Here is a 112,026-nt window from a genome sequence, read left to right as displayed (position 1 = left end):
CGCCCAGACCCAGCGCGGTGTAGCCGCGTCCGGCCTGGACCGACAGATCGCCGCTGCGCCGGCGCAGTTCCGCAAACCCGCCGGCGGTCTCGGCGAGATTCAGGTCCCAGCGCCCGTCGATGACGAGGTCAGAGCGCACCGGCGGTGCCTCCCCGGTGAAGGTGCGGACCATTTCCAGCACATGGGCGACTTGCAGCCCGTCCAGCGCTCCGGCGGTGCGGATGCGCCCGGCATTCCAGTCCAGGCTGTCGATCCGCAGCGTGGCGCGCTCGACCATCAGCCGCGTCGCGCCCAGCGTGACGCGCTGCGCGTTGGCCGACAGCTGCATCGGCGCCAGCAGCCGCACGCTCAGGTTGCCACGCTCCTCCAGCGTGTCGATGGTGCCGCTCCAGCGGCTGCCGTCCCAACCGCCCCGCCCGGCCAGCGTCAGGTTCAGCGGCCGCTGGCGCAGCTGGCCGACGCCCTTGACATCGAAGGTGTGGGCCGCCTGCGTGCCGTCCAGGCTGACGTCCAGCGTGCGCAGCGTCGCGAGCGGCCCGCGATAGTCGCGCGCCGCCAGGCGCAGCAGCAGCGGTCCCTGCAGGCCGCCGCGCATCTCCGCGCGGCCGCTGGCGCTGGCGACGCGGTGGGGGCCGATCACCAGCGAGCGGGCCTCGTAGTCGCCCGTCACCTGGGGACGCTGCAGCGTGCCGGCGATGTCGGCGTTGATGCTCAGCATGCCGCCGACGCCAAACTTGAGCCGGTCCAGTTGCGGCGCGTCCACGACCAGCCGCAACCGGTCGCCCGGCGCACCGAAGCTGCCGCGCACGTCGGCGCGGTTGCCGGCCATCGACACGGTCGCCTCGCTCGGCAGCAGCCGCTGGCCGGCCAGCCGCACCTTGCCCGCGCCGGTCATCGGCAGCCCGGCGTACTCGCTGTCCTGGATACCGAAGTCCACCGCCACGCGCGGCTCGCCGGCCAGCGTGCCCGAGGCCGTGAAGTCGGCGTTGATCCGGCCCCTGGCCACCTCGGCCAGCCGCGCCGGGTCCAGGTTGGTCAGCTTGCCCTTGAAGCTGAATGCCTGCTGCTCCCTGAGCCCGAGCTTGCCTTCGGCGTGCAGCGTGCCGGGGCCCACGCTGGCGCGCAGCGCGGCCAGCGTCACGTTGTCCGGATCGATGCGGGCATCGGCGAACAGCTTCCATTCGCCGCCGGCCACATCCAGCGCCACGCTCTGCCGGCCGGGCTCCAGCCGCACGATGACCGGCCCCGACAGCTTGACGCTGCGCAGCGCGCCATGGATGGCCTGCGGATCCAGCCGGCGCACGTCCAGATCGAAGCCGCCGCGGCCATCGCGCAGCGCGCCGCTGCCACGGACCTCGCCCTGCGGATCGCCCCGGACGCCGCGCCGCGCGGGCAGTTGCACCACCAGATCGCGCACCGACTGCGCGCCCTCGCTCAGTTCCACATGGGCCCGCACCGATTCCACGGGCAGCCGCTCGGCATCCAGCGGACCGGCCTCATGGTTGCGGACGCTGACATCGCCCGCCACCGTGAGCGGGCCCGCCGCACCGCCGGCGGGCGTCACCGGCCGCAGGTCCGCCTGCACGGACAGACTGGCCTGTGGCGCGGTGGGCACGAAGGCGCGCGGATCGATGCGCTCGCCCTGGACCTGCAGGCGGGTGAAGGGCACCTGGCCGAACGGTGTCACGTCGGCGTTGGCGCGCGCGCGCATCGGGTCGCCGCTGATTTCCGCTTCGACGCGCACGGCTTCCAGCGCGCCACGCGCGGTGGCATTGACGGTGAAGGACTGCTCCTGCCAGTCGCCGCTCAGCAGGGCCTCGGCCGACAGCGGAAACGGCGCCTGCCCGGCGATCTGCGCATTGGCCCGCAGCTTGCCGTAGGGCGTCTGCAGATTGTCGATGCTCAGGCGATGCCGCTCGCCGTCCGAATGCAGCGCGGCGGCAAGGTCGGAAAACACCAGCGGGCTCGCGGTCACCGAAGGCCCCTGCACCAGCGACAGCCGCTGCACGGTCAGCGAATCCACGTCGATGGCCAGCGGCAGCCGCAGCGAATCGGGCATCGTGGCCGGCGCCTTGTCGGGCTGGGGCTCCGATGCCGGCAGGCGGACGTCGACATTGCCCAGCCGCAGCCAGGCCACATGCAGCCGTGCCGGCCCGTCCCCGATGCCCAGCCCCATCGTCCATTTGCCGTCGAGGCGGTCGACCGCCACGCGCATGTCGCCCTGCGCGAAGACCACATCGCGCAGCCGCAGCCCGTTGGCGACCGTGCCGCCGTCGAAGGTGCCGGACAGCGCGCCGGCCGAGAGCCGGGTTGCGATGGACCACAACTGGCGCGTACCGGTCTCGGTGCGCAGTGCCAGCACGACCACCACCACCAACGTCACGACGAGCAGCAGCAGCGCGCCCACCAACCACGCCAGCACCCGGGGCCAGCGCGCGCGGCGCTCCGGCGGCGGTTCGCTGCCCTGGGCGGGAACGGGGGGAATGTCCTGCAGGCTCATGACGGCATGCGCGTGGCGATGGGGGGCGGCGATCCCGGCGTCCGCGGCGGCGAAGCGGTCCCGTGCATCAGAATGCCACCCCCAGCGAAATATGCGGACGAATCTTGCGGTCCTGGATGCCATAGCCGACATCGAGCTGGACCGGACCGACCGGACTGCGCCAGCGCGCGCCGACGCCGACGCCGTGATAGAGCTTCACGCCGTCCAGGTTGTCGGTCGCGGTGCCGGTGTCCCAGAACACCGCGGCGCCCCAGTCGGGCTTGAACCAGTACTGGTATTCGAGGCTGGCCGTGCCCAGGTACTTGGCGGGGAGGACGCTCGCACCCTTGCGCGTGCCGATGGACTGAAAGCCATAGCCCCGGATCGAGTCGGTACCGCCGGCGCGAAAGCGCAGCGAGGCGGGAATCTTCTCGGCGCTGCCGGTGGTGAAGTCGGCGCCCAGTTCCAGGCGGGCAACGATCAGGTCCCGCTTGCGCACCGGGATGAACTGGCGGATCCGGCCATAGGCGCGGAAGAAGGTCTGGTCGGTCAGCAGGCCCTTCATGGCCACGCCCAGCTGCGTGTTGATGACGTTGCCGCGGCGCGGAAACACCGGGTTGTCGACGTCCCGGCGCGTCCAGGAATAGGCCGGCACCAGCGCGCGGCTGAGCTGCTCTGGTTCGCCGAAGGGCTGCAGATGGTCGTAGTAGTAGTCCAGCGACAGCGTGGTGTCGTACTTCTCGCGCGAGCGCGAGCGCTTCAGGCCCGCGCGCCAGCTGGTGATATCGGTGCTTTCGATATCGATGGTGCGGTCGTAGCTGGTGTAGACGCTGTTGCGGTAGGTCTTGCTGTCCGGCGGCATCGCCAGTTCGGCGAACAGATACTGGCGGCTTTGCGCGATGCGGGCCTGCGAGTCGAAGACCCAGGCGCGATTGAACATGTTCAGGTAGGAATAGCGGCCCTCGACCTGGGCGCCGGTGTCCGTGCTGTACCCCACGCCCGACGTGACCCGGTGGGTGGGATATTCGCGCACCTGCACGTTGACCGGCGCGATTACCGTGTCGGGCACCTCCGTCGCCACCGGCTCCCCCAGCTCGACCTGCACATTGGAGAAGTAAGGCTGGTTCTGGACCGCGCGCTGAAGCTCCAGCAGCCGTTCGACGTGGTAGGCCTCGCCGATCGCCAGCGGATTGACGTTGCGGATGATCTGCTCGGGATAGCGCCGCGTGCCGTTCACCTGCAGCGGACCGAGCACGTAGGCAGGACCGCTGGCGTAACGGGCCGTCAGGTCGGCCGCGCGCTCGTCGGGCTCGATGCGCGCCTGCGAGCGCGCCAGTGTCGCGCCGTAGTAGGACGTGCTCTGCAGCGCCACCAGCGCGTCGTCCTTGGCCTTGTCCCAGTCGGCCTGGCGAAAGGGGCGCTCGGGCGGCAGCCCCCAGTTCTCGCGCACCGCGGCCACCTGTTCGGGCGCTTGCGTGGCGGCGGGACCGGTGACGTCGACGTCGACATTGCGGATCAGGGTCCGCGCGCCGGCATCGACGCTGACATACACGATCCGGCCATCGCCCTCGCCCTCCACCCGCACGGTGGTCTGGGGGTCGAACCAGCCTTCGGTGGCGGACAGCGCGCGCACCTGGTCGCCCACCGTTTCCACCATGAAGTTGAACTGGTCGTCGGACAGATCGGCACGCTCCCTGAAACGCGCGATGTCCAGATGCGTCTCCAGCATGTCCTGCAGCGCCTCGGGGGCCTCGACGCGGACCTTGTAGGTGGCCAGCGCGGGCGCGGCCGGCAACAGCGCGAGGATCGCCCACAGCAACGCGGCGGCCAGCCAGCGCTGGCCATGGAGGCGCGGCAACTGCCACGCCGGCGCCCCCGGCGATCCGCCAGGCACCGGACTGCCCTGGCGCGACGAGCGCTTGGTCTCCAATTGGATTCTCATCCGGTCGTTGCTGATGGAGCAAAGTCGCTATTTGACCACAGCCTGCGGCCGGCAAGGCGATTTTGCCGGCGCAAGGAGCCGGCCCGGGCGCCGGACCCCCCTGCCGATACGGTAGAATCGCGGCAGTTTTTCAACCGACTAACGTTCCCGTTGCCATGGCCACCTACGAATCCGATCTGACCCAGTTCCTCAAGGCGCTGAAGCAAGAACGCCCCGCGCTGGAAGCGGAACAGCGCCAGGGCCGTGCCCTGCTGTGGGACAAGGCCCCGATCGACCTGGACGAGCGCCAGCGCGCGGAAGCCTCGCGCGTCGCCCAGAAGCCCTACGTCTACTCGCTGGATTAAGGCGCCCTTGCAGCCAGCCCTCCCGGCACAACGCCGTCCGGCAACCCGAGCATGAATCAGAGCGAGCAGGAAAAGCTCACGCTGGCGGTCGAGCTGCCCAGCGTGGCCCCCGGCATGGACGCCAGCCCGGCCATCGTCGATGGCATGGCATTCGCGCGCCTGTACGGCGAGCCGCTGTTCAAGCTGCCGCAGGACCTGTATATCCCGCCCGATGCGCTGGAGATCTTTCTCGAAGCCTTCGAGGGGCCGCTGGACCTGCTGCTCTATCTGATCCGCAAGCAGAACTTCAACGTCCTGGACATCCCGATGGCCCAGGTCACCCGCCAGTACCTGGCCTACGTCGACGAGATCCGCAAGACCAATCTCGAACTGGCCGCCGAGTACCTGCTGATGGCGGCCATGCTGATCGAGATCAAGTCGCGCATGCTGCTGCCGGTCAAGAAGGCGGACAGCGGCGAGGAAGCCGAGGACCCGCGGGCCGAACTGGTACGCCGGCTGCTGGAATACGAGCAGATGAAGCTCGCCGCGCAGCGCATCGAGCAGGTGCCGCAGCTTGGCCGCGACTTCCTGCGTGCGCAGGTCTATATCGAGCAGAGCCTGGTGCAGCGCTTCCCCGACGTGGAAGTGGTGGACCTGCAGGCGGCGTGGGCCGACGTGCTGAAGCGGGCGAAGCTGAACCAGCACCACAAGATCTCGCGCGAGGAGCTGTCGGTGCGCGAGCATATGAGCCAGATCCTGCGCCGCCTGCAGCACGCGCGCTTCATGGAATTCACCGAGCTGTTCGAGGACGCCATCCGCTCCGGCAAGGGTGTGCCCGTCGTGGTGGTCAACTTCATCGCCATGCTCGAGCTCTCGCGCGAATCCTTGGTGGAGATCACCCAGGCCGAGCCCTATGCGCCGGTCTACGTCCGCCTCGCCTACACGCCGAACTGAGCGCTACCGCACGACGTGGCTCCGGCCGCGCGTCGCCAGTTGAACTACAATCCGCCGACAGCCGGCGCCAGACCGGCTCCTCCTGGTGAGCGTTCACCGCCGGGTCTCTCCTACCACGACAGCACACCCATTCATGAAAGTCATTTCCTCCATCCATGAGTTGCGGGACCAGTTGCGCGGGCAGAACCGCGTGGCCTTCGTACCGACCATGGGCAACCTGCACGAGGGCCATCTGTCGCTGATGCGCCTGGCGCGCCAGCATGGCGATCCGGTCGTGGCGTCCATCTTCGTCAACCGGCTGCAGTTCGGCCCGAACGAGGACTTCGACAAGTATCCGCGCACGCTGCAGGAGGATATCGACAAGCTGCAGAAGGAAGGCGTGTACGTGCTGTTTGCGCCCACCGAGCGCGACATGTATCCGGAGCCGCAGGAATACCGCGTGGAGCCGCCGCACGACCTGGGCGACATCCTCGAAGGCGAATTCCGCCCCGGGTTCTTCAACGGCGTGTGCACGGTGGTGATGAAGCTGTTCTGCTGCGCCCAGCCCCGGGTGGCGGTGTTCGGCAAGAAGGACTACCAGCAGTTGATGATCGTGCGCCGCATGGTCAACCAGTTCTCGCTGCCCATCGACATCGTGCCGGCCGAGACCATCCGCGCCGACGACGGCCTGGCGCTGTCCTCGCGCAACCGCTACCTGTCCCCGGCCGAGCGGGCCGAGGCGCCGGTGCTGTACCAGACGCTGCACCAGGTGCGCGACACCGTGCTGTCCGCGAATGCGGCGAGCACGGAACTGACGGCGGTGGAAGCCGGCGCCGTGGACGCGCTGCGCGCCCGTGGCTGGAAGCCCGACTATGTGTCGATCCGCAAGCGCAGCAACCTGCAGGCGCCCACGCGCGACGAACTGGTCGCCGGCGAGCCGCTGGTGGTGCTGACCGCCGCGCGGCTCGGCGCCACGCGCCTGATCGACAACCTCGAGATTTAGGCCGCACCGCGCCCGCGCGGCTGCGGCCGCGCGGCGCACCGACGACCGGGCGCGCTTCAGCCCTTGCGCGCCCGCGTCCGCCGCAGCGATCGCTGCAGCGTCTTTTCCACGTGGCGGCGATGGCCGCGGCGGCGCTTGAACCAGATCAGCAGCCCGGTTACCGCGAACAGCAGCGGCGCCACGCCGAACACCGAAATGCAGGCGCGCCCCGGCAGGCCGAAGGCTTCGCCGGTGTGCAGCGGGTACAGCCAGTTCAGCAGCGTATCGCCGGCCGGCGCCGTCATCGGATCGCGGGCGCCAAGCCGCATGCCCGTATAGGCATCGAGCCACAGGCGCGTGGCGCCGCTTCCCTGCCTGACCTCGCCCGGCTGACGCAGCCGTATCTCGAACACGTCGTCGGCCCTGCGCGGGAAACTGACCCGGCTGACCGTCGCGGCGGGATAGGCCGCCTGCGCCGCGCGCATGGCCTGCGCCACGTCGAGCTGGCGCGCGCCCGGCTGCGGCGGGGCCGACTGCGGCTTGCCCGGTGGCGACACCGTCAGCACGCTGCTCACCAGCGGCGTCACCCATTTCGGCAGATTCAGATACCAGCCCGAGAACGCGATGGTGGCGAGCACGGGCGCGGCGAACAGCCCCAGCGTGCGATGCGCCGAATAGTTCAGCCGCGACCACGAACCGCCGAAGCCGATGCGAAACGCCAGGCCCACCGACTTGGCGCGCGCCTTGGGCCACCACAGCACGATGCCGGCCAGCACGGTCACGAGCAGCAGCATGCCGGCGATGCCCAGCAGCGTCTTGCCGCTATCGCCGGCCAGCAGGTAGTGGTGCAGGTGGAAGAGGGTCGGCATCAGCAGCGGCCGCGACAGCCCCGGCTCGCCCCACACGCGCTCGCCCTTGATGGCAAGCGTAGCGGGGTCGACCATGACCTGGCGCGAGCGGCCGGCGGGCGCGCCAGGCTCCTTGAGCGGATACCAGGCGACGAAGACTTCGCGCTCGGCCAGCGGCAGGGTCAACAGCTTGGGGCGGCCGTAGTGCGGGTCGGCCACCAGCTTGTCGGTGACGGCCTTGGCCAGCGCCGGCGACACCGGCAGCGGCACCGGCGCCTCGGCCACCAGCAGCGCCGGGTTCAACGCCGCGTCCAGTTCCTCGCGCCATGCGATGACCGTACCGGTCAGTCCAAGCAGCACGAAAAGCGCACCGAACCACAGGCCGATATACAGATGGAGCTTGACGAGGACGAGGCGCAGGCGGCCGGTGACCATGTGAGGGGAGCGAGCGAGGAACCGCGGCCCCGGCGCCGTCTGGCCCGATGCCTCGCCGGATAAGCGGGAAAGCCCGCAGTTTACCAGCAGCGATGTGTCAGTCCCGCGGCGCCGCACCGCCCTGGTGCCACCGCGCGATGCCGGGCACAATGGCGCGTCCCCGTTCCTTGCCAACCCGCATGGCCCCCAACGTCGAACTTGTCTCCGCCGCCCCGCAGGATGCAGCCCGTATCGCCCGTCTGCATGCGGCCAGTTGGCGGGCCAGCTACCGGGGGCAGTTGCCCGACGCTTTCCTGGATGCCGGGGCGGCAGCCGAACGGCTGGCCACATGGGAAGCGCGCATGCGCGGCGCGGAAGGCCCGCTGGAGGCAACCCTTGCGCTGGTCGGCGGCGAACTGGCCGGATTTGCCTGCCTGATGCCGCTGGCGGAGCCCGAACACGGCGTGTATCTGGACAACCTGCACGTGCTGCCGGCATTTCATGGCCATGGCCTGGGCAAACGCCTGCTCGCGCATTGTGCGCAGCGCGCCCAAGCCCTCGCGCCGGGACAACCGCTGTTTCTCTATGTGCTGGAGGGCAACGCCCTGGCACGCGCTTTCTACGGCCGCATGGGCGGCATCGAATCGGCGCCGTTCGACGACGCCTTCGCGCCCGCCGGCGTAGTGGTCACCGTCCGGCGCGTGGTATGGCCGGACGTTCCCGCCCTCGCGGCGCGCTGCTCCGGAGCCTGACCAGCGGGCGTCAGCGCGGCTGCGAGTGCAGCGGCGCGAACAGGGCCTCCAGATCCAGGTGCGCCGTGAGCGTATCGGCAAGCCGCTCGATGGACGCCTCGCGCAGCGCCGCCAGGTCGACGCCGGCGGCGCCCGCCAGGCCCGCCCAGCGCAGCAGCGCACCGCAGGCCTCGGGCTGGTCGAACAGGCCGTGCACATAGGTCGCCATCACCTGCCCGTCGGCGGACAGTGCGCCGTCGTCGCGCCCATCGGAGAGCCGCAGCGCGGGATGCGCCAGCGCCGGCCCGCTCGTCACGCCCATATGGATCTCATAGCCCGACACGGCAGCCTCGCCGCCGGTGTCCGGCGCCAGGCGGCCGCTCACCTGTCGCAGCTGCTTGTCCGGGGCCAGCACGGTGTCGAAGTCCAGCAGACCCAACCCTGCGCTGGTGCCGGCGGCACCCTCGCGGCCGTCGGGATCGGCGACGGTGCGGCCCAGCATCTGCATGCCGCCGCAGATGCCGATCACCTTGCCGCCATAGCGCAGATGGCGGCGGATCGCCGCCTCCCAGCCCTGCTCCCTCAGGAAGGCGAGGTCCGAGCGCACGCTTTTGCTGCCCGGCAGCACGATCAGGTCCGCGGGCGGAATCGGCGCGCCAGGGCCGACGAAGCGCAAGTCCACCGCGGGATGCGCCCGCAGCGCATCGAAATCGGTATGGTTGGAAATGCGCGGCAGCACGGGCACGATCACGCGCAGCGGCTCGCCCGCGGCGCCCTGCGCGCGCGTCTGCGTGCCGACGATGGCGTCCTCGGCATCCAGATGCAGCCCATGCAGATAGGGCAGCACGCCCAGCACCGGCTTGCCGGTGCGCGCCACGAGCCAGTCCAGCCCCGGCTGCAGCAACGCCATGTCGCCGCGGAAGCGGTTGATGATGAAGCCGCGCACGCGCCGGCGCTCCGATTCCGACAGGCAGTCCAGCGTGCCGACCAGATGGGCGAACACGCCGCCCCGGTCGATATCGGCGACGAGCACCACGGGGCAGTCCACCGCCTCGGCGAACCCCATGTTGGCGATATCGCGCTTGCGCAGGTTGATCTCGGCCGGGCTGCCGGCGCCTTCCACCATCACCACGTCGTAGGCGGCCGACAGCCGCGCGTGCGAGGCCAGCACCGCCTGCATCGCCACGGGCTTGTAGGCGTGATAGGCGCGTGCGTCCAGGTCCAGCCGCGCCCGGCCGTGGATGATGATCTGGGCGCCGGTGTCGCTGCTGGGCTTGAGCAGCACGGGATTCATGTCGGTATGCGGCGCGAGCCGCGCGGCCTGCGCCTGCAGCGCCTGGGCCCGGCCGATCTCGCCGCCGTCGGCGGTGACCGCGCTGTTCAGCGCCATGTTCTGCGGCTTGAAGGGCGCCACCGCGATACCGGCGCGCGCGAGGATCCGGCACAAGCCCGCGACCACGGTGCTTTTGCCCGCATCCGACGTGGTGCCCTGCACCATCAGCGTTCCGCGCAGGGCGGGCAGGCGGGCGGCTGGCGCCGCATCGGCCGGGACGCGCGGCATTGTGTCGTTGGCTTCGTTTCGCATCGCGGGATTATCGCACCCGCCCCGCAATGCAGGCTGGCGCGATATGGCTCGGCCGCTACAATAGCCGGATGGAATCCACGGCCCCCGACACCGATACCACCCTGCCCGGCGCGCCGACCGCGCAAGCCAAGCCGGCCCCGCAACCCGTCGCGGATGCTCCGGCGCGGCTGCTGACGCTGGTGCTGGGCGGGGCGCGATCCGGCAAGAGCCATTTCGCCGAGCAGCTCGCCACCGACTATGCCGCGGCCACGGGCGGGCCCGTCACCTATATCGCCACGGCGTACGACGCCGACCAGGCCGACGAGGAAATGCAGCTGCGCATCGCCCTGCACCGCGCGCGCCGCCCCGCCGAATGGCATCTGGTGGAGGAGCCCGTGCACCTGGCCGACGCCATCTATGCCAACGCCCGCCATAACGGCTGCGTGCTGGTGGACTGCGTCACGCTGTGGCTGAACAACCTGATCTTCACCGAAGGCCGCGACTATCCGGAACACGGCCTGATCACGCCGCCACCGGCCTTTACCGAGGAGATCGACGCGTTGCTGACGGCACTGCCCACGGTGCCCGGCCATGTGATCCTCGTGTCCAACGAAATCGGCTTCGGCGTGGTGCCCATGGGCAATATCACGCGCTTCTACGTGGACGAGCTCGGCCGCCTGAACCAGAAGCTGGCCGCGGCCGCTGACTGCGTGCGCCTGCTGGTCGCGGGCATACCGGTACCCGTCAAGGGCCCCGACTTCGCATGATGACGCTGTCGTGGACGGCCTGCGCGAGCGCCGCGCTGGCCGGCGTGCTGCTGGACCGCTGGCTCGGCGAGCCGCGCCGCTGGCATCCGCTGGTGGGCTTCGGCCGCATCGCCGCGGCCGTGGAGCGGCGGCTCAACGCGCCGCGCGCGCAGGCCCGCCCGGTCGCGCTGCAACGCACCGCCGGCGTGCTCGGCTGGAGCGCGCTGGTGCTGGCGCCGGCCGCGCTGGCCGCCTGGCTGGTGCATGCGGCCGGCACGGTGCACCCCGCGCTCGCCTGGATGCTTCACGCCGTGGCGCTGTACCTGGCGCTGGGCGCCCGCAGCCTGACCCAGCATATCGAACCGATTGCAGCCGCGCTGATGCGCGGCGACCTGGCTCGCGCGCGCGAGCTCACCGCGCGCATCGTCTCGCGCGACACCGCGGACGCCGATGCGCAGGCGCTGGCCCGCGCGGCCTGCGAGTCCGCGCTGGAAAACGGCAACGACGCGGTGTTCGGCGCGCTGTTCTGGTTCGCCGTCGGGGGCGCGCCCGCGGTGGTCGCCTACCGGCTCGCCAATACGCTCGATGCGATGTGGGGCTACCGCACGCCGCGCCTGCTGCATTTCGGCTGGGCGGCGGCGCGCCTGGACGATCTGCTGAACGTGATCCCTGCCCGGCTGACCGCGCTGTCCTACGCGGCGCTGGGCTCCACCGCGCAGGCCATGCGCTGCTGGCGCGAACAGGCGCCGCTGTGGTCCAGTCCGAACGCGGGTCCCGTGATGGCCGCGGGCGCGGGCGCGGTGGGCGTCGCGCTGGGCGGGCGGGCCCGCTATCACGGCGAATGGGAAGACCGGCCGCCGCTGGGCATGGGTAGCGCGCCGGGCGCGGCCGACATCCTCGCTTGCCTGCGGCTGGTGCATCGCACGCTGTGGCTCTGGCTCGCGGTGCTCGCGCTGGCCGCCCTGGTGGCACAACTGGCCCGCCTGCCGCTCTGAATCCCTCGCTTCCACGATGAACGCTCCGATCCGCCACGGCGGCAACCTGCTCGCGGCCGTACGCCGGTATGGCCGCCCCGTCGAGGGCTGGCTGGACCTGTCCACCGGCATCAACCCGGAAGGCTATCCCGTGCCCGCGCTGCCCGCGGCGGCATGGCAGCGCCTGCCCGAAGAGGACGACGGCCTGGCCGAGATCGCGGCGCTGTCCTACGGCGCCGCGCGGGCCCTGCCGGTGGCCGGCTCGCAGGCCGCGATCCGCACCCTGCCAGCGCTGCTGGCGCCCGGCCGCGTGGGCGTCGCCACGCTCGGATACAGCGAATATGCCCCGGCCTTCGCCGCGTCCGGCCATTGCGTCGTGCCGCTGGCCGAACGCGACTTCGCGCCGCAGCGGCTGAGCGGCTTGGCCGACGATCTGGACCATCTGGTCGTGGTCAACCCCAACAATCCCACCGGGCGCGAATTGCCGGCGCCGGCCCTGCTCGACTGCCATCGCCGGCTAGCCGCGCGCGGCGGCACGCTGCTGGTCGACGAAGCCTTCGCCGACTGCGCGCCGGACGCGTCGCTGGCGGCGCACAGCATGCTGGACGGGCTCGTGGTGCTGCGCTCGCTGGGCAAGTTCTATGGCCTCGCGGGCGTGCGCTGCGGCTTCGTGCTGGCCGCGCCGCCGTTGCTTGGCGAGCTGGCGCAGCGGCTGGGGCACTGGACGGTGTCCGGCCCGGCCCGCGCGGTGGCACGTATCGCGCTGGCCGATACCGGCTGGCAGCAAGCCACAAGGGCGCGCTTGCATGCTTGCAGCACCCGCCTGGGCGCCCTGCTGCGCGACCATGGCCTGGCGCCTGTCATGCAACCCTTGTTCGCCTGGGTGCAGCACCCGCAGGCGCCGGCGCTGCACGAGGCGCTGGCGCACGCCGGCGTATGGACGCGCCTGTTCGACGCGCCGCCCGTGGCGGACGAGGTCGGCGTGCCCAGCCTGCGTCTTGGCCTGCCGCCCGACAGCGATGACGCCTGGCGCCGCCTCGCCGACGCGCTGGCCGGCGCCCTCGATTCCCTTCCTTCGCAACCCTCCTGAATGCCCCCGATGCCCACCGCGCGCACGCCGTCGTCCGCCTTCCAGTCCCTGCTGACAGCCCTCGCCCTCGCCCTTGCCGGCGCCACCGCATCCGGCGGCGCCCACGCGGCGGTCTCCGTGATCGACGATGCCGGCCAGACCATCACGCTGCCGCAGCCGGCGCGCCGCATCGTGTCGCTGGCGCCCCATGTCACCGAGATGCTGTACGCCGCGGGCGCGGGCGACCGCATCGTGGGCACCGTGGCCTATAGCGACTACCCGCCCGCGGCGCGCGAGATTCCGCGCGTGGGCGACAACAAGGCGCTGGACCTCGAACGCATCGCCGCGCTCAAGCCCGACCTGATCGTGGTCTGGCGCCACGGCAACGCGCAGAAGCAGACCGACCGGCTGCGCGCGCTGGGCCTGCCGCTGTTCCTCAGCGAACCGCGCAAGCTGGAGGCCATCGCCGAAAACATCGAGAAGCTGGGCACGCTGACCGGCACGGAAGAGCCGGCACGCAGGGCCGCGCAGTCCTTCCGCGGCGAGGTGGCCGCGCTGCGGGCCAGCTACGCCGGACGCGCGCCGGTGACGGTGTTCTACCAGGTATGGCAGCAACCGCTGATGACGCTCAACGGCCAGCATCTGGTCAGCGACATGCTGGCGCTGTGCGGCGGGCGCAATCTGTTCTCCAACGAATCGCTGCTGGTGCCGACGGTGTCGGTGGAGGCGGTGGTGGCGGGCAATCCCGAGGTGCTGCTCACGCCCAGCATGGGCGCCACGCGCTCGGACCGGCCGCTGCCGGACTTCGCCATGTGGGAGCGCTGGAAGCAGATGACGGCGGTGGCGCGCGGCAACCTGTTCAGCATCGACGGGGATCTGGTCAACCGCGCGGGACCGCGCGCGGTGCTGGGCGCGCAACGCATCTGCCAGGACCTGGAAGTCGCGCGCGGCAGGCGGCCGGCGCGCTGAGCGGGTCGATCGCGCCGCGCCTCAGCGGCGCCGCTTCAGCCCTCGCGGTTCCACCACAGCATCTGCGGCGCATGGCCGCCCAGCCGAAAGCCGCAGGTCGCGCCCCAGCCGAGGCGCCACCCGGTGGTCACCGCCAGCGGAATGCCGAGCCAGTGCGCGGCCAGCATGCGGATCGGGCCGGCATGCCCGACCACCCAGAGACATTGCGCCGACGCGGCCGGCAGCGCATCGGCCCATTCGCCGATGCGGGCCATGCCTTGCGCGGCCGACTCGCCGCCATGCGGACGGGCGCCGAGCAGGTCCGCCGCCCACGCGTCCAGTTGTTCCCGCGGCACGGCATCCCAGGCGAGCCCTTCCCACGCGCCGAAGTCCAGCTCGCACAGGCGGGCATCGGTTTGCACGGGGGGCACGCGAGAGGTGCCCGCCCGCGCATCGGCCAGCGCGTTCGCCAACAGGCGCGCGGTGTCGCGTGCCCGCGCCGCGGTGCTGGCGACGATGCGGTCCGGGGTGGCCGTACCGGCCGCGGCGAGCATGCGCGCCGGCGCTGGCCAGACCGGCTGCACCAGCGGGGCGTCCAGCCTGCCATAGCAGAGTCCATCCGCAACCTCGGGCCGCGCATGGCGGATCAGGACCACATCCATGCCGCCGCCACCAGATAGATCAGCAGTTCCGCCAGTTGCTGCGCCATGCCCAGGCAGTCCCCGGTATATCCGCCGATGCGGCGCACGAAATAGCGCCCCAGCGCGAGCCACAGCGCGACAAGCGCGGCCACGGTGGCCACGGCGAACCAGGGCGACACCGCCACCAGCGGCAGCACCCCGAAGGCCGCCACCAGCGCGAGGCCGCCCGCGGACAGGCGCTGCGCCACCGGCTTGGCCTTGCCTTCGGCGCGCACATAGTCGAGCACCGCCAGATACGACACGGCCATCGCCCGGCTGGCCGCATGGGCGGCGATCAGCACCAGCACCACTTCGCGCAGGCTGCCACGGCCCGCGATCGTCAGCAACAGCTGCCATTTGAGCAGCAGCGCCATCACCAGCGCGATGGCGCCGAACGCGCCGACGCGCGAGTCGTGCATGATCCGCAGCACGTCCTCGCGCTGCCACGCACCGCCGAAGGCATCGACGCAGTCGGCCAGGCCGTCCTCGTGGAAGGCACCGGTCAGCAGCAGCGTGGCAATCATGCCGAGCGCGACGGCCACACCCGGCGGCCAGAACAGCCACGCGGCAAGCGTGACCAGCGCCGCGGCGGCGCCGACGAAGAAACCGACGAGCGGGAAATACCGCGCCGCGGCATGCAGGTAGTGCGGCGCGAAGCCGACCCAGCGCGGGACCGGCACGCGGGTGAAATAGCCCACCGCGGTCAGGAAATAGCGCAGCTCGTCCAACGCGCGGTGGCCCCGCTCGCGCATGCCGCGGTCGTGGTCGCTCATGCCGATGCCGTGCTGACGCCGGCCCTGCTGAACGTGGCCATCTCGCGCAGGAAGGCGGCCGCGGAGGCCACCAGCGGATAGGCCAGCGCCGCACCGGAGCCCTCGCCCAGGCGCAGGTCCAGCGCGAGCAGCGGCCGGGCCTCGAAATGCGCCAGCAGGGCCCGGTGGCCGTGTTCGTGCGAGCAATGCGAGAACACGCAATAGTCGAGCACGCGCGCATCGAGCCGTTGCGCGACCAGCAGCGCGGCCGACGCGATAAAGCCGTCGACGAGGATCACCATGCGGCTGGCCGCGGCAGCCAGGAAGGCTCCGGCCATCATCGCGATCTCGAAGCCGCCCAGCGCCGCCAGCGCATCGAGCGGCGCCGTCGCATCGGCATGGCGCGCCATCGCCCGTGCGAGCACGGCGTGCTTGCGCTCGAGGCCGGCATCGTCCAGGCCGGTGCCGCGGCCGATGCACTGGTCCAGCGGGATGCCCGCGAGCCGGCTGGCCAGGCACGCCGCCGCTGACGTATTGGCAATGCCCATCTCGCCGAAGCCGATGACGTTGGTGCCCTGCGCGCGGTGCCAGTCCACCCGCGCCATGCCAGCGACAAGCGCCGCGCGCGCCTGCTCGGGCGTCATGGCGGGCGCCTCGGCGAAGTTGCGCGTGCCGGGCCCGATCCGGCAGTCGATCAGGCCCGGCGACGGCGGCAAGGCGGTACGCACGCCGGCATCGACCACTTCCAGCGCGAGCCCGTGCTGGCGCGAGAACACGTTGATCGCCGCGCCGCCGGCCAGGAAGTTCAGCACCATCTGCGCGGTGACCTCGGCAGGAAAGGCGCTCACGCCCGCATCGGCCACGCCATGATCGGCGGCGAACACGATCAGCGCCGGGCGCTCCAGCCGCGGCTGCGCGGTACCGAGGATCATGCCGACGCGCAGGGCCAGATCTTCGAGCTGGCCGAGCGCGCCGAGCGGCTTGGTCTTGTCGTCGATGGCGGCCTGCAGCACGGGGCGCAGGGCGGGATCGAGGGGAGCGATGTGCGGAAGTTGCATGGCGGCGTGCGTTGTAATTCGGAGCGGGAAGACGGCGCAGTGTAGCGGTGGCGTGCGTGCGCCTCGCTACATCTCCACGCCGCGCTGCGCCTTGATGCCCTGCTGGAAGGCATGCTTGACCGGCGTCATCTCCGTGACCGTGTCGGCGGCCTCGATCAGCGCGGGCGGCGCGCCGCGGCCCGTGATCACCACGTGCTGCATCGGCGGGCGCGCGCGCAGGTCAGCCACGACCTTGTCCACATCGAGATAGTGCAGCTTCAGCGCGATATTCAGTTCGTCCAGCAGCACCAGCCCGACGGCGGGATCGCGCAGCAACCCGCACGCGACTTCCCATGCGGCCTCGGCCTTGGCCACGTCGCGCGCGCGGTCCTGCGTTTCCCACGTATAGCCCTCGCCCATCACGTGAAAGGCGCACTGCTCGGGGAAGCGGCGCAGGAACATTTCCTCGCCGCTGGGAAAGGCGCCCTTGATGAACTGCACCACGCCGGCCCGCATGCCGTGGCCCAGTGCCCGTATCACCATGCCGAAGCCTGAACTGGACTTGCCCTTGCCATTGCCGGTGGTGATCACGATCACGCCGCGCTCGTCCTGGGCGGCGGCGATCTTGGCGTCCACCACTTCCTTCTTGCGCGCCATGCGCGCCTTGTGGCGCGCGTCGCGCTCGGAATCTGCGGAAGGGAGGGTGCCGTCGGGGTCAGTCATCTGGGATATCCGTGGAGGTGGGGCCATTGGCGACCAGCGCGGTATGCAAGCCATCGCTGACGCTGACGATGGGTGTGCGCAGGGCGCGCGAGCAATGCGCCGGTGTGAGGACCTGCGCGGCGGGGCCGTGCAGGCAGTGGGCGTCCTCGCTCATCAGCAAGGCATGGGTGGCGTAGCGCCGCGCGAGGTTCAGGTCGTGCAGGATCAGCACGATGGCGTGGCGGCCGGCGCGCGCCAGGCGCGACAGCGATTCGAGGACCATGATCTGGTGCCGCAGGTCCAGGTGGGCCAGCGGCTCGTCCAGCAGCATCAGCGGCGCCTGTTGCGCCAGCATCGCCGCGAGCGAGACGCGCTGGCGCTCGCCGCCGGAGAGGTTCAGCACGTCGCGTTCGGCCAGCGCATCCAGATCGAGTTCGCGCGTCACCGCCGCGACCACCGCGTCGTCGCGGCCGCCGCTCCAGCCCCAGCCCGACAGGTGCGGATGGCGGCCCACCGCGACCGCGTCGCGCACCCGCATCGAGAAGGTGTCGTGCACGGCCTGGGGCAAGAACGCGCGGCGCAGCGCCAGCGCGGCGGGCGCGAGGCGCGCCAGTGGCTCGCCGTCCAGGTGTGCGGCGCCGCCTTCCGGCGCGCGCAGCCCGGCCATGACGGCCATCAGTGTCGACTTGCCGACGCCATTGGGGCCCACCACACACCAAAGCTGCCCTGCCCGAATCGTCAGGTCCAGTCCGTCGACGAGGCGCCGCGCGCCGGCCTGCAGCCGCAGGCCGCGCAGGGACAGCTCGGGGCACGACACGGCAGGCGTCGCCCAGTCGGCCGGCGCGTTCATCGCGGCCTCCGCAACAGCAGGAAAAGAAAGGTCGGTACGCCCAGCAGCGCCGTGATGACACCGACCGGCAACTGCGCGGGCGCGATCACCGTGCGGGCGATCAGGTCGGCCAGCATCAGCAGCGTGCCGCCCAGCAGCGCCGAGGCCGGCAGCAGCATGCGCTGATCGTTGCCCCACGCGAGCCGCACCAGATGCGGCACCACCAGGCCGACGAAGCCCACCGAACCGGCAGTGGTGATCGCCACCGCGATGGCGAGCGACGCGAGCACGAAGACGGCCAGCCGCACGCGGCCCACGCGCACGCCCAGGGACTGCGCGACCGTCTCGCCGAGCAGCATCACATTGAGGGCGCGCGCCATCGGCATCACCAGCGCGACGACCACGGCCAGCGTGGCGAGCGCCGGCACGTAGCTGGCGGTGCCGCCGAGGTCGCCGGTCAGCCAGAACAGCATGCCGCGCAGCCGCGCTTCGGGGGCGATGCTCAGAATGAGGGTAATGATTGCGCTCCAGCCCGCGGCCAGGATCACGCCCGTCAGCAGCAGCCGCGAGCCGGCCTCATGATGGCCGCCCTGCACCTGCGGATGCAACAGGTCACGGCGCGCCAGCGTGGCGACCAGCACCATCGACGCCAGGGCGCCGCCGGCTGCGCCGGCCTGCACCGTCCACAGCGGCCACATCATCAGCATCGCGGTCAGCGCGCCGGTGGCCGCCCCGCCCGACACGCCCAGCACATACGGCTCGGCCAGCGGATTGCGCAGCAGCACCTGCATCAGCGCGCCGGCGAGCGCCAGCAGGCCGCCGCAGCCGAATGCCGCCGCGGCCCGGGGCAGGCGCAGCTCGCGCACGATGGCGGCCGCGGTATCGATGTTGTCGGCCCCCGCGCCGCCGAGCGCCTGCCACAGCTGCGGCCAGGTCAGCGCCACGCTGCCCACCGCCAGCGACAGCAGGAACACCGCGGCGCCGGCGGCGGCGAGCACCGACCAGATGGCGAGGGCACGCCGCACCTGCGCGCCCCCATGCATCGTGCCGGTGGTCATCGCGCGACCCGCCCTAGCGCTGGCGCCAGCCGAGCGTGATGAAGCCGGCGCGCCCCTGCGTGTTGTACGGATAGGCGAGCTGGTAGTCCTTGTCGAACACGTTCTCCACGCGGGCGGCGATAAACCATTGCTTGTCGATGTTGTAGCGGGCGTTGAGGTTGACGATACCGTATCCGCCCAGCGTGCGGTTGCCGGTATCGATGCGCTCGGAGGAAACGATCCACTGCCCGCCCACGCGGAAGCTGCCGATATCGCGGCCGATATCGAGCGCCGCATGGCGGCGCGCGCGCCGCACCAGCTGCGAGCCGTTCTGCTCGTTGACCGGGTTCTGGAACGTCACGCTGGCGCCCACGTCGGTACCGAGCAGCCTGGCGCGCCACGACGCCTCGATGCCTTCGACCTTGGCACGATCGACGTTCTCCGCCAGGTACAGGCCGCTGGCCTGCTGCACGGAGTTGATCAGGTTGGTGTAGCGCGTGCGGAAGGCCGTCACGCGCAGCAGGCCCGCGCCCTCGGTGTCGTACTGCGCGCCGAACTCGAACGATTTCGCGCGCTCGGGCTGCAGCCCCGGCTGCCCATAGCCCGGGAAATACAGCTCGTTGAAGGTCGGCGCGCGGAACGCGTTGCTGGCGTTGGCGATCAGCTTCAGCGCGCTGGTCACGTGATAGCCGTAGGCGGCGAAATAGCTGCCCTTGTCGCCGAAGTCCGAGTAGTGGTCGTTGCGCAGGTTCAGCTGCAGCTGGTGTTTGCCGAAGCGGGCGTCATAGCCGCCGAACACCGACACCACGTTGCGGTTTGGCGCCTGGTAGCTGCTGGAGGCGAACTCCTGCTGCACGTATTCGGCGCCGAACAGCAGCTGTTGCGCCGGGGTCAGCGCATATTCGTTCTGCCAGGTGTACTGGCGCGTGCGCGTCTTGAACAGGCTGTCGAAGTTGCCGTTGCGGGTGTTCTCGCTGCTGTCCTCGCTCTGGGCGATCTTGAAATGGGTGCTCCAGTCGTCCGTCAGCTTGCCATTGAGAAAGGCGCTCAGCGTATAGAGCTCGCTGTCCATCCACCACTCGTCGGTCGGCCGGCCGGCGGTGCTGTCGTAGGACAGCTCGCTCTTCGAGTAGTACGCGGTAACGCCGGCATCCCAGCCAGGGGCGAAGCGATGCTTCAGCTGACCCGATACGCTCTTGTTCTCGTACGGATTGTCGTTCGGGTTGGCGCGCGGCTGCTGGCGCGTGTTGACCGCGGAGAAGCCGTCGGTCTTGAACACCGAGCCCGTCACGTTGAACGAGGTATCGCCCACCTGGCCGCCATAGCCGACCGTGCCCTGGCGAGTATTGTCGCTGCCGTATTCGATCTGCGCGTTGGCCGCGGGCGGCTTGCCGGCTCCGCTCTTGGTGAAGATCTGCACGACGCCGCCGATCGCGTCGGAGCCGTAGAGGGCCGACACATTGCCGCGCACCACCTCGATACGGTCGATCTCGTCCGGCAGGATATTGGCCAGCTGCGCGGTGCCGCTGCTGGCCGAGGCGATGCGCACGCCGTCGATCAGGATCAGCGTCTGGTTCGAGTTGGCGCCGCGCATGAACAGGCTCGTGTTGGCGCCCATGCCGCCATTGGCGGCGAACTCCACGCCGGCCTGCGTGCGCAGCAGCGAACGCAGGTCTGGCGCCTGCGAATCGACGATGTCCTGCTGCGTCACCACGGTGGTATGAGGCAGCGCTTCGGTGATGCTCTGTTCGGTCCGGCTGGCGCTGACCACCACGGGGGCGAGCGAGGCCGCCGGGGCCGTCGACTGGCCGTACGCCACGGACATGGGAAGGACAAGGCTGGCGCAGGCGAGCGCAGCCGCGATGGGGCGCAGCGCCGGCATGGCCGGGTTGCTGTGCCTCAGGGACGATGAGTGCATGATGCAGGAGACGGATGGGATAGCCTGGCCCGTTCCCCCGCGGGCCGTCTGGCGATGCAGCGTGCCGGCAGCGTGAGCTGGCGCGGCATGCCCGCGTTCAGGCCGGTATCCGGGCTGGCGATCGAAGCCGCCCGCCTTCCCGGACCGTGCGGTCCAGTGGCTTGTGGGCGGCCTTGCGCGCATTGCGTCGCGAATCGCTTACCGTTGCGGGGGCAGCACAGGTTGGCCCGGCCCCGCGCGCGCGGCGGTTTCCGGCTCCCTGTTTCCCGTTGAACTGCTCACCCCAGGCGGGGTGGGCGAGCACCTGAAACGTGCGCGAGTGTAGGCAGTTTGCCCGCGTGCGTCAACGGACACTGCGCAGCGATCGGGAGGGACAACGCGCCAACGTGGCGCACGCCATGCAACTTCGGCGGGAATGGGCTGTCAGACCCCCCTTGCCGCTTGGGTATCGCAGCGCTTCGGCTAGAATCCCGATACTTGACACCTTCTGAACATCGACAGGCTCTATGCTGACCGAACTCGAACAACTCGCCGCCAAGATCGGACGCGTGCTGCACCACGCCGATACGCTGGCGGCGGAGAACCAGCGGCTGCGCGACGAGATCGATCGCCTGCGCGCGGAAGCGGCGCAGTTGCGCAGCGACCGCGAGGCCATGGCCGCGGACCGCGAGCTGCTCAATATCAAGATCGAAGAGGCGCAGCTGCGCATCCAGTCGATCCTGGACAAGCTGCCCACCGCCAGCGACGCCCGTCAGCTGGACCTGCTCGGCGAGGGCGAGGCCGCCGAGCGCGCGAACGGCGACCAGCGCGCCCCCGGAGAACACGCATGAGCAACACCAAGCAAGTCGAAGTGAATATCTCGGGCCAGGCCTACCGCTTCGCCATCGCGCCCGAGAACGAAGCCGCGCTGCTGGAGGCGGTGGCGCTGGTGGACGAACAGATGACCCGCCACAAGTCCGGCCCCGCCGCCAAGGGCGTGGAGCGGGTTGCGGTGATGGCGGCGATCAGCCTGGCGTCCGAGCTGCTGGCGGTCAAGCGCAAGCAGCGCGAGGACGGCGCGATTCCCGTCGACGCGGTGCGCGCGCGCATTCGCGAACTCAACGACCGTGCCGATGAAGCCCTGCGCCAGTATGCCCATGTGGGCACCGGCGCCCCGCAGTCGCAGGCCTGAAGACAGTGTCCGCGCGGGGCGCGCGAGACCGATATGTCGGGTCTTGATATGTCGGATCGCGCCCCCAAGTGAAGCCCATGCCGCCGCCGTATGCAAAATGTAACGGCCCGGCGCGGTGGCTTGGTTGGCCGAGCCTCGCGGTGTATAGTGTAGCCAGACTGCACGGCGCCCCTGACAGGGTGCATGAAGTAAGCAGTTGACAGGTCGGGTTATCGCGCCCGGCCGCCGTTTCATCCCATCCTTACCGAAACGGCAAACGTCTGACATCCCTCGTGGTGGACCTATCCGGCAAGGCCGGAAAGACCTGATCCGCGATGCCTGGAGCGTCAGACGTTTGACAGTTTCCCTGCCTGGTTCGTCAGGATCATTACTCCTTGAACCGATATGCAAAGCATGGTGCGGGATTATGCCGTGTGGGCGAGCGCGTCGCGCCACTCAAAGCCTTCGGGCTCCCTGAGTGAGTGATGTACCCGAAATGCGGCTTCCGCAGCCACTCTGAACCTCACTTGGGTTCAGGACGCCGATCCAGCGGCCGAGGCGGGGACCCCCTAAAAGGGCGGTGGTTTCACGACCATCGCCCTTTTTCTTTGTCGCCGCGTCGTTTGTTCGCCTTGTGCATTCCTCCCCATGCGTCATGAGCCGATCCTCCGCCCCGTCCACCTCGTCCACCCCTGAAGGCCGGCAGTACTGGCTGATGAAGTCCGAGCCCGACGAGGCCAGCATCGATACCCTGGCCGAACGCGGCACCCTGCCCTGGACCGGGGTGCGCAACTACCAGGCGCGCAACTTCATGCGCGATGCGATGCGCATCGGCGACGGGGTGCTCTTCTACCATTCGTCGTGCCCGCAGCCGGGCATCGCGGGCATTGCCGAGGTCTGCTCCGCGCCCTATCCCGATCCCACCCAGTTCGACCCCAAGAGCCCCTACCACGACGCGGCCTCCAGGCGCGACGCACCGCGCTGGGTGCTCGTCGATGTGCGCTTCGTCGCCAAGACGCCGCTGATCTCGCTGGCGGACCTGCGCGAACACGCGGAACTGGCCGACATGGTGGTCCTGCGCCGTGGCAACCGGCTGTCGATCACGCCAGTGACGCCCGCCGAATGGCGCTTCATCACCGAGCGGCTCGCAGGCTGACGCCCTCGCCCCCATTCCAACAACAACGCGATACACGCAAGCCGCAACGCATGAGCCTCTACCTGATTCCCGCATTGCTTCTTCTGGGCGCCTTCACGGGCTTTGCCGCCGGCCTGCTAGGCGTAGGCGGCGGCATGCTGATGGTGCCCTTTCTGACGCTGCTGTTCACGGCGATGGACTTTCCGCATGACGCCATCGTGCATATGGCGATCGCGACGTCGATGGCCACCATCCTGTTCACCTCGATGTCCTCCGTGCGGGCCCATCACAAGCGCGGCGCGGTGCGCTGGCGCATCGTGCTGGCGTTGGCACCCGGGATCCTGCTCGGCGGGCTGATCGGCGGCGGCGCGGTGTTCGCGGCGCTCAAGACGGGCTGGCTGTCGCTGCTGTTCGCGATCTTCGTCGGCTTCTCGGCCTGGCAGATGATGCGCAACAAGAAGCCGAAGCCCGGTCGGCAGCTGCCCGGCATGGCCGGCATGTTCGGCACGGGCTCGTTTATCGGCTTCCTGTCCAGCCTCGTGGGCGCGGGCGGCGGCTTCATCTCCGTGCCGTTCATGGCATGGTGCAACGTGCCCATCCACAACGCGGTGGCCACCTCGGCCGCGCTCGGCTTCCCGATCGCGCTCGCGAGCGTCGTGGGCTACGTCTGGAGCGGGCTGCAGCAAAGCGGACTGCCGCCCTTCTCGCTGGGCTATGTCTTCCTTCCCGCGCTGGGCGTGATCGCCGTGGCCAGCGTGCTCACCGCGCCGCTGGGCGCGCGCACCGCGCACGGCATGGACGTGGGCCAGTTGCGCCGGGTCTTCGCCATGCTGCTGTTCTCGCTGGCGGCGTACATGCTGTGGAAGGCCTGGCAGTCCTTCTGAGCGGCCCTGCGGCGCCGGCGGACCGCTAACATGCCGATACAAGCCCGCGCGTGCACGATGGAACCCTCGTGGCGCGAAGGCGTCTGACAGCCATCACATTGATCGGGAGATTTTCGATGAAACAACTGCTTGCCGCGACGCTGCTCGGCACCACCGCATTGGCCGCCTCGGCCCAGGGAGGCCCCGGCCCGATGCACGAGGGCTGGCAGCCGCCCGCGGGTGTGCTGTCGCTGTCCGCGGATGCGATGGCCGAGGTGCCGACCGACGTGGTGCGTGTCACGCTCGCGGCCGAGCAGGAAGGGGCCGAACCCGGCGCCATCTCGTCGTCGCTGTCGACCAAGGCACAGCAGGTCATCGCGCAGGCCAGGCGCACCAGCGGCATCCAGGCCGAGTCCGGCGGCTTCACGATCTTCCCCAGCACCGACAAGAACGGCCGCATCAGCACCTGGCGCGGCCGCGCCGAAGTCATCCTCGAGTCGCGCGACTTCGCCGCGGTCTCGAAGCTGGCCGGCCAGCTCGCCAACCAGATGCAGGTGCAGAACATCGGCTTCTCGCTGTCGCGCGAGGCCCGCCAGGCCGCCGAGGCCAAGCTGACCGAGCAGGCCGTGGCCAGCTTCCGCGACAAGGCGCAGACCACCACCAAGCTGTTTGGCTACGGCAGCTATACCATCCGCAACGTGCAGGTCGGCGGTGTCGGCGCGGTACCGCCGCAGCCGCGCATGTACGCCGCGAAGGCCATGATGGCAGAGGCCGCACCGGTGCCGATCGAAGGCGGCAAGGCGCAGGTCACCGTGTCGGTCAACGGCTCCGTGCAGATGCTCAAGTAAGACGGCGATCGCCCCGGGCCGCGCGGCCCGGGGCGCCACGGTTTCCCGTCGTTCAGAGCGCGGCGAACTGCTCGCGCAACACGTTCTTCTGCACCTTCCCCATCGCATTGCGCGGCAGTTCCGGCACCACGTGGATGCGCTTGGGTACCTTGAAGTTGGCGATGCGGTGCTTGAGCGTACCGATCAGCGCCGTTTCATCCAGCGATGCATCGGGCTTGCCCACCACCACGGCGACCACGGCCTCGCCGAAATCCGGGTGCGGCACACCGATCACCGCGCTCTCCACCACCCCCGGCATCTCATCGATGAAGCTCTCGATCTCCTTCGGGTAGACGTTGTAGCCGCCCGAGATGATCAGATCCTTGCTGCGCCCGACGATGGTCAGGTAGTCGTCCGGCACCTTGCGCTCGCCCGCCTGGCTGACGATGGCGCCCCCGAAGCGGCCCACGTCGCCCGTCTTGAACCAGCCGTCGGCGGTGAACTCTTCCTTCGTCTTCTCCGGCATGCGCCAGTAGCCCTTGAACACATTGGGCCCCTTGACCTCGACATTGCCGATCTCGCCCGGCGCGCACGGCTTGCCGTCGCCATCGACCACGCGCACCGACACGCCCGGCAACGGGCGGCCTACCGTGCCGCCGATGCGCTCGCCCTGCGAGGTGTCGTAGGGGTTCGATACCAGCATCACCGTCTCGCTCATGCCGTAGCGCTCGAGGATGGTGTGCCCGCTGCGCTCGCGGAAGGCGTCGAACGTCTCCAGCAGCAGCGGCGCCGATCCCGAGACGAACAGCCGCATGTTGCGGCAGGTGTCGTGATAGAAGCGCGGGTCCTGCAGCATGCGCACGTAGTAGGTGGGCACGCCCATCATCACGGTGGAGCGCGGCAGGAAGCGCAGCAGCTGCGGCATGTCGAGCTTGGGCATCCAGATCATCTTGGCACCGGCCAGCAGCGCGCCATGGGAGGCCACGAACAGGCCGTGCACATGGAAGATCGGCAGCATGTGCAGCAGCACGTCGTCGCTGCGCCAGCCCCACGCCTCGTGCAGTGTCAGCGCGTTCGAGGCGAGGTTGCGGTGCGTCAGCATCGCGCCCTTGCTGCGGCCGGTGGTGCCCGAGGTGTACAGGATGGCCGCGAGATCGTCGTCGTTGCGCGGCACCGTGGCGAAGGTATCGGGCTGCGCCGCGGCCTGTTCCAGCAGCGAGCCGGTGCGGTTCTCGTCCAGCGTGAAGACGTGGGCGGTGCCATGGCGGGCCGCCACCTTGGCGACCCACGGCTCGTTCCTGCTGCCGCACACGATGACCGACGGCTCGGCATTGCCGATGAAGTAGTCGATCTCGGCTTCCTGGTACGCCGTGTTCAGCGGCAGGTAGACGTAGCCGGCGCGCAGCGTGGCCAAATAGAGGAACAGCGCCTCGGGCGACTTCTCGACCTGGACCGCCACGCGCGCGCCCTCGGGCAGCTTCAGCGAGGCCAGCAGGTTCGCCATCTTGGCGGTGGCGCGATCCAGATCGTCCCAGCTGTAGTACAGCTCGTCATGCGTCTCGATACAGCAGTTGCCACGGTCTTCGGGGAAGCGGCTTTCGAACAGGGCGAACAGATTGGCGTTCATGGTCCGGATCAGGAAGGAATAAGCGGATAAGGGGAAAGCGGATAAGGGAAAGCGGATGCGGGGCGTGGGCGCGCGGCGCCTATTCCCCGCGGAATTTCGGTGGGCGGCGCGCCAGGAACGCGGCGACGCCCTCGGCATGGTCGGCGCTCCCGGCATAGGCGAAGTGCGCGGACAGTTCGGCCTCGGTCAACGGCGGCACGGCGGGCGACAGCCTGCGGATGGTGGCCTTGTTGATGCGCGCGGCAAGCGGCGCGCCCGCGGCGATGCGCCGCATGGTCGCCCCGACTTCCCCGGCCAGCGCGGCGGGCGGCACCACGCGCGTCAGCAGGCCCTTCTCGCGCGCCTCGGCGGCATCGAACACGCGGCCTTCGAGCAGGATTTCCAGCGTGGTCGCGCGCCCGGCGAGCGCGAGCAGACCCTGCAGCTCGCCCGGCGCCATCGGAAAGCCGAGCCGATTGATCGGCACGCCGAAGCGGCAGTCGTCGGCGGCGATGCGCATGTCGCACTGGCTGGCGATCTCCAGCCCGCCACCGACGCAGACGCCCTCGATCATCGCAACCGTCGGGTGCGGGCAATCGGCCACCGCCGCCAGCGCCGGTGCGATGGTCTCGACGTGATAGCGGCGCACCGCCGCGGCATCGCCGCGCTCCTGCGGAAACTCGGCGATGTCGGCGCCGGCGGCGAAGTTGCCGCCGGCGCCGCGCAACACCACGCCGCGCAGCGACGTGTCTGCCGCCAGCCCGGCGAAGGTCTGCGCCAGCGCGCGCCACATCGCCGCAGAGATGGCGTTGAGCTTGCCGGGGTTGGACAACGTCACCCAGGCGATCTCGCCATCGCGCTCCAGCGCGATGGTGCCGCTCATGGCCGCGCCCCGGCGAAGCGGGACGACGATGCGCGGGAAGCGAAGGAAGCGCGCATGGGCATCAGTCCATCTTCGCGCCGGAGTCCTGCACCACCTGTGCCCAGCGCTTGAGTTCGGCGCGCTGGAACTGCGCGAACTGGTCGGGCGTGAAGCGCGGGGTCTCCGAACCGTTGGTCAGCCAGATCTGCTTCATCTCGGGCGAGTTCAGCGCCTTGTCGACTTCGGCGTAGAGCTTGTCGCTGATTTCCTTGGGCGTGCCCTTGGGCACCCACATCGCGTACCACGTCGACACCTCATAGCCCGGAACGCCCGCTTCGGCCGCCGTCGGCACGTTGGGGAACGCGGGCGAGCGCTTGTTCGAGGCCACCGCCAGCGCCTTGATGCGGCCCGAGCGGATGTGCTGCGCCGACGAGCCCAGCCCGTCGAAGACCAGGTCGACCTGGCCGGCGATCAGGTCCGACAGCGCGGGACCGGCGCCCTTGTACGGGATATGCGTGATGAACGTCTTGGTCTGGATCTTGAACAGTTCGCCCGCCAGATGGTGCGAGGAGCCGTTGCCGGCCGATCCGTAGTTCAGCTTGCCGGGATTCTTCTTGGCGAAGGCGATCAGTTCCTGCAGCGTGTTGGCCTGCACCTTGGTGGGATTGGCGACCACCACCTGCGGCGGCTGCGCGATCACGGTGATGGGAACGAAGTCCTTCTCGATGTCGTAGTCGAGCTTCTTGTAGAACGAGGGCGCGATCACATGGTGGGCGCCGCCGATGAAGATGGTGTAGCCGTCCGGCGCGGCCTTGGCGGCCAGGCTTGCGCCCACGGTGCCGCCGGCGCCGCCGCGGTTGTCGATGACGAACTGCTTGCCCAATTGCTTGGACAGCTGCGCGGTCAGCGGCCGGGCGAAGGCGTCGGTGCCGCCGCCCGCGGGGAACGGCACGATGACCGTAACGGGCTTGGACGGCCAGGTATCGGCGTGCGCGGCAGGGGCCACGGCGGCGATGCCGGCCAGCAGGCCCGATGCGAGCGCGCAGGCGCGCACGGCCGAACGGATGTGACGATGCATGGTGTGTCTCCTTTTTTCTGTTTGTCGGTCCATCGGACCTTGTTGGCAGGCCTCGCGAACCCGCCTTGTCAACTTTGCGGCATGGCGCCGCTCCCCTCGTTGCACTGCTAACACCACTTCCACGAACACAACGGCACGGGCACCCCTCCCGTCGACGGGCGCCCGCCCGATGCCGCCGCCCGCTAGGACAGCAGCTTGGCGACGGCGCGGCTCATGCGCGGATTGCCCTCGCCCAGCCGTGCCAGATTGTCGTCCAGCGCTTCTGGCGCGTAAAGATAGTTGACCATCATGCCGCAGGACTGCGCGCGGCCCTTGGTGGAGAGGTCCGCGGCCCAGTTCAGCCGCTCCACGCAGGCGCCATTGCCCAGATGGAAGCGCGCCACCGGATCCGCCGGCAAGGCGCCGCTGCGCTCGCGCACGAGAAAGTGGGCGGCCAGCGCGAGGCCGGTGTCGCGCACCAGCGCCTCGTCCGCGCCGCCAGCGTCCGCACCCAGCGCGGACAGCCATTCCGACGCGGTGGCCGGCGCGCCCGCCTCGCGTTCGCCCCAGCGCTGCAGGCGCTTCTCGCCCACGACGCGCTCGATGGTGCCTTTGTCCTGCTTGCGCAGCCAGTCGGCAAAACCCGGGATAGGCGACAGCGTGGCGAACTGCTTGAGCTTGGGGAATTCCCGCTGCAGTTCCTCGATGACGCGCTTGAGCAGGAAGTTGCCGAAGCTCACGCCGCGCAAACCCGGCTGCGTGTTGGAGATCGAGTAGAAGATCGCCCATTTGACGCGGCGCAGGTCTTCGACGGGCGCGGCTTCGTCCAGCAGCGCATGCACGTTGGCGGCCATCTCGGGCACGAACGCCACCTCGACGAAGATCAGCGGCTCGCGCGGCATGCGGGGATGGAAGAACGCGTAGCAGCGCCGGTCCGAGTCGAGCCGGTTGCGCAGGTCGGCCCACGAGGCGATCTCGTGCACCGCCTCGTAGCGGATCAGCTTTTCCAGCAGCGAGGCGGGCGAATCCCAGGTGATCGGCTGCAGTTCGAGCAGGCCGACGTCGAACCAGTTGGAGAACAGCGCCTCGAGGTCGTCGTCGAGCGCGCGCAGCCCCGGCACGCGCTTGTGCCAGCGCTGCATGTCGGCGCGCAGATGGATGAGGAAATGCAGGCCGCAGGCGCTGTGGGGCCCCTTGGCGTGCTGTCCCGCGAAGCGCTTGAAGAAGCGGATGCGGGCGTTGGACAGCGCCTGCGACAGGCCGGTGGCCCGGCCGCCCTTGCCGTGTTCGGCGGCGGCGCCTTCGGTCCGCTCGCCGTCCTCTCCACCGCTATTGGCAACCTCGGCCAGCACGCCGAGCATCGCCTGGCGCGTGGCCTCGTCCGCCGCTTCGTATTCCGCGCGCCATGCCTGCGCCGCGGCGTTGGCGGCGCTGTCGGTCAGGCGCGCATCGAAGCACTGGCGCAGCTGCTCGCGATGGCGGCGCGCCACCCGTGCCGGCAGCGGCGAGGCGCCTTCCTTGCCCGCGGGCGCCGCGCCCTTGGCGGCCGGGGTGCCTGCGGCCACGTCGGCGTCGTTCTTGCGGCCGAACCAGCGGCCGACGCGGGCCAGAAACGTCGCGTTGGCCGGCCCCGTCGCGGATTCGCTCGCACCAAGCGGTGCACTCACTTTTTGTTCGCCGGTATCAAAGGTCATCATGAAGACACGCTGTCCAAAGGGGTTGCCACGGTTGCTCGAAACATTGCCGCATCCAGCGGATGCCGGCGGTCAGCCAACGGTCATGCGCATCGCTCATGCGCCGTCGGCCTGTGTGCCGCCGTCGCCCGCCGCCAGCCGCAGGCGCCTGCGCGCGGGCCGGACCGCATCCGGCGCGTCCTGTTGCCGCGCGGCACGGTCCAGGTCCTTCAGCGCGCCGCGCTGGCGCAGCAGATGCGTTTTCATCATCGCCTCGGCGCCCTCCGGATCGTGCGCCTTCAGCGCGGCGAATACCGACAGGTGTTCGGCGCACGATTCCGCGATGCGCCCGGGCAGCTGCAGGCTCTTGTGGCGCGACAGCCGCAGCACCTTGCGCAGGTCGCCGATCAGGCCCGACAGCCAGCGATTGCCGGCCAGGCGCTGGATGGCCTCGTGGATCTGGTAGTTGGTTTCGTAGTAGGCGTCGATATCGCCGGCGCGGGCGTAGTCCGCCAGCTGGCGGTGCAGGCCGTCGAGCATGTCGAGGTCCTGCTCGGTCGCGTTGCGCGCGGCCTCGTAGGCGCAGCGGCCTTCGAGCAGCGCCATCAGCGGAAAGATGTCGTCGAGATCCTCTTCGGACAGCTCGTTGACGAAGCAGCCGCGGCGCGGTTCGAGCCGCACCAGGCCTTCGGCGGCCAGGACTTTCAACGCTTCGCGCAGCGGGGTGCGGGAGATGCCGAGGCTATCGGCCAGGGCAACTTCGTCGATCCAGGCGCCGGGCACGAGGGTGTGCTCGTCGATCATGGCGCGCAGCCGGTCGGCGACTTCGAGATACAGCGCTTGCTGGACGATTCGCATGGTGCCTCCGGGAAAGGATGCGACCGCGTCGGCACGTCCGGCCAGACAGTCCTGCCGGCGGCGTGGCGCGGTAATTCATAATTATGAATAACGCGAACGTTGGCAAGGACTTTTGATGCTGCAGGGCGGCATGGCGCACACAGCCGGCGCGCCGCGCCCCGGAAAGCGTCCTACGAGGCCTGCAGCAGGATGCGGCGGGCGCGTTCCAGCACCGGGCGGTCGACCATCTTGCCGTCGACCGCGACCGCCGCGCCCTTCGCCTGCGCCGCGGCGTCGACGATGCGCCGTGCCCACGCCTGCTCCTCGCCGCTGGGCGACAGGGCCGTATGCACGCCCGCCACCTGGGCGGGATGGATCAGCAGCTTGGCGCCGAAGCCGAACCCGCGCGCGCGCCGGGTTTCGGCCTCCAGCGCGGCGGCGTCGCCCAGCGCGGTACAGACGCCGTCCACCGGCGCGGGCAGGCCGGCCGCCCGCGAATGCAGCACCAGCCGGCTGCGGAAATAGTGCAGCGGCTCGCCTTCGTCGGCCACGTCGAGGTCGAACATCAGGTCGATGCTGCCGAACAGCAGTCTGGCTACACCGGGCGCGGCGGCCAGCTCGCGCAGCGTGGCAAAGCCGGCGGCGGTCTCCAGCAGCGGATGCACGCGGGCCGCGGGCAGGCGCTGGTGCAGCGCACGCACGCCAGCCGCCTCGGCCTTGGGCAGCACCAGGCTGTGGACGCCCTGCGACGCGCACCATTGCAGGTCGCCCTCGTGGTACGAGGCGTCGGCCGCATTGATGCGCACCAGCAACTCCACCCCTGCCTGCGAGGCCCGAGTGCAAAGGTCCGCCCACGGCGCGGCGAGCGCCTGGCGTGCGCCCGCCTTGTCGTCCGGGGCGACGGCGTCCTCGAAATCGACGATCACGGCCTCCGCGCCGCTGTCGATGGCCTTGCCGACGCGTTCCGGCCGGTTCGCCGGCACGAACAGATAGCTGCGGGGCAGGCGTTGCATGGCATCCATGGCCGTCTCCTCGGATCTCAGATCGCGCCGGCGTCGCGCAGCGCCCGCACCTGGCCGGATGTACAGCCCAGCTCCGCCAGAATGGCCTCCGTGTGCTCGCCGACCGCGGGCACCGGATCCATGCGCGCGTCCTTCATCCCCGGCGGCAGCAGCGCCGGAATGGTGCCGGCGGGCGTGCCGACGTGGCGCCAGCGCGAGCGCGCCGCGAGCTGCGGGTGGGCCCACACGTCCGCCATGGTATTGACGCGGGCATTGGCGATGCGGGCCGCATCCAGCCGCGCGATGACGTCTTCCGCGCTGAAGCGGGCAAACGCCTCGACGATGCGCGCACGCAGGCTGTCGCGGTTGGTGTTGCGCAGGCTGTTGCTGGCGTAGTCCGGATGGGTGGCCAGCGCCGGGTCTTCGAGCACGGTCTGGCAGAACACATTCCACTCGCGCTCGTTCTGCAAGCCCAGCATCACGGTCTTGCCGTCGCCGGTGGGGAACGGGCCGTAGGGGTAGATCGTGGCGTGGGCCGCGCCGGCGCGCGGCGGCGGCTCGGCGCCCTGGTAGGCGTAGTACATCGGGAAACTCATCCACTCGACCATCGATTCGAGCATCGAGATGTCGATCTGCTTGCCCCGGCCCGTCTGGCCGCGCTCGATCAGCGCGGCGAGGATATTGCTGTAGGCGTACATGCCGGCGGCGATATCGGCGACCGAGGCGCCCGCCTTGGCGCCCTCCTCCGCCGTGCCCGTCACCGACACGAAGCCCGACTCGCTCTGCACCAGCAGGTCATAGGCCTTCTTGTCGCGATAGGGGCCGTCGTCGCCGTAGCCGGAGATATCGCAGACGATCAGGCGCGGATAGCGCTCCGACAGGCTGGCGTAGTCCAGCCCCAGCCGAGCCGCGGCCCCCGGCGCGAGGTTCTGCACCAGGACGTCGGCGCGCGCGAGCAGCGCTTCCATCACCGGCTTCGCGCCGGGCTCCTTGACGTCCAGCGTGAGGCTTTCCTTCGAGCGGTTGGTCCAGACGAAGTGCGACGACAGGCCGTTCACGCGGCTGTCGTAGGCACGGGCGAAGTCGCCCACGCCCGGGCGCTCGATCTTGATCACCCGCGCGCCCAGATCGGCGAGCTGGCGGGTACAGAACGGCGCGGCGATGGCCTGTTCGAGGGAGACGACGGTGATGCCTTGCAATGGAAGGGACATGGCGAAGGATTGGCGAAGGATGGCGACACGGTCAATCTACTCGCCCGCCACGGCGATGTGAAATAGGCGATGGGTAGCCGCCCATAAGTAGAATGCATACCTTAGCGGATCACGCGCTCGCTGCCTCCCGCGACCGCGCCGATCCGACCGCTCCTGCAAGGACACCGATATGGACCTGCGCGCCATGCGCTACTTCGTCGCGATCGTCGATCATGGCAGCCTGACACGGGCCGCCGAAGTGGTCTGCGTCGCCCAACCCGCGCTAAGCCAGCAGCTGGCGGCGCTGGAAGCGGAACTTGGCGTGCCGCTGGTGCATCGCGGCGCCAAGGGGGTCAAGCCCACGGAGGCCGGCAAGACGCTGTACCGCCATGCCCGCACCATCCTCAAGCAGGTGGAAATCGCCGGCGCCGACGTGCGCGTGGCCGGCGCCGATGTCTCCGGCGCGGTGGCGATCGGCCTGCCGACCACGGCCGCCGCCGCCTTCGGCATGGCGCTGATCCGCGCGGTGCGTGAGCGCTATCCGCGCGTGCGGCTGCAACTGTTCGAAAGCATGAGCGGCTATATCTCCGAGCTGCTGAACAACAACCGGCTCGACTTCGCCATTCTCTTTCGCGACACGCCGTCGCGCGCGGTGGAGCCCGAGCCGCTGGCCAGCGAATCGCTGTACCTGATCGGCAACCCGCCGGGCGCGGCAACCGGCGCCTCCCGCCGGCGCGCGGCGAAGTCCGAAGGCGAGCCGACCATTGCGCTGAAGGCCCTCGACGGCGTACCGCTGGTGCTGCCCAGCGGCTCGCAGGGGCTGCGGGAGGTGGTGGAGCGCAGCTTCGCCAAGGCGGGCATTACGCTCGATGTGGTGGCCGATCTCGATTCGCTGCCCTTCCTGCTGGCGTCGGTGCGCGAGGGGCTGGCCTGCACCGTGCTCCCGGCCTCGTCGGTGGCGGAACCGGACACGGCCATGCCGCGCCGGCTGATCGTTCCCGAGCTGCGCCGCACGCTGTCCCTGTGCTGGCCGCGCGCGCTGCCACGCACCGCGGCCGCCGAGGCGGTGGCCGACATCCTGCGCGAGATCGTCGCCGCCCGCATCGCCGAGGGCGGTTCGCTCAAGGCGCCGCCCCCGCTGCGTCCCGCGGCGCTGGAATAAGTGCCGCTTATGCCCATAGTCGGCGATTGAATTTCCGCCGGCTCGGGTGCTTGTGTAGAGTCCAGCCATCCAGGGGACCGCTCCGGGCGACGAGCGTCGCGGCGGCCGACACTGGCTCATCAGGAGACACCATGCAACGCACCCGTCATGCCCTGGCCGGCATCGCCTCGGCCCTGGCACTGCTGTCCGCGGCCGGCGCCGCCCACGCGGACACCTGGCCGTCCAAACCCATCCAGATGATCGTGCCGCAGGCGCCCGGCGGCACCAACGATATCGTCGCACGCCTGGTGGCCGCGGACCTGTCGCAGCGCCTCGGCCAGCAGGTGGTGGTGGAGAACCGCCCGGGAGCGGGCGGCAATATCGGCACACAGGCCGCCGCGCGGGCAAAGCCCGACGGCTATACGCTGCTGATGACGATCAGCAGTTCGCAGGCCATCAATCCCTCGCTGTACCGCTCGGTGCCGTTCGATCCGGTCAAGGACTTCGAGCCCATCGCGCCGGTGGCGAGCGTGCCCAACGTGCTGGTGGTCAACCCCGCGTTCCAGGCCAAGACCCTGCCCGAACTGATCGGCATGGCCAAGGCCAAGCCCGGCGAATACCGCTACGCGTCGGCCGGCAACGGCACGCTGAACCACCTGCTCGGCGAGATGCTGAACAGCATGGCGGGCATCCAGCTCGAACACGTACCGTACAAGGGGGTGGCGCCCGCGCTCAACGATGTGCTGGGCAACCAGGTGCCCATGGCCTTTGCCAGCCTGCCGTCGGTGCTGGCCCATATCAAGGCCGGCAAGGTGCGCGCACTGGGCGTCAGTTCCGCGAAGCGTTCGCCCTTCGCGCCGGACATTCCGGCCATCGGGGAGACGGTGCCGGGCTACAGCGGCGACCTGTGGGTCGCGCTGTTCGCGGTCAAGGGCACGCCGAAGGAAGTCACCGAGAAACTGTCGCAGACCATGCAGTCCGCGCTGGCCGACAAGGGGCTGCGCGACAAGCTGGCCGCTCAGGGCGCGGAGGTCATGAGCGGGTCGCCGCAGCAATTGGCGGCCCTGCTCAAGGCCGACATCGACAAGTGGGCGAAGATCGTCAAGAGCTCCGGCGCGCAGGTGGACTAAGGATCGGCGTGCGCCGCGCTTACGCCGCGACGCGCGGCTCGCGCCGGTACGCCCACCACATCATGCCGATCCCCGCGGCGATCATCGGCAGGCTCAGCCACTGGCCCATCGAGAAGTTCATCGCCAGCAGGCCGAGGAAGTTGTCCGGCTCGCGCGCGAACTCGGCCAGGAAGCGGAACGTGCCATAGCCGACCAGGAACAGGCCCGACACCGCGCCCATCGGGCGCGGCTTGCGTGCGAACAGCCACAGCAGGATGAACAGCAGCACGCCTTCGCCCGCGAACTGGTAGAGCTGCGAGGGATGGCGCGGAATATTGTCGGCGGCCTGCGGAAAGATCATGCCCCACGGCACGTCGGTGGGCCGGCCCCACAGCTCGCCGTTGATGAAGTTTCCGAGGCGCCCGGCGGCCAGGCCGCATGGAATCATCGGCGCGATGAAGTCGGTGACCTCCATCCAGTGCCGGCGGCGCAGCCGCGCGAACAGCCACATCGCGATGACCACGCCGAGAAAGCCACCGTGGAACGCCATGCCGCCTTCCCACAGCTTGAAGATCTCCATCGGGTGCGAGAGGTAGTACGCCGGCTTGTAGAACAGCACGTAGCCGAGCCGCCCGCCGAGGATCACGCCCAGCACGCCGAAGAACAGCAGATCGTCCAGGTCCTTCGCCGACCAGCCCTGCGCGACCATCTGCGGCTGGCGGATACGCAGCCGGCCGAAGCCCAGGAACATCAGGAAGCCGGCCAGGTACATCAGGCCGTACCAGCGGATGGCCAGCGGGCCCAGGTGGATGGCGACCGGGTCGAAGTTCGGATGAATCAGCATAGTTGTGCCAGGGTCAGCGATGCAATGAGGGTTGGGAAGGGACGCGACGCGATTCGTCGTGCATGGAAGCGGCCAGTGGTTCGGCCGGGGCTCAGCCTGTGGCGTCGCGTCGCCGCCTGCCCGGCGTGGGCACGGCACCGCGCTCGGCCGCCAGCGTCGATGCGATGCCGATGAACGAGCGCAGCACCGGGCCGGGACCATCCGCGCCGCCTTCGCGCCATGCGAGCCCCGTTTCGATATCGGGCGCGGCATCGCGCAGCGGCAGGTACGACACGCCGGTACGGCGCAGGTTGCACAGCGACGCGGGCACCAGCGCCACGCCCATGCCGGCCGAGACCAGGCTGACGATGGTCTGCATCTGGATGGCCTCCTGGCCGATGGTCGGCACCAGGCCGTCGCGCGCATAGTAGCCCGTAATGATGTCATAAAACGCCGGCGCGCTTCGACGCGGGAAGATGATCAGCGGCGCCTCGGCGACGTCCCGCAGCGATACGGGCCCGGCCTGCGCGTCGCTCGCGCGGGCCTTGCCGCGCGGCGCAGTGGTCCCCGGCGGCCGCCATCCCTCGGGCACCGCGAGCACCAGCGGCTCGCGCACCAGCGGCAGGTAGGACAGCCCAGGCGGCATCGTGGGCAGCTGTGGCCGGATCACGAGTCCGGCGTCGATGGTGCCCTCGATCAACGCCTCGAACTGGACGTCGCTGGTCGCCTCGCGCAGTTGCAGTTCGACATCGGGATGGTCGGCGCGAAAGCGCCGCAGCAGGTCCGGCAGGATGCCGTAATCGGCGGTGCTGACGAAGGCCAGCGACAGCGTGCCGGCATCGCCGCGGGCAAAACGCTGCGCAAGTTCCGGCAAGGCGGCCGCATCCGCCAGCACGCGGCGCACCTCGGGCAGCCATTGCCGACCCGCCGGGGTCAACGCGACCGAACGGCGCGTGCGGGCGAACAGCCGCACGCCGATTTCCTCCTCCAGCGCCTGGATCTGCTGCGACAGCGGCGGCTGCGTCATCGCCAGGCGCTGCGCCGCGCGGCCGAAATGCAGTTCCTCCGCGACGGTGACGAAATAGCGTAGCTGGCGCAGGTCCATTGGAGTGGGTGTTATTCGTGAAACATCTCAATAAGCCACGAATAATATATTTGACACACCAAAACGCAAGGGGCATTCTGGCGGCCACAAATATCGTGGCGCGCGACCGCACCGGCATTCCCCGGCGCCGGCCCGCGGCCCACCGTCCCCCCGGAGATTCCCATGGCATTCAACAAACGTTCCCAGCACATCACGCAAGGCGTGGCGCGCTCGCCCAACCGCTCGATGTACTACGCGCTGGGCTACAAGAAGGAAGACTTCGACAAGCCCATGGTGGGCATCGCCAACGGGCACTCCACCATCACGCCCTGCAACGCCGGCCTGCAGCGCCTGGCCGACGCCGCCGTCGACGCGATCAAGTCGTCCGGCGCCAATCCGCAGATCTTCGGCACGCCGACGATCTCGGACGGCATGTCGATGGGCACCGAGGGCATGAAGTATTCCCTGATCTCGCGCGAAGTCATCGCCGACTGCATCGAGACCGCCGCGCAGGGGCAGTGGATGGACGGCGTGGTGGTGATCGGCGGCTGCGACAAGAACATGCCGGGTGGCATGATCGCGCTGGCCCGCACCAACGTGCCGGGCATCTACGTCTATGGCGGCACCATCAAGCCGGGCAACTGGAAGGGCAAGGACCTGACCATCGTCTCGTCGTTCGAGGCCGTGGGCGAATTCACCGCGGGCCGCATGAGCGCGGAGGACTTCGAGGGCGTGGAGAAGAACGCCTGCCCGTCGACCGGTTCCTGCGGCGGCATGTACACGGCCAACACGATGAGCTCGTCGTTCGAGGCGCTCGGCATGTCGCTGCTGTACTCGTCGACCATGGCCAACCCCGACCAGGAGAAGGTCGACAGCGCGGCGGAATCGGCGCGCGTGCTGGTCGAAGCCATCAAGAACGACATCAAGCCGCGCGACATCATCACGCGCAAGTCCATCGAGAACGCCGTGTCGCTGATCATGGCCACCGGCGGCTCGACCAACGCGGTGCTGCACTTCCTGGCCATCGCGCACGCGGCCGAAGTGGAATGGACGATCGACGACTTCGAGCGCATCCGCCGCAAGGTGCCGGTGATCTGCAACCTCAAGCCGTCGGGCCAGTACGTGGCCACCGACCTGCACCGCGCCGGCGGCATTCCGCAAGTGCTCAAGATCCTGCTGAACGCGGGCCTGCTGCATGGCGATTGCCTGACCATCACCGGCCGCACGCTGGCCGAGGAACTCGAAGGCGTGCCCGACCAGCCGCGCGCCGACCAGGACGTGATCATGCCGATCGAGAAGGCGCTCTACAAGGAAGGCCATCTGGCCATCCTGAAGGGCAACCTGGCCGAGGAAGGCGCGGTCGCCAAGATTACCGGCCTGAAGAATCCGGTCATCACCGGACCGGCCCGCGTGTTCGAGGACGAGGAAAGCGCGATGAACGCGATCCTGGCCGACAAGATCAACGCCGGCGACGTGCTGGTGCTGCGCTATCTGGGACCGAAGGGCGGCCCCGGCATGCCGGAAATGCTGGCGCCGACGTCCGCCATCATCGGCAAGGGGCTCGGCGAGTCGGTCGGCTTCATCACCGATGGCCGCTTCTCGGGCGGCACCTGGGGCATGGTCGTGGGACACGTCGCGCCCGAAGCGGCTGTGGGCGGCACCATCGCGCTGGTGCAGGAAGGCGACTCGATCACCATCGATGCGCACAAGCTGGTGCTGCAGCTGAACGTCAGCGACGAGGAACTGGCCAAGCGCCGCGCGGCATGGAAGGCGCCGGCACCGCGCTATACGCGTGGGGTGCTGGCGAAGTTCTCGAAGCTGGCGTCGACGGCGAGCAAGGGGGCGGTGACGGATTGAGGTTCGGTTCGCGCGGTCTGCGCTGACATGACAAGGCCCGCAACCGCGGGCCTTTTTTCTGGTCAGGCGAAATGTCTGGCACCGCGGGCCACGATCAGCTTTGGCCCGGGTCCCGCTCTATCTCTTCCAGCGTCGCATCCAGCCACTCCACCAGCCGCGCCTCCAGCGCCCGGCTCAGTTCATTGGCGATCTGCGTGGCCAGGGGCGCGAGCCGCTCCTGCAGCGCCGCTTCGGTCTGCGCCTGCACCAGCGGCGGCCATTCGGTGCGAAAGCGCATCATCACGCGGGCCAGCAGTTCGGAGCGGACGGCGCGCAGATCTTCCTCGGTCGCAGCTGCCAGCGGATCAGCCTGCCCGGCAGGCTCGCCTTGCGCCTGCAACTGCCCGGCGTCGTCCTCCGGCACGGCAGCTGTCCGCTCGTCGGCGTAGGCCGGCAGCGGCCCGGACCCGTCGTGCGCCGGCGCCGGCTGGGCGTCGGCCGGCCCGCCCGGCAATTCGAACACCTCGGTCAGCACCGGAATGCTGTCGTTGGCATCGGGACGTGGAATCACCCGCGACGTGGTGCGTTCGGTCATGCCGCGCCTCCCTGCCCCGCGGGCTGCGCGATATCGTGATGCGCCAGCGGATAGCCGCGCTCGCGGTACATCTTGTAGCGCTCGCGCCCTGCCGCACGGTCGTCCGGGTCGGCGCCCACCACCTCGATCATCCGCTCGAAGCTGGCGAACTGCACGGGCGGCTGCCGGCGCAGATTGATCAGCAGCGCGTGGTGGGGCACCTCGTCCAGCGTTTCCGCCAGCACGATCGGCGTGACGGCCGCATTGGCGCTGCCGGCGGCGCAGTGCGGCAGGAAGTCCAGCGGCGAGAACGTCCATAGCCGCGCATCGAGCTCGGCAAGCTGCGCCGCCTCGCCGTGCACCACCATCTTCTGCCCCGCGCCGTAGGCCTTGCGCACCAGGCGGCAGACATAGGCCAGCTTGTCGGGGACATTGCTATGGAAGTCGATGCGCGTCATGGCAGCCTCCGCCTCAGGCGGCGCGATCCATCAGGAACTGGGTCAGGAGCGGCACCGGACGGCCGGTGGCGCCCTTGGCCGCGCCGCTCTTCCACGCCGTGCCCGCGATATCCAGGTGGGCCCAGTCGTAGCTGGCGGTGTAGCGCGCCAGGAAGCAGGCCGCGGTCACGCTGCCGGCCGGACGGCCGCCGATATTGGCCATATCGGCGAAGTTCGACTTCAGCTGGTCCTGGTATTCGTCGTCCAGCGGCAGGCGCCAGGCGGTGTCCATCGCCTTGCGGCCCGCGGCCAGCAGCTGGTCGGCCAGCGCGTCGCTGCGGGCGTAGAGGCCGCTGTTCACATGGCCGAGCGCGATGATGCAGGCGCCCGTCAGCGTGGCCACGTCGATCACCGCAGCCGGCTTGAAGCGCTCGACATAGGTCAGCGCATCGCACAGGATCAGGCGCCCTTCCGCGTCGGTGTTCAGGATCTCGATGGTCTGGCCCGACATGCTGGTCACCACGTCGCCCGGCTTGGTGGCCGTGCCGCTGGGCATGTTCTCGCAGGTGGGGACCACGGCAATGACGTTCTGCTTCAGGCCCATCTCGGCCACGGCCTGCAGCGTGCCAAGTACCGAGGCAGCGCCGCACATGTCGTATTTCATCTCGTCCATGCCCTCGCCCGGCTTGAGCGAGATGCCGCCGGTATCGAAGGTGATGCCCTTGCCGACCAGCACCACCGGGGCCTGCTTGGCGCCGGCGCCGTCATAGCGCAGCACGATGAACTGCGGCGGCTCGACCGCGCCCTTGGTCACGGCGAGGAACGCGCCCATCTTCAGCGCCTCGATCTGCTTGCGGCCCAGCACCTCGATCTTGAGCTTGTGGCGCTTGGCGATATCGCGCGCGGTATCGGCAAGGTAAGTCGGCGTGCAGATATTGGAAGGCAGGTTGCCCAGGTCCTTGGCCAGCTCCATGCCGTTGGCGATGGCCACGCCGCGCACCACCGCCTGCGCGGCGGCCTTGGCCTCGGCCGTATCCACGGCCAGTACGACCTTGCGCAGGCCCAGCGGCTTGTCGTTGCCCTTGCCGTTGCCGTTGCCGTTGCGCTTGAGCTCCGGATGGCGCTCGAGCAGGCGGTAGCCGGCCTCGCGGATCAGCGTGATGGTGGTGACCAGGCGGGCGGCGTCGCCGGCGGCCGCGCCGGGCTGCGAGGCCGGGGCCAGGCACCACAGCACGCTCGCGGCGCGGGTCACGGCCAGGCCGCGCAGGGCGGTACGCACGCTCTCGGCGAACGCCTTGTCGCCGAACTCCGCTTCCTTGCCCAGGCCGACCAGCAACACGCGGGCGGCGCCCACGCCGGCGACCTCGTGCAGCATCAGGTGGGTGCCGCGCTTGCCTTCGAAGTCGCCGAGCTTGATCAGCCTCGCCACCAAGCCCTTGGTCGCGGCGTCCAGCGCCTTGGCGACACCGGCCAGACTCTGGCCCTCGAACAGTCCCACCACCAGGCAGTCCGTCTTGGTCGCCAGGAAACCATTTTGGCCGGCTTTGCTCAAATCAAGGGCTTTTGTGCTAAATTCCATCGCGCTTCCTTCGGGGCTTGTTCACAACGAAAGCCCCCATTATCCGCGATTTTGATTCGCGAACTTTTGGCTTCACTTCGGCAGCGCCCGGCCGCCGCTGGTCCGCGATGCTGACGCTCGCCAGCCACCGTCAGCAGTCACTCACCGGCGCCCGCCCCGCCCTCGCCGGCAGACAGCCCGGATACGACATCGCATGATCTTTCAACAAGCCTTGCGTCGCGAGCTCGCCTACACCGCCGGCGCGGTGTTCCTGGTCATGCTGACTTTCATGCTGACCTCGCTCGTGATCCGCATTCTGGGCATGGCGGCCACCGGCCGCGCCAGCCCCAACGACGTCCTGATGCTGATCGGCCTCGCCGCGCTCGGGTATCTGTCGATCCTTCTGTGCGCGACGCTGTTCATCTCCACGCTGATCGTCCTGACCCGCTGGTACAAGGACTCGGAAATGGTGGTGTGGTTTTCCGCCGGCCTGTCGCTGCGCGACTTCGTGCGGCCGGTGCTGCAGTTCGCCGCGCCGTTCATCGTGCTGGCCCTGCTGCTGGGCGCCTTCGCCTGGCCCTGGGCCAACCAGCAGAGCGCGCTGTTCCGCGACCGCTTCCAGCAGCGCGGCGTGCTGTCGATGATCGCCGCGGGGCGCTTCATCGAGCCGTCCAACGGCAACTACGTGCTGTTCATCGAAAGCATCGACGGCGACATGCGCCATGCGCGCAACGTGTTCGTCGCCAATGCCGAGGCCGGCAAGATCGGCGTGGCGCTGGCCCATCAGGGCCAGTTCGAGACCATGCCCAACGGCGACCGCCTGGTGGTAATGGAGGACGGCCGCCGCTACGCGGGCACGCCGGGCCGGCTGGACTACCGCATCGTCGAGTTCGACCGCTATGCGGTGAAGGTCGACAGCAAGCCGCCCGAAACCGAGGCCAACCTGCCGGTCAAGAGCCGCGACACCATCGACCTGCTGCGCAACCCCACCAATGAAAATCTCGGCGAGCTGATCTGGCGCCTGTCGCTGCCGATCCTCGCCTTCAACTTCGTGCTGATCGCCATCCCGCTCGCCTATGTCAACCCGCGGCTGGGCCGCTACACGCCGCTGGTGTTCGCGGTGCTGATCTACCTGACCTACAGCAACCTGATCAACCTGTCGCAGGCGTGGGTCCGCTCCGGCTCCCTGCCCTTCTGGCTGGCCTGGTGGCCGTTCCACCTGATCGCCTTCCTCAGCGCGGTGATGCTGTTCCGCTACCGCCAGAAGTTCGGGCTCGGCGGATGGCGCGCGGTGTTCGGCCTGCGCCGGCGCCGCACCGCCGCGGAGGCCCGGGCATGAGGATCCTGCGCGTCTACGAGCGTTACTTCGCGCGGCTGATCTACGGGGTTTTCGTCTTCATCCTGTTCGCGGTGCTGGCGCTGTTCGTGTTCTTCGACATGCTCAACGAGCTGGAGAACGTCTCGGGCGGCTACACGTCGTTCGTCGCCTTCCTGCACGTCATGCTGCAGGCGCCGACCCGCATCTACGAGGTGCTGCCGATCGCGGTGCTCATCAGTGCCATCTACGTGTTCTCGCAGCTGGCCAGCCAGTCGGAATTCACCATCTTCCGGGTGGCGGGCCTGAACACGCGGCAGGCGCTGTTCTCGCTGTTCAAGCTGGCGCTGCCGCTGGCCATCGCCACCTTCCTGTTCGGCGAGTTCATCGGCCCGCGCACCGAGCAGTATGCGCAGAAGGTCAAGCTGGAGTCGCTCGGGGCCACGGTGTCGGCCGGTTTCAAGTCCGGCGTCTGGGTCAAGGACCGCGACCGCGATCCGCAGCGCGGCACCGAGGTGACCCGCTTCGTCAACGTGGCGGGCCTGCTGCCGGACCAGACCATCAACGGCCTGACCGTCTACGAGTTCGACCACGAATACCGCCTGAGCGTGATCCGCGTCGCCGAGCAGGGCCGGTACCGCGGGAACCAGGAATGGCAACTGGACAAGGTCACCGAGACCCGCTTCGTGGAATTGCCCAAGACGGCCGGCGAGCAGCGCGACGGCCTGGCGCCGGCCTTCCGCGCCGAGCGCAAGAGCTTCCCCGGCATGACGATGCACTCGGAACTGACGCCGCAGATCCTCTCCGTGCTGCTGGTCACGCCGGAGCGCATGTCGACGCTGGACCTGTTCCGCTATATCCGCCACCTGCGCGACAACAAGCAGGACACGCAGCGCTACGAGATCGCGTTCTGGAAGAAGGTCGTCTATCCGCTTACCTTGTTCGTGATGGTCGCGCTGGCGCTGCCGTTCGCGTATCTGCACGCCCGCGCTGGCGCGGTCGGCGTCAAGGTATTCGGCGGCATCATGCTGGGGCTGTCCTTCCACCTGTCCAACACGCTGTTCTCGCACGTGGGCCTGCTGCATACGTGGCCGCCGATCGTGTCGGCGCTGCTGCCCGGGACGATCTACCTGCTGTTCGGCCTGATCGCGCTGCGATGGGTCGACCGGCACTGACGGACCCGCACCGATGAACGCATCTCCGGCAGGGCCCCAACCCAGCTCCGCGTCGCAGGCATTGGTGCTGTTCGCCCACGGCGCGCGCGATGCCCGCTGGCGCGAGCCGTTCGACCGCCTGCACGACAAGCTGGTCGCCGCCATGCCGCAATGCGAAGTGCGGCTGGCCTTCCTGGAACTGATGTCGCCGGCGCTGCCCGAGACGATCGGCGCGCTGGCGGACGAAGGTGTCGCCGATATCACCGTGGTGCCGGTCTTCTTCGGCCAGGGCGGCCACCTGCGGCGCGATCTGCCGGCGTTGCTCGATGCCTGCCGCGCCCAATATCCGGCCACGCGGATTCGCAGCGTGGCGGCCGTGGGCGAGGCCGACAGCGTGCTCGACGCCATCGCCGCCTACTGCGCCGCCTCGCTGTCCCCGGCCTGAGCGACTATCGCGTCGCGACGATGAACAGCCGCGGGAACGGCAGCAGCACCGAGCCGTCCGGCTGCGCGGGATAGGCCCGCGCCACCGCCTCGGTGTACCGCGCCAGGTAGTCGGCCTGCTCGGCCGCGTCCAGGGGCGCCAGGAACGGACGCAGCCCACTGCCCTTGAACCACTCGACCACTGCGGCGGCGCCCCCGGCCAGCACGTGGTGGTAGGTCGTGCGCCAGACATCGACCCGGCTGCAGTGCGGCCTCAGCATGCCGTAGTACCAGGCGGCGTCGGCGCGCGCCGCGCGAGCCTTGGCGGCATCCGCCAGCTTCGCGGCCCATGGCCCGCCGGCGGCGGTCTCGCGCATCAGGCGGTGGGCCGGCTCATCGAGGTTGTCCGGCATCTGCACGGCGAGATGGCCGCCGGGCGACAGCTTGCCGACCAGCCGCGGAAACAGTGCCGCGTGGTCCGGCACCCATTGCAGCACGGCGTTGGCGAAAATCAGGTCGTAGGGACCGGGGTCGGCCCAGCCTTCGATGTCGGCGGTATCGAAGCGAAGATGCGGCAGGCGCTTGCGGGCCGCCTCGACCATGTCGGTGGAGCTGTCCAGCCCATGCACCGTGGCGTCGGGATAGCGGGCCGCCACGACCTCGGTCGAATTGCCGGGGCCGCAGCCCAGGTCGACAGCCGCTCTGACGGGGGTGTCCGGCACCGCGGCGAGCAGATCGCGGGAGGGACGGGTCCGCTCGGCTTCGAAGGCCACGTATTGGGTCGCTGACCAAGTCATCGCTTGTCTCCGGTCGTCCGCACGGCACAGCTCGCGTACTGCGATCGGCTTGCGGGAATGCAGCATTATCCGCTGCTACAACCTTTAACGGAACCGCCTTGTAGGCCATGGCCGGGCTCTGTCAAACTATGGCGAATTCCATCCCCGGGAGATGCCGTGAAGCCCTCGACCGCCCTCGATAGTCAGCGCTCCGCCGTGCGAGATGCGGCGAGCCGCTTCCGGACAGCCAATCCTCGCGTCTTCGGTTCGGTGGTACACGGGACCGATCGGGACGGCAGCGACCTGGACTTGCTAGTGGACGCGCTGCCTGGCGCAACCCTGTTCGATCTTGGCGCGCTGCAGGACGAACTCGAGCAACTGTTGGGCGTACCGGTCGATGTGCTGACCCCTGCGGAGTTGCCGGCAAGATTCCGGGACCATGTCCTGGCCGAGGCGCAGCCGGTATGAGGGCGAATCGGCTCGTCGACTATCTCGACCATATGACCGAAGCTGCCACCGACGCATGCACGTTCGTCGAAGGCCTCGACCGGCAATCTTTTGCTGCGGACAAGCGAACACAGCAGGCGGTGATCATGAGCATGGTGATTCTTGGCGAGGCCGCCACGAAGATCATGGACCACTACCCCGACTTCGCACAGCGGCACGCGGAAGTGCCATGGCGAGCTATGCGGGCATGCGCGACCGCATTGCCCACGGATACTTCGAGATCGATCTCGATGTGGTCTGGGACACCGTGCGGTCGGCACTGCCGGGGCTGCTGACGGTTCTTCCCGGCCTGAAATCGGACGCAGGCAACGCTGCGCCGAAGGCATAGAGCCGCCACTTTGCCCGCTACGCCGCCCTTACCGCTTCCTGCAGCCCGCACATGGCGCTTGCGAAAGGGATTTGCTCCGTCGCCCGCGACGCCAGCGCCTCGCCAATCATCAGGAGGCTCGGCTGCTCCGCGTCGATCCAGGCCGCCGCTTCGCCGGCCGCCATCTGCCGCAACGTGAACTGCCTGCTGCGCTGGTGGGCGGTGGAGGCCGCCTCGACGACCCAGGCGGGCGTGTTGGGCGACTTGCCGTGGGCGATCAGCTGCGCGGCGATGGCAGCGGCCTGGTCGCGGCCCATGTAGTAGACCAGCGTGTCGGCCTTGACGTCGGCCTCCACGTCGACAGTCTCCGGCGCCTTGGACTGCGTGGCGAAGGCCACGCTGCGCGATACGCCGCGCTTGGTCAGCGGCTTGGCGATGGCGGATGCGGCCGCCAGCGCGGCGGTGATGCCGGGCACGATCTCGTAGTCGATGCCGGCCTCCTCCAGCGCCTGCAACTCCTCGTCCGCACGGCCGAACAGCATCGGATCGCCGCCCTTCAGCCGCACCACGCGTTCGTGCTTGGTCGCCAGATCGACGATCTGGCGGTTGATGAAAAGCTGGGCGGTCGAGCGCTTGCCGCACCGCTTGCCCACTTCCACCAGCTGCGCCTGTGGGCACCATGCCAGCATCTCGGGCGACACCAGCGCATCGTGCAGCACGACCTGGGCTTCGCCCAACAATCGTGCACCGCGCACCGTAATGAGGTCCGCGGCACCGGGACCCGCCCCGATCAGGTAGACCTTGCCCATCGTGAACTCCTTGCCTTGTCGTGGATGCCTGTTGTGGCTCGTCGGCTCAGGAATACGCACGGATCATGCCGGCGGCGACCGTATGGTTGGTCGCCTCGTCGATCAGCACGAACGCACCCGTGGCCGGGTTGTCGCCGTAGACATCGCACACCAGCGGCTTCTGCAACGAGATCTGCACCGAACCGATGTCGTTCAGGCGGATGTCATGGCGGCCGGTTTCCTGCGACAGCGTATGCACGTCCAGCACGCGATCGACCGCCGACACGCGGGCGAACACGGTCGCCGTGGTGTGCTTGAGCACGTATTTGCGCGCGGTGTTGAGCGCGGTGTCGTCGAACCAGCACAGGTCCGCCTGCAGCTTCTTCGCGCCATTGGCCTCGGCATCGGCGGCGACGAACATGTCACCGCGCGACACATCCACATCCTCGGTCAGCGTAATGGTGACGGTCTCGCCCACGTTCGCTGACTCGGCAGCGCCGTTGGGCGTGAGCACCTCGGCGACCACGGCCTCGCGGTTGGCCGGCAGCACGCGCAGCTTCTGGCCCACGCGCACGGTGCCCGCCTCGACGCGGCCGGCATAGCCGCGGAAGTCGTCGGCCTGGGAGCCGTCCTGCCGGATCACCAGCTGCACGGGGAAGCGCAGCGCGGTCTCGCCCTCGGGCGCGGTTTCCTCGACCGGCAGGTCCTCCAGCAGCTGCAGCAGCGGCTCGCCCTGGTACCACGGCATCGCTTCGCTGGCATGCACGATGTTGTCGCCGCGCAGCGCGGAAACCGGTACGTAGCGCACGTCCTTCAGGCCCAGCTGGCCGGCAAGCTCGTCATAGGCGGCGCGGATCTCGTTGAAGCGCTGCTCGCTGAAGTCGACCAGGTCCATCTTGTTGATCGCGACGATCACGTGCTGCAGCTCGAGCAGCTTCAGGATGGCCGAATGGCGCTTGGTCTGGGCCAGCAGCTCGGCGCGGCCGTCCTTGACCGTCACGCGCGTGGCATCGACCAGCACGATGGCCGCATGCGCGGTCGAGGCGCCGGTCACCATGTTGCGGGTGTACTGCTCGTGGCCGGGGGTATCGGCGATGATGAACTTGCGCCGCGCCGTCGAGAAATAGCGGTAGGCCACGTCGATCGTGATGCCCTGCTCGCGCTCTGCCTCCAGGCCGTCGGTCAGCAGCGAGAAGTCGATCTGCTCGCCGGCGGTGCGCTTGTGCTTGGCGTTGGCCAGCGCGGTCAGCTGGTCCGACAGCACGGACTTGCTGTCGAACAGCAGCCGGCCGATCAGCGTGCTCTTGCCGTCGTCGACGGAGCCTGCGGTGATGAAGCGCAGCAGGCCCTGGTGGGTGGCTTGATTCGTCATGGTGCAATCCTTACGGTCGCGCCGCGCCCACGGGGCCGCCGCGCGACATCAAACGGGTTCAGAAGTAGCCTTCCTTCTTGCGGCGCTCCATCGAGGCCTCGCTGGTCTGGTCGTCCATCCGCGTGGCGCCGCGCTCGGTGATCTCGGTCACCGCGGTCTCCGCGATGATCTCCACCGGCGTCGCGGCCGTGCTGGCCACGGGGCAGGTGCAACTGATATCGCCCACGGTACGGAAGCGGACCGACAGCACTTCGCTGACGTCGCCGTCCTGCTTCGGCGTGATCGGCGTCACCGGCACCAGCAGGCCGTTCTTGCGCACGACCTCGCGCTGGTGCGCGTAGTAGATCGGGGGCAGCGCGAGGTTCTCGCGGGCGATGTACTGCCACACGTCGAGCTCCGTCCAGTTCGAGATCGGGAACACGCGCATCTGCTCGCCGGGCGCCATGCGCGCGTTGTACAGGCTCCACAGCTCGGGGCGCTGCGCCTTGGGGTCCCACTGGCCGAACTCGTCGCGAAACGAGAAGATGCGTTCCTTGGCGCGGGCCTTTTCCTCGTCGCGGCGCGCGCCGCCCATCAGCGCGTCGAACTTGTGCGCCTCGATGGTCTCGAGCAGCGTGACGGCCTGCGCCGCGTTGCGCGAATCGGTTTCCTTGCGCAGGCGCACCGTGCCGCGCTTGATCGATTCCTCGACATGGCCCACCACCAGCCGCGCGCCGATCTCTCCCACGCGCTGGTCGCGGAATGCGATCACCTCGGGATAGTTGTGTCCCGTGTCGATATGCACCAGCGGGAACGGCAGCTCGATCTTGCGCGCGCGGCCGCCGTGGTCCAGGCGGAACGCCTTCAGCGCCAGGTGCAGCATGACGATGGAGTCCTTGCCGCCCGAGAACAGCAGCGCGGGATTGCGGCATTCGGCCACGACCTCGCGGATGATGTAGATCGACTCGGCCTCGAGCCGGTCCAGGTGATCGTTCTGGACCTCGGTCAGATGGCGGATGTCGCCGGACGCTTCGCCCGCGGTATCGGCGGCGCTCGCGCCGGCCTGGAGTTCGTTCATGATGCCCATGTCTGGCCTCAATGCTTGATGTTCTGTTCGTGCAGACCGCACTCTTTGGAATCCTTGCTTTCCCACCACCAGCGTCCGGCGCGCAGATCCTCGCCGACGCGCACGGCGCGCGTACACGGCTCGCAGCCGATGCTCGGATAGCCCTTGCCATACAGCGCGTTGACGGGCACGTCATGGCGCTTCAGATACGCCCACACCTCGGCCTCGGTCCAGTCCGCGATCGGGTTGAACTTGGGAATGCCGCGCGCCTCGTCGAGCTCCTCGAACGGCAGCTCGGTGCGGGTGACCGCCTGCTCGCGGCGCTGGCCGGTCAGCCACGCATCGGCGTGCGACAGCGCGCGGTTCAGCGGCTCGACCTTGCGGATGCCGCAGCAGGTCTTGCGCAGATCCACGCTGTCGTACACGGCGTTCAGGCCATGGTTGCGCACATAGTTCTCGACCGCCTCGGGGTCCGGCGTGAACTGCTCGATGTCGTAGCCGTAGTGCGCCTTGACGCCGTCCAGCACAGCCAGCGTTTCCGGGTGCAGGCGGCCGGTCTGCAGCGTGAATACGCGGATGCCGGTCCGCACGCTTTCCGCGCTGCGCAGGATCGCGTCGGTGATGACCATGTCTTCGGCTGCCAGGCTCGAGGCGAAGCGCGCGCGGAAGAAGCGCCCGGCGATATCGGCCAGGCGGGCCTGCAGCTCGCGCTCCTTGGCTTCGAGGGCGGCTACGCTGCCGGTGTACTCCGGCGCCGTCCACAGCGCCGGACGCAGCGACGACGCGGCCGGGGCCACCTCGATAATGCCGATCTCGCTCACGCTGCTCATGCCGATTCCCTGGCGTGCGTGCCGGCCGGTGCCGCGGCATCGGCGGCGCGGGCGCGGCGGAACAGCGGCAGCGGCTCGTCGACCGAGGCCTGGTACGTCACGGTGAACTCGGTGAAGCCCTTGATGGCGTCCTCGATGTTCTTGTCCGCGCGCACCGCGAAGGCATCGAACCCGCAACGCTTCATGAAATTGAGCTGGTCGCGCAGCACGTCGCCGACGGCACGCAGCTGGCCGCTCCACCCGTAGCGGGTGCGCAGCAGATAGGCCGTGGAGAAGCCGCGGCCGTCGCGGAACACCGGGAAATCGACCGCCAGCACGGACACCCGCGGGAACTCGGCCTTGACGTCGCCGGGCTCGTCTTCCGGTGCGAGCCAGATGCCGGTGATGGCGGGCGAACGATCGGCCAGCAGGCCGTCCTTGTGCGCCTGCCAGACGGTGAACGGAAACAGCACCGGGTCCTGGCCGGCGGCCGCCGCGGCGATCTGCTCGTCGGTCGGGGCCTGCCCTTCGGCGCCACGCAGCACGGTCCACGCGTCGTCGACGATGACGGGCGTCGGCTGTGCATCCGCTTGTGCGGCGCGTTGCAGTTGAATGATCTTTGCCATGTGCGTTCTCTGTGCGTTCTCTGTGCGCTCGGGCCGGGCTCAGGCCTCGGCGCGTTCGCGCTGCTTGTCGGCGCGCTTGTCGGCGTAGACGCGTTCCTTGAACGGCGCCATGCCGATGCGGGCAAACGTGTCGATGAAGCGCTCGTCGTCGTGGCGGTTTTCCACAAACGTGTCGACGATGCGGCTGACCACCTCGGGCATTTCCTCGGCCTTGAACGAGGGGCCGATCACCTTGCCCAGCGCGGTCTGGTTGCCCTGCGCGCCGCCCAGCGTGACCTGGTACCACTCCTCGCCGTCCTTATCGACGCCCAGCACGCCGATGTTGCCGACGTGGTGGTGGCCGCAGGCGTTGATGCAGCCCGAGATGTTGAGCGACATCTCGCCCAGGTCGTGGACGAAGTCGAGGTCCTCGAAGCGCTGCTGGATCGCCTGCGCGATGGGGATCGACTTGGCGTTCGCCAGCGAGCAGAAATCGCCGCCGGGGCAGGCGATGATGTCGGTCAGCAGGCCGATGTTGGCCGTCGCCAGGCCCGCCTCCTTCGCGATCTGCCACAGTTCGTACAGATCGCGCTTGCGCACGTCCGGCAGTACCAGATTCTGCTCGTGCGCCACGCGCAGCTCGCCATAGCCGAAGCGGTCGGCCAGGTCCGCGACCAGGTCCATCTGCTCGGCGGTGGCGTCTCCCGGCGGCGCGGCGATGCCGGGCTTGGTCGACAGCGTGACCGCGGCGTAGCCGGCCACCTTGTGGGCATGCACGCTGCGGCGCACCCAGCGCGCGAACGCCTTGTCCTCGAGCAGGTGGCGCTCGAAACCGGCGTCGGTGTCGGGCAGCTTGTCATAGGCCGGCGGGGCGAAGTACTGTGCCACGCGGTCGAACTCTTCCTGCGTCAGCGTGCCGGGACCGTCCTTGCTGTACTGCCATTCCTCCTCGACTTCCTGCGCGAACTTCTCCACGCCGATGGCCTTCACCAGGATCTTGATGCGCGCCTTGTACTTGTTGTCGCGGCGGCCGTAGCGGTTGTAGACGCGGATGGCGGACTCGACGTAGGTCAGCAGGTGCTGCCACGGCAGGTCGTCCTTGATGATCGAGCCGAGGATGGGCGTGCGGCCCAGGCCACCGCCGGCCAGGATGCGCAGGCGGAGCTCGCCCGCGTCATTGCGGTAGGCGTAGATGCCGATATCGTGCATCTGCACCACGGCGCGGTCGTCCGCCGAGGCCGAGATGGCAATCTTGAACTTGCGCGGCAGGAAGGCGAATTCCGGCTGGAAGGTGCTCCACTGGCGCAGCAGTTCGGCCAGCGGCCGCGGGTCGACCGCCTCGTCCGGCGCCACGCCGGCGAAGTGGTCGGTTGTGATGTTGCGCACGCAGTTGCCCGAAGTCTGGATGCCGTGCATCTCGACCGAGGCCAGGTCGGCCAGCGCATCCGGCACGCGCTCCAGCTCCATCCAGTTGTACTGGATGTTCTGGCGCGTCGAGAAGTGGCCGTAGTTGCGGTCGTAGGTGCGCGCGATATGCGCGAGCATGCGCATCTGCTTCGATGCCAGCAGCCCATAGGGAATCGCCACGCGCAGCATGTAGGCGTGGCGTTGCATGTACAGGCCGTTCTGCAGCCGCAGCGGCACGAACTCCTCTTCGGTCAGCTCGTCCGCCAGGCGGCGGCGCACCTGATCGCGGAACTGGGCAACGCGCTCGAGGACGATGCGCTGGTCGTATTGATCGTACTGATACATGGTGTGGGTCCGTTCAGTATGCGTATTCGGTTAAGCGTGGAAGGCTCAGGAAACCAGCTTGATGGCAACCAGCGTCAGCGTGGTCGCCAGCGCGCCGCGCACCAGCCGCTCGGGCAGCGCCCGCGACAGCTGGGCGCCGAGCCAGATGCCGGGGATCGAGCCCACCAGCAGCGCCAGCAACAGGTTCCAGTCCACCGTGCCCAGCCAGACGTGGCCGAGGCCGGCCAGCGCCGTCAGCGGCACGGCGTAGGCGATATCGGTGCCGGCCACCTCGGCCGGCTTCAGTTTCGGATAGAGCAGCAGGATCAGCGTGGCGCCGACCGCGCCGGCGCCGATCGACGACACCGTCACCAGCACGCCGATCACCGCGCCGACCACCACGGTGGCGATGGCCTGCGGGCGGCCTTCCAGCTGGAAGCGCGGATTGCGCGACAGCCAGGCCAGCAGCTGGCGGCGAAAGAGCAGCGACAATACGGTCAGGATCACCGAGATGCCGATCGACATCCGGATGGCGTGCAGCCAGCGGGCGTCGAGTTCGCCGGCGCTCTTGAGCACGAGGATGGCGACGACGGCGGCGGGCAGGCTGCCGATGCACAGGCGCCGCACGATATGCCAGTGGATGTGGCCGTGGGCCCGGTGTGCGATGGTGCCAAACCCCTTGGTGATGGCGGCGAACGCCAAGTCTGTGCCGACCGCGGTGGCAGGCGAGAAGCCGAACAGCAGGGTCAGCAGCGGCGTCATCAGCGAGCCGCCACCCACGCCGGTCAATCCGACGAGGACGCCTACCAGCAGACCGGAAACGGTAAAGGCAAGGGACATTGGGGGCCGCCGCGCCGGTGCCCCACCGCGCGCCCCACGCTATGGCCTGCGGGCGCAAAGGGTCCAGCCGTTCATTAACAAAGTTCGCAAATCGTAATAAACTGGCCTCATATCTCAAACTAATAAGAAGTTGTTTGTTTATACGGACGTAGTTATATGAACCTCCATCAGTTCCGCTTCGTGCGCGAGGCCGTCCGGCAGAATTACAACCTGACCGAAGCCGCTAAAGCGCTCTATACATCACAACCCGGCGTCTCCAAGGCGATCATCGAGCTGGAAGAGGAACTGGGCGTCGATATCTTCACGCGCCATGGCAAGCGGATCCGCAGTCTTACGGAGCCGGGCCGCCGCATCCTCACGTCGGTGGAGAAGATCCTGCAGGAGGTGGAAAGCCTCAAGCGCGTGGGCAAGGACTATGCGGCGCAGGACCAGGGCAATTTCACCATCGCCACCACGCATACCCAGGCGCGCTACGCACTGCCGCGCGTGATCGGCGAATTCACCAAGCGCTACCCGAAGGTGCGACTGTCGATCCAGCAGGGCAATCCGGCGCAGATCGCCGACATGGTGCTGCACGACCAGGCCGATATCGCGATCGCCACCGAGGGGATCTCCAGCGACAAGAATTTGGTGTCGCTGCCCGGCTACCAGTGGCAGCACACCATCGTCACGCCGCCGGACCACCCGCTGCTGGACAAGAAGCACGTGTCGCTGGAAGACCTGATGGAATACCCCATCGTCACCTACGACGCCAACTTCGCGGGGCGCACCAAGATCGACAAGGCGTTCGAGCTGCGCCACCTGCAACCCGACATCGTGCTCGAAGCCATCGACGCCGACGTGATCAAGACTTACGTCGAGATCGGGCTGGGCATCGGCATCGTCGCCGGCGTGGCCTACGACGCCGAGCGCGACCGCGGCCTGCGGGGCATCCCGGCCGGCCACCTGTTCGGCACGAATGTGACGCATCTGGCCGTCAAGCAAGGGGCCTACCTGCGCAGCTTCGTCTACACCTTCATCGAGTTGTTCTCGCCCACGCTCAACCGCAAGCTGGTCGAGCAGGCGCTGTCCGGCGACTACGAAGCCTACGAACTCTGAGGACTTGGCGGCATCGCGCCGCCGGCCTCCCTATATGTATACAAACACCGCCATGACACCGACGCCGAATCGCCTGTCGAGCACACCGCAGCGAGGATGCGCATGAACGAATACCCGACCCTGAACTGGACCGAGGACGGCGAGGCCCGCAGCGCCCGCTGGCGCTCGGAATCGGGCATGCCGCCGCCGAAGCGCGTGGTCGTCGCCGACGACACCATCAGCGCCGACAGCGCCTACCGCCTGGCCTGCGAGGGCACCGCCCTGCTGTGGCGCGGCGACTTCCAGAACGCCCGCCAACTGCTGCAGGCGCTGGCGCGGCGCGTCGACCGCAAGCCGCGGCGCGCGCCCAAGCCGCCCGCCTCGCCCACCGAAGCCTTTCACCTGCACCGGCTGGCGCAGTCGCAGCGCGCCCGCACGTTGGGCATGCTGCTGCTGCCATTCGAGGCGGACCACACCGTGCCGCTGCGGCGCGCGCCCGACGTCCGCGAGGCCTGCACGGAGGCTTATGGCCCAGCGCAGGCGAGCGATGGTCCGTACGTGGCTTCGATGCGCGAACTGCTCGGCCTGATCGGCGCCCACGAATGGCGCCGCAAGGGCGTGCCGGTACCGGCGCTGGGCGATCGCATCCACCCCTGGTATGGGGTGTTCTCGCCGGTAAGGGGCGAGTACGTCGACCTGATCGGTCAGGCACCGCTGCCGGCCGCGCTGTCGGCCAACTCGCTGGCCTTCGACATCGGCACCGGCACGGGCGTGCTGGCCGCGGTGCTGGCCAGGCGCGGCGTGCGGCGCGTGATCGCCACGGAGCAGGATGGGCGCGCGCTGGGCTGCGCGGCCGACAATATCGAACGGCTGGGACTGAGCGGCCAGGTCGAGATCGTGCAGGCCAACCTGTTTCCCGAAGGCCGTGCGCCGCTGGTGGTGTGCAACCCCCCGTGGGTGCCCGCCCGGCCGAACTCGCCGATCGAGCATGCCGTGTACGATCCGGACAGCCGCATGCTCAAGGGCTTCCTGGCCGGCCTGCCTGCGCACCTCGCCCCCGGGGGCGAAGGCTGGCTCGTGTTGTCGGACCTGGCCGAGCACCTCGGCCTGCGCACGCGCGAGGCGCTGACCGGCATGATCGACGCCGCAGGCCTGAAGGTGCTGGGCCGCACCGATATCAAGCCGCGCCATCCGCGCGCCAGCGACGAGAGCGACCCGCTGCATGCGGCGCGCGCCGCCGAGGTGACGTCGCTGTGGCGGCTGGCGCTGCGCTGAACGAGCATGGCGGCGGGCAGGGAAACGCCGAACGAAGCGACGACAGAGGCAACGACGAAGACCGGAACAACGACCACCACGCGACTGAGACATACAACGGAGGAGACAATCCCATGCCCAGCCTGCCTTTCCGCCTTGCGGCACCCGTGAACGCACTCGGTGCCCTGCTCTGTACCGCCGCCTTGGCGGCCACCCTGGCCAGTGCGCCGGTGCGCGCCGATATCCGCGTCGGCATCGACGTGTCCACCACCGGGCCGGCCGCCTCCATCGGCATCCCGTCCAAGAACACGGTGCTGATGTGGCCGCAGACGCTGGGCGGGCAAAAGGCTCACTACATCGTGCTCGACGACGGCTCCGATCCGTCGGCCGCCGTGCGCAACGTGCGCAAGTTCATCACCGAGGAAAAGGTCGACGTGATCGTCGGCCCGAATATCACGCCGACCGCGCTGGCCGCGCTCGATGCGGTGGCCGAGGGCGAGACGCCGATGGTGGCGCTGGCCGCCTCGGCTTCCATCATCGAGCCGCAGACCGATGCCAAGCGGCGCTGGGCGTTCAAGATGCCTCAGAACGATTCGCAGATGGCGACGGTGCTCACGGAATACATGAGCAACAACGGGGTGCGCACGGTGGGCTTCATCAGCTTCAACGACGCCTACGGCGAAAGCTGGTGGCGCGAATTCTCGCGGCTGGCCGAGGTGCGCAAGCTGCAGGTGGTGGCCAACGAACGCTTCTCGCGCAACGACACCTCCGTCACCGGCCAGGTGCTCAAGCTGATGGCGACCAACCCGGACGCCATCCTGATCGCCGGCGCCGGCACGCCGTCGGTGCTGCCGCAGAAGACGCTGGGCGAGCGCGGCTACAAGGGCAAGGTCTTCCAGACCCACGGCATCGCGACGTGGGAATTCCTGCGCATGGGCGGCCGCGATGTCGAAGGCACGCTGTTCCCCACCGGGCCGGTGGTGGTGGCGCGCCAGCTGCCCGACAGCCATCCGGTCAAGAAGGTCGCCGTGGACTTCGTGACCCGTTACGAGGCGAAGTTCGGGCCCAACACCGTCACGCAGTTCGCGGGGGATGCCTGGGGCGCATGGCAGCTGCTGGACGATGCCGCGGGGCGCGCGCTGAAGACGGGCGCGCAACCGGGCACGAAGGAATTCCGCCATGCGATGCGCGCCGCGCTGGAGACCACCACGAACCTGACCGTCCCCAACGGCGTGCTGAACCTGAGCCCCAAGGACCATCAGGGCTTCGACCAGCGCTCGCGCGTGATGGGCGTGATCCGCGGCGGCAAGTTCGCCTACGCGGGCGACAAGTAAGCCCGCTGCCCCAGCAATCCATCAGGAGACGCAACACATGACCACCGTCGCCTTTATCGGCCTGGGTGCCATGGGCAAGCCCATGGTCCGCCATCTGCTCGCCGCCGGCCACACCGTGCGGGCCGCGGTACGCCGCCCGGAGGCCGCCGACGCGGCGCGCGCCCTGGGCGCCGAACCGTTCTTCACGCCCGCGGAGGCCGCGCGCGGCGCCGAGGTGATCTTCACCAACGTGACCGCGTCGGAAGACGTGCGTGCAGTGCTGCTGGGCGAGAACGGCGCCATCGAGGGCGCCGCCCGCGGCAGCGTCTGCGTGGACCACAGCACCATCTCGCCGATCGTCACGCGCGAGATTGCCGCGGCGCTGGCCGCGCGCGGCATCGAGGCGCTGGACTGCCCCGTGTCGGGCGGCAGCGCCGGCGCCGAGGCCGCCACGCTCACCATCATGGTGGGCGGCAAGCCCGAGGTGCTGGCGCGCGTGCAGCCGCTGCTGGCGCTGTTCGGCAAGAACATCACCCATATCGGCGACCACGGGGCGGGCCAAGTCGCCAAGCTGTGCAACCAGATCGCGCAGGTGGTCAACATCCAGGGCATCGCCGAGGCGATCCGCTTCGCCAACGCGCAGCAGGTCGATGCCGCGCGCGTGCTGCAGGCCATGGCCAGCGGCTTCGCGGGCAGCCGGATGCTGGACCTGATGGGTCCGAAGATGGTCACGCGCAATTTCGCCGCCGGCATCGAGGCGCGGCTGCACGACAAGGACTTCGGCCTGGCCGACGACATCGCGCGCGAGCTTGGATTGACGCTGCCGGCGATGCAGGCCACCGCGGCGCAGCTCAACGCGCTGATGGAGCACGGCTGGGGCAAGGACGACACCTCGTCGCTGCTGCGGGTGCTGGAGACCTGAGCGGCCGGCCCTGCCAACGCCCAACGGTGCGACATGGTCGTCAAACGCCATCTGCGCGCGGGCCGGCGTGACCAGGCCGGCCCGCCAGACGACCCGCAGGCGTCCACGGGGCTGTGCCCGCTATGCGGCCGGCCCCTGCCGCCCGGCCCGACCGTGGATCTCCACCATCCGGTCCCGCGCAGCCACGGCGGGCGGGAATCGGTGCCCATGCACCGCGTCTGCCACCAGAAGATCCATTCGGTCTTCACCGAGGCCGAACTCGCCAGCGAATTCCACGACTGGGACCGGCTGCGCGCCCACCCGGCGATCGCCGACTTCATCCGCTGGATCGCCCGCAAGCCTCCCGAGTTCTACGACCGGAACCGCTCGACGCGGGAGAAACGGCAACGCTGAACGGGGCTTGGCCCGCCCCGGCGTCGCCTTGTGACCCCAGGGGAATTCCGGCATAATGCGCGACTCAGCGCAGTGCTGGCCGCCGGCTCCCGGCGATCCTCCGGCACCTTCCAGCGCGATGCCCGGGTGGTGAAACAGGTAGACGCAGGGGACTCAAAATCCCCCGCCGCAAGGCGTGTCGGTTCGAGTCCGACCCCGGGCACCATCTCAAGAACTCCGCATTCCCCTGTCTGCCCCTTGGCGGGTCGCCGCCACACCCTGGCCAAGTTCCCCTTACGCCGGCGGTCACTACCCTTTTGCGCCCTTCGCCGGATCGGCCGCCTGCCGTATCTTTTCTGCCATCGCTTGGAGCGGAAGGTACGTTGCCGTCTCCGTCGTGTAGTACGGGTCCCCGTTCAGCAATGCCCCCATCGCCTGTGTGATCGGTTCCGCAAGTGCAACCGCATTGCCGTGCTGATTGGGAACATGGCAAGCCACCTGCCACCGCATCGCCAGCTCCGCCGTGACGGCGCCAAGGGTCGCGGGAGACGTGTCCTTGATCATCGCGAACAGCTCGGCCAGCTCCGGCTCGTCCACCCGGGCTTTCAACTGTGTGAGGATATGCATGGCGGCGTAGTCATGCATTTCCGGCGGATCGTCGGCCCGGCACCGGAGGGCAAACTGATTCCGCGCGGGAATAGCCGACAGGCTGCCCCGGTCGATGGCATCCAGGGCCGCCACCGCTTCGTCCAGCCGCTCCTGTCGTGCCCCACCCGCGCCGCGTTGCACGCGTCCCTCCGCCTTCCTGGCGATATCGCGCCGCTGCAGGGCACGCTCGCGGGGATCGGTAACGGTTGCCGGCACATGCCTGTCAGCCATCCGTAGCGACATCTCCTTCGCAAGGGGATCCCACACGGCAGTCTCCATCTCCTTGCATTGCGCCGCCGACATGCCGGCACCGCGGCAACCGGCCATGGCGTGCTCGAATTCGCGCGCCAGCGGACGCATGATGTCGCGCGCGACCGCGTCGGCCTGCGGGGCGGGCAGGCGCGCGTACACCTCCCGAATGGAGGCAAGCGCCTGAGCAATGTCCGGCGCGAAGCGTGCGAGGACGCGGTCCTTCAGCGCAGCACCCGACTGTGCCGTGCCGGCTCCCTCGCGACCTCGCCCTGACACGGCGGACGTTGCAGCTTCACGCAGCCACAACGATTCGTACATCTTCCGGCGACGCGCATGCTCGCTTCTGGCCACGATCGCCGCCGCCTGGCGTCTCGATGGCGTGATCGTGCGCGCGGCGCGCCGGGGAACGAGGCTGCACAGCATTGCGACGAATCGCTGCCACAGGTTTCTGGGCTGGCCCGGGCCGCGGGTGCCGCCGGTCATGGGCTCGAGAGCTACCGGCTTGTCCTTGAAACGGCCTACCTCCACGCGCATCGGCGTTTTGCCGATGACGACGACGGTGCCGTTGGGCACGTCGCTTGTGGACAGCGCCTGGAAGCAGGCGTCGGCATTGCGAAATACGAGGGGAGAAATGGCGTTGCTCATGGGAACCGGAGAAGGCGACAAAAGGAGGATCATGGCCGCGCGCGTTCAGGCCCGCTTTCGTGCCTGTACCGCAAACTTTGGGAAAGAAACCGGAAGCGGGCGTCAGACAGATTCCGGTGCACAGGCCGCCTCCCGTTGGCTATGCTGTCCGGCCACCCACCACCAACCTACCGGAGCGCCTCATGAAGCCCTCGACCGCCGCCCTTCCCTCACGTGCCCTCGCCTGTGCCGCCCTCGCCAGCGCCGCCCTGCTGGTGGGCTGCGCCGGCGCCAATATGGAAGGGCTGACGCAGGCCGGCGGCAGCCTGTTCTCGGCGGCGACGCTGTCCGACGCCAACGTGAAGACGCTGTCCGACCAGTCCTGCGCCGAGATGGACAAGAAGAACGCCATTGCCGCGCCGACCAGCACCTACGGCAAGCGGCTGACGACCATCATGGCCGGCCTGCAGAACACAGGAATCCCGCTCGACGCCAAGGTGTACGAGACCAAGGAGGTCAATGCCTGGGCGATGGCGAACGGCTGCGTGCGCATCTACAGCGGCCTGATGGACCTGATGACCGACGACGAGGTGCGAGGCGTGGTGGGCCACGAGATTGGCCACGTGGCGCTCGGGCATACCAAGGCGGCGATGCAGGTCGCCTATGCCACGGCGGCGGCGCGCGGCGTGCTGGGCTCGACGGGCAGCGCGACGCTGACCGCGCTGTCGTCCTCGCAGCTCGGCGAGCTGGGCGAGACACTGATCAACTCGCAGTTCTCCCAGCGGCAGGAAACCGCGGCGGACGACTATTCGTTCGACCTGCTGACGAAGAACAAGGCCAACCGGGAGGCGCTGGTGACCGCGTTCCGCAAGCTGGCCGCGCTCGACGGCGGCAAGTCGAGCATGCTGAGCACCCACCCCGGCTCGCTCGATCGCGCCAAGCACATCGAGGACCGGCTGCGCGCCGGCAAGTAGCAAAAAAAGGCCCGGCGCGCCATTTGCGCGCCGGGCCCTTCGGCTCTCGCGTCCCGCTTTCTCAGCGGGCTTCGACGTACTCCAGCATGGTGGCCAGCATGGCCCGCAGCGTGGGTTGCAGCCGCGTCGCCAATGCCTCGTCGTAGGCGAACGGGTACGTCTCGCTCATGTACGCCGACTGGGCCAGTTCCAGTTGCACCGCCTGCACGCCTTGCGCCGGCTGGCCGTACTGGCGCGTGATATAGCCGCCCTTGAAGCGGCCGTTGAGCACCGCGGTATAGCCGGGCGCGGCGTTGGCCAGCTCCAGCATGCGCTCGCCCAGCGCCGCGTCGCAGCTCGCGCCGTTGGCCGTGCCGAGGTTGAAGTCGGGCAGCTTGCCCTCGAAGAAGCGCGGCAGCTGCGAGCGGATCGAATGCGCGTCCCACAACGCCACCGTGCCGTGCTCGGCGCGCAGCCGCGCCAGTTCTTCGGCCAGCGCCGCATGGTACGGCCGCCAGATCGCGTCCCGGCGCGCGAAGATCTCCGCTTCGTCGGGGCCGGAGCTGCCGTCCGCGTACAACGGCGTCTTGTCGAACGTATCGACCGGGCACAAGCCGGTGGTGTCCTGCCCCGGATACAGGTTGGCGTTGTCGGGGGGGCGGTTCAGGTCGACCACATAGCGCGAATGCGTGGCCACCAGGATGGATGCGCCCAGCTCCTTCGCGAAGCCATACAGGCGCTCAAGATGCCAGTCGGTGTCCGGCACGGTGCGCGCCTCGGCGGTCAGGCGGCCGGCGACCGCAGCGGGCAGGTAGGTGCCGACATGGGGCATCGACACCAGTAGCGGGCGGGTGCCGCGATGGAACACGAAGGGCGGGGTATCGGTAGAGAAAGACGTCATTGCGGGTCTGTCGTGGGTAGCAGCTTGTAGGATCAGTCGGCAAGCAGGCTGGCGCGGGCGGCGGCGAACGCGCGGCCGGCCTCGGCCTGCAGGGCGTGGGCGCCGTGGTGCACGCGCACGCGCCCGGCGGTGCGGACCTGCGCTAGTGTCTCATGCCCGTGATTGGTGAAGACGTGGACAGCCAGCGCCTGCGCGCCGGACAGCCCGGCAAGCGCGGGATGGGAGCCGTCGAGCACGACGAAATCGGCCTGTTGCCCGGCGGCGAGGCCCGCCACCGGACGCCCGGCGGCGCGCGCCCCGCCGGCCACCGCATCGTGATAGAGCCGGTCGGCCACCTGCGGGTCGGTATCGGACGCGAGCACATTGCGCTTTTGCAGCGCCAGCCGCTGGCCATACTCGAACAGCCGCAGTTCCTCGGCCACGCTGACGCTGGCATGGCTGTCCGAGCCGATACCCCAGGCGCCGGCCTGCGCCAGATACGGCGCGGCATCGAACACGCCGTCGCCCAGGTTGGCCTCCGTGGTCGGGCAGATGCCGGCCACCGCCCCGCTGTGGGCGAGGCGGCGGCGCTCGTCCCAATCCATATGCGTCGCGTGCACCAGGCACCAGCGTGCATCGACCTCGGCATGATCGAGCAGCCATGCGACCGGGCGCGTGCCCGACCAGGCGATGCACTCGTCGACCTCGCGCTGCTGCTCGGCGATATGGATATGCACCGGCGCCGTCGCGTCGAGCCGGTGCAGTCCCGCCACCGCCGCCTGCAGGCTTTCGCGCGGCACTGCGCGCAGGGAATGCGGAGCCAGCCCGAGCCGCGCCCTGCCCGTGCACAGCGGCGCCAGACGGGACAGCAAGGCCAGCATCGCGTCGGTGTCGTGCAGGAAGCGCCGTTGATTGTCCTGCGGCGCCTGGCCGCCGAAGCCGGACGCCTGGTACAGCACCGGCAGCAGCGTGATGCCGATGCCGGTGCGTTCGGCCGCGCGCAGCAGCCGCAGCGACATCTCGGCGGGATCGGCATAGGGCTTGCCCGCGGGATCGTGATGCACGTACTGGAACTCGCACACGCTGGTATAGCCCGCGCGCAGCATCTCGACATAGAGCTGCGTGGCGATGGCCTCCAGCGTATCGGGCGAGAGCCGCAGCGCGAAGCGGTACATCAGGTCGCGCCAGCTCCAGAACGAGTCGTCGGCGGCGCTGCGGTATTCGGTCAGCCCCGCGAAGCCGCGCTGGAACGCATGCGAATGCAGGTTCGGCATGCCCGGCAGCACCGGGCCCGCCGCACGGTCGACGTGCGCCGGCGGCCGGGCTTCCGGTTGGACGATGGTCAGCACGCCCTCGGTGTCCCAGGCGAGCAGCACGTCGCGGGCCCAGCCCGAAGGCAGCAGCGCCTGCGGCGCGAACAGGTGGTTGTCGCTCATCGGCGCTCTCCTTGCCCGGCGGCGGCCGCGGGAAACACGCGGCCCTGCCGCACCGCCACGGCGAGCGGGTTGCGGCCGAACCAGTAGGCCAGTTCGGCCGGCGATTGCACGTTCCAGGCCGCGAAATCGGCGGCGCGGCCCACCGCGAGGACGCCATGGCGGTCTGCCGCGCCGAGCGCGCGCGCGGCATGGACCGTGACGCCAGCCAGCACCTCCGGGACGGTCATGCGGAACAGCGTGCAGGCCATGTTCATCATCAGCAGCAGCGAAGTGACGGGAGACGTGCCGGGGTTGTGGTCGGTCGAGATCGCGATCGGCACGCCGTGCCGACGCAGCAGGTCCAGCGGCGGCAGATGCGTATCGCGCAGGAAATAGTAGGCGCCCGGCAGCAGCACGGCCACCGTGCCGGCCTCGGCCATGGCGCGCACGCCGTCCTCGTCCAGATGCTCCAGATGGTCGGCCGACAACGCGCGATGGCGCGCGGCCAGCGCGGCGCCGCCCAGATTGCTCAATTGCTCGGCATGCAGCTTGACCGGCAGGCCGTGCCGCCGCGCGGCCTCGAACACGCGCTCGGTCTGCGCCGGCGAGAAGCCGATGGATTCGCAGAAGGCATCGACTGCATCGACCAGCCCTTCGGCGGCCAGCGCGGGCAGCATGGTGTCGCACACCGTATCGATATACGCATCGGCGCGGCCGGCGTACTCGGGCGGCAGCGCATGGGCGCCCAGGAAAGTGGTATGCACGGCCACGCCGAACGCCTGGCCCAGCCGGCGCGCCACGCGCAGCTGCTTGCGCTCGGCGTCCAGGTCCAGCCCGTAGCCGGACTTGATCTCGATGGCGCAGACGCCCTCGGCCAGCAGCGGTGCAAGGCGGCTGGCCGCCTGCGCGAACAGGGTGTCCTCGTCCGCGGCGCGCGTGGCGCGCACCGTGGACACGATGCCGCCACCGGCGCGCGCGATTTCCTCGTAGCTCGCGCCGGCCAGCCGCATGGCGAACTCGTCGGCGCGCTGGCCGCCGTAGACCAGATGGGTATGGCAGTCGACCAGGCCGGGCGTGATCCACGCATTGCCTGCGTCGTGCCGGGGCAGCGCGCCATAGGTGGGCGGCAGCTCGGCTTCCGGTCCCAGCCACGCAATCCGACCCTGCTCGACCACCAGGGCCGCGTCGCGGATGGCGCGCGCCGGGTCGGCATCGGGTAGCAGATGGCAGCGATGCCAGACGCCGTCGGCCGACGGTGCGCCGGCCACGGCCATTTCGTTCGGGGATGGCGTCATGGTGTTGCGTCCAGATCGAGGGTAACGAGGAGGCAATGGGATTCGGCGCTCGCGGGCCGCAGATGCAGAGGCGCGCCGGGGCCGAGCACCAGGCCGTCGCCCGGGCGCATCGGCATCGTGGACGCCTGCACGTCGCCGTGCCACTCGCCGGCGATCACCAGCATCACGGTGGCCTGCGTCCCGCCGGGCACGGCCACGGCTTCCCGGACCGACCACGCGCGGGCACGCGTACGGCCGCGCCGTGTCATCACGTTGAAGTCGCGCGTCGGGCCGTCGAGCAGGCTGGCGTGCACGCCGGCCTCGCCCGCGAAGGCGAACGGCTCGCCCACGCGGTCCAGGCGATGGTCGAAGCGGCCGTCATCCGCGCGCAGGCGCACGCCCGCGCCTTCGAGCAGCACGATCTGCCGGTCGATGCCGGGATACGCGGAAAAGGGACCATCGGCCGCGATGTCGGCCACGCTGATGCGCCAGTCGAAGTCCCCCATGCCGGCGCCTTGCGGCATGGCGGCGATCTCGCGCGTCACGCCGCCGCCGTTCTTCCAGGGCGCAGGCGTCAGCGCCGCCAGCGAGAAATATCGCGCGGGCGATGCCGTCATGCGCCCTTCACCATCGGCAGATCCAGGCCCTTTTCGCGCGCGCAGTCGATGGCGATGTCATAGCCCGCATCGGCGTGGCGCATCACGCCGGTGGCCGGGTCGTTCCACAGCACGCGCTCGATGCGGCGGGCCGCGGCCTCGGTGCCGTCGCAGACGATGACCACGCCGCTATGCTGCGAGAAGCCCATGCCGACGCCGCCGCCATGGTGCAGGCTGACCCACGTCGCGCCGCCGGCGGTATTGAGCAGCGCATTGAGCAGCGGCCAGTCCGACACCGCGTCCGAGCCGTCGCGCATGGCCTCGGTCTCCCGGTTGGGCGACGCCACCGAGCCGCAGTCGAGGTGGTCGCGGCCGATGACGATGGGCGCCTTCAGCTCGCCCGACTTGACCATCTCGTTGAAGGCCAGCCCCGCGCGGTGGCGCTCGTCCAGTCCCACCCAGCAGATCCGCGCCGGCAGGCCCTGGAAGGCGATGCGGTCGCGCGCCATGTCGAGCCAGCGGTGCAGCGGCTTGTCGTCGGGGAACAGCTCCTTCATCTTGGCGTCGGTCTTGTAGATGTCTTCCGGGTCGCCGGACAGCGCCACCCAGCGGAACGGACCCTTGCCGCGGCAGAACAGCGGCCGGATATAGGCCGGCACGAAGCCGGGGAAGTCGAACGCGTTGGCCACGCCCTCGTCGAACGCCACCTGGCGGATATTGTTGCCGTAATCCAGCGTGGGCACGCCCATCTGCTGGAAGGCCAGCATGGCACGCACGTGCTCCACGATGGAGGGACGCGCCGCGGCTTCGACCGACTTCGGGTCCGACTGCCGCGCGGCCTCCCATTGCTCGACGGTCCAGCCCGCCGGCAGGTAGCCGTTGACGAGGTCGTGGGCCGAGGTCTGGTCGGTGACCAGGTCCGGGCGCATGCCGCCCGCCTGCGCGCGCTTGACCAGCTCGGGCATGATCTGCGCGGCGTTGCCCAGCAGCCCCACCGAGATGGCCTCCTTCTTCGCCGTGGCTTCCGCGATCATGGCGAGCGCCTCGTCGATGGTGGTGGCCTTCCTGTCGAGATAGCGCGTGCGCAGCCGGAAGTCGATGCGCGACTCCTGGCATTCGATCGCCAGCACGCACGCGCCCGCCAGCACCCCGGCCAGCGGCTGCGCGCCGCCCATGCCGCCCAGGCCCGCGGTCAGGATCCACTTGCCGGCCAGATCGCCGTCGTAGTGCTGGCGGCCGGCTTCGACGAAGGTCTCGTAGGTGCCCTGCACGATGCCCTGCGTGCCGATGTAGATCCACGAGCCCGCGGTCATCTGGCCGTACATCATCAGGCCGGCGCGATCCAGTTCGTTGAACTTGTCCCAGTTGGCCCAGTGCGGCACGAGGTTGGAATTGGCAATCAGCACGCGCGGCGCGTCGGCATGCGTGCGGAAGATGCCCACCGGCTTGCCCGACTGCACCAGCAGCGATTCGTCCTCGCCGAGCCGGCGCAGGCTGTCCAGGATGGCATCGAAGCATTCCCAGTTGCGCGCGGCCTTGCCGATGCCGCCGTAGACCACCAGGTCCTGCGGCCGCTCGGCGACGTCCGGGTCCAGGTTGTTCTGGATCATGCGATAGGCGGCTTCGATCAGCCAGTTCTTGCAGTGCAGCTGCGTGCCGTGCGGCGCGCGGATCTCGCGGCGGCCGCGGGCGTGTTGTGCGGCCTGGGCGAATTGCTGTTCGTTGGCGTTCATGTCTGGATCTCCTTGCGCTTCGTTTCGTTTCGCTCTCTGCTTGTGCCGTTGGTTGGGGGCGCCGCTGTTGCGGTCGTTCCCCCTCACCCGGAAGCCTTGCTATACCCCGACCTGCGTCGGCAGCACCGCGCGCACCGCCTGCGGCCATCCCGCGCCGGCGTCGCCCTGCACCACCCATTGCTTCATCGCCTCGATATCCGGCGCGAGGTAACGGTCCCCTTCGACGAAATCGACGCGTTCCCGAATGCGGGCAAGCTCGGTCTCCAGCAGCGGCGAGGATTTCAGCGGCCGATGGAATTCGATGCCCTGCGCCGCGGCCATCGCCTCGATGCCGACCACCACCGCGGTGTTCTGTGCCATGTCGCCCAGCCGGCGCGCGCCATAGGTGGCCATCGACACATGGTCCTCCTGGTTGGCGGAGGTGGGCAAGCTGTCCACGCTGGCCGGATGCGCCAGCGACTTGTTCTCCGAGGCCAGCGCGGCCGCGGTGACCTGGGCGATCATGAAGCCCGAATGCAGGCCGCCGTCGCGCACGAGGAACGGCGGCAGGCCGGACAGCCCGGTATCGAGCAGCAGCGCCAGCCGGCGTTCGGAAATGGCGCCGATCTCCGCCAGCGCGAGCGCGATGATGTCGGCCGCGAAGGCCACGGGCTCGGCGTGGAAGTTGCCGCCCGAGACCACATCGCCCTGCTGCGGGAACACCAGCGGATTGTCGGAGGCGGCATTGGCCTCGATGCGCAGGATGCGCGCGGCGTGGCGCAGGTTGTCCAGGCACGCGCCCATGACCTGCGGCTGGCAGCGGATCGAATACGGGTCCTGCACGCGGCCGCAAGTCTGGTGCGATTCCAGTATCTCGCTGCCGTCCAGCAGCGCCCGCACCGCCGTGGCCACCTCGATCTGCCCCGCCTGCCCCCGCGCATCGTGAATGCGCGCATCGAACGGCTTGACCGAGCCCTTGATCGCCTCCAGCGACAGCGCGCCGGCCACCAGCCCGGCGGCGAAGGCGTCCTCGGCGGCGAACAGGCCAGCCAGCGCCAGCGCGGTGGAAACCTGCGTGCCGTTGAGCAGCGCGAGCCCTTCCTTGGGGCCCAGCGCGAACACGTCCAGCCCGGCATGCGCCATGCCTTCGGCGGCCGGCACCCGGCGGCCGTCGATCATCGCTTCGCCCACGCCGATCAGCGTGCAAGACATATGCGCCAGCGGCGCCAGGTCGCCGGACGCGCCGACCGAGCCCTTGGCCGGAATGCACGGGGTAACGCCGTGGTTCACCAGCGCGAGCAGCGCCTCGATCAGTTCGGGCCGCACGCCCGAGTGGCCGCGCGCAAGACTGACGGCCTTCATCGCCAGGATCAGCCGCACGGTGTCCGGCGCCAGGTCGGGCCCGGTGCCGACGCTGTGCGACAGCACCAGATTGCGCTGCAGTTCGGCCAGCTTGTCATGCGGGATGCGCGTCTGCGCCAGCTTGCCGAAGCCGGTGTTGATGCCGTAGACCACGGCATCGGTGTCGATGATCTGCTGCACCGTGGCCTGCGCCGCGCGCACGCCGGGCCAGGCGGATTCGTCCATCGCCAGCCGGACCTCGCCACGGTAGATGCGGCGCAGGTCGGCCAACGTGACTTGGCCCGGCACCAGCGTCAGAAGGGGACTTGGGGTCGCGGAGCGGGAATCGTTGGAGTGTGCTGTCATTTGTATGTTCCTGTCTATACAGCTCAGTCTAAACCAGTTCGTTTTGCCCACGCCATCTGCCGGCAGCAGATTTATGGGCGGCCAGGGCGCGGCGGCGCCTAGCCGAACGCGGGGTTGCCGTCGGCGCGGAAGCGGCTGCCCAGCCGGTAGCGGTTGCCCGGATGCAGGCAGCGTACGAAGGTCACCGGCGTGCCGGCTGTCCAGGTGCGCCGCGTCAACAGCAGGCACGGCTGGCTGGCCGGCATCTCGAGCATGCCGGCCTGCTCGGCCGTGGCCGCCACCGCGTCCACCACGTGCTCCACCTGATCGTAGGGCACATGGCGCAGCAAGTATTCGCCCGGCTTGACGCCGGCAAAGTCCTGGTTGATGAAGTCGGGCGCGACGCGCGGATTCACGTAGCGGTCCTCCAGTTGCACCGGCACGCCGTCCTCGCGATGCACGCACACCGAGTGGAACACCGACTCGCCGGTGCGCAGGTCCAGCGCCGCCGCCACCTCGATGGAGGCCGCTGCCCGCTCGACCAGCATCACGTCGCAGGCGTAATCGTGGCCGCGCATGCGGATCTCGTCCTGCAGGTTGACCACCGACAGCAGCGTCGATTGCGGCTTGTGCTCGGCCACGAAGGTGCCGACGCCGGCCACCCGCACCACCCTGCCCTGCTCGGCCAGCTCGCGCAGCGCGCGGTTGACCGTCATGCGCGAGACGCCGAAGCGGCTCACCAGCTCCTGCTCCGACGGCACGCGATCGCCGGGTTGCCACGCGCCGCTCTGGATATTGCGGGCGATGAACTCCTTGACCTGCTGGTACAGCGCAGTGGGCGTGGCGTCCTGGGGGTGGCGCGCGGAGGTGGGGCGGCGTGCCGCGGCGGCAGTGGTCATGATGGTCAGTGCTCCGCCGAGGCCATCGCCTCGGCGCGGATCTCCTCGGTCAGCAGCGCCTTGAGCCGCGAAAACTCCGGGGAGGTCTTGATGGTGTAATGGCGCGGATGCGGAAAGTCGACCGCGATCTCGCTCTTGATGCGGCCCGGCCGCGCGGAGAATACCGCAACCCGGTTCGCCATGAAGATGGCTTCGTCGATATCGTGCGTGACGAACATCACCGTCTTGCGCGACGCTTCCCAGATGCCGAGCAGCAGTTCCTGCATCAGCACGCGGGTCTGGTTGTCCAGCGCGCCGAACGGCTCGTCCAGCAGCAGGATCTTCGGATCGTTGGCCAGCGCCCGCGCGATGGCCGTGCGCTGCTGCATGCCGCCGGAGAGCTGCTTGGGGAAATGCTGCTCGAAGCCGCGCAGCCCCACCCGCTGGATGAAGAAGTCGCTGCGCTCGCGCTGCTCGGCCGCGCTCATGCCCCGCTCGCGCAGGCCGAAGCGGACATTCTGCTCGATGGTCAGCCACGGAAACAGCGTGTACGACTGGAACACCATGCCCCGGTCCGCGCCGGGACCGACGACAGGCTGGCCGTCGAGCAGCACCCGGCCGGACGTGGGTGAATCGAGGCCCGCGACGATGCGCAGCAGCGTGGACTTGCCGCAGCCGGACGGGCCCAGGATGGTGACGAAGTCGTTGTCGCGCACCTCGAAGTCGACCGGCAGCAGAGCCTGGGTCTGGCCGCCATTCGGGTTGACGAAGGTACGCGAGACCTGCTGGATGGACAGCGCACTCATTTGATCGAACTCCACGGAAAGAGGCGCTGGTTGGCCAGCTTGAACAGCAGGTCCGAGATCAGGCCGATGCAGCCGATCACGATGATGCCGAAGATGATCTGCCCGGTATTGAGCAGCGCCTGGCTGTCGGTGATCATGTGCCCGATGCCCGAGGACGAGCCGATCAGTTCGGCCACGATCACATAGGTCCAGGCCCAGCCCAGCACCAGCCGCAGGATCTCCGCGATATCGGGCGCCGCGCCGGGAATCAGCACGCGCTTGACGATGCCGGCGCTGTTGGCGCCCAGCGTATAGGCCGCCTCGACCAGATCGCGGCGCGCGCTGCCCACGGTCACGGCCACCATCAGCACGATCTGGAAGAACGAGCCGATGAAGATCACCAGCAGCTTCTGCGTCTCGCCGATGCCCGCCCACAGGATCAGCAGCGGGATGAATGCCGACGCCGGGAGGTAGCGGCAGAACGAGACGAAGGGCTCGAAGAACGCCTCGGCCGCCTTGTACGCCCCCATGAAGATGCCCAGCGGCACCGCCAGCACCGCGGCCAGCACGAAGCCGCCCAGCACGCGCCAGACCGTCATGCCGATATCGGCGATGAAGTTGTACTCGGTAAAGAGCAGCACCCCTTCCCTGGCCATGGTCAGCGGATCGGCGAGGAAGGTGCGCGGCACCAGGCCGCCGAACGTGACCGCGGCCCACAGCAGGAAGAACAGCACGAAGAACGACAGGCCGAGCACCCAGCGGGCGCGCGGCGACACCGCGACCAGCGGCATCAGCCACGGATGGCGTCGCCGCGCCGGTGCGACCGCCGGTGCGGCGGTCGACGCGGCGGGGGCCTGGGTCGCCGGCCCGGTGCCGATGTGAGCTTGCGTCATGGCAGCGGTATCCCGGTTACTTCAGAAAGCGCGCGTCGTACAGGGCCGTGACATCGGGCACCTGGCGGATCACGCCGATTTCCAGCAGCACGGCGGCCGCTTCCTTGCTGAACGCGGCCAGCTCGCCGCCGAAGAACTTGCGGTTTGCCTCGCGGTCCTGCCAGCGCAGGAAGGCCGCCGACTTGGCGAACTGCTCGCCGGTCTGCTTGACGGCCGCGCCCATGATCTCGTTGGACTTGGCCGGCTCCTTGCGGATCATGTCGAGCGCCTCGAAATAGCTGTCGACCAGCGCCTGGGCGGCCTTGGGATTGTCCTTGAGCCACTTGGGGGCGCAGCCCAGCGTGTCCATCACCATCGGGTAGTCCAGCGTCGTGGCGAGGATCTTGCCCTTGTCCGGGCTCTGGCGCACCGTCGACAGGTACGGCTCGTAGGTCATCGCGGCATCGTTCTGGCCCGAGACGAAGGCCTGCGCGGCGGCCTGCGGCGACAGCGTGGTGGTCTTGACGTCCTTGATGGACATGCCGTTCTTCTTCAGCATCCAGGCCAGCCCGAAGTAAGGCGCGGTGCCCGGCGCGTCCACGCCGACCGTCTTGCCCTTCAGGTCGGCGAAGGACTTCACGTCCGCGCGCACGGCCAGACCGTCGGCGCCGTAGGACTTGTCCAGCTGCACGATCTGCGTGATCGGCACGCCGTTGGCGTTCCAGGCCACATGCGTCTCGACCGTGGTGGCGGCGCACTGGATCGCGCCAGAGGCCAGCGCCAGGTGCCGGTCCTTCTGCGGGATCATCTTGATCGAGACATCGAGCCCGTTCTTCTTGAAGATGCCCGCCTTGTCGGCAAGCGTCAGTGGCGCGAAGCCGGTCCAGCCGCTCATGCCCAGCGCGATTTCGGTGGTCTGGGCATGCGCCGCTCCCGCGGCGACGATGACGGCGGCAAGCGCGGTGCGCGCAAGACCGCTAACGAGGCGAATCCCCATCTGTAGGCTCCTTTGGCGTGATGCGAACGAAGGCCGCTTGGCGCGGCCGGTCGCCCGGTCGTGGCGGCGCCATGCGTGCGGCGCCGATCGTTTCCGGGCAATCTAACGTTCCTGTATATACAAGTCAAGGCGCGCAAAGGCTGGCTGCGGGCAAACCCCTAAGCCGGCCGTCGCCTTGTTGCCCGGCACCAGAACCGCGCTCAAGGCCGGAAAAACGCCCCCTGATGGTGCGCGAGCGCATGGCCCCGGGCACCGCATTCGGCCGTCCGCACCGGGCTCGGGCATTTCGGCGCGATGCTGTATAGACAGGAACGGTGTGCGTGCTGCTACGCAAACGCCATGCCACCGGCCGCGGAACGGCCTCAGGTATCGAAGAAGGATGCGACGGTCGGGTAGCGCAGACGCAGGCGCAGTTCGCGCTTCAGGCGCGCGTTGTCCAGCCGGCGCGACTCGCTCATGAAGCTGAGCAGATTCGGCTCCACCGCCTGCCGCACCTGCTCGCGCGTCAGGCGCGGGGGCCGGGGCAGGCCGCGGCGGTCCGCCACCAGGTCGAAGTAATCGGCCATGCGCAGCTCGGAGTCGTCACTGGCATGCACCACGCGCTGCGGCCGGCCGCGAAACAGCGCCACGATCATGGCGCGGGCGAGATCGTGGGCGTGGATATGGTTGGTGTACACGTCGTCCTGCGGCACCAGCGCCGGCGTCCGCCTGGACAGGCGCGCGGTGGGCAGGCGGTTCTCGGCATAGATGCCGGGAACGCGCAGGATGCTGGCCCGCCAGCCGCTGGCCACGCCAAAGCCGCGCACCGCCTGTTCGGCGGCCACGCGGCGGCGCGCGCGGGCGGTCTGCGGCCGTACCAGGTGGGATTCGGCCACCCGGGCGCCGCCCCGATCGCCATAGACGCCCGACGTGCTGGCATAGACCAGCGCCGGCCGGGCCGTCCGGCGGCCGCGCCGGCGGTTGGCCCCCTCGGGTAGAATGCGGGGTTCGCAAGCGGCGGTACGCCAGGCGGTACGGCGCAGCGCGTGCAGCAGGGCCAGCGTACGCGGATCCTTCTCGCCCTGTGCGGGCGGCGGCGCGAGGTCGAGCACCCGGTCCGCGAGACCGGTCAGGCGCGACAACGTGGCCGGCCGGTCCAGGTCCGCCACCAGGGGCACCCCGCCGGCCGCGCGCAGTTCGGCGCGGCGACCCGGCTGCGAGGTGACTGCGAACACGCGGAAACGCGCCGACAGCATGCGCAGGCAACGTGTCCCCACGTCGCCGCATCCAACGATCAACAAGCGCGGACGACCCAGACGACGTCGCGACAGATTTTTGCTCATCGAGTGATTATGGCTTATCAAGTGACAGTCATGCCCAGCGGACGCCAATTCGACGCGGACCCGGGCGAAACCATTCTGGCCGCCGCGCTGCGCCACAGCGTGGGTCTGCCCTACGGCTGCAAGAACGGGGCATGCGGTTCGTGCAAGGGCCGCGTGGTGGCCGGCGACATCGTGCAAGGCGATCATGCCGCCTCCGCCCTGTCCGCTCAAGAGAAAACCGAGGGCCGCGCCCTGTTCTGCTGCGCCACCGCCGCTACCGATATCACCATCGAATGCCGGGAGGTCCATGGCGCCGGCGATATTCCGATCAAGAAAGTGCCGTGCCGCGTGACGAGCCTGGAGCGCGTGGCCGACGACGTCATCGTCGCCCGCCTGCAATTGCCGGCCACCGAGCGCCTGCAATACCTGGCTGGCCAGTACGTGGAATTCCTGCTGCGCGACGGCAAGCGCCGCAGCTATTCGATCGCCACGCCGCCGCATGCGGAAGGTCCCATCGAACTGCATATCCGCCATATGCCGGGCGGCGCCTTCACCGACTACGTGTTCGGCGCCCGCGAGGGCCAGCCGGCCATGAAGGAGCGCGACATCCTGCGCTTCGAAGGACCGCTCGGCAGCTTCTTCCTGCGCGAAGAATCCGATAAGCCCGTCGTGCTGCTGGCCTCGGGCACCGGCTTCGCGCCGGTCAAGGCCATCGTCGAGCACGCCGCCTATACCGGTATCACGCGGCCGATGACGCTGTACTGGGGCGGCCGCCGGCCGCGCGACCTGTATATGCATGCGCTGTGCGAGCAGTGGGCCCGCGACCTGCCGAACTTCCGCTATGTGCCGGTCGTCTCGAACGCCCAGGCCGAGGACGAGTGGGACGGCCGCGCGGGCTTCGTGCACGAGGCCGTGATGGCGGACCTGCCAGATCTGTCCGGATTCGAGGTCTATGCCTGCGGCGCGCCGGTGATGGTCGATGCCGCCCGCCGCGACTTCGTCGCCCGCTGCGATCTGCACGAGGACGCGTTCTTCGCCGACTCGTTCACCTCCGAGGCCGACATGCACCCCGCCGGCACCGCCCCGCAGGCGGCGTCCTGACCGCGCCCCTGCCGTTCCGCGCACGCAACAATGCCCGGGTCCATCACATTTCGTTTTGACACCCGGGCGCATGCGTCTTATATTTGCCCGCATGAACCACGCCATTGTCCGACGCAGCTTCCGTACGTTGCTACCCGCCAGGGTGCCACGCGGCTGACCGTCGACAGCGTCTGTTCAGGTCACGAAGCCACGGGCAACCCCCGTGGCTTTTTGTTTTGGGTCCTGGCTCCGGCGTATCGGGGCACTGGATCGCGGTCCGAACCGTTTCTCCTTTCCATTTCGTATCACGCCGACCCTGGAGTCCGCCATGGCATTTGCTGAGTATCCCGTCCAATCGTTGATGTACATCACCAATCGTCCCGAGCTCGTCTTCACCGAAGGCAAGGGCTCGTGGCTGACGGACCATAACGGCAAGCGCTATCTCGACTTCGTCCAGGGCTGGGCAGTCAACTGCCTGGGTCATTCGAACCAGGGCATGGTGGACGCGCTGGTGGCGCAGGCCGGCAAGCTGATCAATCCCAGCCCGGCCTTCTACAACAAGCCGATGATCGATCTGGCCAAGCTGCTGACCGACCATAGCTGCTTCGACAAGGTCTTCTTCGCCAACAGCGGCGCCGAAGCCAACGAAGGTGCCATCAAGCTGGCGCGCAAATGGGGGCGCAAGCACAAGGGCGGCGCGTTCGAGATCATCACCATGGACCACAGCTTCCATGGCCGCACGCTTGCCACCATGAGCGCATCCGGCAAGGCGGGCTGGGACACGATCTTCGCCCCCCAGGTGCCGGGTTTCCCGAAAGCGGAACTGAACAACCTGGCTTCCGTGGAAGCGCTGATCACCGACAAGACCGTCGGCATCATGCTCGAGCCGGTGCAGGGCGAAGGCGGCGTGATCCCCGCCTCGCGCGAATTCATGCAGGGCCTGCGCGCGCTGGCAGACAAGCACAAGCTGCTGTTGATCGTCGATGAAGTGCAGTCGGGATGCGGCCGCTGCGGCACGCTGTTCGCCTATCAGCTCTCGGGCGTGGAGCCGGACATCATGACGCTGGGCAAGGGCATCGGCGGCGGCGTGCCGCTGTCGGCCCTGCTGTGCAAGGCGGAAGTCGCCAGCTTCGAAGCCGGCGACCAGGGCGGCACCTACAACGGCAATCCGTTGATGTGCGCCGTGGGCGCGGCGGTGATCGCCCAATTGACGGCGCCCGGCTTCCTGCAGGACGTGCAGGAGAAGTCGGCCTACCTGCGCGAGCAGCTGCTGGCGCTGTCGACGGAATTCGGCCTCGGCGGCGAGCGCGGCGAAGGCCTGCTGCGGGCGCTGCTGCTGGGCAAGGACATCGGCCCGCGACTGGTCGAGGAAGCGCGCGAGATGCAGCCCACCGGCCTGCTCCTCAATGCGCCGCGGCCCAACCTGCTGCGCTTCATGCCCGCGCTGAACGTGACGCGCGAAGAGATCGACCAGATGATCGGCATGCTGCGTACCTTGCTGACCAAGCTGGCTTGAGGAACGACTGCCATGCCAGTGCCGGGCGACCGGGCACTGGCGGGCATCTGTGTCGTTTCACACCGGAGCGGCCGCTGGAAGCGGCCGCTTTTGCCGTACGGTCCGATGCCGCAACACGACCTTTGCGCTCAAGACTCGAACACTTCCTCGAGTGTGCTTGCGGTCAGCAAGCGATCGGCCCACGCGTCGATCTGCTCTAAGGGCGACGACTCGATTCTCCAGACCAGCTGCTGCGGAAGCGCCCCGAAGCGGCGCGTCAGCATTCTTTGCAACAGCATCGCTTCGCCTTCGAGCCGGCCTTCCTGTCGCCCTTCCTGGCGCCCCGCTTGGAGGCCTTCCTGCCGGCCTTCCCAGAGACCTTCCATCCTGCACTGCTGCTTCCACTCTTCGAAGCTTTGACCCATCACCATTCGTAGCTCCTTCAGGTCCTCGATTTTTGGCAGCGACACGGCATGGTCGCTGCGCACCGACACTACCGCCCTAAACCAGAGCGCAAAGGTGCGCTTCAGCTCGGCGTCATCATCCAGCAACCCGATCAGCCGATCCACCACTTCGCACAGCACCGCGCCGAACGGTGCACGCTGGAAACGGATCATGCACGCGACCAGGTTGTCCATCCGTGCCAATTGGTCGTCGCTGTATTGGTTCTCATCGAGCAGCAGATACGCAAGCCCGGGCCGATGACGCACCAAGAGTGCCGACATGCCCGGAATCAGATGCGCGATATCGGTGGCCGCCGTCCATCCCGCGGCGCCGTTGTACATCACGATCGGCAATACCGGCGGAAGCCGACGGCCCGGCAACGCCTGGCCGGCACGGATGAGATTCTGATACAGCAGTCCGACGTAGGTCTGGATCCTGACCGCCATGAACGGATCGACCGTGCGCTGGAACTCGATCACCAGATAGAGATAGGCCGCCTCCCCGTCGACCTTTACCCGCCATACGACATCGCCAGCGCGCTGGCGCAGGTGATCGGTCACGTAGCTGCACGGCACCTTCTCCAGTGAAGCAAAGTCGAGGCTATGCAGCAAGTCGTCCGGGATGAAACCCCTGACCAGATCGCGGACGATCTTTGGCGACGAAAACATCAATTTGTATGAGGCATCGCATGGCTCTTGCATAAGGAGGGACTCGTAGCAGCCGGTGGCCGGAGCACGAAGGATGGGCCGCGGGAGCCGCATGCGATGTCGAAAACTTGGCCGCTCTATCGGTTACCGATCTGTGTCGGCGGCCATGCCTGCGCGATCGCCCGACGGCATAAAAAAAGCCCCGCTTGCGCGGGGCTTTCTTTGGCCGGTAGGGCGCATCCAAGGGCGTCATTCGCCCAGGTAGGCGGCCCGCACCTTCGGGTCGTCCAGCATCTGCTTGGCATCGCCGTTGATGGTAACGAGGCCCGACTCCATCACGTAGCCGCGGTCAGCCGCCTGCAAGGCGAGACGCGCGTTCTGCTCGACCAGCAGCACGGTCACGCCCTGCGCGGAGATATCGCGCACCACCTCGAAGATCTTCTCCACCATGATCGGGGACAGGCCCATCGAGGGCTCGTCCAGCAGCAGCAGCTTGGGCTGGCTCATCAGCGCACGCGCCATCGCCAGCATCTGCTGTTCGCCGCCCGACATCGTGCCGGCGAGCTGGTTGGCGCGCTCCTTCAGCCGCGGAAAGATGCCGAACATGCGATCGACATCGGCCTTGATGCCGGCCTCGTCGTTGCGCGTGTAGGCCCCCATCTGCAGATTCTCGGTGATGGTCATGCGCGCGAACACGCCGCGACCCTCCGGCACCATGGCCAGGCCGCGCTTGAGTAGCTCATAGCTCGGCACGCCCTTGATGGAGCGGCCCAGATACTCGATATCGCCGCCGGCCCAGCCCTGCAGGCCCGTGATGGCCTTCATGGTGGTGGTCTTGCCCGCGCCGTTGGCGCCGATCAGCGTCACCAGCTCGCCGTCCTTGATTTCGAGGTCGATGCCCTTGACCGCCTGGATGCCGCCGTAGGCAACCTTCAGGCCGGAGATCTTCAATACTGTGTCTTTCATGGACTGCTCCCCCGTCAGTGCGCGGAGGTACCGAGGTAGGCCTCGATCACCGCCGGGTTGTTCTGGACTTCATGCGGCAGGCCCTGCGCGATCACCTTGCCGTAGTCGAGTACGGTCAGGCGGTTGCACAGGCCCATCACCAGCTTCACATCGTGCTCGATCAGCAGGATGGTGCGGCCATCGCTGCGGATCTTGTCGAGCAGGCCACGCAGCTCCACCTTCTCGGTGGCGTTCATGCCGGCGGCCGGTTCGTCCAGCGCGAGCAGCTTCGGCTCGGTGGCCAGCGCGCGGGCGATCTCCAGGCGGCGCTGGTGACCGTAGGACAGGTTGCGCGCGGTGAAGTTGGCGTACTTGCCGATGCCCACGTAGTCGAGCAGATCGTGCGCCATGTCCTCCACCGCGTCTTCTTCGCGGCGCACCGAGGGCGGGCGGAACACCGCGCCGAACACGCCGGCCTTGGTGCGCACGTGACGGCCCACCATGACGTTTTCCAGCGCGGTCATCTCGCCGAACAGGCGGATGTTCTGGAAGGTACGCGCGATACCGGCCTTGGCCACTTCGTGCACCGCGGTCGGCTGATAGGGCACGCCACCCAGCACGAACTCGCCCGAGTCCGGCGTGTAGAGGCCGGTGACCACATTGAAGAAGGTGGTCTTGCCGGCGCCGTTCGGGCCGATCAGGCCGTAGATCTCGCCCTGCTTGATTTCCAGGCCGACGTCGGACAGCGCCTGCAGGCCGCCGAATCGCTTGTTGACCCCCTTGACGGACAGGAGGATGTTGTCGTTGCTCATCGTTTCCTCCGGTTCACAGACGGCTCAGACTGCCCGCGCGGCGCACCACCGGACGGTCTTCCTTGCGCGGCGACGGCCACAGGCCCGCCGGGCGGTACAGCATCACGCCAACCAGCGCGAGGCCGAACAGCAATTGCCGCAGCACTTCCGCGTCGACGATGATCTGGCCGAACAGCGTATGCTGCACCGGCTCGGCCACCACGCGCAGCAGCTCCTGGAAACCGATCAGCAGGATGCCGCCCAGGATCACGCCCGGAATATGGCCCATGCCGCCGAGCACCACGATCGCCAGCACGTAGATCGATTCCCACAGCGTGAACGATTCCGGCGAGACGAAGCCCTGGAAGGCGCCGAACACCGCGCCCGAGACGCCGCCGAACGAGGCACCCATGGCGAAGGCCAGCAGCTTGATATTGCGGGTATTGATGCCCATCGCCTTGGCGGCGATCTCGTCTTCGCGGATCGCGACCCAGGCGCGGCCGATGCGCGAATTCTGCAGGCGCAGGCTGACGAATACGATCAGCACGACCAGCGCGATCAGCAGGTAGTAGTACAGGAACACCGGCGTGAACTTGATGCCCAGGATGTCGTGCGACTTCGCGAAATCGAAGCCGAACATCTTCACCGAGTCCACCGCCGTGATGCCCTTCGGCCCGTTGGTGATGTTCACCGGGCGGTCCAGGTTGTTCATGAAGATGCGGATGATCTCGCCGAAGCCGAGCGTCACGATGGCCAGGTAGTCCCCGCGCAGCTTCAGCGTGGGCGCGCCCAGCAGCATGCCGAAGATGCCGGCCACCAGCGCCGCCAGCGGCAGGACCCACCAGACGCTGACATGGAAGCCGTTGGGGAACAGTTGCTGGATGGCCTCGAACTGATTGGCCAGGTGCGGCGAGCCGAGCAGCGCCATCAGATAGGCGCCCACCGCGTAGAACGCGATATAGCCCAGATCGAGCAGGCCGGCGAAGCCGACGACGATGTTCAGACCCAGCGCCAGCATGATGTACAGCAGCGCGAAGTCCAGCACGCGCACCCAGTAGTTGCCGCCCAGCGTCTGGACGAGGAACGGGGCGCAAAGCGCGATGGCGAGGAACGCCACCAGCGCGGCCATGGTCTTGGCAGGCGTGCGCGTGAGCGGCGGCGCCTGGACGGAAGTTGGGATCGGAGCGGTCATGGTTTCTCTCTCCTCAAGCCCGGTCGGAAACACGTTCGCCCATGATGCCGGACGGACGGAATACGAGTACGGTGATCAGCACGATAAAGGCGAAGACGTCTTGGTAGTTGGAGCCGAACACGCCGTTGGTCAGGTCGCCGATGTAGCCGGCGCCGAGCGCCTCGATCAGGCCCAGCAGCATGCCGCCGACCATCGCGCCGGCCAGGTTGCCGATGCCACCGAGCACTGCCGCGGTGAACGCCTTCAGGCCCGGAATGAAGCCCATGTAGAAGTGGGCGTTGCCGTAGTTGGTGGCCATCATCACGCCGGCCAGCGCCGCGAGCGCCGCGCCGATCATGAAGGTGGCCGAGATCACGAAATTGGGGTTCACGCCCATCAGACCCGCGACCTTCTGGTTCTCCGCGGTCGCCCGCATCGCGCGGCCGAGCTTGGTGCGGTTGACCAGGGCCAGCAGACCCGACATGACCATCACGGCCATGCCGATGATGACCATCTCCTTGCCGGTGATCGTGGCGCCCGTGGCGCCGATATCGATCGGCTCGGAAGGCAGCAGCTGCGGGAACGTCAGCGGGTTGCGCGACCAGATCAGCATGCCCACGGTTTGCAGGATGATGGAGACGCCGATCGCGGTGATCAGCGGCGCGAGCCGGGGCGCATTGCGCAGCGGCCTGTAGGCGATCCGCTCGATCGAGAACGACAGTACCGCGCAGACCGGCATGGCGATCAGCGTGGCAATGACAAGCGTGAGCCACTCGGGCAGGCCCGGGGCAAATTTCTGGAGACCGAGAATGGCTGACAGAGCGGTCAGCGCGCCGATCATCAGCACATCGCCGTGGGCGAAATTGATGATGCCGAGAATGCCGTAGACCATGGTGTAGCCCAGTGCGATCAGCGCATAGATGCTGCCGAGCACCAGACCGTTCACGATCTGCTGGATAAAGATATCCATGAATACTCCTGACTTCCGTCCGAACCTACGGCATGGTGTGCATGCCGACCGGACGCTGGTAGTTGGGTGGTTTGGTAGGGTGAGATGCCGGTAAGCGGCCTGCCGAGTCCACCCACGGTAAGGGCGCTAATACTTAAGGCGAGGCTAAAAAGAACGGCACCGCAAAGTACTCACGGTGCCGTTCGGAGGGACCGGTAGGTCCGTATTACATCTTCACGACGTCAAGCACGGACTTCTTCTTGTCCTTGTAGTCGTACAGCGTGATGGTGCCTTCCTTCATGTCGCCCTTCTCGTCGAAGGCGATGTTGCCGATCACGCCCTGATAGTTAGTCTTGGGCATTTCGGCCAGGATGGCGGCCGCGTCGGTGGCACCGGCGCGCTTGATGGCGTCGACCACGACCATCACGGCGTCGTAGGTGAACGGCGCATAGATCTGCACCGGCGCGTTGAAGCGGTCCTGATAGCGCTTCTGGAAGTCGGCGCCCTTCTCCATCTTCGACAGGGCCAGGCCTGCTTCCGAGCAGATGATGTTCTGCACCGCGTCGCCGGCCAGCTCGGCCACCTTGTCGGTACAGACGCCATCGCCGCCGACGATCTTGGCGGCGATGCCCAGTTCCTTGGCCTGCTTGGCGAACGGACCGCCGGTGGCGTCCATGCCGCCGTACATGATCACGTCCGGCTTCCTGCCCTTGATCTTCGTCAGAATCGCCTTGAAGTCGGTGGCCTTGTCGTTGGTGGCTTCACGCGCCACCACGTTCACGCCGGCCGCCTTGGCGGTCTTCTCGAACTCGTCGGCCAGGCCCTTGCCGTAGGCGGTGGCATCGTCGACGATGGCCACGCTCTTGGCATTCAGGCTCTTGGCGGCGTAGTTGGCCAGCGCCGGACCTTGCTGGGCGTCGGTCGCGACCACGCGGTAGGTGGTCTTGAAGCCCTGCTTGGTGTAGTCGGGGTTGGTCGACGACGGCGAGATCTGAACGATGCCGGCATCGCTGTAGATCTTGGAGGCGGGGATCGACACGCCCGAGTTCAGGTGGCCGACGACGGCCACGACCTTGGCATCGACCAGCTTCTGGGCAACCGAGGTACCGGTCTTCGGGTCGGCCGCGTCGTCTTCGCCGACCAGTTCCAGCTTGACCTTCTTGCCGCCAACTTCCAGGCCGGCCTTGTTGACTTCCTCGACGGCCAGGCGGGCGCCGTTTTCGTTGTCCTTGCCAAGGTGGGCGATGCCGCCAGTCAGCGGAGCCGCGTGGCCGATCTTGACCACGACGTCGCCAGCGGCGGCGGGTGCGGGTGCGGCTGCGGCGGGGGCCGACGCAGCCGAATCGGCCGGCGCCTCGTCCTTCTTGCCGCAAGCAGTAACCAGTGCCACTGCCGCAGCGATCGGCAGAATCTTGGCAAACGTGATTTGCATGAGTGATCTCCTAGGATTCACAAGAACAGGGTCCCGCAACGCCTCCCGTTCGTTTCCCTGTACCGCCTTTAGTTAGTTTCAATTTGAAACGCGCGAATTGTATCCCCTTTTTTTGCGGATGCAATATGCGACGCAACAACCTGAACCGTTTACCTACCAAATGAGCTAGGGAATTTCCCCAATGCCGGGATTGGGGCAATTCCCGTCTATCTGGCAGGGCTGGGGCCACATCTAACAAGAACCATGCCGGGGCTTCACATGGCCCGCCATTTAGTGCGCGCGGCGGCGCCGCCGCCTGCCTTTATTAAATAGGCATTTCATTTATACGGACGCACCAAAGCGGGATAGAACAGGAATTCCGCATGCACCATCACAGGGAAAACCCCATTATCGGGATTACCCTGATTTGTCTGAAACAAAAGACAAAGAATACAAAGATCGGGAAGGTAATTGTGAAGTCTAAGTGACATTACCCAATTCGGTTTCGAATCGGCCCATCGGTAATGCTCGACAGCAAGGGACGCGAAGGGGGCAACCACCATGGGACCGCGCGGTCTCCACTGGAGAGTGTCTATTTGAGGGGGTGTGCCGGATCGCGGCCGCGATCCGGGGTAGAAGGAGATCAGCCGGCGACCGGCTGCAGCCCCTTGGGCAACGGGAACGACATGGTTTCCTCGATGCCGCCGAGCGAGCGCACGTTGCGCGCGCCGAGTTCCCGCAGCCGGTCGACGATGGACTGCGCCAGCGCCTCCGGCGCCGAGGCGCCCGCCGTCAGGCCGATGCGGCGCTTGCCGGCGATCCATTCCGCGCGCAGCTGCTCGGGCGCATCCACCATATAGGCGGGTACGCCCAGCCGCTCGGCCAGCTCGCGCAGGCGATTCGAGTTGGAGCTGTTGGGGCTGCCCACCACGATCACCACGTCCACCTGGGGCGCCATGAACTTGACGGCGTCCTGGCGGTTCTGGGTCGCGTAGCAGATGTCCTGCTTCTTCGGCTCCGCGATCAGCGGGAAGCGTGCCTTGAGAGCCGCGACGATCTCCAGCGTCTCATCGACCGACAGCGTGGTCTGCGTGACATAGGCGAGGCGCGCGGGATCGGCGACCTGCAGCGTCTGCACGTCGGCCACCGATTCGACCAGCAGCATGCCGCCCTCGGCCTGCCCCATGGTGCCCTCGACCTCCGGATGTCCCTTGTGACCGATCATCACGATCTCGCAACCCTCGGCCCGCATCTTCCCCACCTCGACGTGGACCTTGGTCACCAGCGGGCAGGTGGCATCGAACACGTTCAGGCCGCGTGCCTGGGCCTCGTTGCGGACTTCCTTCGATACGCCGTGGGCGCTGAAGATGACGGTGGCGCCGGCCGGCACCTCGTCGAGCTCGCGCACGAACACCGCGCCCTTGCGGCGCAGGTCCGCGACGACATAGGCGTTGTGCACGATTTCGTGGCGCACATATATAGGCGCGCCAAAGCGCTGGAGCGCCCGCTCGACGATCTCGATGGCGCGGTCCACCCCGGCGCAGAAGCCTCGTGGCTGGGCCAGCAGGATTTCCGCGTCGGCGGCGGTGATCGGTTCAGACATGCAAGGGTTCGGAAAAACGGCGCGCCATCGGCGCGCGTATTGGCTACGGGGGCTACAGGATGCCGATCAGCTGGACATCGAACAGGATGGTCTGGCCCGCCAGCGGGTGGTTGAAGTCGAACAGGGCCGAGGTCTCGCCGACTTCCTTCAGCACGCCAGCGTACTTGCCGCCGCCAGGGGCGTTGAACTCGACCAGGTCGCCGGGCGCATAGTCCTCCTCGAACGAACTGTTCTCGCGCAGCGTGGCCAGCGAGACGCGCTGCAACAGCTCCGGATTGCGCGGGCCGAAGGCATGCTCGGGCGCCAGCCGGTACGTCGTGCGCTCGCCCTCGGCCATGCCGAAGAGCGCCTGCTCCAGCGTGGGCGCGAACTGGCCCTGGCCAAGCAGCAGCGTGGCGGGCTTGTCTTCGAATGTGCTGACGATTTCCGTGCCGTTTTCCAGGGCGATGCTGTAGTGGAGGGTCAGGAACGAATCGGCCTGAACGGTCTTGCGAGGCGTAGCGGCCTCACCGCCGTCGGATCCTTCCGACGCAAGAGTTTGCAAATTCATGGGTGCTCAACCTGTCGACAGCCCGTATTGTATGCGACTGGGCCGCCCGCCGCCCTGCCCCGATTCCATCCCCCGGAGACCCGCATGTCCATTGCAGACTGGCCCGTCAACGAGCGTCCGCGTGAAAAGCTGTTGCTGGGCGGCCCGGCCGCCCTGTCCGATGCGGAACTGCTGGCGGTGTTCCTGCGCGCGGGCGTGCCCGGCAAGAGCGCGCTGGACCTGGCCCGGGACATGATCGGGGATTTCGGTTCGCTGACCCGCCTGCTTGGGGCGACGGCGGACCAGTTCAACCGCTTCAAGGGCATGGGAAGCGCGAAGTTCGCGCAGTTGCAGGCGGCGCAGGAACTGACCCGCCGGGCGTTGGCTGAGGAACTGAAGCTGCGGCCGTCCCTGACCTCGATCGACACTGTGCGCGACTACCTGCGCCTGACGCTGTCGCACCGGCCCTACGAAGTGTTCTTCTGCCTGTTTCTGGATGCGCGCAACCGGCTGCTGGCCGCCGAGGAGCTGTTCCGCGGCAGCATCAGCCAGACCAGCGTGCATCCGCGCGAAGTCGCACGCCAAGCGTTGATGCATAATGCGGCCGCGGTGATCGTCGCCCACAACCACCCCTCGGGGCACGTGGAGCCGAGTACCGCGGACATCGAGATCACGCGTGTGCTGGTCGGCGCGCTGGGACTGATCGATGTCAGCGTCCTGGACCACATCGTCGTAGCGGGCAACACCACGTTTTCGCTAGCCCAGCACGGGCTCCTGTGACGCCGGCGTCACGGTTGCACACCTGTCGCCAGGAAATCACTGAAGGCATTGATCGCCCAGGACTTTCCGGTCTATAATGCCCGTTTTGCTGAAGTCTTAACCGCTGCAGTCCGGGCCGCGCGCCTTTTGTTGATCTGTTGGCGAACATTGTCCACGAATAGAAGAGTTAGGAGTGCTTCATGGCACGCGTCTGTCAAGTGACCGGGAAAGCGCCGATGGTCGGCAACAACGTTTCCCACGCGAACAACAAGACCAAGCGCCGTTTTCTGCCCAACCTGCAGAATCGTCGTTTCTTCGTTGAATCTGAAAACCGCTGGGTGAGCCTGCGCGTCTCGAACGCCGGTCTGCGCCTGATCGACAAGAAAGGCATCGACTCCGTGCTCGCAGACCTGCGCGCACGCGGCGAAGTCTGATTTAGGAGTACATCATGGCCAGCAAAGGCGGACGCGACAAAATCAAGCTGGAATCGACCGCAGGTACGGGTCATTTCTACACGACCACCAAGAACAAGCGCACCATGCCGGAAAAGATGGCGATCATGAAGTTCGATCCCGTCGTCCGCAAGCATGTGGAGTACAAGGAAACGAAGATCAAGTAATTGATCCCGGCTCCTGCCGCCGACCACGGCGGCCTCGCAAAACCCCGCTCATGCGGGGTTTTTGCTTTCTGGGCGGCCGTCACGCGCGTTGTCATGCGGTGTACACTTTCCGGCTTCACCGCTCAGCCCGGCGCCCCGCGCCCTCCCGCCCCATGAATTTCGACGTCGCCATCGTCGGCAGCGGACTGGCAGGCCTTACGGTCGCGCTGCAACTGGCCCACAGCCACAAGGTTGTCCTGATCAGCAAGCGCGACATGACTCAGGGCGCCAGCGATTGGGCCCAGGGCGGCATTGCCGCCGTGCTCGATTCCGGCGACAGCCACGACGAGCATATCGATGACACGCTGGTCGCGGGCGCGGGACTCTGCGACGAAGGAGCGACGCGCTATATCGTCGAGCACGGACGCGAAGCGATCCAATGGCTGATCGACCAGGGCGTGCCCTTCACCCGGGACGAGCAGGCCGAACTCGGCTACCACCTGACGCGCGAGGGCGGCCACAGCCGCCGCCGCATCATCCACGCCGCCGACGCGACCGGCCACGCGGTGGTTAGCACGCTCAGCGAGCGTGCCGCGCGCCATCCGAACATCACCGTCCTCGAAGACCATTGCGCGATCGACCTGATCACGTCGGCCAAGATGGGCCTGCCCGGCAATCGTTGCTACGGGCTGTACGTGCTGGACGACATCTCCGGCGAAGTCCGCACGATCACCGCAACCCATACGGTGCTGGCCACCGGCGGCGCCGGCAAGGTCTATCTCTATACGACCAATCCCGACACCGCCACCGGCGACGGCATCGCGATGGCCTGGCGGGCCGGCTGCCGCGTCGGCAATATGGAATTCATCCAGTTCCATCCGACCTGCCTCTATCACCCGTACGCGAAGTCCTTCCTGATCTCCGAGGCGGTGCGCGGCGAGGGAGGCTTGCTGGTGCTGCCCGACGGCACGCGCTTCATGCCCGAGCACGACGCCCGCGCGGAGCTCGCGCCTCGGGACGTGGTAGCCCGGGCCATCGACTTCGAGATGAAGAAGCGCGGTCTCGATTGCGTGTATCTCGATATCACGCATCAGCCCGCGGCCTTCCTCGAGGAACACTTTCCGACCATCCGCGCACGCTGCCTCGAACTGGGCATCGACATCACGCGGGAGCCGATCCCGGTCGTTCCCGCCGCGCACTACACTTGCGGCGGCGTGGTGACGGATACCTCGGGCCGTACCGATGTGGCCAATCTCTATGCAGTTGGAGAGACCGCCTGCACCGGCCTGCACGGCGCCAATCGCCTCGCCTCGAACTCGCTGCTGGAATGCATGGTGGTCGGACGCGCCGCCGCCGCCGACATCGCGGCCCAGGAGAAGGCGGGCCGGCCCGACTTTGCGTTGCCGGGCTGGGACGAAAGCCGGGTGTCCGACGCGGATGAGGAAGTCGTGGTCTCGCACAACTGGGACGAACTGCGCCGGATGATGTGGAACTACGTCGGCATCGTGCGCACCAGCAAGCGGCTGGAGCGGGCGCAACACCGCATCGGACTGCTGCGGGAGGAAATCAGCGAGTACTACGCCAACTTCCGGGTCTCCCGCGATCTGCTCGAGTTGCGCAATCTGGTGGAGGTCGCCGCGTTGATCGTGGACAGCGCCTATACCCGCCACGAAAGCCGCGGCCTGCATTTCAGCCGGGACTATCCGGAGACGTTGCCCAAGGCGCTGCCCACGGTCTTGCAGCCCCGGGCGCCGCGCAAGCAGACGAAGTAAGCCCGCGCACCGTACCAAGAAGAAGGGCCCGCGCTCCCTTTTGGAACGCGGGCCCTTCGCGGGCGGAGGATATGGAAGGCTCAGCCGACGATGCGCAGCGAATAGTCGGTCGCCCGCACGTCCTTGGTCAGCGCGCCGACCGAGATGCGGTCCACCCCGGTCTCCGCGTAGCCGCGGATCGTCTCCGCGTTGACCCCGCCCGATACCTCGAGCAGCGCGCGGTCTGCGTTGATTCGCACCGCCTCGCGCATCATCTCCACGGTGAAGTTGTCGATCAGCACCGACTTGGCGCCAGCCGCCAGCGCCTCCTCCAGTTCTTCGAGCGACTCCACCTCGATCTGCACCGTGGCGCCCGCTGCCACCGCGAAGGCCGCCTTCAGCGCGGCGGTGATACCACCGGCCGCCGCGATATGGTTCTCCTTGATCAAGATCCCGTCATACAGCGCAAGCCGCTGATTCTCTCCGCCGCCCATCTTGACCGCATACTTCTGCGCCAGCCGCAAACCCGGCAGCGTCTTGCGGGTATCGAGCACGCGCGCGCGCGTGTCGGCGATCAGGTCGGCGTAGTGCCGCGTCGCGGTAGCCACGCCCGAGAGCAACTGCAGGAAATTCAGCGAGGGGCGCTCCGCGGTCAGCAGCGAGCGCGCGGGGCCGGAGATTTCGCAGACCAGCGAATTGGCTTCCATGCTGGCCCCCTCCTGCTGGTGCCAGCGCACCTGCAGGCGCGGATCGACGGCGTGCATGCAGGCGTCGAACCACGGCTGGCCGCACAGCACCGCCTCGTCGCGCACGATCACGCGCGCCTGCGCCGGCTTGTCCTCGGGGACCAGCAGGCCCGTCAGATCGCCGCTGCCAAGGTCCTCCGCAATGGCCGCGCGCACGTTCTCGCGCACCGCCGCCACCAGGGCCGGGCCATAGCTGTCGAAAGTTGGGTTGGTCTTCATGCCGGTCCGACTCCCTGAAACAAGGCGTGCGCCTGCGCGAGGTCGGCGGCGGGCCGCACGTTGGCCTGCTGCTGCGCGGCGAAGCTGAGCATGCGGTCGATGCAGGTATGGGCGCGGCGCCCGATGTCCGGATCGACGTGGATTTCGTTGCGGCCGGTCTCCAGCACCTCGGCCAGATTGCTCAGCGCGTTCATCGCCATCCACGGGCAATGCGCGCAGCTCTTGCACGTGGCGCTGTTGCCGGCGGTCGGCGCCTCGATGAAGCGCTTGCCGGGTGCGGCCATCTTCATCTTGTGCAGGATACCGTTGTCGGTCGCGACGATGAACTCCCGGGCATCGAGGTCCCGCGCCGCGGCGATCAGTTGCGAGGTCGAGCCCACGACATCGGCCTGCGCGACGACGTTGGCCGGCGACTCCGGATGGACCAGAATCTTGGCCTGAGGAAACTCCCGGCGCAGCAGGTCCAGCTCGATCCCCTTGAACTCGTCGTGCACGAGGCACGATCCCTGCCACAACAGCATGTCGGCGCCGGTCTGCTGCTGGATGTAGCCGCCCAGATGCTTGTCGGGCGCCCACAGAATCTTCTCGCCGCGCGCGTGCAGATGCTCGACGATCTTCAGGCCGATGCTGGAGGTGACCATCCAGTCCGCCCGTGCCTTCACCGCGGCGCTGGTATTGGCGTAGACCACGACGGTGCGGTCCGGATGCGCGTCGCAGAACGCGGTGAATTCATCCGCGGGACAACCGAGATCCAGCGAGCAGGTCGCGTCCAGGTCCGGCATCAGGATGGTCTTTTCCGGGCTCAGGATCTTGGCGGTCTCGCCCATGAAGCGAACGCCGGCCACGACCAGCGTCTGGGCCGCATGATCCCGCCCGAAGCGCGCCATCTCGAGCGAGTCTGACACGCAGCCGCCCGTTTCCTCGGCCAGATCCTGCAAGTCGGAGTCGACATAGTAGTGCGCCACCAGCACCGCATTGCGCGCCTTGAGCAGCGCCTTGATGCGGCTCTTCAGCGCCTCGCGCTCGGGCTGGGTCAGCGTTGGCGGCACCTTGGCCCACGCATGGGCGACACAACTGCCGCCGGCGGCGTCATTCAGGGCGCCGGGCTTTTCGAACTCGACGGACTTGATGGTTTGCGGGGTCATTCTTCCGGAACTCCTCTTTGCCGCCCGTGCAAGGCGCCGATGGCGCGGCAACCGGTACTGAAGTAGGGGGAGTGAGTGTAGCGAAAAGAAAAGCCCCGCCTGGGGCGGGGCTTCTCGGGCGCGGGCAAATTCTATCAGGCGTAGCGGCGCAGGCGCAGCGAAAAGTCCTGAAGAGCCTGGATGCCGCTGGCCTCGGCGCGATGGCACCAGGCCTGCAATTGCTGCAGCAACTGTTCGCGGGTCAGGTTCGAGCGGCCCCAGATGGCGGCCAGTTCCCGGCGCATTTCCACGAAGGTGTGCAGCGCCGTGCTGTGCTGCACGATGGTCGCCAACTGGGCGCGCTGCGGCTCGGCCAGCTTGGTTTCCTCGCGATGGAACCACTTGCGGGCCGGCTTCAGGCTGGTGTACTCGGCCACGCGGGCTTCCTTCAGCTTCTCCAGTTCCTGCTTGTAGGCGCTCTTGACCGCCTTGGCATAGCGGGCCATCACGTCGTAGCGATTGGCGATGATTGCCTCGAGGGTGTTGTGGTCGACCGGGCGGGCATCCACCAGACGCGCTTTCGGCGGCGTCTTCTTCACCTTGGCCAGGCCGACGGCCTGCATCGCGCGGATATAGCCCCAGGCGATATCGAACTCGTACCACTTGATCGAGAACTTCGCCGACGTCGGGTAGGTGTGGTGATTGTTGTGCAGTTCTTCGCCGCCGATGATGATGCCCCACGGCGACACGTTGGTGGACGCGTCCTCGCAATCGTAATTGCGATAGCCCCACCAGTGGCCCAGGCCATTGATCACGCCGGCGGCGTGAATCGGAATCCACAGCATCTGGATGGCCCACACCGTCAGGCCGATCACGCCGAACAGGGCCAGGTCGATGATCAGCATCAGGCCGACGCCCTGCCAGGTAAAGCGCGAATACAGGTTGCGCTCGATCCAGTCATTGGGCGTGCCGTGGCTGAACTTGGCGATGGTTTCCTTGTTCTTGGCTTCGGCGCGATACAGCTCGGCGCCTTCGAGCAACACCTTGCGGATGCCGCGCGTCTGCGGGCTGTGGGGATCTTCCTCCGTCTCGCATTTGGCGTGGTGCTTGCGATGGATGGCAGTCCATTCGCGGGTCACCATGCCGGTGGTCAGCCAGAGCCAGAACCGGAAGAAATGCGCGGCGATCGGGTGCAGGTCCAGCGATCGGTGCGCCATGCAGCGGTGCAGATAGATCGTGACGCCCAGGATGGTGACGTGCGTCATCACCAGGGTGTAGATCACGATTTCCCACCATGACCAATTGGCGAGGCCGTTGGCGGCCCAGTCAAGCAATGTGTCGAACAATCCGTTCTCCGTGGATGAAACTATGTGCCTGAAGACATACGCAAACGGCATGCCTGCAAGGATAAGGGGCAGAAAAAAGACTGCGAATCTATTGATTGCGTCTTATGGCGCCGGCGCAGGCAGGTTGCCGTGCGCCGCGCGAGGCACGAGCCGCTGCAATCTGGCGGCTGTTGTGTGGGGTGTCTGAGGACATGCGGGATGCCGTGAAACTCCGCGACAACTGGCGATTCTACCGGATCGTGCAAATACCGGCATCCGCTTTTTCCCCGAGTTTGATGGAGGTCAAGGTATATCGTTCCTTGCGTGGTAGCAAAGGGAGACGATATTTTCCCGATGTGATCAACCGGCCACGGCGATACGTTCGCGCGCGTCGCGTTCCGGACCGGTAACTGGCGAGTCACCCTGGATCACCCGCAGTTCGCGCTGCGGATACGGAATGGAGATCCCGCGCGAGCGGAACGCCAGCCAGACCGCACGATTCATGTCGGACTGCACGCCTAGCTTGCCGTTCTGCGGATCGGCGATAAAGCCGGCCACTTCGTATTCGATGCCGTTGTCGCCGAACTGCACCAGGAATGCCGCGGGGGCCGGCTCCGCGACGAGCCGGGGGATGCCCCGCACCGCCTCGACCAGCACGGCCAGTACGGTTTCGGGGTCCGCATCGTAGTCGGCCTGCACACGCGTCGCGACCCTGACTTTGGTCTGGCCGAACGAGTGGTTCTGCACCGCCTGGGCCACCAGTTGCTCATTGGGCACCAGCGTCTCGCCATCCCCGTTGCGCACCACGGTATAGCGGGTACGGATCTGGGAAACGATGCCGGTGTACTTGTCCACGGTGATCTGGTCGCCCAGCTTCACCGAGCGGTCCAGCAGGATGATGAATCCGGAAATGTAGTTGCTGGCAATCTTCTGCAGGCCCAGCCCCAGCCCTACGCCCAGGGCGCCGCCGAACACCGACAGCACGGTGAGGTCGATGCCCACCAGCGACAGGCTCAGCAGCAGCGACACCAGCAGCAACAGGGCCTTGGAGATGCGCGTGAGCACCACCTTCACATTGGCGTCGATGCCGTCCGAGCGCATCAGCCGCTCCTCCAGCCAGGAGCCGAACCACAGCGCGACCAGCACCGTGACGAGAATCCACACACCGGCCATCAGCAGGCTGGCGACGCTGATGCTCTGCTTGGCACCGACGGCGAAGCGCACCGACTGCAGCCACAGCACCACATCCGACAACACGCCCAGCACGTACAGCAGCATGCCCACCCACACCACGGTGGTCAGCACCTTCTCGGCCAGTAGCAGCATGCCTTGCAGCCCGCCGTTGCCGGACAGCACGCGCCGCAGCACATAGAACGCCAGGTAGAGCGACGTGATGCCAAACAGGGGCACCAGGGCCAGCCGCAGCACGCTGACCTGCATCAGCGACGCCAGCCCGAAGCGCGCGATCAATACGAGCACCCAGGCGAACAGCGGAAACATTGCCCGCTCCAGGCTGGCCGCGGCGAAGCGCAGCGCGAAGCTGGACCCGGCATAGCGCGCATCGACACGCCGGGCGACATGGCGCGCCAGCGGCCAGGCGAGCAGCACGCAACCGGCCAGCACGACGAGCTGCCAGATAAACCCGGGCCCGCCGGCATCGCGCAACAGGTCATTGAGCATTTTGCCGAGCATCGCATTGGTGCCGGCAAGGTCGGTCAGCGTATTCGCGTTCATGGGTGGCAGGCGCGCCGCGGGCCCGCGGCGCCGAGGGCGCGGTGGTGGTTCGAGTCAGTCAGTGTGGAACAGCGTGTAGACCGCCAGGCGCCGGCGGGCGCCTGGCGGCGGTTTGCCGGTCAGCTCGCGCGCTCGAGCACGGCGGCGAAGAAGCCGTCGGTCTGATGCAGATGCGGATACAACGCGAGCACGTCGGCATCCTCGGCCAGGCCCGGTACGGCGATTTTCTGCTCGGCCAGCACCTGCGCGACGGGGACGAGACGGAATTCCGGATGCCCGGCCAGGAAGTCGCGCACGATGGCCTCGTTCTCGGCCTCCAGCACGCTGCACGTCGCGTAGACCACGCGCCCGCCGGCCTTCACCAGCCGCGCGGCGGATGCCAGGATGGCGGCCTGCTTGGCCGTCAGCTCGAGCACCGACTGCGGCGTCTGGCGCCATTTGAGGTCCGGATTGCGGCGCAGCGTGCCCAGGCCGCTGCACGGCGCGTCCACCAGCACGCGGTCGATCTTGCCGGCCAGCCGCTTGACCTTCGGGTCCTGCTCGGAATCGATCAGCACCGGATGGACGTTGGACAGACCGCTGCGCGCCAGGCGCGGCTTCAGGTTGCCCAGGCGCTTGTCGGAAACGTCGAAGGCGTAGAGCCGGCCCGTCGAGCGCATCAGCGCGCCCAACGCCAGGGTCTTGCCACCGGCGCCGGCGCAGAAATCGACCACCATCTCGCCCCGGCGCGGCCCCACCAGGTGGCAAAGCAACTGGCTGCCCTCGTCCTGCACCTCGACGAGACCGTTGATATAGCTTGGCAACTGGTTCAGCGCGGGCTTGCCGGACAGGCGGATGCCGGTGGGCGCCATGGGCGTCGGCTCGGCACCCAGGCCGGCCGCTTCCAGTTCGGCCAGCGCCGCTTCGCGCGAGCCCTTCACCAGATTCACCCGCAGGTCCAGCGGCGCCGGGCGCAGCCACGACTCGGCCAGCGCCAGCGTGAATTCCTCGCCATGCCGCGCCACCAGGTCGTTGAACAGCCATTCCGGCAGGTTTGCCCGCACACGCGGCGCGAGGCTGGCGCGCTCGATGGTCATCAGGCGGTCGAGCCATTCGGCCTCTTCCGCATGCAGGAATGGCGTCAGCGCGTCGCGACCGAGCGTGGCGGCCAGTCCCAGCAGCGCCAGCCGGCGCGGCGCCGCGCCGCTGCCGCTCTCGGCAAACTGCGACAGCTCCACGCGCCGGCGCAGTACCGCGAACACCGCCTCGGCGATGATGCCGCGCTCGCGATGGCCCAGCTTGCTGTTCTCGCGGAAGTAGTAGCTGACGACCGCGTCCGCGGGCCGCGCGAACAGCATCACCTTGCCGAGCAGCCGGTCGATGTGCTGGATATGGGCGGCATGCAGGCCGCCGTGCACGCGGGGCTGTCCGTCGGCCTGCGGGGCCTTGCGCAGCGGCGTCGGCTTGCGCTTGCCGCGGCCGGGCTGGCGGGCGCCGCCCTGCTCTGCGCGCGCGGCGCCGGCGTTGCGCGCGGGGGCGTCGTGGCGGCTCATTGTTGGCCTCCCAGCGCGGGCGCGGCAATAGTCGTCAGCAACTGCGGCTCGGGCGGCTCCACTTGCACCACCCCGTCGCGGATGCGCAGGCGGTCGTCAACGAACCAGCCCACCGCGCGCGGATAGATCTCATGCTCGATGGCGAGCACGCGCTCGGCCAGCGTTTCGGGCGTATCGCTGCGCTGCACGTCGAGCGCGGCCTGGATGACGATGGGTCCGTGATCGAGCGCGGCGGTCACGAAATGCACCGTCACGCCGTGGATCTTGACGCCCGCCTCCAGCGCCTGCCGATGGGTATGCAGACCGGGGAAGCAGGGCAGCAGCGAGGGATGGATGTTCAGCATGCGTCCCGCGTAGTGCTCGACGAACTCGGGGGTCAGGATGCGCAGGAAACCGGCCAGCACGACCAGATCCGGAGAATGCGCGTCGATGGCCTTGGCCAGCGCCTTGTCGAAGCTGTCGCGGTCCGGATATTGGCGGTGATCGACGACGCCGGCCGCGATGCCCTGCTCCGCGGCGAATTTGAGCCCCTCGGCGTCGGGGCGGTTGGACAGGACGGCCGCGACGCGCGCAGGCCAGCCCTGTTCGGAGCAGGCCCGGACGATGGCCTCCATATTGGTGCCACGTCCGGAAATCAGGATGACGATATTTTTCATCGCGCAATTCTACCAAGCCGGGAGGCGCCAACGGTCGACGCGAGACCGGATGGGGCCGAAATGATGGGAACACGCCAGCATTGCCGTCCCGACGGCCGGTGTCCCACTGTTGTTATGACGCGGCTATCGGCTTTGCGGATTGTTAGCCCCCCGCCGCTCTGCTAGAGTGACCGCTAGCGTCCACGCCCCGCTTCCCCCAGGAAACGGGTGACAACAAGGACGATGTCATATCTTGACGGGAAATCGCATGTCGCACGCTGCACCGACTTTGCTGGTGGTCGACGACCACCCCATGGCACTGTCCGGCACCACCGCATTCCTTGCGGAAGTCATGCCAGACGTCGCCGTCCACGCCGCAGGAAGTGCCAAGGAGGCATTGGGTACGCTGCAACGGGGCCTGAAACCGGACATCGTGCTGCTCGATATCTGGCTGAACGACGGCACGGGGTTCGACGCCATGCAGGCGTTGAAATCGCTGATCCCGGGGGCCCGCTTCATCTTCATGTCCGCCGAGGCCACGCCGGAAATCGTCAGCCGTGCCCGCGCCCTGTCGGCCTGCGGCTTCGTGGGCAAGCACCTGGACGCCAACGCCTTTTCCGAAGCCGTGCGCCGCGTGCTCGCCGGCGACACCTCGTTTCCCACCGCGGAAGCCCTGAGCGGCCAGGCCGGAAGCTTCGGTCCCGCCCATGGGATTCCGGTCACGCCGGCCGAGCTGGGGCTCACGCCGCGCCAGGGCTCGGTACTGGCGCTGGTGCTGGAAGGTCTGCCGAACAAGGTCATCGCCCGGCGGCTGGGGTTGACCGAGAACACGGTCAAGGAACATGTATCCGCGATCCTGCAACGGCTTGGGGTACGTACCCGGATGCAGGTGATGTCCCGCATGGAGCGGTTCCGGCTGCGGCAGTAACGCAACGGCCCGATGTCACGCCGGCCGCAGCCAGCGCCGCAGCAGCATCCGCAGCGAGGCCGGGTCGACGGGCTTGGGAATCACGAAGTAGCCGGCCTCCTCGGCGGCCGCCAGCGCATCGGACTTCAGGTCCCCGGTGAGCAGCGCGCTGCGCGCCTGGGGTTGGGTGTTCTGCCAGCGCTCCAGCAGGTCCAGGCCATTCTCGCTGCCGGGCAGACGCAGGTCGCAAAAGATGATGTCGGGCTTGAGCCCCGAGGCGAACAGCCGGTCCGCTTCCGCGCCATGCGCGGCACACGCGACCTGCACGCCCCAGGCTTCCATCAGCGCGATCCACGCCTTGCGAATCTGGCTGTCGTCGTCGACCACCAGCACCGAGCCGCGCAGCCTGTCCGGCTTGCTGTCGCGCGCCAGCGTCGCGGCGCGGACGGCGCGAATCGAGGCCACCGTCTCCTCCGGCACCAGACCGAGCGCGAACCAGAACACCGATCCCTTCCCGGGCACGGAACGCACGCCGTAGGTCCCGCGCATCAGGCGGACGCACTCCTTGAAGATGGCCAGCCCCAGCCCCAGCCCGTGCGAGGGATCGCGCTCCTGGTTGTGGACCTGGTAATACGGCGAAAAGATATCGGGCAGGTGCTCCGGCGTGATGCCGGCGCCGGTGTCCCATACCTCCAGGCGCACATGCTTGCGCCGCTGGCGTGCGGTGACGAGCACCCCGCCTCGCTCGGTGTATCGCAGCGCGTTCTGCACCAGGTTGAACAGCGCCCGGCGCAGCAGCACCGGCTCCGCCATCGCATACAGCTCGGCGGGCACGCGCGGCGACAGCGTCAGGCCACTTTCCCGCGCGTCCGCGGCGAACTGGCTGATAACCTCGCGGATCACGTCCCCCAGCTCGCACGGCTCCAGCGTGGGCAGCACCTTGCGCCCTTCCAGCTTGGACAGGTCCAGCAGCGAGCGGAACAGCAGGTCGATGGTCTGCGTGCCGGCCGCCACCTGCTCGACCAGCGGGTGCAGGGACGATGACCGGTTGCGCGCCCGCAGCGCCTCCACGAGCATCACGAGCGCATGCACCGGCTGGCGCAGGTCGTGGCTGGCGGCGGCGAGGAAACGCGACTTTTCCTCGCTGGCATGCAGCGCGCGTTCTTTTTCTTCCTGGAATTGCTTGGCGAGCCGGCGGCTCTCGCTCTCCAGCTGGATCGCCCGCACCAGGGTCCGGTTCAGGTTCAGCGCATGGCGCGACAGCATCAGCGAGTAGATCACCAGCAGCAGCTGGATATAGGTGCCATGCCCCGGAAACGCATACTCGGCGAGCAGCATGTTCGGCACCAGGATCGGAATGCCGGCGTAGACGAGGTTCGACGGCGCCGGCGATTGCGAGGTGGTGCTGCCGGCCAGCACGCCGAGCGTGAGCAGGAACAACGCTCCGGAAAACACCACCGAGGTCGAATAGAGGTGCAGCACGGCGGAGCTGCCCCAGGTCATCCCGTTCAGGATGGCCACGCCGCGCATATGGCTCCACCATTTGCGCGTATGGGCCGAGCGGCTCATGGTGACCCCGTCGCGCCGGTAGCCGAAGTAGAACCAGCCGGTGCCGAGCGCCTGCAGCAGCATGACCGCGCACCATCCGAGCAGGGCGCGATGCTGGGCGTCGTTCCAGAACGCGATCGCGGTGAGAGCCGGCAGCAGCAGGGAGGCGACGATGCCGCTCGGCGCGACGCGATGGACGGTGGCGAGCAGCTTGGCCTGCGTATCGGCGTCCAGCGGCCGTGCCGGAGGAGGCAGAAGTCGAGGCCAGCTTCGTGGCAGGATCCGGCTGAGCAGCGCGTTCAAACTGAAAAGGGGCGAGAGGCGGACGAAAAGAAGGCCCAGCGCGTGGACCGGCGCCTATCATGCCGGCTTTTGCCAGGCCGCGCCACGGCGGGGCGGCTGTTTCGCCACACAATTGGGGGGCGCAGGCGGTCCGCCGGGCGCCCGGCGACGGAATCGCGCGCCGTTCGCCTTATAATGCTCGCTTTATCCGAACGCTCGTCGCCGTCCCCGTGAAAGTCTTCCGCGGCCTGCCCAATGCCGAAAGCCGTGCGCCGTGCGCGCTGACCATCGGCAATTTCGACGGTGTGCATCGCGGCCACCAGTCTTTGCTCGCCCGCGCGCGGGCCGCTGCCGATGCCCGCGGCCTGCCGCTGTGCGTGATGACGTTCGAGCCCCACCCGCGGGAATTCTTCAGCCCCGACAAGGCCCCGGCGCGCATCGCCATGCTGCGCGACAAGCTCGACAGCCTGCGCCGGCACGGCGTCGACCGGGTCGTCGTCGAACACTTCAACGCCCATTTCGCGGGCCAATCTCCCGAAGCCTTCGTCGAGAACGTGCTCTGGCACGGCCTGCACGCCCGCTGGTTGCTGGTCGGCGACGATTTCCGTTTCGGCGCCCGGCGCGCTGGCGACTTCGCATACCTGGAGCAGGCCGGCAAGCGCTACGGGTTCGACGTCGAGCAGATGGGCTCGATCTCCGAGGGCGGCATCCGGATCTCCAGTTCGGCGGTGCGCCAGGCGCTGGCCGAAGGCGATCTCGAGCACGCGCGCCGGCTGCTCGGCCATGGCTACGTCATCAGCGGCCACGTGATCCATGGCCGCAAGCTGGGCCGCGACCTGGGCTTTCCCACGCTCAACCTGCGCATTTCGCACAAGCGCCCGGCGGTCAGCGGCATTTTCGTGGTGCAGGTGCATGGCCTGGCCGATCATCCGCTGCCCGGCGTGGCCAGCATCGGGGTGCGGCCGACCATCGAGGACGCCGGCCGCGTCCTGCTGGAAGTGCATCTGTTCGACTTCGACCGCACGGTCTACGGCCACATCGTGCAGGTTGAATTCATGAAGAAGCTGCGCGACGAGGCGCGCTTCGATTCGCTGGAAGCGCTGACCGCCGCCATCGCCAAGGACAGCGCCGACGCCCGCGCCTTCTTCGGCATGACGGTGCCCGACGGGGCGGCGTCGCCGGGAGCGGACGCGGGCGGCAGGGACTTGTCCCGGCGCGCCACCTCGGCCACCGACCGAATTAGCTAGCGGCCGGCCTGCGCCAGCGCAGACCGGATCACCGCCCAGCCCCACGAATCATCGCCCTACCGCGCCGGCCAGCCAGCCATGCCCGCCGCGCGCCAACCGAACTGCTTTCGAGAATTTCCATGTCCGACCCGAAGTCGAAGTCCGGCGGCAAGAACGCCAAACCCGAAAAGAGCAAATACCCGGTCAATCTGCTGGACACGCCGTTCCCCATGCGGGGCGACCTGCCCAAGCGCGAGCCGCTGTGGGTCAAGCAATGGCAGGACAAGCAGCTGTACAAGAAGATCCGCGCCGCGCGCAAGGGGGCGAAGAAGTTCGTGCTGCACGATGGCCCGCCGTATGCCAACGGCGACATCCATATCGGCCATGCGGTCAACAAGGTGCTCAAGGACATGATCATCAAGGCGCGCGGGCTGACCGGGCTCGACGCCGTCTACGTGCCCGGCTGGGATTGCCACGGCATGCCGATCGAGATCCAGATCGAGAAGCAGTTCGGCAAGGGCCTGCCGGTGCAGGAGGTCCAGGCCAAGGCGCGCGCCTATGCCACCGAGCAGATCGCCCGCCAGAAGGCGGACTTCGAGCGGCTGGGCGTGCTGGGCGACTGGGACCATCCCTACCTGACCATGAATCTGCGCAACGAGGCGGACGAGCTGCGCGCGCTGGGCAAGATCATGGAAAAGGGCTATGTGTTCCGCGGCCTGAAGCCGGTGAACTGGTGCTTCGACTGCGGCTCGGCGCTGGCCGAGGCGGAGGTCGAATACAAGGACAAGACCGACCTGTCGATCGACGTGGGCTTTCCGTTCGCCGAGACCGACAAGCTGGCCCACGCCTTTCACGTGCCGCTGGAGCGGCTGCAGGGCAAGCCGGGCTGGATCGTGATCTGGACCACCACGCCCTGGACGATTCCCTCCAACCAGGCGCTGAACCTGCATCCGGAAGTGGAATACGCGCTGGTGGACACGCCGCGCGGCTTCCTGATCCTCGCCACCGAGCGGGTCGAGGAGCAGCTGAAGACCTACGAACTGCAGGGCGAGGTCGTGGCCACCTGCGCCGGGGCGGCACTGACGGAGGTGCGCTTCCACCATCCGCTGGCGAAGATGGACGCGGGCTATGACCGCCTGTCGCCCGTGTACCTGGGCGACTACGTCACCACCGACACCGGCACCGGCGTGGTTCACTCCGCGCCCGCCTATGGCATCGAGGATTTCCAGTCCTGCAAGGCGCACGGCATGTCGGACCACGACATCATCAGCCCCGTGATGGGCGATGGCGTCTACGCCAGCACGCTGCCGCTGTTCGGCGGCCTGTCGATCTGGGATGCCAACCCGAAGATCGTCGAGGCGCTCAAGGCCTCCGGCAACCTGTTCAACTCGCACCGCTACACCCACAGCTACATGCATTGCTGGCGCCACAAGACGCCGATCATCTATCGCGCCACCTCGCAGTGGTTCGCGGGCATGGACGTGACACCGGTGGACAACGGCGCCTCGCTGCGCGAGACCGCGCTCGCCGGCATCGACGCCACGGCCTTTTACCCCGGCTGGGGCAAGCAGCGGCTGCACAACATGATTGCGCACCGTCCGGACTGGACGCTGTCGCGCCAGCGCCAGTGGGGCGTGCCGATGGCGTTCTTCCTGCACAAGGAAACCGGCGCCCTGCACCCGCGCACGCCCGAACTGCTCGAGGCGGTGGCCCAGCGCGTGGAGAAGGAAGGCATCGAGGCCTGGCAGACGCTGGATACCCAGCGCTTCCTGGCCGAGTTCGGCGAGTCCCAGCCCGAGATGTACGAGAAGAACCGCGACACGCTGGACGTGTGGTTCGACTCCGGCACCACGCACTGGACCGTGATCCGCGGCTCGCACCGCGACGACCTGTACGATCCGGCCGCCGACACGCCCGACGGGCGCCTGGCCGACCTGTATCTGGAAGGCTCGGACCAGCACCGCGGCTGGTTCCACTCGTCGCTGCTGACCGCCTCGATGCTGTACGGCAAGCCGCCGTACAAGGCGCTGCTCACCCACGGCTTCACCGTGGACGGCGAAGGCCGCAAGATGTCCAAGTCGGTCGGCAACACCGTGTCGCCGCAGGAGGTCTCGAACAAGATGGGCGCCGAGATCATCCGACTGTGGGTGGCCTCGACGGACTACTCCGGCGAGCTGTCGATCTCCGACGAGATCCTGAAGCGCGTGGTGGAGAGCTACCGCCGCGTGCGCAACACGCTGCGCTTCCTGCTCGCCAACCTGACCGACTACGACCACGCCCGTGATGCGCTGCCCGCCTCGGAATGGCTGGAGATCGACCGCTATGCCGTTGCGCTGACCGCACAGCTGCAGAAGGAAGTGCTGTCGCACTACGAGGTCTACGAATTCCACCCCGTGGTCGCCAAGATGCTGACCTTCTGCTCGGAGGACCTCGGCGGCTTCTATCTGGACGTGCTCAAGGACCGCCTGTACACCACGGCGCCCGACTCGAAGGATCGCCGCGCCGCGCAGAACGCGCTGTACCACATCACCCAGGCGATGCTGCACTGGATGGCGCCCTTCCTGTCCTTCACCGCCGAAGAGGCGTGGCAGGTCTTCGGCCACGGCACCGAACACACGGACACCATCTTCACCAGCACCTACTACGACCTGCCGGCGGTGGACGAGGCCGACGACCTGCTGCAGAAGTGGCACGCCATCCGCAACGTGCGCGCCGAGGTGACCAAGCAGCTCGAGGCCATCCGCGTCGAGGGCGAGATCGGTTCGTCGCTGCAGGCGGAGGTGCTGATCCAGGCCGGCGGGCCGGTACTGGAGGCGCTGCGCAGCCTTGACGACGACCTGCGCTTCGTGCTGCTGACCTCGGCTGCCTCGGTCGCCCCGGCCCCCGAAGGCGGCGACCTGCTGGTCACTGTCACGCCGTCCGTGCACGCCAAGTGCGAGCGCTGCTGGCACTACCGCGCCGACGTCGGCCACGACCCCGCCCATTCCACGCTTTGCGGCCGTTGCACCAGCAATCTGTTCGGTGCCGGCGAACACAGGAGGCACGCCTGATGGCCAGCACGTCTTCACGGCCCGCGCGTGCGCGTGGCACCCGCAGCGCCCAGCGGCGCAACACGACCACGCCGCTGCTATGGATGGCGTTCGCGCTGCTGGTGGTGGTGCTGGACCAGTTCCTGAAGATCCTCGTAGTGCGCGAGTTCGCCTACGGCGAATCGCGTCCGGTCACCAGCTTCTTCAATCTCGTGCTGGTCTACAACAAGGGCGCCGCCTTCAGCTTCCTCGCCGACGCGGGCGGCTGGCAGCGCTGGTTCTTCACGGTGCTCGGGCTGGCGGTTGGTGGCTTCATCGTCTGGATGCTGTTCCGCCATACCGGCCAGAAGCTGTTCTGCCTGGCGGTCTCGCTGATTCTGGGCGGCGCCATCGGCAACGTGATCGACCGCATCGCCTACGGCCACGTGGTCGACTTCCTCGACTTCCACCTGCGCGGCTATCACTGGCCGGCGTTCAACCTGGCCGATTGCGCCATTACGGTGGGCGCCGTCCTGATCATCGTCGACGAACTGCGGCGCGTGCGCCGCAACGGGTGACGGCGCGCCGCGCTCGCGCGGCGCGGCCGGTATGATTGGCGTTTTCCTTCTGACGAGCCCTCCATGGATCTGCGCGGCAAGCATCTCGTTCTCGGACTGACCGGCGGCATCGCCTGCTACAAGTCGGCGGAACTCGTCCGGCTGCTGACCAAGGCGGGCGCCACCGTGCAGGTGGTCATGACCGAGGCCGCTACCCAGTTCATTACGCCGGTCACGATGCAGGCGCTGTCGGGCCGCACCGTCTTTACGTCCCAGTGGGACGCCCGCGTCGGCAACAACATGGCGCATATCGACCTGTCGCGGGAAGCCGATGCGATCGTGATCGCGCCCGCATCCACCGACTTTCTCGCCCGGCTCGCGCACGGACTGTGCGACGACCTGCTCAGCACGCTGTGCATCGCCCGCGATTGTCCGCTGCTGGTCGCCCCGGCGATGAACCGGCAGATGTGGGGCGCCCTGCCGACCCAGCGCAACGTCCGCCAGCTGCGCGCCGACGGCGTGGCCATTCTCGGCCCCGGCAGCGGCGATCAGGCCTGCGGCGAGACCGGCGATGGCCGCATGCTCGAGCCGGAAGAACTGCTGGACGAGATCATTGCCTTCTTTCAGCCCAAGCCGCTGGCGGGGCGCCGGGTGCTGATCACGGCCGGCCCCACCTTCGAGGCCATCGACCCGGTGCGCGGCATCACCAACCGGTCCTCGGGCAAGATGGGCTTCGCCATCGCCCGCGCGGCGCGGGAAGCCGGCGCCGAGGTGCTGCTGGTGGCCGGCCCGACCGGCCTGCCCACCCCGCGCGGCGTGCTGCGTACCGATGTACAGAGCGCCCAGGATATGCACGACGCCGTCATCGGGCAGCTTGCCGGCGCCGACGTCTTCATCGCCGTGGCCGCCGTCGCCGACTGGCGGCCGGCCGAGGTCGCCGAGCAAAAGCTCAAGAAGGCCAACGACACCGACACCCCGACGCTGCGCTTCGTACAGACGCCAGATATCCTGGCCGCCGTCGCCGCGCGTCCGGATGCCCCCTACTGCGTGGGCTTCGCGGCCGAGAGCGAGAATCTGGAGCAGTACGGCGAGCAGAAGCGCCAGCGCAAGGGCGTGCCGCTGCTGGTGGGCAATATCGGCCACCATACATTCGGCCGCGACGACAACGAAATCGTGCTGTTCGACGCCAACGGCATCACCCGGCTACCGCGCGCCGACAAGCTCACGCTGGCCCGCCATCTGGTTGGTGCCATTGCCGAGCGGCTGCCGGCCCGGCGCTGACATGGGGAACGGGGCGCGATCCTGCCGCCCCGGCCCTCCTACCTCTACCTTTCACCCAGCAGTCTTCCCATGAGCCAAGCACTGAAGCCCTCTGTCGAAATCAAGGTCCTGGACGCGCGCCTGAACGAATGGGGCCTGCCGGCTTACCAGAGCGACATGGCCGCCGCCATCGACCTGCACGCCTGCATCGACGGACCGCTGACCATCGAAGCCGGCACGCCGGCGCAGCTGGTGCCGGCCGGCATCGCGGTGCATATGGGCAACCCGTACATGGCCGCCACCATCGCCCCGCGCTCGGGGCTGGGCCACAAGAAAGGCCTGGTGCTGGGGAATTCGATCGGCGTGATCGACGCCGATTACCAGGGGCCGATCATGGTGAGCGTGTGGAACCGCAACGCGCCGGGCACCGACCCGATCGTGATCCAGCCCGGCGAGCGCATCGCGCAGATGATGTTCGTGCCGGTGCTGCGCCCGGTCTTTACGACGGTTCAGGAGTTTTCCACGGATACGGCCCGTGGCGCCGGCGGCTTCGGCTCGACCGGCGTGCACCATGCCGGCCAGCCCGGCTGACGCCGTCAGCGCGGCGGGAAAGCCCTCAGGCCGGCTGCTCGAACAGCAGCGCCACGCCGGCCGCCGCTTCCGCCGGAATCAGCGTTTCGCCGGCGCTCAGGTCCAGCGCCGGCACCCCGGCCGCGCGCCACAGCTCGCGCGCCTCGGCCAGGCGGTCGGTGCGCAGCCGGATCGCCGCGTAGCCCGGCACGGCGCGGCGGATATGCCCGGTGCCCGTGGCGGACGCCAGCGCCTGCGGCGTGGTCACCACCAGCGCCGCGTCGCCGACGGTCAGGCTGCAGATATGGTCGCTCAACTGGGTCATCTCGCCGCCGGTCAGCTCGGCGTAGGCCCGGCCCGCCGCGTCGACCAGCGCCGGCGCCACTACCAGGAACATCGCGGCGATGGCCGTCGCGCCGTTGGCATGCGCCGTCCATTCGGGCCGCCACAGCAGCTCGGGCGTGCGGTGCTCGCAAACGAAGAAGCGCGCGCCGGGCGCGTCGTCGATGGCGGTGACGCGGAACGTCGCGGGATGCTCGGTGCCGTCGTCCAGCTGCACCGGCCGCGAGAACTCGATCGGATCGGAGGTATGCCAGCCGTCGCCGCGCAGGCGCGCCGCGGTCGCGAACGCGTCGCCGCTCTTGCATGACATCGCCACGCAGCCGCCGCCCTGCTGCTGGGCGTTCCAGTAATACTGGCGGTTGGGGCTTGGCGCGGTGACGTGCAGCAGTTCGACGTAGTCGCGCTCCAGCATCACGCAGTGGTTCTGCGAGCCCAGCGTATGGAAGCCGCGCGGGGTCAGCGTAAAGCCGAGCCGGCGCCAGGCGTCCGCCGCGGCCTGCAACTCCGTGCAAACCACCACGGCATGGTCGAATGGTTCGCTTGCGGTCATCGGTGTCTGCTCAGTCGAATTGGATATTGGCCTTGCGGGCGACCGCATACCACTTGTCGTGTTCCTGCCGCACCAGATTGCCCAGGTCCGCCGGGCTGCCCGCAACGATCTCGAAACCTTGGGCGCCCAGCGCCTCCACCACGCGAGGCATGCGCAGCGCTCCCGCCAAGGCGTCGTGCATCCGCGTAACGACCGCGGTGGACATGCCGGCCGGGCCGAACACGCCGATCCACGAATACGCCTCGAAGCCCGGATAGCCCTGTTCCGCCACCGTCGGCACCTGCGGCAGTTGGCGCAACCGGCTGGTGCCCGTCACGCCCAGTACCTTGATGGTCTTGGCGGCCACGTGCGCCTGTACGGCGGCGTAGCTGGAGAAGAACAGGTCGACATCGTTGGACAGCACCGCCTGTACCGCCGGCCCCCCGCCCTTGTAGGGCACGTGGAGCATGCGCATGCCGCTTTCGGTGGCCAGCGCCTCCGCGGCCAGCTGGTTCAGGCTGCCGACCCCCGACGAGGCATAGCGCACCGATTCGGGCTTTTGCCGTCCCAACTCGACCAGTTCGCGCACGTTGGAAACGGGCAGCGAAGGATGGGCCGCCAGCACCAGCGGAAAACGCACCAGCTGCGACACTGGCGTGAAATCGCGGAAGGTGTCGTAGGGCAGCTTCTTGTAGGCGAACGGGTTGATGGCGTGGGTATCGAAAGCCATCAGGAAGGTGTGGCCGTCCGGGCGGGCGCGGGCCACCGTGCTCGAGGCGATCAAACCGCCGGCACCGGGCTTGTTGTCGACCACCACGGTCTGGCGCAGACCGGCCTTCAGGCCTGGCTGCAGCTGGCGGGCGACGATATCGACGCTGCCTCCGGGCGGGAAAGGCAGCACCATCGCAATCGGGCGGGAACCGCCGCGGGCGGATTCCTCGTCGGGGACGGCGTGGCCGGGCAGCGGCAGGGCCGAGATCGCGCCCAGCGGCAACGATTTCAGCAGCATGCGACGCAGTCGGCTGCAATCGGATCGGGACATCGGGTACTTGGGTGGCTTACGGAAATGCAACAACGCTACGGCAGAAAATGAAAAGGGCGGCATTTCTGCCGCCCCCGTATTTTGCCGGAGGATAGCACGATTCGTTTGCCATCGTCCCCAGCGGCCGTCAGGCCTCCGCGCGTTGCTCGCTTTCCGGCGCCTCCGGCGGCTCGACGTCGATCTCGGAGAAGTCCAGCTTGATCTGGTCCTGCTCGTCGAGATCCACGGCCACCTTGCCACCGGACACCAGCTTGCCGAACAGCAGCTCGTCGGCCAGCGCCTTGCGGATCATGTCCTGGATCAGGCGCTGCATCGGCCGCGCCCCCATCAGCGGATCGAAGCCCTTGCGCGCCAGGAACTTGCGCAGGCCGTCGGTGAAGCTCGCCTCGACCTTCTTCTCGTGCAACTGCTCTTCCAGCTGCATCAGGAACTTGTCGACCACCCGCAGGATGATCTCCTCGTCCAGCGCGCGGAAGCTGATCGTCGCGTCGAGCCGGTTCCGGAACTCGGGCGTGAACATGCGCTTGATATCGGCCATCTCGTCACCCTGCTGGCGCGCCGAGGTAAAGCCGATGGTCGCCCGGTTCATCGCCTCCGCTCCCGCATTGGTGGTCATGATGATGATCACGTTGCGGAAGTCGGCGCGCCGGCCGTTGTTGTCGGTCAGCGAACCGTGGTCCATCACCTGCAGCAGGATATTGAAGATATCCGGGTGCGCCTTCTCGATCTCGTCCAGCAGCAGCACGCAATGCGGCTTCTTGGTCACAGCCTCGGTCAGCAAACCGCCCTGGTCGAAGCCGACGTAACCCGGAGGCGCGCCGATCAGGCGGCTCACCGCATGGCGTTCCATGTACTCCGACATGTCGAAGCGGATCAGCTCGATGCCCATGATGAAGGCGAGCTGCTTGGCCACTTCGGTCTTGCCCACGCCCGTGGGGCCCGAGAACAGGAAGGAGCCGATCGGCTTGTCGGTCTTGCCCAGGCCGGCGCGCGACATCTTGATGGCCGACGCCAGCGCCTCGATGGCCGGGTCCTGGCCGAACACCACGGACTTCAGATCGCGGTCCAGCGTCTGCAGCTTGCTGCGGTCGTCCTGGTTCACGCTTTGCGGCGGGATCCGGGCGATGCGCGAGACGATGTCCTCGATCTCGCCCTTGCCGATGGTCTTCTTCTGCTTGGACTTGGGCAGGATCCGCTGCGCGGCGCCAGCCTCGTCGATCACATCGATGGCCTTGTCGGGCAGATGGCGGTCGGTGATGAAACGCGCCGACAGCTCGGCCGCGGCGGTCAGCGCCGAGGCCGCGTACTTGACGCCATGGTGCTCCTCGAAGCGCGACTTCAGGCCGCGCAGGATCTGCACGGTCTGGTCCACCGACGGCTCGACCACGTCGATCTTCTGGAAGCGGCGGGACAGCGCCGCATCCTTCTCGAAGATGCCCCGGTATTCGGTAAAGGTCGTCGCCCCGATGCACTTGAGCTGACCCGAGGACAGGGCCGGCTTGAGCAGGTTGCTGGCGTCCAGCGTGCCGCCCGACGCCGCGCCCGCCCCGATCAGGGTGTGGATCTCGTCGATGAACAGGATGGCGTTGGGATTGTCCTTGAGCGACTTCAGCACGCCCTTCAGGCGCTGCTCGAAATCGCCGCGGTATTTGGTCCCGGCCAGCAGCGCGCCCATATCCAGCGAGTAGACGACCGCCTTCTCGAGAATATCGGGCACTTCGCTCTTGGTAATGCGCCATGCCAGGCCTTCGGCGATCGCGGTCTTGCCGACGCCGGCCTCGCCCACCAGCAGCGGGTTGTTCTTGCGCCGGCGGCACAGCACCTGCACCACGCGCTCGACTTCGCTTTCGCGGCCGATCAACGGATCGATCTTGCCGGCCTTGGCGAGCGCATTCAGATTCTGGGTGTATTGCTCGAGCGGGCTTTCCTTGCCGTCGCCGCCCTCGCCCTCGGCCGTGCCGTCGCCATGCTTGGCCGGCTCGGACTGGTCCTTGCGGATGCCGTGGCTGATGAAATTGACCACGTCCAGGCGCGTGACGCCCTGCTGCTGCAGGTAATAGACGGCGTGCGAATCCTTCTCGCCGAAAATCGCCACCAGCACGTTGGCGCCGGTCACTTCCTTCTTGCCGTTCGAGGTCGACTGCACGTGCATGATGGCACGCTGAATCACGCGCTGGAATCCCAGCGTGGGCTGCGTGTCGACTTCATCGGTGCCCGGTACGACGGGCGTGTTGTCCACGATGAAATTCTTCAGGCTGGTGCGCAGATCCTCGATATTGGCCGCGCAGGCGCGCAAGACCTCGGCTGCTGTCGGATTGTCCAGCAATGCCAGCAGCAAATGCTCCACGGTGATGAACTCGTGGCGTGCCTGCCTGGCCTCGACAAAGGCCATATGCAGGCTGACTTCCAATTCTTGCGCAATCATGCTTCCTCCATCACGCACTGCAACGGGTGCCCCGCCTGCCTTGCGTGCGTTGACACCAGCTCAACTTTGGTCGCGGCAATATCTCTCGTATAGATACCGCACACGCCCTTTCCTTCCCGATGGACGGTCAACATGATCTGCGTCGCCGTTTCCCGGTCCCTGCTGAAATACTGCTGCAGGATCATCACGACGAACTCCATGGGAGTGTAGTCGTCATTCAGCAGCACCACCTTGTACATGGCGGGCGGTTTGAGCGCCTGCTCTTTCCGCTCGAGTACAGTGCCTGCATCGCGTTGTGGGACATTCGCCAGCCGTATAGCCATGGCCTTATTCTAACCCCTTCGCTCAAGTCTGCAATTTGGGGAAAAGACGCCGGATTCAAGAGGACAATTCTGCCGTCGGGACAGCATTTCGACCGCCGCGAGCCGCCGGCGTTCGGGTTCGCGGCATCCGGCGGCGTCCCTTCCAATGGACCACAGTATCGCAGCGAAGCCCGTGCGATTCCCGCCACACCACACCAGGAGTGGGGAATCTGCCGGCTTGACAGCGCGACGGATTGCCAGAAAAATCGTCCGAACATTCACGTCCGGCTAAGCGAGCCAAAGCATCAGGCCGGACAGGAGTGCTCCGTGAGCGGGAGGCCCACGGACCTGGCGGCGGCGCTTCGCGGTTGAGGCGCCGCCATGCATTACACGAAGCGCTGGGCCATCAGGCGACCGTGCCCCATTTCGGGCCGGACGCACCGGCAAGGCGTTTTGTCGGAATCAGCTTGGCCACGGCGTCTCCCTGCTTGAAATCTGCTTTTTCGTTGGGGGAGTTTATGGCAAGCGGTACTGTCAAATGGTTCAATGACGCCAAGGGTTTCGGGTTCATTACCCCGGACAGCGGTGAAGAAGAACTGTTTGCGCACTTTTCGGCTATCCAGATGAACGGTTTCAAGACTCTGAAGGAAGGCCAGCGCGTGTCGTTCGAAATCATCCAGGGTCCCAAAGGCAAGCAAGCCACGAATATTCAGGGCGCAGCCTGAGCGTATCCGAGCGTAACGCGGACGCACTGGACCACAGAGTTCACGGCGGCCGCACCAGGGTGGGGCGTCGCGCCCCGGAACGGGGGCGATAGCCGGGCATTCGACAGCCAGCCACATCGGCGGCGGGAAAATGACCCAGGCCATTGCACACGGAGCGCGAAATCCTGTCCATCGAAAGGCCCGGCATCTGATGCCGGGCCTTTCGCATTCCGGGCGCCACGATCGGGCGGATTACCGGCCTGGCGGGGAGAAAAAAACCCGGCCGCCTCCCGGCGCCGGGTCGTTGAGCGGGAAGCCGCTGCGCTGGCCTACATGTTGTCGATCATCACCTGGCCAAAACCCGAGCAGGAAACCTGGGTGGCGCCTTCGAGCAGGCGGGCAAAGTCATAGGTCACCTTTTTCGACAGGATCGACGCCTCCATCGACGAAATGATCAGGTCGGCGGCTTCGGTCCAGCCCATATGGCGCAGCATCATTTCCGCGGACAGGATTTCGGACCCGGGATTGACGTAGTCCTTGCCCGCGTATTTGGGCGCGGTGCCGTGCGTGGCTTCGAACATGGCCACGGAGTCCGACATATTCGCGCCCGGCGCGATGCCGATGCCGCCCACCTGCGCCGCCAGCGCGTCGGAAATATAGTCGCCGTTCAGGTTCAGCGTCGCGATCACCGAATATTCGGCCGGACGCAAGAGAATCTGCTGCAGGAAGGCGTCGGCGATGGCGTCCTTGACGACGATGTCCTTGCCGGTCTTCGGATTGCGCAGCTTGCACCACGGACCACCATCGACCAGTTCGGCGCCGAACTCCTTCTGCGCAAGTTCATAGCCCCAGTCGCGGAATCCGCCTTCGGTGAATTTCATGATGTTGCCCTTGTGCACGATGGTCACCGACGGCCTGTCGTTGTCGATCGCGTACTGGATGGCCTTGCGCACCAGGCGTTGCGTCCCTTCCCTGGACACCGGCTTGATACCGATCCCGGACGTCTGCGGGAATCGGATCTTCTTCACGCCCATTTCGTTCTGCAGGAAGGCGATCACCTTTTTCGCCTGTTCGCTGCCGGCCTCCCATTCGATGCCGGCGTAGATGTCCTCGGAGTTCTCGCGGAAGATGACCATGTCGGTCTTGCCGGGTTCGCGCACGGGCGATGGCACGCCCTTGAAATACCGTACCGGGCGCAGGCAGACGTACAGGTCCAGTTGCTGGCGCAGCGCGACATTCAGCGAGCGGATGCCACCTCCCACCGGCGTGGTCAGCGGGCCCTTGATGGAAACCACGTATTCCTTCAGCACCTGCAGCGTCTCGTCCGGCAGCCATACGTCCGGACCATAGACCTGTGTCGATTTTTCTCCGGCGTAGATTTCCATCCACGCGATCCTGCGTTTGCCGGCGTAGGCTTTCTCCACGGCGGCATCGACGACCTTGATCATGACCGGCGTGATATCCACGCCCGTACCGTCGCCCTCGATATAGGGAATGATGGGGTTGTCCGGCACATTCAACGAAAAGTCCGGATTGACCGTGATCTTGTCGCCAGGCGGAACCTTGATGTGTTGGTACATGGTGTCTCCCATTCGAATCGGGTAATGACTGCCGCTGCGCGGCGCAGCGGCGTGGCGGATCTCTGTCCACGCCAGCACATTGTAGGCGATGGCGCTCCGGCCCTCGGGCATACTGGCGCCCTTCGTGTCATGTACCGCCACCATCGATGACGCTGATCGCCCTGAACAAGCCGTTTGGCACCATGAGCCAGTTCTCGCCACACCCGTCGCGGCCCACGCTGGCGCACTGCGTTGACGTGCCGAACGTCTATCCCGCGGGACGGCTGGACGCCGACAGCGAGGGCCTGCTGCTGCTGACCGACGAGGGCGCATTGCAGGCCCGCATCGCCGATCCGCGCCACAAGCTGCCCAAGCGCTATCTTGCACAGGTCGAGAACATCCCGGACGAAGCCGCGCTCGCCCGGCTGCGAGGCGGCCTGGACCTGGGCGACTTCCGCACCCTGCCGGCCACTGCCCGGCTGATCGACGAACCCGGCTTCCTGTGGCCGCGGACCCCGCCGGTGCGCTTCCGCGCCGCCATTCCGACCCAGTGGCTGGAGATCGGCATCCGCGAGGGCAAGAACCGCCAGGTCAGGCGAATGACGGCGGCCATCGGCCATCCCACGCTGCGGCTGATCCGGATCGGCATCGGCCAGCTGGATCTGCGCGAGCTCGGCCTGGCGCCGGGCCAGTATTGCGAGGTGCCGAGCGCTGCCATTGGGTTGCAGGACCCAGCGCCGGCCAGACCGGCCCCGCCGCGCGTGCGGCCCGCGGGGCGCGGGCGGGCGTGAACGTTGAGCGCCGCGACTGCGCTATGCTTTCAGCTGTTTCGGAGCTGCCGGCCTGCGCCGGCGCCACGCTTCACCCTCCTCCACCTTATCGCGCCGCCATGCCCTTCCGCATCCGCCTGCTGACCGCCTGCCTTGCCACCGCCCTGCTCCCGTCCGTCGTCCATGCGCAGGCACGCCTGCCGGTGACGTCGCTGACCGCCGGCATGTACGCCATCCAGGCGGAGGTGGCATCCACGCCCGAAGCGCGGCAGCAGGGCCTGATGTATCGCAAGACCATGCCGGCCAGCAACGGCATGCTGTTCGTCTTCGAGGAGAAGGCGGGGCACTGCTTC

The 112,026-nt window shown here is 68.0% G+C and carries 104 protein-coding genes, 1 tRNA gene, 1 other RNA gene, 1 pseudogene and 1 riboswitch (2 of these 108 only partly in view); of the genes and pseudogenes, 44 read left to right on the top strand and 63 right to left on the bottom strand.

Annotated features, from left to right (window positions below; all coding sequences use genetic code 11):
• Together LDO27_RS16650 and LDO27_RS16645 are read right to left on the bottom strand one after the other, a co-directional pair.
• A protein-coding gene (locus LDO27_RS16650) for a translocation/assembly module TamB domain-containing protein (RefSeq protein ID WP_224042848.1) crosses the window boundary here: on the bottom strand, positions 1-2,500 show its 5' portion. The gene continues 1,613 nt to the left of window position 1, outside the view; the window shows 2,500 of its 4,113 coding nt (coding positions 1-2,500); the start codon lies at positions 2,498-2,500; its stop codon lies beyond the left edge, outside the window.
• A gap of 67 nt (positions 2,501-2,567) precedes the next feature.
• On the bottom strand, positions 2,568-4,421 hold the full coding sequence (locus tag LDO27_RS16645) for an autotransporter assembly complex protein TamA (protein ID WP_224042846.1): 1,854 nt from the start codon (positions 4,419-4,421) through the stop codon (positions 2,568-2,570).
• A gap of 155 nt (positions 4,422-4,576) precedes the next feature.
• Here LDO27_RS16645 and LDO27_RS16640 point away from each other — a divergent pair, with 155 nt between their 5' ends.
• The 3 genes from LDO27_RS16640 (at position 4,577) to panC (ending at position 6,680) form a co-directional block, all read left to right on the top strand.
• Positions 4,577-4,765 (top strand): DUF3460 family protein, encoded by a 189-nt coding sequence (locus LDO27_RS16640; RefSeq protein WP_222208075.1) that lies wholly within the window; start codon positions 4,577-4,579, stop codon positions 4,763-4,765.
• Between the two features lie 51 nt (positions 4,766-4,816).
• Entirely contained in the window at positions 4,817-5,698 is an 882-nt protein-coding gene (locus tag LDO27_RS16635; RefSeq protein WP_222208077.1) for a segregation and condensation protein A, read from the top strand.
• Positions 5,699-5,831: 133 nt separating this feature from the next.
• Positions 5,832-6,680: a pantoate--beta-alanine ligase gene (panC, locus tag LDO27_RS16630; RefSeq protein ID WP_224042844.1), complete on the top strand. Its 849-nt coding sequence runs from the start codon at positions 5,832-5,834 to the stop codon at positions 6,678-6,680.
• A gap of 56 nt (positions 6,681-6,736) precedes the next feature.
• Here the strand turns inward: panC and LDO27_RS16625 are convergent, their stop codons facing one another.
• Positions 6,737-7,942, bottom strand: a complete 1,206-nt coding sequence (locus LDO27_RS16625; RefSeq protein ID WP_224042843.1) for a PepSY-associated TM helix domain-containing protein — start codon at positions 7,940-7,942, stop codon at positions 6,737-6,739.
• Between the two features lie 179 nt (positions 7,943-8,121).
• Here LDO27_RS16625 and LDO27_RS16620 point away from each other — a divergent pair, with 179 nt between their 5' ends.
• Positions 8,122-8,673, top strand: coding sequence for a GNAT family N-acetyltransferase (locus LDO27_RS16620; protein WP_224042840.1), 552 nt, complete (start codon positions 8,122-8,124; stop codon positions 8,671-8,673).
• A gap of 10 nt (positions 8,674-8,683) precedes the next feature.
• Here the strand turns inward: LDO27_RS16620 and LDO27_RS16615 are convergent, their stop codons facing one another.
• A complete protein-coding gene (locus tag LDO27_RS16615) occupies positions 8,684-10,213 on the bottom strand; it encodes a cobyric acid synthase (RefSeq protein WP_224042839.1) in 1,530 nt (509 codons plus the stop codon).
• Between the two features lie 92 nt (positions 10,214-10,305).
• On the opposite strand from LDO27_RS16615, the gene cobU reads away from it, so the two are divergent.
• The 4 genes from cobU to LDO27_RS16595 are packed head-to-tail and all read left to right on the top strand — an operon-like array spanning position 10,306 to position 13,974.
• Positions 10,306-10,983 carry a bifunctional adenosylcobinamide kinase/adenosylcobinamide-phosphate guanylyltransferase gene (cobU, locus tag LDO27_RS16610; RefSeq protein WP_224042837.1) on the top strand — a complete coding sequence of 226 codons (678 nt, stop codon included), beginning with the start codon at positions 10,306-10,308 and terminating at the stop codon, positions 10,981-10,983.
• Entirely contained in the window at positions 10,980-11,957 is a 978-nt protein-coding gene (gene cbiB / locus LDO27_RS16605) for an adenosylcobinamide-phosphate synthase CbiB (protein ID WP_224042835.1), read from the top strand. The genes cobU and cbiB overlap by 4 nt, the downstream gene beginning before the upstream one ends.
• A 16-nt stretch (positions 11,958-11,973) precedes the next feature.
• Complete coding sequence (cobD, locus tag LDO27_RS16600) at positions 11,974-13,026, top strand: threonine-phosphate decarboxylase CobD (RefSeq protein WP_224042833.1); 1,053 nt, start codon at positions 11,974-11,976, stop codon at positions 13,024-13,026.
• Positions 13,027-13,035: 9 nt separating this feature from the next.
• On the top strand, positions 13,036-13,974 hold the full coding sequence (locus tag LDO27_RS16595) for a cobalamin-binding protein (protein ID WP_377747525.1): 939 nt from the start codon (positions 13,036-13,038) through the stop codon (positions 13,972-13,974).
• A 35-nt stretch (positions 13,975-14,009) separates the two neighbouring features.
• On the opposite strand, the gene LDO27_RS16590 is transcribed toward LDO27_RS16595, so the two are convergent.
• The 7 genes from LDO27_RS16590 to LDO27_RS16560 form a co-directional block, all read right to left on the bottom strand.
• Entirely contained in the window at positions 14,010-14,615 is a 606-nt protein-coding gene (locus LDO27_RS16590; RefSeq protein ID WP_224042830.1) for a histidine phosphatase family protein, read from the bottom strand.
• Positions 14,600-15,406, bottom strand: a complete 807-nt coding sequence (locus LDO27_RS16585; protein ID WP_224042828.1) for an adenosylcobinamide-GDP ribazoletransferase — start codon at positions 15,404-15,406, stop codon at positions 14,600-14,602. Before LDO27_RS16585 ends, LDO27_RS16590 begins: the two co-directional genes overlap by 16 nt.
• Entirely contained in the window at positions 15,403-16,443 is a 1,041-nt protein-coding gene (gene cobT / locus LDO27_RS16580) for a nicotinate-nucleotide--dimethylbenzimidazole phosphoribosyltransferase (protein ID WP_224042826.1), read from the bottom strand. Before cobT ends, LDO27_RS16585 begins: the two co-directional genes overlap by 4 nt.
• A 66-nt stretch (positions 16,444-16,509) precedes the next feature.
• Entirely contained in the window at positions 16,510-17,145 is a 636-nt protein-coding gene (cobO, locus tag LDO27_RS16575; RefSeq protein WP_224042825.1) for a cob(I)yrinic acid a,c-diamide adenosyltransferase, read from the bottom strand.
• A complete protein-coding gene (locus tag LDO27_RS16570; RefSeq protein WP_224042823.1) occupies positions 17,138-17,974 on the bottom strand; it encodes an ABC transporter ATP-binding protein in 837 nt (278 codons plus the stop codon). Before LDO27_RS16570 ends, cobO begins: the two co-directional genes overlap by 8 nt.
• Positions 17,971-19,011, bottom strand: a complete 1,041-nt coding sequence (locus LDO27_RS16565; protein ID WP_224042821.1) for a FecCD family ABC transporter permease — start codon at positions 19,009-19,011, stop codon at positions 17,971-17,973. Before LDO27_RS16565 ends, LDO27_RS16570 begins: the two co-directional genes overlap by 4 nt.
• Positions 19,012-19,024: 13 nt before the next feature.
• A complete protein-coding gene (locus LDO27_RS16560) occupies positions 19,025-20,908 on the bottom strand; it encodes a TonB-dependent receptor domain-containing protein (RefSeq protein ID WP_224042819.1) in 1,884 nt (627 codons plus the stop codon).
• 83 nt (positions 20,909-20,991) lie between these two features.
• Positions 20,992-21,231: riboswitch (cobalamin riboswitch) on the bottom strand.
• A 183-nt stretch (positions 21,232-21,414) separates the two neighbouring features.
• On the opposite strand from LDO27_RS16560, the gene LDO27_RS16555 reads away from it, so the two are divergent.
• The 6 genes from LDO27_RS16555 to LDO27_RS16535 all read left to right on the top strand — a co-directional run bounded on the left by LDO27_RS16555 (position 21,415) and on the right by LDO27_RS16535 (position 24,904).
• The gene (locus LDO27_RS16555; protein WP_224042817.1) at positions 21,415-21,738 is read left to right on the top strand and encodes a hypothetical protein; all 324 of its coding nucleotides are present in this window, start codon (positions 21,415-21,417) and stop codon (positions 21,736-21,738) included.
• Positions 21,735-22,079 carry a cell division protein ZapA gene (locus tag LDO27_RS16550; RefSeq protein ID WP_222208104.1) on the top strand — a complete coding sequence of 115 codons (345 nt, stop codon included), beginning with the start codon at positions 21,735-21,737 and terminating at the stop codon, positions 22,077-22,079. Before LDO27_RS16555 ends, LDO27_RS16550 begins: the two co-directional genes overlap by 4 nt.
• 340 nt (positions 22,080-22,419) lie before the next feature.
• Positions 22,420-22,627, top strand: a non-coding RNA gene (gene ssrS, locus LDO27_RS25705) — 6S RNA.
• Between the two features lie 86 nt (positions 22,628-22,713).
• On the top strand, positions 22,714-23,214 hold the full coding sequence (locus LDO27_RS16545; protein WP_224042816.1) for an EVE domain-containing protein: 501 nt from the start codon (positions 22,714-22,716) through the stop codon (positions 23,212-23,214).
• A gap of 50 nt (positions 23,215-23,264) precedes the next feature.
• On the top strand, positions 23,265-24,077 hold the full coding sequence (locus LDO27_RS16540; protein ID WP_222208106.1) for a sulfite exporter TauE/SafE family protein: 813 nt from the start codon (positions 23,265-23,267) through the stop codon (positions 24,075-24,077).
• Positions 24,078-24,193: 116 nt separating this feature from the next.
• The gene (locus LDO27_RS16535) at positions 24,194-24,904 is read left to right on the top strand and encodes an SIMPL domain-containing protein (protein WP_222208108.1); all 711 of its coding nucleotides are present in this window, start codon (positions 24,194-24,196) and stop codon (positions 24,902-24,904) included.
• Between the two features lie 52 nt (positions 24,905-24,956).
• Here the strand turns inward: LDO27_RS16535 and LDO27_RS16530 are convergent, their stop codons facing one another.
• From LDO27_RS16530 to LDO27_RS16500, 7 genes are all read right to left on the bottom strand, one after another.
• Complete coding sequence (locus LDO27_RS16530; RefSeq protein WP_224042814.1) at positions 24,957-26,510, bottom strand: malonate--CoA ligase; 1,554 nt, start codon at positions 26,508-26,510, stop codon at positions 24,957-24,959.
• A gap of 79 nt (positions 26,511-26,589) precedes the next feature.
• Positions 26,590-27,372, bottom strand: a complete 783-nt coding sequence (locus LDO27_RS16525; protein WP_222208112.1) for an enoyl-CoA hydratase/isomerase family protein — start codon at positions 27,370-27,372, stop codon at positions 26,590-26,592.
• Positions 27,373-27,433: 61 nt separating this feature from the next.
• A complete protein-coding gene (locus tag LDO27_RS16520; protein WP_224042812.1) occupies positions 27,434-28,429 on the bottom strand; it encodes a Bug family tripartite tricarboxylate transporter substrate binding protein in 996 nt (331 codons plus the stop codon).
• Positions 28,430-28,611: 182 nt separating this feature from the next.
• Positions 28,612-30,105, bottom strand: coding sequence for a malonyl-CoA decarboxylase domain-containing protein (locus LDO27_RS16515; protein WP_224042811.1), 1,494 nt, complete (start codon positions 30,103-30,105; stop codon positions 28,612-28,614).
• 93 nt (positions 30,106-30,198) lie between these two features.
• Entirely contained in the window at positions 30,199-30,939 is a 741-nt protein-coding gene (locus tag LDO27_RS16510) for a GntR family transcriptional regulator (protein WP_222208118.1), read from the bottom strand.
• Between the two features lie 170 nt (positions 30,940-31,109).
• Positions 31,110-31,940 carry an HpcH/HpaI aldolase/citrate lyase family protein gene (locus LDO27_RS16505; protein WP_224042810.1) on the bottom strand — a complete coding sequence of 277 codons (831 nt, stop codon included), beginning with the start codon at positions 31,938-31,940 and terminating at the stop codon, positions 31,110-31,112.
• 17 nt (positions 31,941-31,957) lie between these two features.
• Positions 31,958-33,130, bottom strand: a complete 1,173-nt coding sequence (locus LDO27_RS16500) for a CaiB/BaiF CoA transferase family protein (RefSeq protein ID WP_224042808.1) — start codon at positions 33,128-33,130, stop codon at positions 31,958-31,960.
• A gap of 169 nt (positions 33,131-33,299) precedes the next feature.
• Between LDO27_RS16500 and LDO27_RS16495 the strand changes: the two genes are divergently transcribed.
• Both LDO27_RS16495 and LDO27_RS16490 read left to right on the top strand, forming a co-directional pair.
• The gene (locus LDO27_RS16495) at positions 33,300-34,271 is read left to right on the top strand and encodes a LysR substrate-binding domain-containing protein (RefSeq protein ID WP_224042807.1); all 972 of its coding nucleotides are present in this window, start codon (positions 33,300-33,302) and stop codon (positions 34,269-34,271) included.
• Between the two features lie 131 nt (positions 34,272-34,402).
• A complete protein-coding gene (locus LDO27_RS16490) occupies positions 34,403-35,380 on the top strand; it encodes a tripartite tricarboxylate transporter substrate binding protein (RefSeq protein WP_222208124.1) in 978 nt (325 codons plus the stop codon).
• Positions 35,381-35,399: 19 nt separating this feature from the next.
• On the opposite strand, the gene lgt is transcribed toward LDO27_RS16490, so the two are convergent.
• Positions 35,400-36,203: a prolipoprotein diacylglyceryl transferase gene (lgt, locus tag LDO27_RS16485; RefSeq protein ID WP_224042804.1), complete on the bottom strand. Its 804-nt coding sequence runs from the start codon at positions 36,201-36,203 to the stop codon at positions 35,400-35,402.
• 91 nt (positions 36,204-36,294) lie between these two features.
• Positions 36,295-37,287 carry a LysR family transcriptional regulator gene (locus LDO27_RS16480; protein WP_224042803.1) on the bottom strand — a complete coding sequence of 331 codons (993 nt, stop codon included), beginning with the start codon at positions 37,285-37,287 and terminating at the stop codon, positions 36,295-36,297.
• Between the two features lie 162 nt (positions 37,288-37,449).
• Between LDO27_RS16480 and ilvD the strand changes: the two genes are divergently transcribed.
• A complete protein-coding gene (gene ilvD / locus LDO27_RS16475) occupies positions 37,450-39,123 on the top strand; it encodes a dihydroxy-acid dehydratase (RefSeq protein WP_224042801.1) in 1,674 nt (557 codons plus the stop codon).
• Between the two features lie 94 nt (positions 39,124-39,217).
• Here ilvD and LDO27_RS16470 read toward each other — a convergent pair whose 3' ends face one another.
• From LDO27_RS16470 to LDO27_RS16460, 3 genes are read right to left on the bottom strand one after another with little or no spacing between them, the layout of a single operon-like run.
• The gene (locus tag LDO27_RS16470; RefSeq protein ID WP_224042800.1) at positions 39,218-39,697 is read right to left on the bottom strand and encodes a hypothetical protein; all 480 of its coding nucleotides are present in this window, start codon (positions 39,695-39,697) and stop codon (positions 39,218-39,220) included.
• A complete protein-coding gene (locus LDO27_RS16465; RefSeq protein ID WP_222208134.1) occupies positions 39,694-40,134 on the bottom strand; it encodes a DNA polymerase III subunit chi in 441 nt (146 codons plus the stop codon). Before LDO27_RS16465 ends, LDO27_RS16470 begins: the two co-directional genes overlap by 4 nt.
• Positions 40,135-40,147: 13 nt before the next feature.
• Positions 40,148-41,692, bottom strand: coding sequence for a leucyl aminopeptidase (locus tag LDO27_RS16460; protein WP_224042798.1), 1,545 nt, complete (start codon positions 41,690-41,692; stop codon positions 40,148-40,150).
• A gap of 193 nt (positions 41,693-41,885) precedes the next feature.
• Here LDO27_RS16460 and lptF point away from each other — a divergent pair, with 193 nt between their 5' ends.
• Genes lptF through LDO27_RS16445 form a run of 3 tightly spaced genes read left to right on the top strand, consistent with a single transcriptional unit; the run spans position 41,886 to position 44,585 of the window.
• Complete coding sequence (gene lptF, locus LDO27_RS16455; protein ID WP_224042796.1) at positions 41,886-43,010, top strand: LPS export ABC transporter permease LptF; 1,125 nt, start codon at positions 41,886-41,888, stop codon at positions 43,008-43,010.
• The gene (gene lptG / locus LDO27_RS16450) at positions 43,007-44,161 is read left to right on the top strand and encodes an LPS export ABC transporter permease LptG (RefSeq protein ID WP_224042795.1); all 1,155 of its coding nucleotides are present in this window, start codon (positions 43,007-43,009) and stop codon (positions 44,159-44,161) included. Before lptF ends, lptG begins: the two co-directional genes overlap by 4 nt.
• Before the next feature lie 13 nt (positions 44,162-44,174).
• Positions 44,175-44,585, top strand: coding sequence for a sirohydrochlorin chelatase (locus tag LDO27_RS16445; protein WP_224042793.1), 411 nt, complete (start codon positions 44,175-44,177; stop codon positions 44,583-44,585).
• A gap of 4 nt (positions 44,586-44,589) precedes the next feature.
• Here LDO27_RS16445 and tam read toward each other — a convergent pair whose 3' ends face one another.
• A complete protein-coding gene (tam, locus tag LDO27_RS16440; RefSeq protein ID WP_224042791.1) occupies positions 44,590-45,360 on the bottom strand; it encodes a trans-aconitate 2-methyltransferase in 771 nt (256 codons plus the stop codon).
• 156 nt (positions 45,361-45,516) lie between these two features.
• Between tam and LDO27_RS16435 the strand changes: the two genes are divergently transcribed.
• Both LDO27_RS16435 and LDO27_RS16430 read left to right on the top strand, forming a co-directional pair.
• Positions 45,517-45,807 (top strand): nucleotidyltransferase family protein, encoded by a 291-nt coding sequence (locus tag LDO27_RS16435; protein ID WP_224042790.1) that lies wholly within the window; start codon positions 45,517-45,519, stop codon positions 45,805-45,807.
• Positions 45,804-46,174, top strand: a pseudogene (locus tag LDO27_RS16430) (HepT-like ribonuclease domain-containing protein). The gene LDO27_RS16435 and the pseudogene LDO27_RS16430 overlap by 4 nt, the downstream one beginning before the upstream one ends.
• Before the next feature lie 17 nt (positions 46,175-46,191).
• Here the strand turns inward: LDO27_RS16430 and cobA are convergent.
• Genes cobA through LDO27_RS16395 form a run of 7 tightly spaced genes read right to left on the bottom strand, consistent with a single transcriptional unit; the run spans position 46,192 to position 53,343 of the window.
• Complete coding sequence (gene cobA / locus LDO27_RS16425) at positions 46,192-46,962, bottom strand: uroporphyrinogen-III C-methyltransferase (RefSeq protein WP_224042788.1); 771 nt, start codon at positions 46,960-46,962, stop codon at positions 46,192-46,194.
• Between the two features lie 46 nt (positions 46,963-47,008).
• On the bottom strand, positions 47,009-48,313 hold the full coding sequence (locus LDO27_RS16420) for a sulfate adenylyltransferase subunit 1 (protein ID WP_222208150.1): 1,305 nt from the start codon (positions 48,311-48,313) through the stop codon (positions 47,009-47,011).
• A gap of 58 nt (positions 48,314-48,371) precedes the next feature.
• Positions 48,372-49,379 carry a sulfate adenylyltransferase subunit CysD gene (cysD, locus tag LDO27_RS16415; RefSeq protein ID WP_224042786.1) on the bottom strand — a complete coding sequence of 336 codons (1,008 nt, stop codon included), beginning with the start codon at positions 49,377-49,379 and terminating at the stop codon, positions 48,372-48,374.
• Positions 49,380-49,387: 8 nt separating this feature from the next.
• Positions 49,388-50,188 (bottom strand): phosphoadenylyl-sulfate reductase, encoded by an 801-nt coding sequence (locus tag LDO27_RS16410; RefSeq protein ID WP_224042785.1) that lies wholly within the window; start codon positions 50,186-50,188, stop codon positions 49,388-49,390.
• Entirely contained in the window at positions 50,185-50,793 is a 609-nt protein-coding gene (locus LDO27_RS16405) for a DUF934 domain-containing protein (RefSeq protein WP_224042784.1), read from the bottom strand. Before LDO27_RS16405 ends, LDO27_RS16410 begins: the two co-directional genes overlap by 4 nt.
• Before the next feature lie 39 nt (positions 50,794-50,832).
• On the bottom strand, positions 50,833-52,524 hold the full coding sequence (locus LDO27_RS16400) for a nitrite/sulfite reductase (RefSeq protein ID WP_222208155.1): 1,692 nt from the start codon (positions 52,522-52,524) through the stop codon (positions 50,833-50,835).
• A 45-nt stretch (positions 52,525-52,569) separates the two neighbouring features.
• Positions 52,570-53,343, bottom strand: a complete 774-nt coding sequence (locus tag LDO27_RS16395) for a sulfite exporter TauE/SafE family protein (RefSeq protein ID WP_222208157.1) — start codon at positions 53,341-53,343, stop codon at positions 52,570-52,572.
• Positions 53,344-53,499: 156 nt separating this feature from the next.
• Here LDO27_RS16395 and LDO27_RS16390 point away from each other — a divergent pair, with 156 nt between their 5' ends.
• From LDO27_RS16390 to LDO27_RS16365, 6 genes are all read left to right on the top strand, one after another.
• Positions 53,500-54,441, top strand: a complete 942-nt coding sequence (locus LDO27_RS16390) for a CysB family HTH-type transcriptional regulator (RefSeq protein ID WP_222208159.1) — start codon at positions 53,500-53,502, stop codon at positions 54,439-54,441.
• 102 nt (positions 54,442-54,543) lie between these two features.
• The gene (locus LDO27_RS16385) at positions 54,544-55,695 is read left to right on the top strand and encodes a methyltransferase (RefSeq protein ID WP_224042782.1); all 1,152 of its coding nucleotides are present in this window, start codon (positions 54,544-54,546) and stop codon (positions 55,693-55,695) included.
• Positions 55,696-55,808: 113 nt separating this feature from the next.
• A complete protein-coding gene (locus LDO27_RS16380) occupies positions 55,809-57,008 on the top strand; it encodes an ABC transporter substrate-binding protein (RefSeq protein WP_224042777.1) in 1,200 nt (399 codons plus the stop codon).
• A gap of 37 nt (positions 57,009-57,045) precedes the next feature.
• Positions 57,046-57,909, top strand: coding sequence for an NAD(P)-dependent oxidoreductase (locus LDO27_RS16375; protein WP_224042775.1), 864 nt, complete (start codon positions 57,046-57,048; stop codon positions 57,907-57,909).
• A 33-nt stretch (positions 57,910-57,942) separates the two neighbouring features.
• On the top strand, positions 57,943-58,302 hold the full coding sequence (locus LDO27_RS16370; RefSeq protein ID WP_222208168.1) for an HNH endonuclease: 360 nt from the start codon (positions 57,943-57,945) through the stop codon (positions 58,300-58,302).
• Positions 58,303-58,422: 120 nt separating this feature from the next.
• Positions 58,423-58,507, top strand: a tRNA-Leu gene (locus LDO27_RS16365).
• A gap of 83 nt (positions 58,508-58,590) precedes the next feature.
• On the opposite strand, the gene LDO27_RS16360 is transcribed toward LDO27_RS16365, so the two are convergent.
• A complete protein-coding gene (locus tag LDO27_RS16360; RefSeq protein ID WP_224042773.1) occupies positions 58,591-59,826 on the bottom strand; it encodes a hypothetical protein in 1,236 nt (411 codons plus the stop codon).
• 182 nt (positions 59,827-60,008) lie between these two features.
• On the opposite strand from LDO27_RS16360, the gene loiP reads away from it, so the two are divergent.
• Positions 60,009-60,779, top strand: coding sequence for a metalloprotease LoiP (loiP, locus tag LDO27_RS16355; protein ID WP_224042772.1), 771 nt, complete (start codon positions 60,009-60,011; stop codon positions 60,777-60,779).
• A gap of 61 nt (positions 60,780-60,840) precedes the next feature.
• Here the strand turns inward: loiP and hutG are convergent, their stop codons facing one another.
• From hutG to LDO27_RS16300, 11 genes are all read right to left on the bottom strand, one after another.
• Positions 60,841-61,659, bottom strand: coding sequence for an N-formylglutamate deformylase (gene hutG / locus LDO27_RS16350; RefSeq protein ID WP_224042771.1), 819 nt, complete (start codon positions 61,657-61,659; stop codon positions 60,841-60,843).
• A gap of 32 nt (positions 61,660-61,691) precedes the next feature.
• The gene (locus LDO27_RS16345) at positions 61,692-63,074 is read right to left on the bottom strand and encodes a formimidoylglutamate deiminase (protein ID WP_224042769.1); all 1,383 of its coding nucleotides are present in this window, start codon (positions 63,072-63,074) and stop codon (positions 61,692-61,694) included.
• Positions 63,071-64,348: an imidazolonepropionase gene (gene hutI, locus LDO27_RS16340; protein WP_224042768.1), complete on the bottom strand. Its 1,278-nt coding sequence runs from the start codon at positions 64,346-64,348 to the stop codon at positions 63,071-63,073. Before hutI ends, LDO27_RS16345 begins: the two co-directional genes overlap by 4 nt.
• Complete coding sequence (locus tag LDO27_RS16335) at positions 64,345-64,944, bottom strand: HutD/Ves family protein (protein WP_224042766.1); 600 nt, start codon at positions 64,942-64,944, stop codon at positions 64,345-64,347. Before LDO27_RS16335 ends, hutI begins: the two co-directional genes overlap by 4 nt.
• Positions 64,941-66,656, bottom strand: a complete 1,716-nt coding sequence (gene hutU, locus LDO27_RS16330; RefSeq protein WP_224042764.1) for a urocanate hydratase — start codon at positions 66,654-66,656, stop codon at positions 64,941-64,943. The genes LDO27_RS16335 and hutU overlap by 4 nt, the downstream gene beginning before the upstream one ends.
• 99 nt (positions 66,657-66,755) lie before the next feature.
• Positions 66,756-68,342: a histidine ammonia-lyase gene (gene hutH, locus LDO27_RS16325; protein WP_224042763.1), complete on the bottom strand. Its 1,587-nt coding sequence runs from the start codon at positions 68,340-68,342 to the stop codon at positions 66,756-66,758.
• Positions 68,343-68,440: 98 nt separating this feature from the next.
• The gene (gene hutC / locus LDO27_RS16320; RefSeq protein WP_222208179.1) at positions 68,441-69,220 is read right to left on the bottom strand and encodes a histidine utilization repressor; all 780 of its coding nucleotides are present in this window, start codon (positions 69,218-69,220) and stop codon (positions 68,441-68,443) included.
• A gap of 5 nt (positions 69,221-69,225) precedes the next feature.
• Complete coding sequence (locus LDO27_RS16315) at positions 69,226-70,005, bottom strand: ABC transporter ATP-binding protein (RefSeq protein ID WP_222208181.1); 780 nt, start codon at positions 70,003-70,005, stop codon at positions 69,226-69,228.
• Entirely contained in the window at positions 70,002-70,877 is an 876-nt protein-coding gene (locus tag LDO27_RS16310) for an ABC transporter permease (protein ID WP_224042762.1), read from the bottom strand. Before LDO27_RS16310 ends, LDO27_RS16315 begins: the two co-directional genes overlap by 4 nt.
• A gap of 16 nt (positions 70,878-70,893) precedes the next feature.
• Positions 70,894-71,853, bottom strand: a complete 960-nt coding sequence (locus tag LDO27_RS16305; RefSeq protein WP_224042760.1) for an ABC transporter substrate-binding protein — start codon at positions 71,851-71,853, stop codon at positions 70,894-70,896.
• A gap of 362 nt (positions 71,854-72,215) precedes the next feature.
• Positions 72,216-73,175 carry an NAD-dependent epimerase/dehydratase family protein gene (locus tag LDO27_RS16300; protein ID WP_224042759.1) on the bottom strand — a complete coding sequence of 320 codons (960 nt, stop codon included), beginning with the start codon at positions 73,173-73,175 and terminating at the stop codon, positions 72,216-72,218.
• A 9-nt stretch (positions 73,176-73,184) separates the two neighbouring features.
• On the opposite strand from LDO27_RS16300, the gene LDO27_RS16295 reads away from it, so the two are divergent.
• Both LDO27_RS16295 and LDO27_RS16290 read left to right on the top strand, forming a co-directional pair.
• Entirely contained in the window at positions 73,185-74,255 is a 1,071-nt protein-coding gene (locus LDO27_RS16295; RefSeq protein WP_224042758.1) for a CDP-6-deoxy-delta-3,4-glucoseen reductase, read from the top strand.
• Between the two features lie 307 nt (positions 74,256-74,562).
• The gene (locus tag LDO27_RS16290; protein WP_224042757.1) at positions 74,563-75,750 is read left to right on the top strand and encodes an acetylornithine transaminase; all 1,188 of its coding nucleotides are present in this window, start codon (positions 74,563-74,565) and stop codon (positions 75,748-75,750) included.
• Between the two features lie 128 nt (positions 75,751-75,878).
• Here the strand turns inward: LDO27_RS16290 and LDO27_RS16285 are convergent, their stop codons facing one another.
• The 8 genes from LDO27_RS16285 to LDO27_RS16250 form a co-directional block, all read right to left on the bottom strand.
• A complete protein-coding gene (locus LDO27_RS16285) occupies positions 75,879-76,874 on the bottom strand; it encodes an Rpn family recombination-promoting nuclease/putative transposase (RefSeq protein ID WP_224042756.1) in 996 nt (331 codons plus the stop codon).
• 195 nt (positions 76,875-77,069) lie between these two features.
• The gene (locus LDO27_RS16280; protein WP_222208190.1) at positions 77,070-77,786 is read right to left on the bottom strand and encodes an ABC transporter ATP-binding protein; all 717 of its coding nucleotides are present in this window, start codon (positions 77,784-77,786) and stop codon (positions 77,070-77,072) included.
• 14 nt (positions 77,787-77,800) lie between these two features.
• A complete protein-coding gene (locus LDO27_RS16275) occupies positions 77,801-78,577 on the bottom strand; it encodes an ABC transporter ATP-binding protein (protein ID WP_222208192.1) in 777 nt (258 codons plus the stop codon).
• A 13-nt stretch (positions 78,578-78,590) separates the two neighbouring features.
• Entirely contained in the window at positions 78,591-79,748 is a 1,158-nt protein-coding gene (locus LDO27_RS16270) for an ABC transporter permease subunit (RefSeq protein ID WP_222208194.1), read from the bottom strand.
• A gap of 13 nt (positions 79,749-79,761) precedes the next feature.
• Positions 79,762-80,697 (bottom strand): branched-chain amino acid ABC transporter permease, encoded by a 936-nt coding sequence (locus tag LDO27_RS16265; RefSeq protein ID WP_222208196.1) that lies wholly within the window; start codon positions 80,695-80,697, stop codon positions 79,762-79,764.
• A 205-nt stretch (positions 80,698-80,902) separates the two neighbouring features.
• The gene (locus tag LDO27_RS16260) at positions 80,903-82,108 is read right to left on the bottom strand and encodes a branched-chain amino acid ABC transporter substrate-binding protein (protein ID WP_222208198.1); all 1,206 of its coding nucleotides are present in this window, start codon (positions 82,106-82,108) and stop codon (positions 80,903-80,905) included.
• A gap of 622 nt (positions 82,109-82,730) precedes the next feature.
• Entirely contained in the window at positions 82,731-83,690 is a 960-nt protein-coding gene (gene ispH, locus LDO27_RS16255) for a 4-hydroxy-3-methylbut-2-enyl diphosphate reductase (RefSeq protein WP_222208200.1), read from the bottom strand.
• A gap of 52 nt (positions 83,691-83,742) precedes the next feature.
• The gene (locus tag LDO27_RS16250) at positions 83,743-84,240 is read right to left on the bottom strand and encodes an FKBP-type peptidyl-prolyl cis-trans isomerase (protein WP_222208202.1); all 498 of its coding nucleotides are present in this window, start codon (positions 84,238-84,240) and stop codon (positions 83,743-83,745) included.
• A gap of 84 nt (positions 84,241-84,324) precedes the next feature.
• Between LDO27_RS16250 and radC the strand changes: the two genes are divergently transcribed.
• The 4 genes from radC to nadB all read left to right on the top strand — a co-directional run bounded on the left by radC (position 84,325) and on the right by nadB (position 87,348).
• A complete protein-coding gene (gene radC / locus LDO27_RS16245; RefSeq protein ID WP_222208204.1) occupies positions 84,325-84,999 on the top strand; it encodes a RadC family protein in 675 nt (224 codons plus the stop codon).
• Between the two features lie 179 nt (positions 85,000-85,178).
• Positions 85,179-85,412: a 50S ribosomal protein L28 gene (rpmB, locus tag LDO27_RS16240; RefSeq protein ID WP_006575661.1), complete on the top strand. Its 234-nt coding sequence runs from the start codon at positions 85,179-85,181 to the stop codon at positions 85,410-85,412.
• A 14-nt stretch (positions 85,413-85,426) separates the two neighbouring features.
• Positions 85,427-85,597 (top strand): 50S ribosomal protein L33, encoded by a 171-nt coding sequence (rpmG, locus tag LDO27_RS16235; protein ID WP_222208206.1) that lies wholly within the window; start codon positions 85,427-85,429, stop codon positions 85,595-85,597.
• 152 nt (positions 85,598-85,749) lie between these two features.
• On the top strand, positions 85,750-87,348 hold the full coding sequence (nadB, locus tag LDO27_RS16230) for an L-aspartate oxidase (protein WP_224042755.1): 1,599 nt from the start codon (positions 85,750-85,752) through the stop codon (positions 87,346-87,348).
• A gap of 80 nt (positions 87,349-87,428) precedes the next feature.
• Here nadB and nadC read toward each other — a convergent pair whose 3' ends face one another.
• The 6 genes from nadC to purN form a co-directional block, all read right to left on the bottom strand.
• Positions 87,429-88,292 carry a carboxylating nicotinate-nucleotide diphosphorylase gene (nadC, locus tag LDO27_RS16225; protein ID WP_224042753.1) on the bottom strand — a complete coding sequence of 288 codons (864 nt, stop codon included), beginning with the start codon at positions 88,290-88,292 and terminating at the stop codon, positions 87,429-87,431.
• Positions 88,289-89,437, bottom strand: coding sequence for a quinolinate synthase NadA (gene nadA, locus LDO27_RS16220; RefSeq protein ID WP_224042751.1), 1,149 nt, complete (start codon positions 89,435-89,437; stop codon positions 88,289-88,291). Before nadA ends, nadC begins: the two co-directional genes overlap by 4 nt.
• Before the next feature lie 134 nt (positions 89,438-89,571).
• On the bottom strand, positions 89,572-90,762 hold the full coding sequence (locus LDO27_RS16215) for a DesA family fatty acid desaturase (protein ID WP_224042750.1): 1,191 nt from the start codon (positions 90,760-90,762) through the stop codon (positions 89,572-89,574).
• A gap of 339 nt (positions 90,763-91,101) precedes the next feature.
• Positions 91,102-92,475 (bottom strand): mechanosensitive ion channel family protein, encoded by a 1,374-nt coding sequence (locus LDO27_RS16210; RefSeq protein ID WP_224042749.1) that lies wholly within the window; start codon positions 92,473-92,475, stop codon positions 91,102-91,104.
• Positions 92,476-92,594: 119 nt separating this feature from the next.
• On the bottom strand, positions 92,595-94,007 hold the full coding sequence (locus LDO27_RS16205; RefSeq protein ID WP_222208216.1) for an RsmB/NOP family class I SAM-dependent RNA methyltransferase: 1,413 nt from the start codon (positions 94,005-94,007) through the stop codon (positions 92,595-92,597).
• Complete coding sequence (gene purN / locus LDO27_RS16200; RefSeq protein ID WP_224042748.1) at positions 94,004-94,663, bottom strand: phosphoribosylglycinamide formyltransferase; 660 nt, start codon at positions 94,661-94,663, stop codon at positions 94,004-94,006. Before purN ends, LDO27_RS16205 begins: the two co-directional genes overlap by 4 nt.
• Positions 94,664-94,910: 247 nt before the next feature.
• Here purN and LDO27_RS16195 point away from each other — a divergent pair, with 247 nt between their 5' ends.
• Positions 94,911-95,570 carry a response regulator gene (locus LDO27_RS16195; RefSeq protein WP_222208220.1) on the top strand — a complete coding sequence of 220 codons (660 nt, stop codon included), beginning with the start codon at positions 94,911-94,913 and terminating at the stop codon, positions 95,568-95,570.
• 15 nt (positions 95,571-95,585) lie between these two features.
• Here LDO27_RS16195 and LDO27_RS16190 read toward each other — a convergent pair whose 3' ends face one another.
• Positions 95,586-97,391, bottom strand: coding sequence for a hybrid sensor histidine kinase/response regulator (locus tag LDO27_RS16190; protein ID WP_415809109.1), 1,806 nt, complete (start codon positions 97,389-97,391; stop codon positions 95,586-95,588).
• 218 nt (positions 97,392-97,609) lie between these two features.
• Between LDO27_RS16190 and LDO27_RS16185 the strand changes: the two genes are divergently transcribed.
• The 5 genes from LDO27_RS16185 (at position 97,610) to dut (ending at position 104,021) form a co-directional block, all read left to right on the top strand.
• On the top strand, positions 97,610-98,626 hold the full coding sequence (locus LDO27_RS16185; protein ID WP_224042747.1) for a bifunctional riboflavin kinase/FAD synthetase: 1,017 nt from the start codon (positions 97,610-97,612) through the stop codon (positions 98,624-98,626).
• A gap of 119 nt (positions 98,627-98,745) precedes the next feature.
• Positions 98,746-101,655, top strand: a complete 2,910-nt coding sequence (gene ileS, locus LDO27_RS16180; RefSeq protein ID WP_224042746.1) for an isoleucine--tRNA ligase — start codon at positions 98,746-98,748, stop codon at positions 101,653-101,655.
• Positions 101,655-102,191, top strand: a complete 537-nt coding sequence (gene lspA, locus LDO27_RS16175) for a signal peptidase II (protein WP_224042745.1) — start codon at positions 101,655-101,657, stop codon at positions 102,189-102,191. Before ileS ends, lspA begins: the two co-directional genes overlap by 1 nt.
• 63 nt (positions 102,192-102,254) lie before the next feature.
• Entirely contained in the window at positions 102,255-103,451 is a 1,197-nt protein-coding gene (coaBC, locus tag LDO27_RS16170) for a bifunctional phosphopantothenoylcysteine decarboxylase/phosphopantothenate--cysteine ligase CoaBC (protein WP_224042744.1), read from the top strand.
• 69 nt (positions 103,452-103,520) lie between these two features.
• Positions 103,521-104,021: a dUTP diphosphatase gene (dut, locus tag LDO27_RS16165; RefSeq protein WP_224042743.1), complete on the top strand. Its 501-nt coding sequence runs from the start codon at positions 103,521-103,523 to the stop codon at positions 104,019-104,021.
• Between the two features lie 25 nt (positions 104,022-104,046).
• On the opposite strand, the gene LDO27_RS16160 is transcribed toward dut, so the two are convergent.
• The 4 genes from LDO27_RS16160 to clpS form a co-directional block, all read right to left on the bottom strand.
• Positions 104,047-104,892: a VOC family protein gene (locus tag LDO27_RS16160; protein WP_224042741.1), complete on the bottom strand. Its 846-nt coding sequence runs from the start codon at positions 104,890-104,892 to the stop codon at positions 104,047-104,049.
• A gap of 10 nt (positions 104,893-104,902) precedes the next feature.
• Positions 104,903-105,913 carry a tripartite tricarboxylate transporter substrate binding protein gene (locus LDO27_RS16155; RefSeq protein WP_224042740.1) on the bottom strand — a complete coding sequence of 337 codons (1,011 nt, stop codon included), beginning with the start codon at positions 105,911-105,913 and terminating at the stop codon, positions 104,903-104,905.
• Between the two features lie 127 nt (positions 105,914-106,040).
• Positions 106,041-108,338: an ATP-dependent Clp protease ATP-binding subunit ClpA gene (clpA, locus tag LDO27_RS16150; RefSeq protein ID WP_222208237.1), complete on the bottom strand. Its 2,298-nt coding sequence runs from the start codon at positions 108,336-108,338 to the stop codon at positions 106,041-106,043.
• Positions 108,335-108,661, bottom strand: a complete 327-nt coding sequence (clpS, locus tag LDO27_RS16145; protein ID WP_222208239.1) for an ATP-dependent Clp protease adapter ClpS — start codon at positions 108,659-108,661, stop codon at positions 108,335-108,337. The genes clpA and clpS overlap by 4 nt, the downstream gene beginning before the upstream one ends.
• Positions 108,662-109,158: 497 nt before the next feature.
• On the opposite strand from clpS, the gene LDO27_RS16140 reads away from it, so the two are divergent.
• Positions 109,159-109,365, top strand: a complete 207-nt coding sequence (locus tag LDO27_RS16140; protein WP_222208352.1) for a cold-shock protein — start codon at positions 109,159-109,161, stop codon at positions 109,363-109,365.
• A gap of 308 nt (positions 109,366-109,673) precedes the next feature.
• On the opposite strand, the gene icd is transcribed toward LDO27_RS16140, so the two are convergent.
• On the bottom strand, positions 109,674-110,924 hold the full coding sequence (icd, locus tag LDO27_RS16135) for an NADP-dependent isocitrate dehydrogenase (RefSeq protein WP_224042739.1): 1,251 nt from the start codon (positions 110,922-110,924) through the stop codon (positions 109,674-109,676).
• Between the two features lie 146 nt (positions 110,925-111,070).
• Between icd and LDO27_RS16130 the strand changes: the two genes are divergently transcribed.
• Positions 111,071-111,694 carry a pseudouridine synthase gene (locus LDO27_RS16130; protein WP_224042738.1) on the top strand — a complete coding sequence of 208 codons (624 nt, stop codon included), beginning with the start codon at positions 111,071-111,073 and terminating at the stop codon, positions 111,692-111,694.
• A 98-nt stretch (positions 111,695-111,792) separates the two neighbouring features.
• Positions 111,793-112,026: the 5' portion of a DUF192 domain-containing protein gene (locus LDO27_RS16125; protein WP_222208246.1), read on the top strand. 210 nt of this gene lie beyond the right edge of the window; 234 of the gene's 444 nt are visible here — the first part of the coding sequence; it begins with the start codon at positions 111,793-111,795; the stop codon falls past the right edge of the window.

This window comes from Cupriavidus respiraculi (assembly GCF_914271545.1).
Lineage (GTDB): Bacteria > Pseudomonadota > Gammaproteobacteria > Burkholderiales > Burkholderiaceae > Cupriavidus > Cupriavidus respiraculi.
Note: the sequence above shows the minus strand (reverse complement) of the source record. Positions and strands in the feature narration are given on the sequence as shown.

What these genes read in the sequence shown, in the direction of transcription:
- LDO27_RS16645 (WP_224042846.1), bottom strand. Translation starts at nt 4,421, where the DNA reads ATGAGAATCCAATTGGAGACCAAGCGCTCGTCGCGCCAGGGCAGTCCG.
- LDO27_RS16640 (WP_222208075.1), top strand. Translation starts at nt 4,577, where the DNA reads ATGGCCACCTACGAATCCGATCTGACCCAGTTCCTCAAGGCGCTGAAG.
- LDO27_RS16635 (WP_222208077.1), top strand. Translation starts at nt 4,817, where the DNA reads ATGAATCAGAGCGAGCAGGAAAAGCTCACGCTGGCGGTCGAGCTGCCC.
- panC (WP_224042844.1), top strand. Translation starts at nt 5,832, where the DNA reads ATGAAAGTCATTTCCTCCATCCATGAGTTGCGGGACCAGTTGCGCGGG.
- LDO27_RS16625 (WP_224042843.1), bottom strand. Translation starts at nt 7,942, where the DNA reads ATGGTCACCGGCCGCCTGCGCCTCGTCCTCGTCAAGCTCCATCTGTAT.
- LDO27_RS16620 (WP_224042840.1), top strand. Translation starts at nt 8,122, where the DNA reads ATGGCCCCCAACGTCGAACTTGTCTCCGCCGCCCCGCAGGATGCAGCC.
- LDO27_RS16615 (WP_224042839.1), bottom strand. Translation starts at nt 10,213, where the DNA reads ATGCCGCGCGTCCCGGCCGATGCGGCGCCAGCCGCCCGCCTGCCCGCC.
- cobU (WP_224042837.1), top strand. Translation starts at nt 10,306, where the DNA reads ATGGAATCCACGGCCCCCGACACCGATACCACCCTGCCCGGCGCGCCG.
- cbiB (WP_224042835.1), top strand. Translation starts at nt 10,980, where the DNA reads ATGATGACGCTGTCGTGGACGGCCTGCGCGAGCGCCGCGCTGGCCGGC.
- cobD (WP_224042833.1), top strand. Translation starts at nt 11,974, where the DNA reads ATGAACGCTCCGATCCGCCACGGCGGCAACCTGCTCGCGGCCGTACGC.
- LDO27_RS16595 (WP_377747525.1), top strand. Translation starts at nt 13,036, where the DNA reads ATGCCCACCGCGCGCACGCCGTCGTCCGCCTTCCAGTCCCTGCTGACA.
- LDO27_RS16590 (WP_224042830.1), bottom strand. Translation starts at nt 14,615, where the DNA reads ATGGATGTGGTCCTGATCCGCCATGCGCGGCCCGAGGTTGCGGATGGA.
- LDO27_RS16585 (WP_224042828.1), bottom strand. Translation starts at nt 15,406, where the DNA reads ATGAGCGACCACGACCGCGGCATGCGCGAGCGGGGCCACCGCGCGTTG.
- cobT (WP_224042826.1), bottom strand. Translation starts at nt 16,443, where the DNA reads ATGCAACTTCCGCACATCGCTCCCCTCGATCCCGCCCTGCGCCCCGTG.
- cobO (WP_224042825.1), bottom strand. Translation starts at nt 17,145, where the DNA reads ATGACTGACCCCGACGGCACCCTCCCTTCCGCAGATTCCGAGCGCGAC.
- LDO27_RS16570 (WP_224042823.1), bottom strand. Translation starts at nt 17,974, where the DNA reads ATGAACGCGCCGGCCGACTGGGCGACGCCTGCCGTGTCGTGCCCCGAG.
- LDO27_RS16565 (WP_224042821.1), bottom strand. Translation starts at nt 19,011, where the DNA reads ATGACCACCGGCACGATGCATGGGGGCGCGCAGGTGCGGCGTGCCCTC.
- LDO27_RS16560 (WP_224042819.1), bottom strand. Translation starts at nt 20,908, where the DNA reads ATGCACTCATCGTCCCTGAGGCACAGCAACCCGGCCATGCCGGCGCTG.
- LDO27_RS16555 (WP_224042817.1), top strand. Translation starts at nt 21,415, where the DNA reads ATGCTGACCGAACTCGAACAACTCGCCGCCAAGATCGGACGCGTGCTG.
- LDO27_RS16550 (WP_222208104.1), top strand. Translation starts at nt 21,735, where the DNA reads ATGAGCAACACCAAGCAAGTCGAAGTGAATATCTCGGGCCAGGCCTAC.
- LDO27_RS16545 (WP_224042816.1), top strand. Translation starts at nt 22,714, where the DNA reads ATGAGCCGATCCTCCGCCCCGTCCACCTCGTCCACCCCTGAAGGCCGG.
- LDO27_RS16540 (WP_222208106.1), top strand. Translation starts at nt 23,265, where the DNA reads ATGAGCCTCTACCTGATTCCCGCATTGCTTCTTCTGGGCGCCTTCACG.
- LDO27_RS16535 (WP_222208108.1), top strand. Translation starts at nt 24,194, where the DNA reads ATGAAACAACTGCTTGCCGCGACGCTGCTCGGCACCACCGCATTGGCC.
- LDO27_RS16530 (WP_224042814.1), bottom strand. Translation starts at nt 26,510, where the DNA reads ATGAACGCCAATCTGTTCGCCCTGTTCGAAAGCCGCTTCCCCGAAGAC.
- LDO27_RS16525 (WP_222208112.1), bottom strand. Translation starts at nt 27,372, where the DNA reads ATGAGCGGCACCATCGCGCTGGAGCGCGATGGCGAGATCGCCTGGGTG.
- LDO27_RS16520 (WP_224042812.1), bottom strand. Translation starts at nt 28,429, where the DNA reads ATGCATCGTCACATCCGTTCGGCCGTGCGCGCCTGCGCGCTCGCATCG.
- LDO27_RS16515 (WP_224042811.1), bottom strand. Translation starts at nt 30,105, where the DNA reads ATGATGACCTTTGATACCGGCGAACAAAAAGTGAGTGCACCGCTTGGT.
- LDO27_RS16510 (WP_222208118.1), bottom strand. Translation starts at nt 30,939, where the DNA reads ATGCGAATCGTCCAGCAAGCGCTGTATCTCGAAGTCGCCGACCGGCTG.
- LDO27_RS16505 (WP_224042810.1), bottom strand. Translation starts at nt 31,940, where the DNA reads ATGGATGCCATGCAACGCCTGCCCCGCAGCTATCTGTTCGTGCCGGCG.
- LDO27_RS16500 (WP_224042808.1), bottom strand. Translation starts at nt 33,130, where the DNA reads ATGTCCCTTCCATTGCAAGGCATCACCGTCGTCTCCCTCGAACAGGCC.
- LDO27_RS16495 (WP_224042807.1), top strand. Translation starts at nt 33,300, where the DNA reads ATGGACCTGCGCGCCATGCGCTACTTCGTCGCGATCGTCGATCATGGC.
- LDO27_RS16490 (WP_222208124.1), top strand. Translation starts at nt 34,403, where the DNA reads ATGCAACGCACCCGTCATGCCCTGGCCGGCATCGCCTCGGCCCTGGCA.
- lgt (WP_224042804.1), bottom strand. Translation starts at nt 36,203, where the DNA reads ATGCTGATTCATCCGAACTTCGACCCGGTCGCCATCCACCTGGGCCCG.
- LDO27_RS16480 (WP_224042803.1), bottom strand. Translation starts at nt 37,287, where the DNA reads ATGGACCTGCGCCAGCTACGCTATTTCGTCACCGTCGCGGAGGAACTG.
- ilvD (WP_224042801.1), top strand. Translation starts at nt 37,450, where the DNA reads ATGGCATTCAACAAACGTTCCCAGCACATCACGCAAGGCGTGGCGCGC.
- LDO27_RS16470 (WP_224042800.1), bottom strand. Translation starts at nt 39,697, where the DNA reads ATGACCGAACGCACCACGTCGCGGGTGATTCCACGTCCCGATGCCAAC.
- LDO27_RS16465 (WP_222208134.1), bottom strand. Translation starts at nt 40,134, where the DNA reads ATGACGCGCATCGACTTCCATAGCAATGTCCCCGACAAGCTGGCCTAT.
- LDO27_RS16460 (WP_224042798.1), bottom strand. Translation starts at nt 41,692, where the DNA reads ATGGAATTTAGCACAAAAGCCCTTGATTTGAGCAAAGCCGGCCAAAAT.
- lptF (WP_224042796.1), top strand. Translation starts at nt 41,886, where the DNA reads ATGATCTTTCAACAAGCCTTGCGTCGCGAGCTCGCCTACACCGCCGGC.
- lptG (WP_224042795.1), top strand. Translation starts at nt 43,007, where the DNA reads ATGAGGATCCTGCGCGTCTACGAGCGTTACTTCGCGCGGCTGATCTAC.
- LDO27_RS16445 (WP_224042793.1), top strand. Translation starts at nt 44,175, where the DNA reads ATGAACGCATCTCCGGCAGGGCCCCAACCCAGCTCCGCGTCGCAGGCA.
- tam (WP_224042791.1), bottom strand. Translation starts at nt 45,360, where the DNA reads ATGACTTGGTCAGCGACCCAATACGTGGCCTTCGAAGCCGAGCGGACC.
- cobA (WP_224042788.1), bottom strand. Translation starts at nt 46,962, where the DNA reads ATGGGCAAGGTCTACCTGATCGGGGCGGGTCCCGGTGCCGCGGACCTC.
- LDO27_RS16420 (WP_222208150.1), bottom strand. Translation starts at nt 48,313, where the DNA reads ATGACGAATCAAGCCACCCACCAGGGCCTGCTGCGCTTCATCACCGCA.
- cysD (WP_224042786.1), bottom strand. Translation starts at nt 49,379, where the DNA reads ATGGGCATCATGAACGAACTCCAGGCCGGCGCGAGCGCCGCCGATACC.
- LDO27_RS16410 (WP_224042785.1), bottom strand. Translation starts at nt 50,188, where the DNA reads ATGAGCAGCGTGAGCGAGATCGGCATTATCGAGGTGGCCCCGGCCGCG.
- LDO27_RS16405 (WP_224042784.1), bottom strand. Translation starts at nt 50,793, where the DNA reads ATGGCAAAGATCATTCAACTGCAACGCGCCGCACAAGCGGATGCACAG.
- LDO27_RS16400 (WP_222208155.1), bottom strand. Translation starts at nt 52,524, where the DNA reads ATGTATCAGTACGATCAATACGACCAGCGCATCGTCCTCGAGCGCGTT.
- LDO27_RS16395 (WP_222208157.1), bottom strand. Translation starts at nt 53,343, where the DNA reads ATGTCCCTTGCCTTTACCGTTTCCGGTCTGCTGGTAGGCGTCCTCGTC.
- LDO27_RS16390 (WP_222208159.1), top strand. Translation starts at nt 53,500, where the DNA reads ATGAACCTCCATCAGTTCCGCTTCGTGCGCGAGGCCGTCCGGCAGAAT.
- LDO27_RS16385 (WP_224042782.1), top strand. Translation starts at nt 54,544, where the DNA reads ATGAACGAATACCCGACCCTGAACTGGACCGAGGACGGCGAGGCCCGC.
- LDO27_RS16380 (WP_224042777.1), top strand. Translation starts at nt 55,809, where the DNA reads ATGCCCAGCCTGCCTTTCCGCCTTGCGGCACCCGTGAACGCACTCGGT.
- LDO27_RS16375 (WP_224042775.1), top strand. Translation starts at nt 57,046, where the DNA reads ATGACCACCGTCGCCTTTATCGGCCTGGGTGCCATGGGCAAGCCCATG.
- LDO27_RS16370 (WP_222208168.1), top strand. Translation starts at nt 57,943, where the DNA reads ATGGTCGTCAAACGCCATCTGCGCGCGGGCCGGCGTGACCAGGCCGGC.
- LDO27_RS16360 (WP_224042773.1), bottom strand. Translation starts at nt 59,826, where the DNA reads ATGAGCAACGCCATTTCTCCCCTCGTATTTCGCAATGCCGACGCCTGC.
- loiP (WP_224042772.1), top strand. Translation starts at nt 60,009, where the DNA reads ATGAAGCCCTCGACCGCCGCCCTTCCCTCACGTGCCCTCGCCTGTGCC.
- hutG (WP_224042771.1), bottom strand. Translation starts at nt 61,659, where the DNA reads ATGACGTCTTTCTCTACCGATACCCCGCCCTTCGTGTTCCATCGCGGC.
- LDO27_RS16345 (WP_224042769.1), bottom strand. Translation starts at nt 63,074, where the DNA reads ATGAGCGACAACCACCTGTTCGCGCCGCAGGCGCTGCTGCCTTCGGGC.
- hutI (WP_224042768.1), bottom strand. Translation starts at nt 64,348, where the DNA reads ATGACGCCATCCCCGAACGAAATGGCCGTGGCCGGCGCACCGTCGGCC.
- LDO27_RS16335 (WP_224042766.1), bottom strand. Translation starts at nt 64,944, where the DNA reads ATGACGGCATCGCCCGCGCGATATTTCTCGCTGGCGGCGCTGACGCCT.
- hutU (WP_224042764.1), bottom strand. Translation starts at nt 66,656, where the DNA reads ATGAACGCCAACGAACAGCAATTCGCCCAGGCCGCACAACACGCCCGC.
- hutH (WP_224042763.1), bottom strand. Translation starts at nt 68,342, where the DNA reads ATGACAGCACACTCCAACGATTCCCGCTCCGCGACCCCAAGTCCCCTT.
- hutC (WP_222208179.1), bottom strand. Translation starts at nt 69,220, where the DNA reads ATGACCACTGCCGCCGCGGCACGCCGCCCCACCTCCGCGCGCCACCCC.
- LDO27_RS16315 (WP_222208181.1), bottom strand. Translation starts at nt 70,005, where the DNA reads ATGAGTGCGCTGTCCATCCAGCAGGTCTCGCGTACCTTCGTCAACCCG.
- LDO27_RS16310 (WP_224042762.1), bottom strand. Translation starts at nt 70,877, where the DNA reads ATGACGCAAGCTCACATCGGCACCGGGCCGGCGACCCAGGCCCCCGCC.
- LDO27_RS16305 (WP_224042760.1), bottom strand. Translation starts at nt 71,853, where the DNA reads ATGGGGATTCGCCTCGTTAGCGGTCTTGCGCGCACCGCGCTTGCCGCC.
- LDO27_RS16300 (WP_224042759.1), bottom strand. Translation starts at nt 73,175, where the DNA reads ATGAGCAAAAATCTGTCGCGACGTCGTCTGGGTCGTCCGCGCTTGTTG.
- LDO27_RS16295 (WP_224042758.1), top strand. Translation starts at nt 73,185, where the DNA reads ATGGCTTATCAAGTGACAGTCATGCCCAGCGGACGCCAATTCGACGCG.
- LDO27_RS16290 (WP_224042757.1), top strand. Translation starts at nt 74,563, where the DNA reads ATGGCATTTGCTGAGTATCCCGTCCAATCGTTGATGTACATCACCAAT.
- LDO27_RS16285 (WP_224042756.1), bottom strand. Translation starts at nt 76,874, where the DNA reads ATGCAAGAGCCATGCGATGCCTCATACAAATTGATGTTTTCGTCGCCA.
- LDO27_RS16280 (WP_222208190.1), bottom strand. Translation starts at nt 77,786, where the DNA reads ATGAAAGACACAGTATTGAAGATCTCCGGCCTGAAGGTTGCCTACGGC.
- LDO27_RS16275 (WP_222208192.1), bottom strand. Translation starts at nt 78,577, where the DNA reads ATGAGCAACGACAACATCCTCCTGTCCGTCAAGGGGGTCAACAAGCGA.
- LDO27_RS16270 (WP_222208194.1), bottom strand. Translation starts at nt 79,748, where the DNA reads ATGACCGCTCCGATCCCAACTTCCGTCCAGGCGCCGCCGCTCACGCGC.
- LDO27_RS16265 (WP_222208196.1), bottom strand. Translation starts at nt 80,697, where the DNA reads ATGGATATCTTTATCCAGCAGATCGTGAACGGTCTGGTGCTCGGCAGC.
- LDO27_RS16260 (WP_222208198.1), bottom strand. Translation starts at nt 82,108, where the DNA reads ATGCAAATCACGTTTGCCAAGATTCTGCCGATCGCTGCGGCAGTGGCA.
- ispH (WP_222208200.1), bottom strand. Translation starts at nt 83,690, where the DNA reads ATGTCTGAACCGATCACCGCCGCCGACGCGGAAATCCTGCTGGCCCAG.
- LDO27_RS16250 (WP_222208202.1), bottom strand. Translation starts at nt 84,240, where the DNA reads ATGAATTTGCAAACTCTTGCGTCGGAAGGATCCGACGGCGGTGAGGCC.
- radC (WP_222208204.1), top strand. Translation starts at nt 84,325, where the DNA reads ATGTCCATTGCAGACTGGCCCGTCAACGAGCGTCCGCGTGAAAAGCTG.
- rpmB (WP_006575661.1), top strand. Translation starts at nt 85,179, where the DNA reads ATGGCACGCGTCTGTCAAGTGACCGGGAAAGCGCCGATGGTCGGCAAC.
- rpmG (WP_222208206.1), top strand. Translation starts at nt 85,427, where the DNA reads ATGGCCAGCAAAGGCGGACGCGACAAAATCAAGCTGGAATCGACCGCA.
- nadB (WP_224042755.1), top strand. Translation starts at nt 85,750, where the DNA reads ATGAATTTCGACGTCGCCATCGTCGGCAGCGGACTGGCAGGCCTTACG.
- nadC (WP_224042753.1), bottom strand. Translation starts at nt 88,292, where the DNA reads ATGAAGACCAACCCAACTTTCGACAGCTATGGCCCGGCCCTGGTGGCG.
- nadA (WP_224042751.1), bottom strand. Translation starts at nt 89,437, where the DNA reads ATGACCCCGCAAACCATCAAGTCCGTCGAGTTCGAAAAGCCCGGCGCC.
- LDO27_RS16210 (WP_224042749.1), bottom strand. Translation starts at nt 92,475, where the DNA reads ATGAACGCGAATACGCTGACCGACCTTGCCGGCACCAATGCGATGCTC.
- LDO27_RS16205 (WP_222208216.1), bottom strand. Translation starts at nt 94,007, where the DNA reads ATGAGCCGCCACGACGCCCCCGCGCGCAACGCCGGCGCCGCGCGCGCA.
- purN (WP_224042748.1), bottom strand. Translation starts at nt 94,663, where the DNA reads ATGAAAAATATCGTCATCCTGATTTCCGGACGTGGCACCAATATGGAG.
- LDO27_RS16195 (WP_222208220.1), top strand. Translation starts at nt 94,911, where the DNA reads ATGTCGCACGCTGCACCGACTTTGCTGGTGGTCGACGACCACCCCATG.
- ileS (WP_224042746.1), top strand. Translation starts at nt 98,746, where the DNA reads ATGTCCGACCCGAAGTCGAAGTCCGGCGGCAAGAACGCCAAACCCGAA.
- lspA (WP_224042745.1), top strand. Translation starts at nt 101,655, where the DNA reads ATGGCCAGCACGTCTTCACGGCCCGCGCGTGCGCGTGGCACCCGCAGC.
- coaBC (WP_224042744.1), top strand. Translation starts at nt 102,255, where the DNA reads ATGGATCTGCGCGGCAAGCATCTCGTTCTCGGACTGACCGGCGGCATC.
- dut (WP_224042743.1), top strand. Translation starts at nt 103,521, where the DNA reads ATGAGCCAAGCACTGAAGCCCTCTGTCGAAATCAAGGTCCTGGACGCG.
- LDO27_RS16160 (WP_224042741.1), bottom strand. Translation starts at nt 104,892, where the DNA reads ATGACCGCAAGCGAACCATTCGACCATGCCGTGGTGGTTTGCACGGAG.
- LDO27_RS16155 (WP_224042740.1), bottom strand. Translation starts at nt 105,913, where the DNA reads ATGTCCCGATCCGATTGCAGCCGACTGCGTCGCATGCTGCTGAAATCG.
- clpA (WP_222208237.1), bottom strand. Translation starts at nt 108,338, where the DNA reads ATGATTGCGCAAGAATTGGAAGTCAGCCTGCATATGGCCTTTGTCGAG.
- clpS (WP_222208239.1), bottom strand. Translation starts at nt 108,661, where the DNA reads ATGGCTATACGGCTGGCGAATGTCCCACAACGCGATGCAGGCACTGTA.
- LDO27_RS16140 (WP_222208352.1), top strand. Translation starts at nt 109,159, where the DNA reads ATGGCAAGCGGTACTGTCAAATGGTTCAATGACGCCAAGGGTTTCGGG.
- icd (WP_224042739.1), bottom strand. Translation starts at nt 110,924, where the DNA reads ATGTACCAACACATCAAGGTTCCGCCTGGCGACAAGATCACGGTCAAT.
- LDO27_RS16130 (WP_224042738.1), top strand. Translation starts at nt 111,071, where the DNA reads ATGACGCTGATCGCCCTGAACAAGCCGTTTGGCACCATGAGCCAGTTC.